Here is a 113,981-nt window from a genome sequence, read left to right on the forward strand (position 1 = left end):
CCCGCCGCGAGATCACCGTCTGCCTGCTCACCCCAACCAGCTCAGCGATCTCGGTATTCGACACCCCGTCCGCAGCCAGCAGCACAATCCGAGCCCGCCGAGCCAACCCCGCCGGCACCGAATGCGATCGCACCCACGAACCAAGAACGTCCCGATCACCGTCATGCAACACCAACGCCGCAGCAGGAGGATGAGCCATACCAGCATCCTCCCAGGAACAACCGTCCAATCATTAACGCCACGCCGTACTAGGAACCGATCGCCGATCCGTCCAACGGTTTCAACCGTGCAACCGCCCGATTCGGTCGCGTCGGGTCGTGGGAAAGGCGTGCGACAACGGAACCGTGCCGCCTCCTCAAGGGGTGACCACACGTAGCACATCATGTTGGACGAAGAAGAACAAGACTTTTCTTTCCTTCTCGTAGTGACCAGACTGGCCCTCCGAGGACAGCGAGATCTGACAAGCGATCGGGGCAGTCGCCGAAATAGGTCCTTAATTTCATGCTGGCAAATGTCTGATTGACGCCACCGAAAGTTGGCTGGATGAACTATTCCTGCCGTACAAGTCACTGACCTATGCAAGTAGTTCGGGCGCATACCCTCGGAACCGCGCCAACTGCGAAGACTTCCGACTGGTTACCCCGTATCGATCAAGCCGAGTTCGTTGGGCTGCCATGGGAGTTCACCGATCCACTGGGCAGGCGTACTTCCTCGATACACCGTTCCGCAAATACCACAGGGTCAAGCGAGCGGATGGGTAATCGCATCGCTCGATGCTGTACGCCGGTCCTGTTGCACCTCGATGAACCCACACCATCATGTTTCGACAAGGGGAGTTTCCATGTCCGCTACCTGTTTACCGCCGTCCGTGCTGACGTCGGTGACCGCTCAGTTCAAAGCCCCCAGCCGAACCGTCAGAGTCCAAGCACTGCGCAACAATCCGCGTGAGCGTGGGCCATGGCACATCACTGTTACTTCGGCAACCGGCACCCACGAAGTCGTGCTGAAGACCGGACCGACAGCCGAGCAGGCAGGCCGACGAACCACGCGCTACGTCTCGGTAAGGACCTCGATGTCCACCGAGGCGACCGCCCTCACATTGGCTGAGGATCATCGGCTGCCTGCTCCACGCCTGATCGCTGCCGACTTGGCCGGCGGCTGCGGCCGCCTCGCGCTCATGACCACCGCGGTGACGGATGGGACTCAGGCGACCGACGAGATTGGGCTGCGAGCGCTCGGAGCGCTACTGCCAACGGTCCACGCTGTCTCGGTTCCGCCCCATCCAGACTTGCCGCCACGAACCCGAGCACGTGAAGGCGACGATTACGTCGCTGTTCGTGCACAACAGCGGGATGACATCGATCACCATGAATCCGGCACGGACCGAGAGCGGCGAGAACTGTGTCACCGTCTGATATCTGATCACCCGAACTGGTCGCAGGAGCGACTCGACCGCTATCTCACTGTGCCAGCCACAACGCCTCTCATCCAGCAAGCCGAGCGGATACTTGGCCAGCTCCCCCACAGCTCCGAGCAAGCCGGGTTGGTCCACGATGATGTCGCTCTGGGCAACGTCATCTGGGCCGAAAGCAAGCCGGTCCTGATCGACTGGGAAGGCGCCGGCAGTGGGCCGGCCGGCCTCGACCTAGGCAACGCGCGGTTCGAGATTGCCCAGCAGCATGGCCAGCAAGGGGCAGACCTTCTGCGGCAAGGCTGGCAGCAGAGCAGCAGCGAGCCGCTGCCCGCCGATCTGGACTACTGGGACCTCTCAGCGGCTCTGAACACACCTGCCAACCTGGCTCACTGGGGGCCGGACGCCAGTCACCGGCGAGACGCATTCCTCAGGCACGTACTCACTAGGTTGCGACGAGCGCACAGACACGGCGAGGTGAGGTAGGGATGAGTCGTGATGCGGTCCGCGCCCTCAACGAGCGGGCTGGCTGCAACCTCGAACTCCTCGGACTGGTCGAGCAGGGCCAGTCCGGTGCCGCCTACGTGCGGTGGCCAGACGGTCGCGACGCGGTTGTGACCACGGCGCTCACCACGTTGGAGCACATGCAGCAGACTGCCGAGGTTCTCGCCGCCCTGAAGACGAAGGGACTGCCTGTTCCCGAGCACGAGTTTCTGCTACCACTCGACGACGGGACGATCGCCGTCGTGCAGGAGCGACTCCCAGGCTCCACAGTTGCCGCTCCGGACACGCCTCATGTCCACGCACTCATCACTCTGAACGAGCGCTTCGCTGGGCTACTAGCAAGCCGACCCGACGTTCCAACCCCACGCCTGAGCCTCGGCAGACCCACAGACGCGATCCCTGCCGAGCTGATCGAACGACACAGTGCCCGCGCCCGACGCCTCCTGCGCCACATCCGTGACACCGCCGACGGCGGCCAAGCCATCGAGGGCGGCGACCTGGTACATGTCGACCTCACCGTCCCCAACGCCCTGTTCGATACCGACGGAGCCATCTCGGGACTGGTCGACTGGAACTACGGCGTCGCCCGCGGCGACCGCCACTACGGCCTGGTCAAACTGCTCCACAACCTCAGCCACGCCGCCATGACTGCCGACGGCGACCAACACCCCACCCGGCAGGCAGTCGACCACGCCGCACAGATGGCCACCGCCGTCCTCGACCCGACGACACTCAGGCGCTACTGGGCGCACCAGAGCCTCAACATGCTGTACGCGAGCATCCGCTGGGGAACAGAAGACGCCGTTCAGACCTACCTCGAACTCGGCGAAAGCAGGCTCAGCTGAGGGATCCTGTGCCATGTCACCACGCGGGATTGGCTAAGCCCGGATCCACCACGGGCGGGGATGTGGTGGATCCGGGCTAAGTGGTCGTCAGCCTGCGATTCTAAACGCCTTGATCAAACCGAACCTGTTTCTTCCATTCCATTTTTCGCAGGTTTGCGTGGAAACTTCAAGACTTATGTTTCGGCGCTGAATGACGCAGACTCGTGTCCCCATAGCAACTCTCATCGACTCGGCCGACCGGCGGTCGAAAGGAAGAGGTACAGGTACCTGTGACAGGACCCATGCGTCTGCAGTGGCCAAACTGTCTCAACGTCCGCGATCTCGGTGGCCTACCCACGACCGACGGTCGCCAGACCGCGACAGGGGCGCTGATCCGCTCCGACAATCTCACACGACTGACAAATGCCGGGGTCGAGGCGGTGCGGGAGACCTCCGTGAGCCGCATCATCGACGTTCGGACGCCCCCGGAATGCGAAGGCGATCCGTCTCCCTTCGCCAACGACCAGCTCTACCGCAACATGCCGATCGAGCGGGAGGGCGATCCCTACGACCCGACCCAGACCATCGACCAGCAATATGTGGCGATGCTCAACCTCAACCCCGACCTCATCGCCGACGCAGTCGGCGCGATCGCAGACGCGCCAACCGGCGGAGTCGTCGTCCACTGCCATGCCGGCAAGGACCGCGCCGGGACCGTGGTCGCTTTGGCCCTGAGCCTCGCGGGGGTACCGCCCGAAGCGGTCGCCGCTGACTACGCCGCCTTGGACGACCGGATGCGCGTGCACTTCGACGAACAGCTCGCCCTCATCAACGACCCAGCCGAACGGAGCCAACTGGCCGAGTCGTTCACCGCGAGACCGGAAACGATGATCGCAGCACTCAAGCACCTCGAAGACAAGTACGGCGGCACCGAGCAGTACCTCCGTCAGGGAGGCCTACACGACAACCAGCTCAACGCGCTGAGAGCGCGGCTCGTCGCCTAGCGATGACCTGGACGGTGGGCACGAATGTGCCTTCGCGCGCTCGACCGTTCGAGGTGCGCCCTTGTTGTGTCTGTGGTGATCCAACCTTCGTGGAGGCAGGCCGCATGGAATTGTCGAACGTCCTGTGGATTGGTGGGCCGGCTGGAGCCGGCAAGACGACTGCTGCCCGGCATCTGGCGCGACGTCACGGCCTACGCCGGTACAGCTCCGACACCCAAACATGGGTGCACCGCGATCGCGCACTCGCCGCTGGCGTCGAGCTGCCAGCCCGCGGACCGGGCGCCAAGTACTACGACCGCAAGCCGATGATCATCGACGATCTGCGCTCGCTTCCGGCAGCTCCGCTGATCGTGGCAGAGGGAGGACCGATCACGCCGGCGATGGTGAAGCCGGAAAGTCAGGCCGTCTGGCTGATCCCGTCGAGGGATGTCCAAGTCGCCAGACTGCAGGTGCGGCACCGGGGGGACGTGCCCTGGTCGTACCTGCAGAGCTTGGAACCAATAGTGGAACAGCTCGCGGAAACCAGCATCACGACAATCTTCGTTGATCCGCTGACCGTCGAGGAGACGATCGCCGAAGTCGAGCGTGTCTTCGCTCATCGCATCAGCGAAGGCCCTACAGCCGTCACATCCGAGGAGAACCGGAGGCTGCTCCGAGACGCAAACCAGGCCCTCGTGAACCAATACGCCAGCCGCTCGCCACGCCCTCTTACCCCCATCGAACCTGACAAGGTGGTCCGCACCTTCGACTGCGAATGCGCCAGGAGAACCTGCGCCGCCCTGGTCGACCTAACGATCGGCGACGCGGCAGCGGCAGTGATGAGCGCACCCCCAACGATCCTGGCCACCGGACACTCCGCGTAGGCAGCACTGATCTGCTCCACAGTCCGCTCGCCGATTCCATCCATCGAGCAGAGTTCTCGCCGACCTGATCACGGGAGAAGATCGCCGTGCCCTACACCGAGACCATCGAGGCGGCCACGGACGCGCTACGGCGCGCGTGGGGAACCCCCGTCAACCTCAGGCTTGTCGACGTCGTTGTCGACCATCCCCGAGCCGCAGCCGCTTTACTGCGCGCGAGACTGGACGACCCACCGCCCGGGCGCCCCTGCACAGTGATCGTCAAGAAGTCGAACACACCAGAGGGTGTGGAGATGGAATGGGCCGGGCTGGCGTTCCTCGCCGAGCTAGCAGCCACTCAGACACTCGTTCCACAGCTGCTCGCCGGCGATGCCGCCAAACGGTTGATCGTGATGACGGATCTCGCCGATCACCACACCCAGCTGATCGGCGACCTACTCTTCAGCGACGACTGTGACCGGGCCGAGGAAGTACTCAATGCCGCGCAGGCAGCTCTCGGCCGACTCAACGCCGCCGGCATCGCCCAGCAGCACAGATACGACCAGGTCCGCGCCAAGCGGAGCGGAGCTCAGGCTTCTCGGCATGCCGTGAACAAGCTCGATGAGAGGCTCGCTGTGCTGCCCCAGGTACTCACGAAGCACCTACGTGCGGCCGTTCCACGGCATAGACGAGCAGATGGCATCCCTGTCGACGCTCGACCTACCTACCGGATCGAATCTCAAGTCGCAGCAGTAACGAAGGTACTGATGACCTCGGAGTCGCGCGATCTGCGGACCACCATCTCGTAGTCGCCGACATCGGCGACGTGGCCACCGCTTCGCCGCACGGCGTCCAGGAGGAGTTGTCGGAGCGCGGAAGCGTCTGTCGGATCGACCTCGGTCGACACCATGCTGATCGGCTTGCCCAAACGGCGGATCTCCAGGTCAAGCATTCCAGGCGCCAGTACACCGGCGTTCTCGACACCTGGACTGTCTAAGCCTTCAGCGGGTCCCGATGCGCCGTATGCGACTGGCGGCAAGAGGAGCTTCCGTACCAGTGTCCGGCGTCCGCTAGCGACGTCGACCAAGCCCCATTCGTTCAACATTGATACTGCCTTGTGCGCCGTGGCGGTTGAAACACCGAACCTGGCGGCCAACTGAATAAGCGTGGGCACCGGCCAGCCCGGACGTAGGGCTCCGGAGAGAATCTCGGCGCGCAAGGCTACGGCGATCTGCTCGTGCGGCCTCGTCGGATTTATCTCGACGATCCTGACCGCAGTCGCGCTCGGCCGGGTTGGCATGCGTACGGCGAGGTTGGCGGCGGCGCGCTGGTCGGCCTCCTCCCGCCAGGCCGAATACACCCGCAGCGTCGTCGTACCGCCGCCACTATGGCCGAGCCGTCCGCCGACTGTTCGGACGTCCACACCGGCGGCGATGAGCTCCGTGGCGTTGTAGTGGCGCAGCGCACGAAGATGGGTGTCGATACCCAGCCGGCTCGCCATCTTGCTGTACCGCTGGGTGAGCGAACCGGGCTGCAGGTGCGTGCTCTGGTCAGGCGAGAGCGAGAAGACGAAGGCATCCGGAGCGAGCTCGATACCGAGAAGCGAGGCCCGCTCCTCGACACGTGCACGATGACTCTGCAGCACGGCGACAGTCCCGGCGTCGACGCTGACCCGGCGCTGCTGATGAGTCTTGGTGTCCTTCAGGTACCAGCGACCCTTGTCGTCCTTGGCCACGCTGGCACGCAGTACCAGGACCTCATTGTCGAGATCAACAGCGTCCCATCGCAGCGCGCACAGCTCCCCGCGCCGAGCGCCCGTCGTCATCGCCAGCCAGACCAGCGCACCCCAGTCCGGGTCACGCCACGCCTCGTTCACCAGCCAGGCTGCCTCATCAGCTGATGGCGGCCGGGGTTCCGGCCGCGGCGGAGGCGGCGGCTCTGCCTGGCTGATTGGATTGACGGCCACCCAACGCCAGCGCAGCGCCCGCTTGTACGCGCCGCTCAACAAGTAGTGGATCTGGCGGAGGGTCGAATCGGCCAGGGGACGGCACATATGCGATCGACAGCGACGACTGCACGCGCGGCAGCTGGGATCGGGAGGTGAGCACGCCGATCCCTCGTGCTCGTCGCACTGGTGTGGACCGCGAGTGCGGTGGTCCACGCTGGGCTTTCCGTCGCAGTGCTCCTGACACCGGCGGAGCTCGGCATACAGAGAGTCGAGCACATCCCCGTCGAGCTCGCCAGCCTTCACCGTGCCGATGAACGGTTCGACGTGCCGCCGCACGTAGGTCTGATAGCCCTTCAATGTGCTTGGGCCAACGTCCAACATCGACAGGTGCCGCTCCAGCAACTGGGAAACAGTGGCACTCGTCCGAGGGTTCCGCCGTTCGTCGACCTGGTTGAGCAGACGTGTCCGAGCCTTCTCAGCGAGCGTCGCGGCACGTGGCCCCGGCGGAATCACCTCGCTGATGTAGTGGCGCCGCTTGGTGATGGGGTCCTTACCGGTGTAGACCCGCACGCGCAGAGCACCGCTGCGTAGGCGGTCGATGCCGCCTCGAGCTCGCTTCCTGGCTCCGGAGGGTCTCGGCACAAACGCCAGCATACGACGTCTCGCGTCACAGATGATGTCACGCCACGTCACTCGCGACCGGGTGAGTCCCACCGGAGGTACATATACGCAGGTCAGCGATGGAGCCAGCGAGGGGACTTGAACCCCTAACCGCCCGATTACAAGTCGGGTGCGCTACCAGTTGCGCCACGCTGGCGAGATCGGCCCAAGCCTAGCCGCGTGCCTCCGAGTGCCGACCCTCCGGATGACCAGTACGCGAGCTCAGCGTCGGATGTGCGCCACCGCCCGCGTTCGGGCCGGCCACGTTCGGACCCATCAAGCAGCCGTCAGCGGCGAACGCAAACTGGAGCTACGGTGTCAACAGGAGCTTCAGCCTAGAGCGGGTGAGCCCATGCAGGTGTGGGTCGTCTGGTCGATAGCCACCGCGGCACTCGGAACCGTGGCCGCGCTCGTCGCCACGCTCGGTTTGGGCCCAGGAATCCGTTCTACCGCGCCCGCGATCACGTGTCTCGCGCTCGGCGGCGTGGAGCGGACAGCCAGTTCGTACGACCCGAAACTCATCCGCCCTGACGGGACGACGGTCGAGGTGCTCGCCATCGACGGGGCGACCGCGTTCGTACATCCCTGGGAGGAACCATGGCCGAACTGATTGCCGGGCTGGTGCTGGCCATCGTCGCAGTCATGATCTTGGTGCGGTCGGTACGCATCGTGCCGCAGGCGCGGGCCGGCAATGTCGAGCGCCTCGGACGGTACCTTCGCACTCTCGAGCCCGGCCTGAACTTCGTGATCCCGTTCGTCGACCGCGTACGCCCCCTGATCGACCTGCGCGAGCAGGTGGTGTCGTTTCAGCCGCAGCCGGTGATCACCGAGGACAACCTGGTCGTGCACATCGACACGGTGCTCTACTTCCAGGTCACCGACCCGCGAGCAGCGGCCTACGAGATCGCCAACTACATCCAGGCCATCGAGCAGCTCACGGTCACGACGCTGCGGAATGTCATCGGCGCCATCGACCTGGAGAAGACCCTCACGTCGCGCGAACACATCAACACCACCCTGCGTGGCGTCCTCGACGAGGCCTCCGGCAAGTGGGGCATCCGGGTCAACCGCGTCGAGCTCAAGGCGATCGACCCTCCGCCGTCGATCAAGGACTCGATGGAACGGCAGATGCGCGCCGACCGCGAGAAGCGTGCCGCGATCCTCACCGCCGAGGGCGTACGCCAGGCGCGGATCCTGACCGCGGAGGGCGAGAAGCAGGGCACCATCTTGACCGCGGAGGGCGACCAGCAGGCTGCGATCCTGCGAGCGGATGGCCAGGCGAAGGCGATTGACCGGGTGTTCCAGGCGGTCCACCGCAACGACCCTGACCCGAAGCTGCTCGCCTACCAGTACCTCCAGGTGCTGCCGCAGCTCGCACAGGGCGAGGGCAACACATTCTGGGTCATTCCGAGCGAGGTCACGACCGCGCTCCAGAGCGTCACACAGGCGTTCAGCGAGGGCATGGGGAAAGGCGTCAGCGCGAACATGGGCGACGCCGGCGACAAGGGAGAGGCCGGCGACAGGGGAGAGGCCGGAGACAAGGGAAAGGCCGCCGGCCGGGCGGATGAGGAGCCGGGGACAGGCGGACAAGCGGACGGTCGCCAACTTCCACCGCCACTGTGAACTTCCGCGCCACTGCGAACTTCCACCGCCACTGTGAACTTCCGCGCCACTGTGAACATCCGCCGCCACTGTGAACATCCGCCGCCACTGCGACCTCCGCGGCGCCTGTCACCATCCCGAGCGCCGGCTGAACCCGGCCGGTCAGCCCGTCAGCGAGGGCGCGCGGGGCCGGTGGAGCCGCGTACGACGAGTTCGGGACGGAAGAGGTACTCCGCCCTGGGTGCGCCGTGCCCGTTGATCTCGTCGATCAGCGCCCGCACCGCCGCGAGCCCCATCGCGTGTACGGGCTGCCGCACGCTGGTCAACGGCGGGTCGGTGAACGCGATGAGCGGAGAGTCGTCGTACCCCACGACCGAAATGTCGCCAGGCACATCGAGCCCGCGCTGCCGCGCCGCCCTGATCGCGCCGAGCGCCATCAGGTCCGAGCCGCAGACGACGCCGGTGACGCCCTCGTCGAACAGCCGAACCGCCGCGGCATGGCCACCCTCCACCGAGAACAACGACTGCTCGACGACGCCGGTCACCCCGGTCGACTGCAGTCCGGGCTCGTCGAGGCAGGCCCGGAACGCGGCCAGCTTGCGCCGGGCGGGTACGTAACGGTCCGGTCCGCTGGCGAAGCCGATCCGCCGGTGGCCGAGGCTCGCGAGGTGGTGGATGGCGAGTTCGGTGGCCACCGTGTCGTCGGTGGAGACGAACGGCGCCTCGACCGAGGAGACGTACCCGTTCACGAACACCACCGGCAGTCCGCGGCCCGTCAGCTTCTGGTAGCGCGAGGTGTCGGTGGAAACGTCGGCGTGTAGTCCGGACACGAAGATGATGCCCGAGACGCCCCGGTCGAGGAGCATTTCGACGTACTCGTCCTCGCCCACGCCGCCCGGTGTCTGCGTACACAACACTGGGGTGTAGCCGTGCTGGCCGCACGTCGTCTCGATCACCTGGGCGAACGCCGGGAAGATCGGGTTGTCGAGTTCGGGTACGACGAGACCGACCAGGCCGGCGCTGCGTTGGCGCAGCCGGGTGGGCCGCTCGTAACCGAGGACGTCGAGCGCCGTGAGCACCGCCTGGACCGTCGGCGCGCTGACGCCGGGGCGACCGTTGAGGACGCGAGACACCGTCGCCTCGCTCACCCCCGCCTGCGCGGCGATGTCGACAAGCCGGGCGCGCTTGCCCGTGCCGGTACCTGAGCCAGGCTCCCGTGCGCTGCCGGCGATGGGGCCGGGACCGGAATGCATCTGCCAGAGCCTCCCGTCAGAACTTGCAGAAAGTCTTCGCAAGAATTCTGCCTCAGTCCTGGGGGACTGGACCTCGTTCCCACGGACGGTCGCATGGTCCGACCACCTCGGCCGGACGTGTCCGTGTGCAAGAAATCGGCGGTTCCTCCTGGTTCCCGGCGACCTGGTTCCCGCTTCCTCCCCGGTTCCCGGTTCCTCCCGGTCTGATCCGCGGACCTCGGCACCTGATCATGGTCGGCCCCTGCGAGGTTCGTCCGACTCTGCTCCGACCCGTCCCCGACCAGTTCCGGGCTGGTTGCGTACCTGATGGATGACAGCACGATGAAAGGCGTGTCACCATGAGCTGCCCGTGGCGCCCCCTCCTCGGGGGTCGTCAGCCGCCCTTTGCTCGGATCGTCCGGCACGTTCCTGCCGGTGAAGGGAAAGAAACCCATGGCCACAGTGACCTACGACCAGGCGAGCAGGACCTACCCAGGCTCTGACAAGCCCGCGGTCGACAAGCTCGACCTGCAGATCGAGGACGGCGAGTTCATGGTTCTCGTCGGACCCTCCGGATGTGGCAAGTCCACGTCCCTGCGGATGCTCGCCGGTCTGGAAGAGATCAACGACGGCGCCGTACGCATCGGCGACCGCGACGTCACGCACCTTCCGCCGAAGGACCGCGACATCGCGATGGTCTTCCAGAACTACGCGCTCTACCCCCACATGAGCGTTGCCGAGAACATGGGCTTCGCGCTGAAGATGCAGGGCGTCCCGAAGGACCAGCGCCTCAAGAAGGTGCGCGAGGCGGCACAGCTGCTGGGCCTGGAGGAGTTCCTCGACCGCAAGCCGAAGGCCCTCTCCGGTGGTCAGCGGCAGCGGGTCGCGATGGGCCGCGCGATCGTCCGGGAGCCGAAGGTCTTCCTCATGGACGAGCCGCTGTCCAACCTCGACGCCAAGCTGCGTGTCTCGACCCGTACCCAGATCGCCGCCCTCCAGCGCCGGCTCGGCATCACCACGGTCTACGTCACCCACGACCAGACCGAGGCGATGACGATGGGCGACCGGGTGGCGGTCCTCAAGGACGGTCTGCTCCAGCAGAACGACACCCCGCTCAACCTCTACGACAAGCCCAACAACCTGTTCGTCGCCGGCTTCATCGGCTCCCCCGCGATGAACCTGCTCGAGGGCAAGGTGACCAACACCGGGATCGACGTGGGCGCCTACACCGTTCCGCTCGAGGCGTCCTCGCGCAGCAAGCTGGGCGGCGAGACGGCGGTCACGGTCGGGATTCGCCCGGAGGCGTTCCGGATCGTGGGCGACGAGGAGAACGGCCTCACCGTCGAGGTGGCGGTCGTCGAGGAGCTCGGCGCTGACGCGTTCCTCTACGGTCTGCTCAACGGCGATGGCGAGGAGCAGAAGGAGATCATCGCCCGGATCGACGCCCGCCGCCCGCCTGAGAAGGGCGTCAAGGTCAAGCTGGCCGCGGACCCGGAGCGGATCCACCTCTTCTCCACGGCCACGGGAGAGCGCGTCAGCTGACGACTCACCCGCGCCGTCAGGAGATGGCACGTCGTCGGGGCACACCGGTTTTCCTCCGGTGGGCCCCGACGCTTTTGAGGCCGTACGTACCCACGGCCCGGTAGCCCGCTAGCCCGCACCCCCGTGATCATGATCGTGATCATGAAACTTCTGTCTGCGCATACGCCGCAAACCTTCACGACATGGAACGTGGCGGCATCACCCGGAACTGGGCGGACGCCACGAGTCGCACTTCGGCGACAAGCCGGTTTACTGGTGTCATGCCTCGGTTCGTCTCAGTCCCCGCCGATCCCGGCCTTCTCGCCCTGCCGTGGCACATACCCCTCGCCGAATGGCCTGACCAGCACCTGGTCGCACTCCCTCGAGGCATCTCCCGCCACGTCGTCCGATTTGTCCGGCTCGGCGGTCACGTCTACGCGGTGAAGGAGGCTGAGGAACGGTACGTCGTGGGTGAGAACCGGCTACTCCGCGATCTCGAACGTCTCGACGTGCCCGCGGTGGAGCCGGTCGGTGTGGTGCTCGACCGGTTGACCGCGGACGGCGAACCGCTCCAGCCGATCCTGCTGACGCGGCACCTGTCGTTCTCCCTTCCGTACCGCGCGGTCTTCTCCCGGACGTTGCGCCCGGACACGGTCGTACGCCTGGTCGACGCGCTCGCGGCCCTGCTGGTCCGGCTGCACCTGGCCGGCTTCTATTGGGGCGACTGCTCGCTGTCCAACACACTGTTCCGACGCGACGCCGGGGCATTCGCGGCCTATCTCGTCGACGCCGAGACCGGGGAGTTGCACGACGAGCTGTCGCCTGGCCAGCGTTCGTACGACCTCGAGCTCGCCCACACCAACATCTTCGGCGAGCTGCTCGACCTGCAGGCGGGCGGATTCCTGTCCGAGGACATCGAGCTGCTCGAGCTCGCCGACACCGTCGTACGCCGCTACGAGCGCCTGTGGGAGGAGCTCACCGCGCCCGAGGAGTTCGACACCGGGGAGCTCTACCGGCTGGAGCACCGGATCCAGCGACTCAACGCGCTCGGCTTCGACGTCGCCGAACTCGACATCCACACCGACTTCGACGGGCGGCACATCCGGATCCAACCCAAAGTGGTCGACGCGGGCCACCACAGCCGGCGGCTGCTCCGGCTGACCGGCCTGGACGTCGAGGAGAACCAGGCGCGGCGGTTGCTCAACGACCTCGACGCGTTCCGGGCGGCGACCGACCAACAGAACGAGGACGAGGAGATCGTCGCGCACCAGTGGCTGACCGAGGTGTTCGAACCTGTCGTACGCGAGGTACCGGCCGACCTGCGCGGCCGGCTCGAACCGGCGGAGGTGTTCCACGAGGTCCTCGAACACCGCTGGTATCTCTCGGAGCGGGCCGGCAATGAGATCCCTCTGGTCAAGGCAGCCCGCGCCTACGTCAACGACGTCCTGCGCAATCGGCCGGACGAGCGGGAGGCCTTGCCGTCGGCCGCTGATCTGACCAGCCTGGCTGAACTCGAACCCTGATCGTGCACCGTCCAGCAGTACCCGGCGAGACCTGCGGCACGTCCGGCCGTGAGCTCCGGCCACGTCCGACAGCGTCCGACAGTGACCTCCGGCAACGTCCGGAGCGACCTGCGAGCGTCCGGAATGACCTGCGAGCGTCCGGCGCGACCTGCGGCAACGTCCGACAGTGACCACGATCATGAAGGAAAGCGGCAGATACGCCGACAAAACCTTTCATGATCACGATCATGATCACGAGAAGGTGGTGCTTCTAGCGGAGGGTCCACCAGGTTGTCTCGCGGCGGGCACCAGCCCAGCTGAAGCTGAGGTGGATATGGTCCGTGTGCGGGTTGGAGCCGGTGTACCACAGCCAGCCGGCGTCCGGCCGGTACGCCCGCCACATCTTCCGGTTCCAGATGACGTACATGATCCCGAGCCGGCGGGCGAACGCGTGCCGGTTGCCGTGAACGTCCGGCCGCAGCAGCCAGTAGAGGAAGTCGTTGGCGTTCTTCCGGCTCGACGCGTTGAACGCGTTGAACGCGACGTCGAGCGCACGGCCCTCCTTGTGTTCGTTGATGCTGGAGCTCGAGCACGGCCGGGCGATGCTCCAGGCCCGGTTGCCGTACGTCTCGATCACGATGTTCTTCAGCGCGGCCGGACCGAGTTTGTTGGTCGGACTGCAGGTCGTACCACCCTGATAGCGGGCGTACGCATCGATCGTGGCCGGGAACGACGGCGTGGGCGGCATGCGCCGTTGCCAGGTGGCCGCGGCCGCGCGGGTCGGCTCCGCTGCCCGGCCGATCTCCACCGCCTGAGCCACCTCCACCGCCTGAGTCACCTCCACCGCCTGAGCCGCCTCCACCGCGTGGCTCGCCCCTGTTGCGGGGGTCCCCTTGGTCGCCGACCGTTCGAGAAGGAACCCCGGGACCCGACTGTCCGCGAACACGGCGTCCCATGGCCAAAGCACCACTCCGGCGGCGGCTACCGACAAGAGACTGCGCCTGGCCACCCGGGAGCTCTTCGTACCGCCCGATCTCGCATTGTCCATATCCCACAGCTCACCGGAGGATTCGGCGCGGCGGCAGCCGGCTGAAGGCATGTTTGGGCAACCCGCATGACCTGCCGCCGCGCCCGCAGAAGCCCCGACGTGAGAGGACTATCGCTTTGCGTGGCGGGTGCGCTCCGGTGCTCAGCGGGCAAGGTCGCGGGCGATCACGACACGTTGGATCTGGTTGGTCCCTTCGAAAATCTGCAGGACCTTTGCCTCGCGCATGAACCTCTCCACCGGAAAGTCGTGCGTATATCCGTACCCGCCAAGCACCTGAACGGAGTCTGTGGTCACTTTCATGGCGGCATCGGTGGCGACCAGTTTGGCGATAGCGGCCTGCGTACTGTAGGCCAGTCCACGGTCGCGGCGCCGCGCCGCATCGAGATAGGTCGCCCGGGCACTGTGCACGGCAGCCGCCATTTCGGCCAACAGAAATCCCAAGCCCTGAAAGGAAATCACCGGCTTGCCGAACTGTTCGCGTTGCTTCGCCCACTCCACGGCGGTGTCAAGGGCGGCTTGCGCGAGCCCGACCGCGCAGGCGGCGATACCCAGCCGGCCGCTGTCCAGGGCCGCGAGTGCGATCTTCAGGCCATCGCCTTCGGCACCGATCCGTCGCGCGGCGGGGACGCGTACCCCGTCCCAATGGACCGTGGTGGTCGGGGAGGCCGTGAGTCCCATCTTGTGTTCCGGAGCGCCGAAGGACAGCCCCTCGACGCCCGCGTCGACCACGAAGCAGCTGATTCCCTTCCTACGATCCGCCGATGTACGCGCGAACAACGTGTAGAACTCCGCCTCACCGCCATGGGTGGTCCAGGCCTTCGTCCCGTCGACGAGGTAGTCCGACCCAGCAGCCGAAGAGCCGCTGGCGTCGCTGGCGTCGCCATCCTCGATACGCCCATCAGGGCGCACCGCTCGGGTGGTCATGGCACTCACGTCGGAACCGGCCTGGGGTTCGGACAGACAGTAGGCGCCCAGCACTTCGCCGGACAGAAACCGGGGAAGGAGCTCGGCCCGCTGCTCCGGCGTTCCCGCCGCCAGCAACGGGGAACACGCGAGGGAATGCACGGACACGCCGACAGCGACACTGAGCCAGGCGTACGCCAACTCCTCCAGCACCTGCAGGTAGACCTCGTACGGCTGGGCGCCGCCGCCGTACTCCTCCGGAAACGTCAACGACAGCAGGCCGGAGCCTCCGAGCAGCCGGAACACTTCACGCGGGAACTTCGCCGCCGCTTCGGCCTCCGACACGGCCGGTGCCAGCTCCTGCGTGGCGATCTCCCGGACCAGTGCCAGGAGGTCGTTGGCCTCGCTGGTGGGGAGCAGGCGTTCGGTCCGCATCGGTCCTCCGCGACATTACCGACAGTCCGGCGTGGGGCACGTCGATCGAACGGGCGCGGGGTCAACCCGCGCCTCACCTGCGTACTCTGTCACGGACTCGCCGGTTCGGCATCGAGATCGACGCGTGCACAGGCGATGCCGCGCCGCCGCCAGGTGTAGGTGGTCACGACCCCTTCCGTGTCCGCCGCCACGGCGGGATAGGAGAACTCACCGTCAAGGGGCGGTTGCTCGTCCTCGATCACAGCGTCCCGCACCCAGCTGGTGCCGTTGTCGGTGGAGCTCGCGACCACCAGAGGCGTACGCGGACCGGACGGCACTCCGACCGGGTTGTGCACGCACACCAGCCGGCCGTCGTCGAGGCGTACGAGGTCGAGACCGCTGTTGTTGTTGGGCAGCGCCGTCGTCACCGCCGGGCTCCAGGTGTGACCACCGTTGGTCGAGTCGCTCCGGCACGCCCAGCCGCAGGTGCTTCGCAGCAGCATGTGCACCACGCCGGGTGCTGACTCCCACAGCGTCGGTTGGATGACTCCCTTGCCGGGAAAGGTCGCGTGGTCGAGTGGCACGAGCCGGCTCGGCCGCCAACTGCGTCCTTCGTCGTACGACAGATCGACGAACGCGTCCCAGGTGTGTTCACGTTCGATGGAGGCCGGTGCCACCCATGATCCGTCGGCGAGCACGATCGGCTTGTTCTTCACCGGACCACGGCCGCCGACATCGCCGGCGACGAGATCGCGCGGCTCACTCCAGGTGTAACCGTCATCGGTCGACCGGATGACCCTCGTGTACCACGCCGGGATCCGGTGCCCCACCTTGTAGAACAAGGAGATCTCGGCGCTGCCAGGTGCCCGGAAAAGCACCGGGTTCCAGTGTGGGAGGTCAGGCTCGTCGGCCACCTTGACCGGGCGGGACCAGCCGCGCCCCGGCGCCCTGCGGGCGAGCCAGATCGCCACATCACCCGCGCCCTCTCTGCTGCCGCCGAACCACGCGGCGAGAAGCCGGCGCTCGCCGAGCGGGAGGACGGTCGAGGCATGGCACTCCCGAAACCTCGGGTCGTCGACGACCACGAACTCCTTGCTGACCCGTGCCACCCGGGAGCTCCTCCGTGTTCAGTGGGCGGTCCCGTTTCCTGCTACCTCGATGAGCGTTCCTGTGGTGGTCCCCAGGATTGTTCCGTGCGCTGCGACGATGCGCGTCAGCGGAGGCCGCGGCGCCGGGCGACCTCGTAGAGCGCGATTCCCGTGGCGACCCCGGCGTTGAGCGATTCGGCGTCCTGTCCGATCGGGATCCGCGCCAGCTGGTCGCACGTCTCGCGGACCAACCGCGACAACCCTCGCCCCTCTGAGCCCGCCACCAGGACGACCGGCTCGGCCAGCTCCTTGACCTCGGCCATCGTCACGTCTCCGTCGGCGGCCAGACCGACCACCATCAGACCCTCCTGCTGGTACGCACGAAGAGCCCGGGTGAGGTTCACCACCCGGGCCACCGGCACGCGCAGCGCGGCACCTGCCGACGCCTTCCAGGCCGAGGCGGTCATCGCGGCGGACCGGCGTTCGGGCACCACCACACCGTGCGCACCGAAGGCCGCGGCCGAACGAACGACCGCACCGAGGTTGCGCGGGTCGGTGACACCGTCGAGCGCAACCAGCAACGGCGGCCGGCCACTGTCAAGGGCACCTTGCAGCAGGTCGTCGGCGTCGGCGTAAGCGTACGGCGGAACCTGCACGGCGACGCCCTGGTGTACCGCACCGCTGGTCAGCCGGTCGAGTTCGGTACGGGTCACCTCGGACAACGGCAGGCCCTTGTCCACCGCGAGGCGGAGGATCTCCCGGACCCGATCGTCGCGGTCGATGCGTTCGGCGATGTGCACGGACCTGACCGGAACGCCGGCCCGCAGCACCTCGGCAACCGGGTTGCGGCCCACGATCCATTCGGCCCGCTCACCCGCACCGGAACGCCGACCCGGACCCGAGTCGGGCCGCCGACCCGAGCCACGTGCACCGGCGCCCTTCCCGGCCGCCTTCGTCGCCTGGGCACGCTTGTACGCCTTGTGGTACGGACGATTCTCCGCCTTGGGTGTCGGGCCCTTGCCTTCGAGGCCGCGCTTTCGCCGACCGCCCGAGCCGGCCGTCGGGTTGCCGGAGGCGCGCTTGCGGACCGCGCCCCGGCGCCTGTCGTTACCGGGCACGGCATCCTCCGCAGGATCGGGACGGCGAGTTGTGGGAGGAATGTCGCCTTCTACAGCGACGAACCTCCAACAAGGCGAGGTCGGGCACGTTCACTCGCTCTCCGGCGGCTGGCTCGCCACCTGCTGACTCGCCACCCGGTGGCTGGCGACACTCCAGCGCGCACCGTGCGGAGTGTCGGTCACGTCGATCCCGGCGGCGCGCAGGCGGTCGCGGACGGCATCGGCGGCCGCCCAGTCCTTGCGGGCCCGGGCCTGCTCACGCTCGTCCAGCAACGCCCGCACGAGCACGTCGACCGCGGACCGCAGCGACTCGTCCGCACCGCCGGTCTCCCGCCAGCGCGGGTCCATCGGGTCGAGACCCAGGACCGACAGCATGGAACGTACCTCGACCAGCCGCGCCAGCACCGCCTCCTTGTCGTCGGCGGCGAGCGCGGAGTTGCCTTCGCGGACGGCGTTGTAGACCACGGCGAGCGCCTGCGGAACGCCCAGGTCGTCGTCCATCGCCGCCGTGAACGCCCCGGGCACCGCAGGCCGGTCGTCGATCGGAGCCGCACCCACCGACTCGCCGACGAACTCCACGGCGTGCAGGACGAAGCTCTCCAACCGCTGGTAACCCGCGGCCGCCTCCTGCAGGGCCTCCTCGGAGTACTCCACCATCGAGCGGTAGTGCGGCTGCGCGAGGTAGAACCGCAGCTCCACCGGCCGGACCCTTCGGACGACCTCGGAGACGAGGACGGAGTTGGGCAGCGACTTGCTCATCTTCTCCCCGGCCGCCGTCACCCAGGCGTTGTGCAGCCAGTAGCGGGCGAACGGGTCACCCGCCGCCTGGGACTGGGCACGTTCGTTCTCGTGGTGGGGGAACACCAGGTCGAGACCGCCGCCGTGGATGTCGAACTCCGGCCCGAGGTACTTCGTCGACATCGCCGAGCACTCGATGTGCCAGCCCGGCCGGCCCGGACCCCACGGGGTGTCCCACGACGGCTCGCCGGGCTTCGCGCCCTTCCACAGCGCGAAGTCGTGGGGGTCGCGTTTGGCCTCGACGTTCTCGGTGTCACCCGCCGGCTGGACCTCGTCGATCCGCTGACCCGACAGCGCGCCGTAGTCGGCGAACGACCGCACGTCGAACAGCACGTCACCGCCACTCGCGTAGGCGTGCCCGGCGTCGATCAGCCGCTGGATCAGCGCGATGATCTCCGGGATGTGGCCCGTCGCCCGCGGCTCCAGCGTGGCCGGGAGGCAGCCGAGCAGGTCGTACGCCTCGGAGAACGCGCGCTCGTTCCGGTAGGCGAGCTCCCACCACGGCGTCTTCTCGAGCGCCGCCTTGGCGAGGACCTTGTCCTCGATATCGGTGACGTTGCGGATATATGCGACGTCCATGCCCTGGTGCAGCAGCCAGCGACGGAGCAGATCGAAGTCGACGGCGAACCGCACGTGTCCGGCGTGGGGCGGGCTCTGTACGGTGGCGCCACAGACGTACATCGTGACCTTGCCGGGCTGTCGCGGCTCGAAGTCAAGGATCGCACGCGTGCGCGTGTCGTACAGGCGCAGGTTCATGTCGCCCAGGGTACCCAGGGGGCGCCCCGTCGATCATGCTCGGCCGGCCTCAGCCGTGCGCGCGCCGAGATTCTGCATCACCTGCCGAAGCGTGTCGCTGGACTTGCCGAGCTCCTCCCCGGAGAGGGTCTCCTGGATGTCGTACGTCGACCCGTTGTGCAGCGCCAGGGCCGCTTTGAGCGGCATCATCCGGTGCATGGTCGCCGAAGCGATCTCCTCGAACGGGATCCAGAGGTTCTCCGGCCGCGCCGCCAGCTGGGCGACGGGCTGACTTCCGACGAGCTCTGTCAACCGCTTCTTGCCTTGGTCGGTCGCCTTGGGGCAGGGGGTGAAGACCAGTCCCTCGTCGGTGATGAGGAGATCCATGCTGTCCTTGCCGACCTTGACGTTGGCCATCGCACCGACGACATTGGCGCCGCTGGCGTCGGCCCGTGCCTGCCGTGGCGCCGCCAGCGCGATGTCGATGCCGACTTTGCGCAGCCACGCCCGCACCCGGGTGGCGCCGTTCGGGCCGGACTCGAGGGTCTCCAGGACCGCTTTGATGTCGAACTCCTCGCCGTCGGCGAACAGCAACCGGGGCGAGCGGTCCCACCGATGCTCCACCCGGACCATCCCACTGCGAATCGCCGCGATGGTGAACACCGAGACCAGGCCACCCTGCGGTGCGTTGGCCTGCACCATCAGGTCGTAGAGCTCGCCGAACCTATCCGCCTCGGCGGCCCGCAGGATCGTCTCGAACGACTCGGGCGTACGACCGGTCACCCGCGACAACGCGCGGTACATGCCGTCCGCGCGCCGCTGCTCGGCGGCGAGGACACCCTGCGCGGTGTACGACGACCAGTCGAGCAGCTGGCGGTCACCGAAGTCGAGGACCGCCTCCTCCAGTTCCACCATCAGGCGTTCGATCCCGGCGAGCATCCGCCAGGCCGGCCGCGGGTCGGTGTGTGTCCCGATCTCCGGCGCGCCCTGCAGGGCGGCGATCCGCTCCGGCGTCGACGGGTGGCTGTCCCAGCGCGACGTCCGCTCGTCGAGCTCCTCGCCCCGCAGCCGGGACAGCTCGCCGTGCCGAGCCTGCAGCATCCGCGGGAAACCAGCGAACACCCCACGCGGGGCGATGCCGTAGTCGAGCGCCCACGTCACGTAGTTCTTCAGGTAGAAGTTCCACGCGGCGAGCAGGACCGGCAGCTCCCGCAGCGCGGTCTGGATCGCGTGTCTGCCGGCGACCGCGGCCGCCGCCTGGTCGGCCTCCAGCTCCTGCTGCCGGCTGACGGTGTTCTCCACCAGGAAGTACAGCCGCGCGTACAGCTCGAAGACCTTACGGACGATCGTCCGGGTGATGCCCCCGTCGCGCAGCTGCTCGATCGTCCGGCCGATCGTGATCCGGCCGCGGTAGTTGATCTCGCCGAGCCTGGTGTGGGCGTGGGAGTAGTGGCCCAGCTCGTGGCCGAGGATCGCGCGCATCTGGTCGGCGTTCATCGTGAGCAACAGCGGCAACCCGATCAGCATGTAGCGCCGGCCGCTGCGCAGACCGAGGAGCGACGCGTCCTCGGTGACGGCGGCGTTGACCTCGGGTACCAGCCAGATCTCGTCCGGCGGACCGGTGACGACCCGTTCCGACAGGTCCCGCACCATCGCCCACAGGTGCGGCTGGTCACGTTCGTGCAGTGGCACGCCGTGTGGCGTGAACGGGGGACGCTTCAGCGCCTTGACCAAGCCGACCACGATCGCGGCGGCGGCGGCGAGGAGTGCGAGGACGATCTGCGTACCGCCGTTCGCGTGCGTCGCGATGTAGTACGCCGCGAACGCGAATCCCCCGATCACCGCGAACGCCAGAACGTAGAACCCCGCCAGCATCGAGACCGCGACCGCTGCGCGCCACCCGGTAGTCATCTGTCTCCTGCCTCCCTCCCGGCGGCGAGAGTAGCGGGTTCTTCACGTCGTACGCCCGAGTGTGTCCATAGTCGAGGGCGGCTGGCTACCTCCGATCAGCCGACTGTGACCAACGTGCTGGCCGGGTACATCTAGAGTCGCAACCGGCGTGAGGTCGAGATCGCGCCCGACAGCGTAGTGACGAACGCGTCCAACGAGTCAGGTACGTCGATCCGGTGCCACATCTGCGGCGGGTCGTACCACTGCAGGCCGGCGTCGGGATCGCCCGGCCGTCCCGAAGCCGCGAAGATGCGCGCCCAACGGTCGAGCAGGCCGAACACCAGGGCGTACGGAAGGATCCGCGCGACCAGCTCCGCCCGCGACGTGTCCGGAAGTTCGGAGCCGGGCGCCAGTTCGAGGTAGCCGCGCAGGTCGTGCAACTGGCTCAGCAGGGCGCTGCCGCGCGCGGTTCTCGCCGGTGCCACCACGCCGCCCCACGCGAGGATCCCGCCGGCGAGCACGACACCGAGCCCGACCAGACCCAGGCCGGCGTACCCCAGTCCGACGGTGGCCACCAGACCGACCAGGGAAAGCACCCCACCCGCCGTCGTCCAGGGCGAACGCACCGCGTCCGGGCGCTGCCGGAACCAGCCCTTCGCGTGGACATCGGCGTAGAGCTGCTCCTGCATCTGGCGCAGGCCGTCGGCGAACCGTCCCGCCAACGCCGAGACCGCGACGCTGCGCGTGCCGTTGTCCCTGCGGATGTGCCGATCGTCGCCGGGGCCGCCCAGGAGCAGGGCGAGGAGGACCCGTTCGTACGGCGCGAGATCGCCCTCGCCACTCTCCGGCGTACGGCGGATCACCCAGTCCGGCCGGCGATAAGGGGACGGGCGTGGCAGCTCCTCGATCACCACGTGACCACGGACCGCGAGGTCCAGCACGGTCGCCACGATGTCGACGACGTCGGCGCTCTCGTCGACGACCGTGCCCAGCTGGCCCGGTCGGACCCCGTCCGGGGGAACGAAGCACACCTCGCCCGACGGCTCCTCGCTGATCGGGTGGTACGCAGGACGCCGCGGCACCCGGGCGTCTCGCCCGCTGGTCCACCACAAGGCCAGCACGGCGCCCCCGGCGACGGCGAGGACGATGAGCAGGAGGCTGACCGACACCGGGGTCACGGAGAAAGCGTGCGCGAGTGGTCCGCCATCGTCGAGCGGTTGGTCGGGCCCCCTCATGCGCACACAGTAGTGTCCGCGCCCAGTGCCCGGCGCCCTCGTCGGACTAGGTGACTAGCTGGCCGCCGGCAGGACCAGCGCGGTGGCGAACGCGGCGAGACCTTCGCCGCGACCGGTGAACCCGAGCCCGTCGGTCGTCGTCGCCGAGACCGTCACCGTGGCACCACAGGCGGCACTGAGGACCTGGCAGGCCTCCTCCCGGCGCGACCCGATCCGGGGTCGTACGCCAATGACCTGCACCGCGACATTCCCCACCCGCCACCCCGCTGCCCGCACCCGGCCGGCCATCTCGGCGAGCAGGTCGGCGCCCCGGGCATCGGCCCACGCCGGATCCGAGGTCCCGATCTGGCTGCCCAGGTCGCCCAGCCCGGCGGCGGACAGCAGCGCGTCGCAGCAGGCGTGCGCGGCTACGTCACCGTCGGAGTGACCGGCCAGGCCGAGTTCCTCGTCGGGCCACTCCAGCCCGGCCACCCACATCGGCCGGCCGGCAGCGAACGCATGAACGTCGACGCCGATCCCCACCCTGGGCAGACCGTCGCTCACGTCTGGATCCTTCCCACGCCCGTGCGTCAGCGGGCGCCGTCGGCTCGTCGTCGGGCCAGGAGGGCCTCCGCCAGCACCAGGTCGAGCGGCCGGGTCACCTTGAACGCCTCCTCCGAACCAGGAATCGCCGTCACCGCGATACCGAGGCGTTCGACGAGGCCGGCGTCGTCGGTGATCGCGCCGAGTTCCTCGGCGGAGGCCTCCGCGGCCCAGGCGTGCGCCTTCGCCAACACCGCCCGGCGGAACCCCTGCGGTGTCTGGACCGCCCGCAACTGGCTGCGGTCGGGAGTGCGTAGGACCGTGTCGGCGGCGACCTCCTTGACCGTGTCGGTGAGAGGGACGACCGGCACACACGCGTCGGCACGTTGCCGGACGGTGGACGCGACGGCCTCGACGAGTTCCGGCGGCGCCAGCGGGCGCGCGGCGTCGTGGACGAGCACGACATCGACGTCGGCCGGCAACGCGGCGAGCGCGCGACCGACGGAGCCGTGTCGGGATTCCCCACCCCGCACCACCTCGACGTCGGCGCCCCACTCGAAATCGGCCAGCAGGCGTTCGACCGCCGGGACATCGGGACCAGGCGCGGCCACCACGACGAGCGAAACACCCCGGGCCCGCGCCAACGCGCGGACGGCGTGGACGAGCAACGGGGCACCGCCCAACAGGCGAAGCGCCTTGGGACGGCCAGGACCCAGGCGTTCACCACGCCCGGCGGCAGGAACGATCGCGGCGGTTCTCATGGCATCACTGACAAGGAAAGGGTCAAGGGCGCCGACTGGCGAGGAATGGAAGGAAGGGAACGAGCGACAGGGCGGAAGGGCAGCTCATCGGCCCCGACCTCGAAAGGCCGGGGCCGATGCGGACGAACCTCAGGAGGCGAGTACCTCGTCGAGAAGCGTCTCGGCCTTGTCCTCGTTGGTGTTCTCGGCGAGCGCGAGCTCGGAGACGAGGATCTGACGAGCCTTGGCGAGCATGCGCTTCTCACCCGCGGACAGGCCGCGGTCACGCTCCCGGCGCCAGAGGTCACGGACAACCTCGGCCACCTTGATAACGTCGCCCGAGGCGAGCTTCTCCAGGTTGGCTTTGTAGCGTCGCGACCAGTTGGTCGGCTCCTCCGTGTGTGGCGCGCGCAGGACTTCGAAGACCTTCTCGAGCCCGTCCTGACCGACCACGTCGCGAACCCCGACCAGGTCTACGTTGTCTGCAGGGACACGGACGACGAGATCGCTTTGGGCCACAATGCGGAGAACTAGATACGTTTTGTCCTCGCCCTTGACCTTGCGGATCTCGATGTCATCGATGACGGCCGCCCCATGATGGGGGTACACCACTGTCTCGCCGACCTTGAAAGTCATATGTCAGGTACCCCTTCCTTGGTGACAAGGGTAACACGGGGCGATCGGGACGCCCTCGACGTTTCCGCAGGTCAGGGCCGGGATGTGGGCTTGACAAGAAGCCGATCATCGTGTTCACGCAGGTGAACGAGTCCGCTTGACGACTCCGTCACGGTCTCGCGGGCCGACTTGGCCGCGGCCATGGCGGCGACTCGGCGACGGCTTACGACCACTCCTCACAGCCGGCGAACGGCAGGTGCTTGCCCGCCACGTACCGCGGTCGCGGCTGGTACGGATTGACCCCCGGCTCACCCCGCAGGTGGAACGCGCTCGCCCACGGCGGGTCATCGGTCACGATCCTTGTCGTGGTGGGGATGTAGCGGATGGTGAGGCCACACCGGCGATGCGGCGACGTGTTCGCGTTGCTCCCATGGACGATGTGCGGATGGTGGACCTCGACGTCACCTGGTTCGAGGATCACGTCCACGGCCGCGTCCTCGTCGATGTCGACCGCGATCTCCTTGCCCAGAACGCTTTCCACCTCGGTGTTGTCGCGCATGCCCGCCACGTCGAGCTTGTGGGTTCCCGGCACGAGGCGTACGCAACCGTTCTCCGGCGTGGACGGGTCGGCCGCGAGCCACAACGTCACCACCCGCATGGGTTCCAGCGGCCAGAAGGCACCGTCCTGGTGCCAGAGCACGGGCTGGCCGGAGTACGCCGGCTTGCAGATGTAGTGCGAGGCGAACAACGCGATGTCCGGGCCGATGAACATCTGGGCGATGTCGAGCAACCTGTCGTCTGCGATGAGGCGTACCCAGAACGGGTCGTCGCGCATGAGCACGTGGCCGAGGTTCTCGGGGCGCAGCTCGGGATTGCGGGCCTGCAGCCAGTCGACGTGGGCGTGTACTTCGTTGATCAGATCCGCGTCGATGACCTTGCGGAAGATGGCGTAGCCGGTCTCGTCGTAGCGCTGGATGATCTCGTGATCTTCGGTCGCCTGAAGGCTCACCGGCACATCCCTCCTCGAGTCGTGACCTTCATCGTCGGGCGACCGAAAGCCGACCGATAGCACTCATCGTGCAGAAATATGTAATCTCTTGATATGCCAGCCTCGACCGTGCTCCGCTTCGAGGCCCACGCCCTCGGCCGGCCCTACCACGCCGCACACGTCCGGCTGGGTCCACGGGCGGCCCTGACCGGCCCGCACCGGCACGCGGACTTCTACGAGCTCATGAGCGTGGTCGACGGCCGCGGCGAACAGCACCTCGAGACCGGGACTCAACCGCTCGCGCCGGGTGACATCGTTCTCATCCGGCCACACGACGAGCACGCCATCGCCGGCCGGACCTCTGGTGGGCTGGGGTTCGTCAACGTCGCCTTTCCCGCCGACGCCTGGCGGGCGTTCGTCGACCTCAGCCACGCCGATCCGTACGGCGCGTGGGACCGGCGGGCACAACCGCCCCTCGTGTCACTGACCGGCGAGCAGGCGACGGTGATGCGTACGTCGTTCGACCGGGCGCTCGCCCGCTTCCATGACGCGCCGACGATGCGCGACCTCGTACGTTTCTGGTCCGAGGTCGTCGATCTCCTCTGTGCCGGCGGCGCCATGGGAGCCGGCAGCGGCGGCGGGGTTGGTGACGGCGAGAGCGGTGCTCTCGAACCCGGCACCCGACCAGGCTGGCTGGTGCGCGCCCGGGCCGCCATGCGACGGGAGTCCAACCTTCGCGGCGGAGTACCCCGGCTGCTCGAACTGGCGGGGGTGAGCCCGGCGCACCTGTCCCGCACGATGCGCGGGCACTACGACACGTCGCCGACCCGGTTCGTCTCCGACCTCCGGCTCGAACGCGCCTGCACCTGGCTCGCCACGACGGACCTCACGGTGACCGAGATCGCCCACCGGTGCGGCTTCGCCAGCCAGTCGTACTTCACCCGCCGGTTCCGACAGGCCGAGGGCCTCTCCCCCCGGGAGTTCCGGGCACGGGCGCGGCGGGCGTTCGTTCCGTGAAAACACCGCGACTGAGCGTGGGCGCGCCGGGATCAGCTCCGGTCGGCGCCGGTGTTTCCCCGATACGCTGGCGAGCGCTCCGGGTGCGAGCCGACGAGGGGGAGCGCCACCGTGCAGTCAGCAAGAAGTAGCCGTCCTGGCCTGGGCCGTAGCCTGGCCGCCGCCGGCCTGATCGCCGTGATCCTGCCCGCGCTCGCGCTCGCCGGTTGCGAGGCCAGCATCGGAGCGGAGACGCAGGACCCATACACACCAGGCCAGGGAGTGCACGCCGACACCGACGAACTCCGGCTCCGGGGCGTCGTCGCCGTCTCGGCGGTCGACGGGAGCGCCACGCTCGTCGGCACGATCCTCAACCAGAGCTCCGTCGACGACGCGCTGGAGACCGTACGGTTCCGTGGCGGCCGGACCACGCTCGGCCGGTCCCCCCTGCCGCTGCGGGGCCGGGGTATCCGCGTGCTGGGCGTCGACACCAGTCAGGGGAAGGCGACGCCCGCCACGCTGTCCGGGCGAGCCGTACGGGCCGGTGTGGTCGTGCCGCTGACGTTCGACTTCCGACGGGCCGGAACGGTGACACTCAACGTCCTCGTGGTGAGCCGTGAGGGGCCGTTCGCCACGGTGCCGGCGCCGTCGAAGCCAGCAACTCCCTAGCAAGCCGTCCGACCGTGGAACGCGGCCGGGTCGGCTAGACCTCGAACTTGTAGCCGAGCCCGCGCACTGTCACCAGGTGCCGGGGCGCCGACGGGTCCGGCTCGATCTTGGCCCGCAGCCGCTTCACATGGACGTCGAGCGTCTTCGTGTCGCCCACGTAGTCAGCGCCCCACACCCGGTCGATGAGCTGGCCCCGGGTCAGCACCCGTCCGGTGTTGCGGAGGAACATCTCCAGCAGCTCGAACTCCTTCAACGGCAGGCGTACGTCCCCACCGCCGACCGTGACGACGTGCCGCTCGACGTCCATGCGTACCGGCCCACCTTCGAGCACGGCCTGGATGATCTCGCCGACCTCCATGCCGCGGCGGAGAACGGCGCGGATCCGCGCGACCAGCTCCCGCGGGCTGAACGGCTTCGTCACGTAGTCGTCGGCGCCCAGCTCGAGGCCCACCACCTTGTCGACCTCGGTGTCCTTCGCGGTCACCATGATCACCGGTACGTTGGAACGGCGCCGCAGCTCCCGACACACCTCGGTGCCCGGCACCCCCGGCAGCATCAGGTCGAGCAGCACGATGTCGGCACCACCGCGCTCGAACTCCTCGATCGCGACGATGCCGTCACCGGCGAGCGCGACCTCGAAACCTTCTTTGCGAAGCATGTACGAGAGCGCATCGCTGTAGCTCTCCTCGTCTTCGACGACGAGAACACGAGTCACCGGGTTGCCTCCTTCTGGCGTACGTCAGTTGCCTCGGACTGGGGCTTGGGTTGGGACTCGGATTGGGGCTCGGGCTGGGCGGCCTGCGCCGGCAGCAGCGTCCCGGTCATGCCAGAGTCGCCGGTCATGCCAGAGTCGCCGCTCGTGGCGGTGTCGCCGCGCAGCGGCAGCCGGATCGTGAAGGTGGAGCCTTCGCCCTCCACACTCCAGACCGCGATGGCACCACCGTGGCTGGCGGCGACGTGCTTGACGATGGACAGGCCAAGCCCGGTGCCACCGGTTGCCCGGCTCCGTGCCCGGTCGACCCGGTAGAAGCGTTCGAACACCCGGTCGAGCTCCTGCTGCGGGATGCCCACACCCTGGTCGCTCACGGCGAGCTCCACGAAACCGGCCGAGCCTTCCGGATCATGGTCGTCCGGCGCGCTGTGGCGGACGTCGACGACGACCCGGGAGTGTTCCGGGCTGTAGCCGACCGCGTTCTCGACGAGGTTGCCGACCGCGATCACCAACTGCTGCATGCTGCCGGAGACGTGGAGGTCGCGAACGCCGGCATGGACAAGCTCGATGTGCTTGGCCTGGGCGTCGACCCGGCACCGGTCGAGGGCGGCGTCGACGACGTCGTCGAGCGCTATGGCCGCGGCTTCCTCCACCGGGTCGTCGGCCTGGACCCGGGACAGCTCGATGATCTGCTGGACCAGCCGGGTCAGCCGGTCGCTCTCGATCTGCATCCGACCGGCGAACCGGTGTACGGCGTCCGGGTCGTCGGCCGCGTGCTGGACGGCCTCCGCCAGCAGGGTCAGGGCGCCGATGGGGGTCTTGAGCTCGTGGCTCACGTTGGCTACGAAGTCGCGGCGGATGGAGTCGATTCGGCGCTCCTTGGTGTGGTCCTCGACCAGGATCAGGATCAGCTCGCTGCCCACCGGGGCGACCCGGGCGGAGACGGACAGGACGTTGTGGCCGAACCGGCCACGCGGAATCTCCAGGTCACACTGCCGGATTTCGCCATCCCTGCGGACTTTGCGTACGAGGTCGAGCAGTTCCCCGGTCACGATCCGGGTGCCCCGGACCAGTCCGAAAGACCGCGCGGGGGCGCTGGCATGGCGTACGTCGTCCTGCGGGCCCACCACGACCGCGGCCGAACGCAGAACCGCGAGGACCTTGGCCACATCGGGCGGAATGGGAGGGTCAGGACGCTCGGGGGCACGGGCCTGGGCGCGTTCGGAGAACCGGAACGAGAACGCGGCCACACCACCGATGGCAAGGCCGACCAGGCCGCCGAGCAGGGCGGCAAGCGTCGCGTCCACAGCTCCCGATGGTAGGCGGCCGGCGGGGAAGTGTGCGCCCCCAGCCGGGTGGGGCACCGGTCCGACGGCCAGAGTTCACCGCGTGTTCAGGCTGGTCGTTCGCTCGGTGACCCGCTATCACTTACGGTGTTCGGCATGCGCGAGGCATTCCACGAGCAACTCCAGCACCTGAACGACCGGCTCGTCCAGATGGCGGGACTGGTGGAGACGGCGGTCCGCGAGGGCACCGCCGCGCTCCTCGAGGCCGACGCCCGGAAAGCCGAGAAGGTGATCGCGGCCGACGCGGAGATCGACCGGCTCCAGGCGCTCGTGGAGGAACAGACGTTCGAACAGCTGGCGCTCCAGCAGCCGGTGGCGAGCGACCTCCGCGCCCTCGTCGCGGCACTGCGGATGGTCGCCGACCTCGAGCGCATGGGCGACCTGGCCGAGCACGTCGCGAAGATCGCCAGGATGCGTTACCCGGAGTGCGCGATCCCGGACGAGCTCAAGGAGACCATCGCTCGGATGGGTGCGGTCGCCGAACGCATGGTGGGCAAGGTCTCCGCCACCGTGCGCGGCTCCGACGTGGCCCGCGCGGTCGACCTGGTGGGCGAGGACGACGAGATGGACCAGCTGCGGCGGGAGCTGTTCACGAAGATGCTCGACGCGTCGTGGCCGCACGGAGTAGCCGCTGCCGTCGACATCGCGCTCCTCGGGCGCTACTACGAACGGATCGCCGACCACTCGGTCTCGATGGCCCGCCGGGTGATCTACCTCGTCACCGGCGACGTGCCCGCGCGTACGCCCTGAACGGCCTCGCCACTTCGTGTGAAGGCGACCCGCACAGGGCGGAATCGGTCGGGCAGGAAGGTCGCTAGCATCGCCGGGTGGACGGCGTACTGATCTTCTGCGGCATCGTGGCCATCTGCTTCCTGGTGGGCGTCCTTTCCTGGCGGAAGCGTCCGAAGGCACGTGACGTGCTGTCGGTTCCGGTCGAGCCGGCGGCCCTGGACACCGTGCTCCGGCTGCTGCTCCAGAACAAGAAGATCATGGCGATCAAGGAGCTCCGAGTGGCGACCGGCCTCGGCCTTGCGGAGGCGAAGTCCCTCGCCGAGGCGATCCAGCGTGGCCACCGTCCGCCTTCCGCCGAAGGCCAGGTGGTGCCGGTCGAGGCTGACCAGCCGCACCAGGGGCAGCCCGCGACGACCGGAACCCCGGACCTCGCCGAGCGTGCCCGCGCCCTACGCGTCGTCGGCCGCGAGACCGAGGCCATCCGGCTGGTCTGCGACGAGACCGGGATGGGCATCCTCGACTCACAGAAGTTCGTCCGCGCCCTCTAGGACCCTTCGGGCCTCAGCCCGCCCCGGCCGAGCCTTGTCGGAGGTATCTCACCCTGAAGACGAGATACCTCCGACAAGAAGACGTCGGTCCTGGCGTCGCTACGACACGGCGGCGAGGCGGGTGGACTGGAAGTCGGCCGTGTCCTGGTCGGCGATGACCTGGCCGTCGTGCACGGTGACGACCCGGTCAACCCACCGCAGGGTCTGCGGTCGGTGGGCGATGACGATCGTCGTACGACCGGCCGCCGCGCTGCGCATCGCCTGCTCCACCCGGCGTTCGGACTTGAGGTCCAGGTGGGACGTCGCCTCGTCGAGCACCAGCACCCGCGGATCCAGCACCAGCGCGCGGGCCAGACAGAGCAGCTGCCGCTGCCCGGCCGAGAGCGACTTGCCCCGCTCCTGCACCTCGTGCAGGTAACCACCGTCCAGCTGCGCGATGAACTCGTGCGCGCCGACGGCCCGGGCGGCCGCCTCCACGAGTTCGTCGGAAGCGTCCGGCGTTCCGTAGGCGATGTTGTCGCGAATGGTTCGCGAGAACAGGAACGGTTCCTGCGGTACGTACCCGATCGACTGCCGGTAGGCCGACGGGTCGAACCGCGTCACCGGCGTACCGTCCACCTCGACCTGCCCGTCGGTCGCGTCGTAGAACCGGGTGATCACCTTGGCGATCGTCGACTTGCCGGCACCGGTCTGGCCGACGAAGGCGACCCGTTCGCCCGCGCCGATCCGCAGATCCGCCGAACGCAGGGCGGGCTTGCGGGTGCCGTTGTACTGCAGGGTGACGCCCCGCAGCTCGATGTCGCCGGTGAGTTCACCGACCTCCTCCGGCTGCTCCGGCCGCGGCACGCTGACCTCCTCGGCGAGCAGGGCGGAGATCCTTGTGACCCCGGTCTTCGCCCGCTGGTACACGTCGAAGACCGTCGCCATCTGCTGGATCGGCGCGAACGCGAGCGCCAGGTAGAGCAGGAACGGCAGCAACTCCGCCACCTCCAGCTCGCCCGCCGAGATGAGCCGCCAACCGACGAGCAGCGTCGCCGCCACGGTGAGTCCGGCCAGCACCTCGATGAACGCGACGTACGCGGCGGTGGCGCGGTTGCTCGTCGCCCGCGCGTCGTACTGCTGCTTGGCAAGGCCCCGGAAGTGCGCGAGGTTCGCCGCCTCACGACGGAAGGCCTGCGTCACCGGCAGCACGGCGAGCGTCTCGTGCAGATAGGTGTTGAGCGCGGAGTTGAGTTCCCGTGCTCTTTCGTACGCCGGACCGACGATGCGGCGGTACTTGATCGTCGCGACGGTCGCCGGCGGGATCACCGCCAACACCACCAACGCCAGCGTCGGGTTGAGCACCAGCAACACCACGGTCATCCCGGTGAACGTCACGATCGCGACGAGCGCGTTGGTGAGTCCCGCCTGGATCAGCTCCGCGACGGCGTTGACGTCGGAGGTGAGCCGGGTCATGATCCGGCCGGCATGCGTACGGTCGTAGTAGTCCATCCCGAGCCGCTGCAGATGGGCGAAGAGCCTTATCCGCAAGGCGTACAGAATGCGTTCGGTCGTCCGTGACGTCACCAGGTGGGTTGCCCAGACGTCGCAACCGGAGATCAGCGCGACGATTCCGAACACCCCGCAGGTGAGGAACAGGAACGTCAACGACTTGTTGTCGAGGGCCTGTTCCAGGCCGTTCTGCACCAGGAGCGGACCGGCGAGGACGGCGAGCGCGTCGACGAGCAACAGCGCGAGCCCGAACAGGATCGGCCAGCGCTGCGGACGCACCATCTGCCACAGCTTGAACCCCTCGTGGCGGGTCGACTCGTGCAGGACGTCGATGCCGGGGCGTTCGGTGGCGACCGGCAGCTGCGCGAGCGCCGCGAGGAGCTCGGGCGAGACAGGATCGCCGACCCTTGCCCGAACGGGATCGACCTGCTGCTCGGCCGGCTGCCATGCTTGCGCGGTCACGGCCGCCTCGCCGTCGGCAAGCTCGGGTTGACGCGGCTCGGTGTCGTGGTCGGCGTGGTCCGGCATCTCCGACATCAACGCCCGGTAGAGACTCGACCGCTCCACCAACTCGTCGTGCGTACCCTCGTCGACGACCTTGCCGCCGTCGACGAGCACCACCCGGTCGGCCAGTTGGACAGTCGACTCACGGTAGGCCACGACGATGACGGTGCGACCCGCGACGATCTCCTGCATGGCATCGAGAATCCGGCGTTCGACATGCACGTCCACCGCGGACGTCGCGTCGTCGAGAACCAGGACGTCCGCGTCGGCGAGCAGCGCCCGGGCGAGCGCGATCCGCTGCCGCTGCCCACCGGACAGGCTGAGCCCCTCCTGGCCGACCTCGGTGTCGTAGCCCTCGGAGAGGCCGACGATGAAGTCGTGGATGGCCGCGATCTTCGCGACCTTCTCGACCTCCTCGTCCGTCGCATCCGATCGGCCGTACGCGATGTTGTCGCGGATCGACCCCGACAACAGCATCGCCTCGTCGAAGACCATGCTGACCCGCCGGCGCACCTCGGGAAGGCTCAGGTCGCGGACGTCGACACCATCGAGGAGCACCCGGCCGGCGCTGGCGTCCCGCAACCTCGGTACGAGCTGCAGGGCCGTCGACTTGCCCGAGCCGGTGGGCCCGACGATCGCGACCGACTCGCCAGGGAGTACGTCGAGGCAGAGCTCGTCCAGCGCCCGCGGCCCGTCGGGATAGGTGAACGACACGTGGTCGAACGACACGAACGCCCCGCGCTGGTCGGCCGGCTCCTCCGTTCGTCGGGCGACCTGCTGGTCGGCTCCGCGCGCAGCCGCGGGCCCGTTGGCATCCGCCACGACGGTGCCGTTCCCCATGCCGCCACGGCGGGGACCGCGACCCTGGATGTCACAGTCGGACTTCCGGGTGTCCACCTCCGGCTGGACGGCGAACACCTCGGCGATCCGTTCCGTCCCCGATCGCGCGCGAGGCACCAGCGTCAGCACCATCGCCAGCATCCGCGCCGAACCATTGAGATCGGCCAGGTACGCAAGAAACGCGAAGAACGTACCGACCGTCACATGCCCGTGGAGGGCGAGCCATCCCCCGAGGGCGAGGACCAGGACCTGTCCGGCGAGGGGGGATGCCTGCAGCGTCGCGAGCAAGGGCGCCCGCTGACGGATCGCCCGGACCCGGGACCGGAACATCCCGGTGAGCGACTCGACGAACCGTTCGTGCTCAGCCTTCTCCTGGCCGAATCCCTTCACGACCCGGACGCCGGTGATCGCTTCTTCGGCGACGGTCGTCATGTCCGCTTCGCGCTGCTGGGCGTCCCATGATGCCGCGTACACCCGCATGTGCAGGCGCCTGGCGATGACGACCAACGCGATGAGGACGCCGCACAACACCAACGCCAGCAGGGGCGAGAGCGTCGCCATGATGAACAGCGCCAGCACCACCTGCAGCACGGTGCCGAGCACGGGCGGCAACAGGCCTACCGCCTGCTGGATGAGGACGAGGTCGGAGTTGACCCGGGAGACCAGCTGGCCGCTCTGCATGCGTTCGTGCGCGGCCGCGTCCAGCCGCTGCAGGTGGGCGTAGAGGTCGTCACGGATGTCGTTCTGGACATGGATGCTCAGCCGGCCGCCGGTCTCGCGCCAGAACCCACTGGCGACGGCACGTAGCAGCACCATGGACACCAGTGCGGCGACCCAGGGCAGCACCGGCTTGCTGTGCTCGATGATCGCGTCGTCGACCACGATCTTCTGCAGGAGGGGGGCGGTGACGAGCGCCGCCGTCCAGAGAGTGGCGGCAATCAGGGACACCGCGACAAGTCGCCTGTGCCGGCCGAGATAGGGAGACAACCAGCGCATCCAGCCCTTGCCCGCGGTTTCCCCTCCATTGGTTGGGGATTCCGGCGTACGCACAGCCAGTTGGTGCGGGTTGCGCGGCGAGGGCAGGTTGGGTCTAGGGCGGGTTCGTGGTCTGGAACCTGAGGTAAACACGGTGTTCTTTCCCGCCGACGGCGGCGGAGATCTGGGACAGGCGATTGTCACGGCGCGCGGCACCCCCGCCGTCAGCGAGTGGTCCGAAGCCGAGCGTGTGCAGGGAGATCGCCGGTCAGGTGCGGTGGATGGGCACGTTTCCACATCGACGGATCGCCGTTCCGCCAGGTGTTCTCCACCACGTCTCCGGACGCGGCCCACCGGCCCGGCCACATGGCCAGAGGTATCTCGCCCAAGGACGAGAGAACTCGGACAACGTGGCGCCTGGCATGGTGAACCGGCCGGACCGATCAGTTCGCCGAAGCTAGGAACGATCGCCGGGTCTTTTGAGAACCGATGGAAGGACGAGTGCCGTCAGGCGGACGTGCCGCCGAGCCCCGCTCCTGACCTGACCTCGCCACACCCACTCAATGGATGCGCGCGCCAGGCACCTCCTGTCACAGGCGCGACGGGAAGAAGTACGCGGGAATGCGCGGGTAGTGATGGACTGCGGGTCGACCGACGGGAATCCTACGAAGCGTCCGGAGTGACGCTGACATGGCGCGCACGCACCTCATGCTGCTGGTGGTTTCGAACAAGACCTAGCTGGCGGAAAGCCGAAGTGGACTGCATCGTCCGTACGCATCGAGGTTAACCGCGCCCATCGGTGATCGCGACCGGCTTTCACATGATGGACGTTGTAAACCTCGAAGGGGTTCAGGCCGCCAGACGCGACCTTGCGGCCGGTCCGGAGGCCCGCCCCTCCCCGGCCCTCATGACCGACAACGTCTCACCTCGATCACCGGTTGCGGAGACTTGCGAAGATTCTGAGATTCCTCACCCGGGAAGGCGCGCCCTCGGGGGCCGGCGAATGACCACGCTGCCCATGTCTGTGGTCGAGCGCGAGGCATCGGCACCCGTCCCTGCTACCAGAGACCTGCTCAGCGTGGTCATTTACGGCGCGGGACCGGGTCCCGGCGTCCAAGGGCGAGCGCGGCTTCGAAGGGACGGCGACGGTTACCTGCGGCCCTGGTTCTTGACCGCCTCGATCGCCGCTGCGGCGGCGTCGGGATCGAGGTACTCGCCACCGGTCGCCAAGGGCCGCATCGACTCGTCGAGGTCGTAGACCAGCGGGATCCCGGTCGGGATGTTGAGACCGACCACGGCGTCTTCGCTCATCCCGTCGAGGTGCTTGACCAGTGCACGCAGCGAGTTGCCGTGCGCCGCCACCAGGACCACCCGACCGGCCCGCAGGTCAGGGACGATCGCGTCGTACCAGTACGGCAGCATCCGGACGACCACATCGGCCAGGCACTCCGTGCGCGGCATCAGCTCCGGCGGGAGATCGGCGTAGCGCGGATCACCCACCTGGGAGAACTCCGCGTCGTCGGGGAGCGGCGGGGGCGGCGTGTCGTACGAACGTCGCCAGGTCATGAACTGCTCTTCGCCGAACTCCTCCAGAGTCTGCTTCTTGTCCTTGCCCTGCAGCGCGCCGTAGTGCCGCTCGTTGAGCCGCCAGCTCCGGCGGACGGGCAGCCAGTCGCGGTCGCATTCGGCCAGCGCGATCTCGGCCGTCCGGATGGCCCGGCGAAGCACCGAGGTGTGGACCACGTCGGGCCGGGTCCCGCGCTCACGCAGCAGCTCGCCGCCGCGGCGGGCCTCCGCCTCGCCCGTTGCTGACAGGCCGATGTCGACCCAGCCGGTGAAGAGGTTCTTGGCGTTCCACTCGCTCTCGCCGTGGCGGAGCAGAATCAGACGGTACGGCGCTGCACTCATGCCGCGACTCTACCGACGGTCCCGTGGACGCCCGACCCCCGGAAGGCTTGACTGGACCCATGACGAACTCCGCGTTCCCGGACGATCCCGAAGCGATGCTGGCCTTGGGCCGGGAGGTGCTCGGGGCGCAGCCGTTCAGCGTCCTGATGGAGGCGCGTCTGGAGGTGTTCGCGCCCGGCCGGGCCCGGCTGTCGCTCCCGCTCGGTCCGCGGCTGCTGCAGCAGTTCGGCCACGCCCACGGTGGTGTAGTGAGCTACCTCGCCGACAACGCCCTGACCTTCGCGGGTGGGTCCGTGCTGGGTCCGGCCGTGACGACCGCGGAGTACAAGATCAACTACATCCGTCCGGCGCGCGGGGAACAGCTCGTCGCCGAGGCGTGGGTGGTCAACGCGGGACGCCGGCTCGCCGTGGTGGGATGTTCGCTCCATGTCGTGGACGGTTCCGGCATCCCGACCGAATGCGCCCTCGCCCAGGGCACGATCGCGACCCTCAACGACGACGACCGCTCCGCCAGTACGCAGGACTAACCATCAGGAAACAGACCCACCGGCCGCCGGGCGGCCCCGATCCAACGTGCGGCCCGGGAGTGGTCGTTCTAGGGCAGCAGGGCGACCCGCAGCCGGAGGAGGTCGAGATAGGTGTCGACGTCCTCGACCTGCTCGGGATCCGCGGGGCAGGGCGGTTGCCCGAGCGCACGGTCGACGATGGCCCGGGCCTGGGCGGGCGAGTGGTCGGTGAGGGCGAGCCCGTCCTGCGCCGCGGCCTTCGCGTACTCGTCCCGGAGCCCGGCCACCTGGTCGGTCACCCAGCAGTCCTTGACGCCGCCGCCGAGGTCGTGGTCGAGCAGGACCACCACCGCGTGCTGGTCACGGCGGTAGCTGAAGGTCAGCAGGAGCGTCTCGCGGCCGCCGTCCGCGTAGCCGAACGACGGGCCGACCTCCGGTGCGCCGAGCAGGTCGACCCAAGGACAGTCCTCGAGGCCGGCGCCGACCAGCCGCCCGGCACCGGCGGTGGCGGCGGCTCGCACCTGTGGTGGCCCCACGACAGCGAGCACGCGCAGAATCGCCAGCGCCTCAGGACTACCCTGCCGTTCCGCCTGCGAGACCAGCTGCTCGAGCACGAGCGGAACCTCGGCCGGATCCACCGCCGCACTCCGCACGATGGCGAGGAACTCCAGGCCGCACAGCTCGGCCTCCAGTGCCGTGCTGTCCCTGCCGAGCAGTGGCCGCCACCCTTCGAGGACGGTCGCCAGAGACTGCTCGGGCGTCGGCAGCACCCCCGCGTCGCCCAACCGGTGCAGGATCTGCCCCGGATCGGTCACGCCGTCGAACGACCGCACCACCTCGGCAGGAGCCCCCGCCTCGGCGAGAAGGTGCCGCAGTCCGCCCAGAGTCCCCAGGTCGGGGGCACCGGCATCCAGGCCCAGACCACCAGGAACCGCCGGGAGGAGCTCGGGTCCGTCGCCTCGGTTGCTCTTCCACTGCGTACGCCGGGGATTTGCCACCGCGCCATCTTGCCACTCACCGCATTCGAGTTGATCATGACCCGACCGCCAAGCCGACCGCCAAGTCCGACCGCCAACCTGGCCGCCAGCCACACGCCGGCTCTCCGCGGCCCCCGCGTACCTACGGGCTGGAGTCTTCGGGCTGCAGCCGGCGGAACGCCTCGAGGTTCGCCGTCGACTCGCCGCGTTCGGTCCGCCATGCCCACTCCCGCCGGATCGCCGACGCGAAACCCAGCTCCAGCAGGTGGTTGAACGACGAGTCGGCGGCATCGAGCACACATCCGAGCACGCGGTCGATCTCCTCCGGCGTCACCGCTGTCAAGGCCAGCTTGCCGGTCAGGTGGATGTCGCCCAGATGGTCGACGGCGAAGGCCACGCCGTAGAGCCGCAGGTTGCGTTCGAGCAGGTAACGGTAGACCGCTTCATGGTTCTCGTCCGGCCGGCGTACGACGAAAGCGTGCACACTCAGTGCCTGCCGTCCGACGTCGAGGACGCAGGTCGTCTGGAGCTTGCGTTCACCGGGAAGCGTCACGACGAACGCGCCCGGTGCAGGTTCCTCCCACCCGAGCTCGAGGTCGCGAAGCGCCCGTCGTACGACATCAGCCGGCCCAGCGCCACCGTCATCGGGCTCGTGGGAAGGATCGTGCTCAGACACCCCGCCACCGTAGCCGGCGCGGGACCCGGGCAGAGCGACAGCGCCACGCTCGGGGTTGTCGCCACACCTGGCCTGATGGGGCGGGTCGGTCGCCTTGGCCGGGTGCCCGCTCAGCGGCCGACGAGCGAGATCGAGTCCTCGGGTGCGGCGATCGCCGCGGTGTAGACGTCGAGGGTCCGCGCGGCGGTTACCGGCCAGCCGAAGCCCTGCGCGTGCGCGACGCCTCCCTCGCCGAGGCGGGCGGTCCGTTCCTGGTCGGCGACCAACTCGCCGAGGACGCGCGCCCACTCGTCCGGATCGTGCCCGTCGACCAGCACACCCGACTCGCCATCGCACACCGCCGTCAGCAGACCGCCCGTGGCCGCCGCGACGACAGGTGTGCCACACGCCTGGGCCTCCAGAGCAACGAGCCCGAACGACTCGTTGTACGAAGGAACGGCCACCACCGTGGCGGCCTGGTACCACCGCGCGAGCTCGCCCTGCCGCACCGGCGGGACGAACCGGACGACATCGGCGATGCCGAGCGCGCGAGCCAACCGGATCAACGCGTCGGGCTTCGCCGTACCCGATCCGCTCGGCCCGCCCACCACGGCCACGACAAGGCGATCACGGAGCTCGGGTCGGGCGTCGAGCAGCCGGGCCGCCGCACGCACGAGGACATCGGGTGCCTTCAGCGGCTGGATCCGCCCCACGAATGCCAACACCACCGCGTCGTCAGGCAGCCCGAGCTCCCGCCGCGCAAGGGCACGGTCGCCGGGCCGGAACACGTCAAGGTCCACCCCCGGGTTCACCGTCACGACCGTGCGCGGGTCGGCGTCGTACAGGCCGGTCAGCGCCCGCGCCTCCTCGTCGGTGTTGGCGACCAGCCAATCCGCCGCGTCGACGACCTGCTCCTCACCGATGATCCGCGCGCGCGGTTCCGGGGTGTCACCGTCGGCGAGCAGGGAGTTCTTGACCTTCGCCATCGTGTGCATGGAGTGCACCAGCGGCACACCCCAGCGTTCCTTGGCGAGAGCACCCACCTGGCCGGACAGCCAGTAGTGGGAGTGCACCAGGTCGTACCACCCGAAGTCGTGACCGGCCTCCGTCTGAAGGACACCGCGGGCGAAGGCGCACAACTGTGCCGGGAGCTCGTCCTTCGACAGCCCCTCGAACGGCCCGGCCACCACGTGTCTCACCCGTACGCCGTCGTCCGCCTCGACCACGGGCGGGAGGTCACTGGACGTCGCGCGGGTGAAGATCTCCACCTCGATGCCCAGGGCCGCCAGGCGACGGGCAAGCTCGACGACGTAGACGTTCATGCCACCCGCGTCGCCGGTGCCGGGCTGGTCCAGCGGAGAGGTGTGGACACTCAGCATGGCCACCCGTCGCGGCAACCGCCTGCGCTCGCCAGGCAACGAAATCCGGTGCACCCCGACCAACCTCCTCATGAGCGTACGAACTCATCAGCGCCGTTCATGCGGGTCTGCGCGGCCGGACCGCCGACCAGGAGATGACAACCTCGGGCGGTCGTACGGCATTCCCCGGCCGTCCGTACCGGTCAATCCGGACCGGTCAGTGGGCAACCGGTTGCCGCCCGCAGCCTCACCGCTGCTGCGGCATGCGCTGCGGAGTACGCACGGCGGACCGGCCCACGCTCGCGAGGAGGGACATGATGGCCACGCCCACGATCAGGTTGATGACACCGGTCACGAGCCGGCTCTCCAGCGACGCTGGCCGCAGGAACGGGGCCACGGCCGCCGCCACCGTCGCCAGGGCGACGATCCAGGAGAAGAACACCGTCGGCCGGGGTGTCGCCAGGAGCAGTGCGTGGAGCAGCCCGGTCGCGAGCAGTGCCGCCGCGGCCGCGGTCATGGCATAGGTGAAGGTGCTCGAATCGCCGAAATCACTCGCCGTGCGGGGCGCCAGGATCGGGACGTTCAGGAAGGCGCGGACGACGAAGACCCCGACCACCACGACCAGCGCCGCCACCAGCGCCGTGGCGAGCCCGCCCGCCCACAGCCGGGCGGCGTCGACCTCGGGCCGTTCGGGCTGGTCCAGGTCGATGCCGGTCTGGCGTGGCGTGGCGGGACGTTGGCTGGGATCGCTCATGGTGGGACCTGCTCGGAGCTTTCATTATGCGCCCCCGTTCGAAGTGCCGCGACGCCACCGGCCCACGACGGCGGCGACCACCGAAACGATGTAGAGCTGGCCGACCAGTGCCTCCAGCACGGTCACCATCCGCGCGAGGTTCGTGCCGGGGCTGATGTCGCCGATACCGACCGTGGTGATCGTGATGACGCTGTAGTACAGGCAGTCGCCCGCGGTCGGCGGACGGTGGGCCCCCTCGAAGTACCCGGTCAGGAACGCACCGCCCAACTCGTGCGCGGACGAGAAGACCAGCGCGATCAGGAGATAGATGCACAGGACGCCCAGTACGGTCGCGAGATCCACCCGGGCGTTGGCCATGAGGGAGTGGATCACCAGGCTGCCGGCCACGGCCACGAGGATGATCGTCGTGGCCGCCGTGAGTACCGCCAGCAGTTCACCGCCGGCGAACACGCTCGCCGTCGCCGTCATCACGACCGCCGCGACGGCGATCACACCGACCGCGTCGGTACGGCCACGGCTCACATGGCGGACCCGCAGGGCGGCGAAGAGTACGACGGCGAGGGCGAGGATGCGGGCCACCGACCCGAGCAGCCTGCCGCTCGTCGCGATGATCAGGGCGTACGCGACGAGCAGACCGATCAGAAGCCAGGAGAACGCGACCACCCGCCGGCGGAGAGCGGCCCGACCGTCAGGCCGGTCCGGCGGCGAACTGTCGCTGCCCGGGTCCATGACCTGTCACCTCTCGCGCACGCGACACCTGCACGCGATCAGCTACCCGTACGACGGACCACCCAACCCGCGGGCCCGAAGCCCGGGTCCAGCACCTGACCGCCGCCAGACGGACCTTTCGGTCTATCGGCGTCCGTTCAGCGTCACCACGGACCGTAGGGGCCGTCGCTCTGCCCGCCACGCCGACCGCCGGCCTCACGGACCGCCGGTCGTACGCCGACGACGTAGACCGCGGCCGCGACCGTGCCGGCGATGTTGAGCAGGCTGAGCGGGCTCCAGAACATGGGGATGAGATGGATGAGCAGAGCGAGACCGACCAGGATCAACCAGAGCGTCTTGGTCTGCTTGCCCACGGCCGGGAAGGCCTCCTGCGGCCGCATGACGACATCGCCGAATGCGAATGCCTTCAGCACGAGCAGAGCGATCCAGAGGGCGGCCTGGATGTAGAAGACGATGGTCATCGGTTGACTCAGCACACAGCGAGGGTAACCGCAAACGACCCGGAAGGTGCCGTCCGTACGGCCCGACCCGTGCTGATCCTTGATCGCCGAGCGGCCTGAGTCGCTCGGTTTGCGGACTGTCAGACAGCCATGACCTCAGGGCCGGGCCGGCACCGTCCTACCGACCCGTCACCCTCGGTCCGCCTCACGGCCTCGCCGCCCGCATGCCCGTGAGGTGTCGCAGCCGGGGGACAATGTGCTGCTCAGCTGGTCGCCTTGCGGGCGGGTGCGGAGGAGTTCTTCCTCGGCGTACCCGACTTCGCGGTGGACTTCGCAGCAGTCGACTTGGCGGCGGTCGACTTCGCGGTGCTGCTCGCGGCGGTCCGCGGCTTCGCCGAACGCTTGGCCGTCGAACGCTTCCGCGTCGTGGTCGACTTCGACCGCGACGCCGACGGACGCGACGACGAACCCGTGCGGGCGATCTGGCGGCCGTTCGAGCTGCCGTTCTGCACGCTGCGGATCCGGATCACGGCACCCTTGCCACGCTCGCTGAGCGTTTCGTAGGTGTCGCCGGCCTGGATCAGCGCCATCTGCACGGCCGACTGGGCCTTCTCGGTCAGGTCCTTCGCCTGGATGCGGAGATCGTCAGAGGCGGTACGCAGGACCATGGCGAGAGCGTCGGCGCGCTCTTCGATGCGCTCCTGGACGCGGTCGGAGACGACGGCGGGGTCAGCGGTCTCCAGTGAGCCGAGCTTGTCCGTGGCGATCTTGGAGATCTCGCGGATCTTCTCCACCGCGAGGTCGCCGGCACCGGCGATCGCGTAGAGCGGGTTGGGCTCGGTCGAAGACTTGCGGGTGTTACGGGGCATGGATTAGTCCTCCTGTCGGGCGTGTCGTACGGCCCGGTTCCGGGTGGTGCTCACGCGCGTTCCGGCTCACTGATCTCTTCCTCGTCGGCCTCGCGGCGAAACGACGAATAGATGTCGAGCAGTACCCGCTTCTGGCGTACGGAGAGATAGGGGTCCGAGCGGATGGCCGTTTCGACGGCACGATCGTCTAGGCCCTCCTCCTCGGCCGGATCGAGCAGTCCTGCCCGCACGTAGAGCACCTCCGCCGAAACCCGCAGCGCCTTGGCGAGCTGCTGAAGAACTTCGGCTGAGGGCCTTCGCAACCCGCGCTCGATCTGGCTGAGATACGGGTTGGATACGCCAGCGAGATCGGCGAGCTGTCGCAGGGAGAGCTCCGCGTTGCGGCGCTGTTCCCGGAGATAGTCACCGAGCGTGCTGATGGACCGGACCTTCATGCCGCCATTGTGCTTGCAAAAGTTAGCAAGCGCAAGCCGACAGCAACTTCTGCCTCTGCACTGGAACTGCTCTTGGGTAAATGGCTCAGCTGTCCTGCTCCCGACTTCCCCGCCCAGGACCCCTGGCGAAACCGCGAGGACGTCTGACAATTGGCGGCTCCACCCTGGTCGGCGGATTCCGGATCAGGTCATCGGCGTTCAGATGCCGACACTGCGGATCTCACCGACGGCCATACCACCGCCGCGGACCTCGGCCGTGAGCTGCTCGTCGATGACGGAACCCGAGACGCCAAGCCGGCGCAGGGCCGCCGCCATCACCACCGGGCGGGCCCGCTGGCTGCCGTCGTCGATCTTCAGGGTCACCGCGCGGCCGTCGTCCAGTGCGGCCGCGTAGCACCCCTCCGCCCCGCTCTTGGCGAAGATCCCGGGAACCGCGGCGATCAGCGCCGACTCGTCTCGGGCGGTCCCGCTGGTCCACCTCGGGTGCGCGCGGACGGCGGCGACAACGCGGCCCTCCGGTGTGTCGGGCGGCGCCAGCACCATCGTGCGGAACGCCCTCGCCAGTCCGGTCAGACTCAGTGCGAAGAGCGGCGCACCGCACCCGTCGACACCGGTGTGCGCGACCTTCTCGGCCGCCAGGTCCTCGACCGTCTCGCGGATCATGACCTGGAGGGGATGGGCCGGATCGAGGTAGGTCTCCACCGGCCATCCGGCGCTGACGCAGGCGGCGAGCATGCCGGCGTGCTTGCCGGAGCAGTTCATCGTGGCCCGGTCGGGTCGCTCGCCGCCGGCAATGCGGGCGTGCAGAGCTTCGGTGTCGATCGGCCAGCTGGGCGGGCACCGCAGGGCGGCCTCCGTGAGACCCACGCCACGCAGGATCCTTCGTACGCCGTCGGCGTGGAACGCCTCGCCGGAGTGGCTTGCGGTCGCCAACGCGAGCAGTTCGCCGTCGAGGTCGAGCCCGGCGCGCAGCATGGCCGTCGCCTGCATCGGCTTGTTGGCCGAGCGCGGGTAGCACGGCCCGGTCACGTCACCGACGGCGAACTCCACCGAACCGTCAGCGGCAAGGGCGACAACCGACCCGCGGTGCCGGCACTCGACGAATCCTGAGCGGACAACCTCGGCGACGACGGGAGAGGCACCGCCGGCTCCGGTCCCGGCTGGTCCGGTGTCGACCGGACCGGTGTCGGCTGGTCCGGTGTCGGCTGGTCCGGTGTCGGCTGGCTCGGCTGGCTCGGTCCCGTGGGGCGCACTCATCGCAGGCACGTCTGCCGAACCTACTGGCCAACCTCCGCGGACGCGAGGCCGAGCAGCTCCCGGGCTCCGCCTGGCGGCATCGGCGGGCGTTGGGCAACCATCGCAAGAGTCGCGGCCCGCTCGACCAGTTCGGCGTTGTGGCGGACCGGACGCCCTTTCGCGAAGCTCAGCGTGTCCTCCATGCCGACTCGCAGGTGTCCGCCGCAGCTGAGCGCGGCCAGCGCGACCGGCAATGTCGTACGACCGATGCCGGTGGCCGACCACGAGGTGACGGCGTGAGGTAGCGCCTGGACGGCGGCTGTCAGCGTCGCCGCGTCGCCCGGCATCCCGCCTGGCACGCCCATCACGAAGTCGCAGTGCACCCTGCCGCCGAACGGCGGGCCGCACGTGTCGAGCAGCCGGTGCAGCGCCGCCACATGACCCAGGTCGAACAGTTCGAACTCGGGCACGACGCCCCGGGCCTGCGTCAGTTCGTACAACTCCACGACGAACGGCCACGGATTGGAGAACACGTCGTCGCCGAAGTTGACGGTGCCCATCGTGAGCGAGCACGAGTCGGGTTCGGCGTCGAGGACGCGCAGCCGGTCGGCGTAGGAGTCGGTGACGGCGCCGCCGGTCGAGAGCTGGATGACGAGATCGGTCTCGGCCCGGAGCGCGGCGACGCATCGGCGCAACCGGCCGAGGTCCAGCGTGGACCGGTGGTCCGCGTCGCGGACGTGGACGTGGATCATGGCGGCCCCGGCGGATTCACAGCGCTGGGCCGTCTCGACCAGCTCCGGCAGCGTGGTCGGCAGGTCGGGGCAGGCGTCCTTGCTGGTCTCCGCACCGGTCGGCGCCACCGTGATCAACGTCTCGCGGGTAGGGCTCGGGCTTGCCATGTCCGCATCCTCGCAGTCGGCGCCCTCGCGGGCCGGTCGCCACCGCCGACGTGTCAGAGGGATCTCGTCACACCACCCCACGAAATCGCTCCGCAAGCTCCACGACCTCGCGGGGACCCCGAGACCGCGGGGACCCCGGGAGGGCCAGATACCTGTGACAAGTGGGCCGGGCAAGAATGGGGCGCATGCGTGCGGTCGTACAGCGGGTCTCCCGCGCCAGCGTCGCGGTCGACGGTGAGATCGTCGGCGCGATCGACAAGCCCGGCCTGCTCGTCCTCGTGGGTGCGACCCACGCGGACACGCCGGCCCAGGCCGAGAAGCTGGCCGCCAAGATCTGGGGACTGCGGATCCTTGACGGTGAGCAGTCCTGCGCCGACATCGGGGCGCCGCTGCTGGTGGTGAGCCAGTTCACGCTGTACGCGGACACGCGCAAGGGCCGCCGTCCGTCCTGGTCGCTCGCCGCGCCCGGCGAGGTCGCCGAGCCGTTGGTCGACCACTTCTGTTCCGCCCTGCGTGAGCTGGGCGCGTCCGTCGAGACCGGTCGGTTCGGGGCCCACATGGACGTGTCGCTGGTCAACGACGGCCCCATCACGCTGATCCTGGAGACGTGATCTCGCCCGATGGACAACACCGACGTGCCGCAGTGGGCGCCTTCGCCCGCGGAGTACGACGACCTCGCACTCGCCCTCGACGGCGTACTGCCAGACGTCTCTGTAGCCGTTCCCGACGACATCACCGTCCCGCCTTCCGGTCTGGTGGACCTGACCGATGTGGAGGGCACGCCGGTCGCGCGGCTCACGGTCGCCAGCTGCCGGGAAACGGCGGCGGGTGGCCAGGTCATCACCGGGTCCGTCGCACCGCTGGCCCCGCGCGAGGACGGCGTGTTCCGCCACCTGCACCGCACACCAGACGACCTGCGCGACGTCCTGACGGGGAGCAAGGCCGCGGCGTTCCCGGTCGACGCGCCCCTGTCCACGGCCGACCTCGCGCGACTGGCCGAGTCCGTGACGGCGTACGACACGACCGTCCTGTTGCCGCTGGTCGGCCACGGCTCGTCCCGGTCCCTGTCCCCGCCGGCACTGGTGCGCGCCACCACCGCCGTCGCCGCGCTACTGCCCGGGCGGGTGCTCGTCGTGCCCGTCCCGCTCGCCCGCAGCGACGACGCTGACGACGACGCCCGGCGGCGCCGGCTCGTGGCGGCCGCCTACGGCGAACCCGTCGCCCTCGCTCTCGACGAGCCGCGGGTGCTGGCACCGGGTGAGGGTGCGTACACCCTGGACGGCTATCCCGACCGCATCGCGGCGATCATCGCCGCCGAGCACCCGCCGCTCCACGAACGCGGGCTCGTCGTGTTCTTCACCGGGCTCTCCGGTTCGGGCAAGTCGACGGTCGCCCGCCGGCTCCGCGACCTCATCCTCGAACGCGGCGACCGGACCGTCACCCTGCTCGACGGCGATGTCGTGCGCCGCATGCTGTCGGCCGGGCTCGGATTCTCCCGGGCGGACCGGGAAGCCAACGTCGCCCGGATCGGGTTCGTTGCCGCGGAGGTGGCCCGGCACGGCGGGCTCGCGATCTGCGCACCCATCGCTCCGTACGCAGCGACCAGGGCGGAGGTCCGGCGGACGGTCGGCGACGCCGGCGGCGGGTTCGTGCTGGTACACGTCGCCACGCCCCTGGAGGAGTGCGAACGCCGCGACCGCAAGGGCCTCTACGCGCAGGCCCGCGCAGGGCTGATCAAGGAGTTCACCGGGATCTCGGATCCGTACGAAGCCCCGACCGACGCCGACCTCGTGCTCGACACGACCGGGACGGAGATCGACGCCGTCGCAACGAGCGTGCTGGACCTGCTCACCACGCGCGGCTGGTTCCGCCCGCCCGGCGCCTGACCCCCCTGAGCCGCCCGTCCGAATCACTGGTTCCAGCCGGACGACGGAACCAGGCATCGAGGACTGACAGGTCGAGCGGGCGGAGGCGTTCGGGGTCGGCGAGTACCGGTCGTACGAACAGGACAGCTGTCGTGCGAGCAACCCCTGCTCGGTAGAGCGTAGCCACGCGGTCCGCCACCGCGCGGGCGCCCGCTACGCGGCGGCTCTTGCCCTGGACGCGACCCCGACGGTGGACGAGGGCAGGCCGCGGCGTAGGTATCGCCGCGGCAAAACGCGGACCGCCTGCCACAGGGACGGCCTACGCTGGCGGCGTGAGCCAGACGACCCGCGCCCAACCCGGCGACTCGAAGACCCTTGCCCAACCTGGCGCTAGCGGTGGTTTCGCCCACGATCGGCCGCTCCGCGACGCCCTCGACCGGGCACTCGACGCGATCCGGGACCGTAGCCACTTCTCGGCGTTCCCGGAGTCGCCGAGCCCGCGCGTCTACGGCGAGGAGGCCGCGCCAGCAGGGCTCGCCGCATTCGAGGCCTGGCAGGGAACCGACTTCCCACTCCGGACGGCACCGGGCGCGAGCGGCACCGTCGCGACCGAACGTTCACCGTTCGGGATCGGCCTCGACGTCCGCTATCCGCGGGTCGCCACGACGGGTCTCGACGATCTCCTCACCGCCGCCCAGGCAGGCATCCCGCAATGGCGCGACGCCGGGCCCGACACGCGGGTCGATGTCGCCCTCGAGATCCTCGCCGCACTGCACAAGCGGGTATTCGAGCTGGCCAACGCGGTGATGGCGACGACCGGCCAGGCGTTCGTCATGGCGTTCCAGGCGGGTGGGACCCATGCGCTCGACCGGGCGCTGGAGGCCGTCGCCTATGCGTACGCGGAAATGACCCGGCACCCGGCGACGGCCCTGTGGGAGCGGCCGGGCAGAGGCGAGCCGTTGCGCATCGAGAAGACGTTCACGGTCGTGCCCAGGGGCGTGGCCGTCGTGATCGGGTGTACGACGTTCCCCACCTGGAACTCCTACCCCGGGCTCTTTGCGTCCCTCGTCACCGGCAATCCGGTGGTGGTGAAGCCGCATCCGGGCGCCGTGCTGCCGCTGGCGATCACCGTGCAGGTCTGCCAGGAGGTTCTCGCTGCGCGCGGGTTCGATCCGGCGCTCGTGACGCTCGCCGCCGAAGCCGACGGCGACGGGATCGCCCGCGACCTCGCCACCCATCCCGCGGTCAGGATCGTCGACTTCACGGGGTCGGCGGAGTTCGGCGAATGGCTCGAGTCCCACGCCACCCAGGCGCAGGTCTACACCGAGAAGTCGGGCGTCAACCCGGTTGTCATCGACTCGACGCACGCGTTCCGCGGGCTGGTGGGCAATCTCGCCTTCACGCTGGCGCTGTACTCGGGCCAGATGTGTACGACGTCGCAGGTCATCTTCGTACCCGCCGACGGGATCGACACCGACGAGGGGCACAAGTCGTTCCGGGAGGTGGGGGCGGGGCTTGCCGCGGCGGTCGACAAGCTGCTCTCCGACGAGGGGCGAGCGGTCGAACTCCTCGGCGCGATCGTCAACGACGCCGTTCTCAACCGGGTCGAGGGGTCGACCGCACTGGGCGGCGAGGTGGTCCTGGAGTCGCGCGCCGTGCGGCATCCGGTGCACACCGATGCGGTCGTACGCACGCCCGCGATCCTCGCGCTCGACGCCGACGAGGTGGCTGTCTTCGGACGGGAGTGCTTCGGCCCGGTGACGTTTCTCGTGCGTACGCGGGACACCGACGAGGCGCTCGCCCTCGTCCGCCGGCTGGGCCACGAGCGCGGTGCGATGACGGCGGCGGTCTACTCGACGTCGGAGCGGGTGCTGGCGGCCGCCCGCGAGGTGGCGCTCGACGTGGGGGTGGCGCTGTCGGAGAACCTCACCGACGGGGTGTACGTCAACCAGTCGGCGGCGTTCAGCGACTTCCACGGCACGGGCGCGAATCCCGCGGCGAACGCATCCTTCGTCGACGCCGCCTATGTCGCGGGCCGGTTCCGGATCATCCAGAGCCGCCGCCACGCGCCCGAGTGAGTACCTCAGCGACCCGCCGCCACCGGCCCTGCGGGGCCTACCGGACTCGTCCCGCCCCTTCCGGTGATCATGATCGTGATCATGAAGATTCTGTCGGTGTATACGCCCGCTTTCCTTCATGATCATGGAACCGCGCCGCGACGTGGTGCAGCACCAGGGCGCATGGTGTGGCGAACCGGTTTCCCATTGGCCTGGCGTCCGGGCCCCGAGGGTTGCCAGGTCGCCATAAGCTGAACGCCGTACAACGGTAGATCCCGGCACAACTCGCGAGCGGAGTTCATTTATGGAAACGCGACGGCTCGGGCGACTCGGGCACCAGAGCAGCGTCCTCATCTACGGCGCGGCGGCGCTGGCCGAGGTGACCCAAGAGGTGGCCGACCAGTCGATCCAGGAGGCCCTTGACGCCGGCATCAACCATTTCGACACGGCGGCGAGCTACGGCGAGGCCGAGCTGCGCCTCGGGCCGTGGATGCCGAGGATCAGGGACCAGATCTTCCTGGCGACCAAGACGGGCGAACGCGAACGCGAGGCAGCCTGGGTGTCGATCAACAACTCCCTCGAACGCCTGCAGACCGACCGGCTCGACCTCATCCAGCTGCACGCCGTCGGCGATTTCGACGAACTCGACAAGGCCACCGGCAGTGGCGGCGCCCTCGAAGCGGCGATCCGGGCGCGGGACGAGGGCATGGTGAGCGCCATCGGCATCACCGGCCACGGCCATGACGCACCGGCGACGCATCGCGAGGCGCTGAAGCGGTTCCCGTTCGAAACGGTGCTGACGCCGCTCAACTACGCACTCGGCCGCGACGACGACTACCGCGCGGCATGGGACGAGCTGGCCGCCGAGACGCAGCGGGTCGACGCCGGCCTGATGATCATCAAGACCATCTCGCGTCGCAACTGGACCGAGGAGGACCACCGGTACACCACGTGGTACGAACCGTTCGACGAGCAGGAGAAGGTCAGCGCGGCGCTCGCGTGGGTGCTCAAGCATCCGCAGGTGACCGGGATCGCCACGGCCGGCGAGGTGAGCCTGCTCCGGCTGCTGGTCGAGGCCGAGCGTGACCGTGGCAACTGGACCGATGCGCGGATGGCGGAAGTGCTGGACGGCGTCGTGGCGTACGCCTCCCCGTTCGTCGCGATGCCGATCTGAGGCACCCGCTCGACTTGGATGAGGGCACCTTCACCCAGGTGGCTGTTGGGTGAGGGGCACCCTCCTGCGGACCTATTGGATGAGGCGCACCCTCACCCAGGAGCCTGTCGGGTGAGGGGCACCTTCATCCGGGTGATGGGTTGCTGCGCCCTTCCCCCACTGCGCGGCCGAGCCTTCCACGACAAGCCCCCGGATCGGGCAGGGGTCAGGGGCAAGGGGGCTGGGCCAAGGGGTCAGGGGCAGGTGCCGGCACCATCGAGGGCGGCCTTCGACACCACGTCCTGCAGCAGGGACCTGGTCTCCTCGATCTTGGTGTCGGTCGCGTTACCGGCTGGGGCGTAGCCCACCTCGACCACCTGGATGCCCACATCCGCGAACGCCTTGGCAAGGCGCCACTCGTTCCCCTTCTTCACCGCCAGCCGGCCCATGACGACGCCATCGCCGCTGACCTGGACCGCGACCTGGGCCCCGTCCTCACCTCGTACCGTGGCTTCGAGGTCCTTCTGGGCGGCCTCGCCGTCACCCTCGGTGAAACTGCCGGAGATCCGTACGACACCGCCGCCGGTCTCCTTAGCCGGCAGGGAGTACGCCCAGGTGTTCTCCGCCTGCTCCTGCAGCTCCCAGGTGTCAGGAACGTCCACGTCGACGAATACGCAGCTCACGTGGAGACCCTCGAAGGTCGGCGTCGGCGACGGTGTGTCACTCGGCGTGGGCGATTCCGGTTCGGGGCCCGGCGTCGCCGCCTCGTCCTTCGGCGGGAGCTCCTCCAGGGTCGCGGGGTAGAAAGAGTCATCGCTGCACCCCGCCGCCAGGACGGCGGCGACGGCGAGCGCGAGGATCCCGAGCCCACGCGTACGACCGGCCTGCGGCATGGAAGCCCACCCTTCCCTCGTGTGCGCGGACGCTCCTGTGGCCACGGGCACTGTATTAGGCCGTTCTCCCTCGCCGCGCATGCGGGCGCGGGTGCGTACGGGTACGCGAACGCGACAGTCGCCGCGGGCATCGCACTACGCGCCACGCCCGACCCAGCGCACCCGACCCAGCGCACCCGACCCAGCGCAGCCGATCGGCGCGGCGGACTCAGCGCCTCTGTCCTACCAGTGCGCTCAGATCGTCGAGAACGGCTTCGAACAGCGGCTCAGCGTCGGTCATGGCATGCGCAAGGTGCCCGAACACCTCCATCGACACCAGCCCGTAGATCCGGGTCCAGTAGTCCAACAGGACCGCGGTCGCGCCGAGCGGGGGTTCTTCGATGGTGTGACCGGCCGCGACCGCCCGCGCCATGATCTGGGAGCGGTAGGGGCCGAGGGCTGCGCGCAGGCGTTCGGGGAGCGCGTCGTCGCCGTGTCCGACGTCGAACGGCCGGGCGGCCCACAGCAGGAGGAGTGCTTCTTCGATGACCCAGGCGAGCTCGAGCTGGGCGGCGACCGCTTCGTCTCCGGCGGCGGTGGGGGTCGCGCTCGGATCGCTGAACCGGGTGGCCCGGTGGGAGAACGTCGCGCTGCACTCGGCCCGATGCGCGAGTGACCAGCGCCGGAACTCCCGGCAGACGCCCAGGGCGCGCGCGAGCGGATCGGTGCCCAGCGAGTCCCGGTGGGCGATGAGAGCGGCCGCCAGCTCCCTGATGACGGACGCGCAGGCGAGGTCGAGGAGCCCGGTCCTGCCGTTGACGTAGCGGTAGAGGGCCGGGGCGGTGACGCCGAGCCGGTCGGCGACGGCGGCCATCGTCACCGCGGGCGGCCCGTCGATGACGACGAGCTCGCGGGTGGCGGTACCGATGTCGGCGAGCAACTCCCGGCGACGCTGGTCCCGACGGCTGGGTCGCCGCGACCCTGATGCCGCGCCATCGACGTCCGGCCCTGTCGTACCCGCCTCGCCCGGGTTGCCACCGGTCGGGGTGGGTCTGCCCATGCGACCACCTTTCGTTCGTTAGGTTACGATCCATAAAAAAGTTTTGACTCGTAACGTTTGCCGTCAGGAGTGCTCCATGCTCGCACAGTGGGCGTCCTTCGTGGCGCGGCGTCGCTGGTGGGTCCTTGCCGTCGCGGCCGTGCTCGCCATCCTCGCCGGCACCGCGTCCACCACCCTGACCGATCGCATGGACCAGGGTGGGTACGACGTGCCGGGCAGCGAGTCCTCGCGCGCCGCAACGGCCGCGGGGCGGGCCCTCGACAACCAGGCCGACGCGCTCGCGGTCTACACCGTGCCAGCTGGGCGTTCCGTCCAGGATCCGGCCGTGCAGAACGCTGTCCGGCAGGCGGTCGGGCGGCTCCCGGACGCTCAGGTCGCGGGCGCGACCGGGTGGTGGCAGCAGCCGGCACTGGTCTCAGCCGACAACCGGACCGGCGCCGTCGCCATCCAACTGCGCGCCGAGGACCAGAACGGACAGCTCGCCGCCTGGCCCGACGTCGAAGACGCCCTGCTGGGTACGGGCGACACGGTCGGCGGCCGGACGACCTACGGCGTGGACGGACTCACCCTCCGGTTCAGCGGTTGGACGCCGATGGGCGACGCCGTCAACGCCCAGACCGAAGCAGACCTCGCCCGCGCCGAGTTGATCTCGTTCCCCGTCCTGCTGATCGTGCTGGTCCTCGTCTTCGGTGGGCTGATCGCCGCCGGACTCCCGCTGGTCGTCGGCGCCGTCGGGATCACGGGCGCACTCGGCGTCCTCTGGGTGCTGACCACGTTCACCGACGTCTCCGTCTTCGCGATGAACGTCGTGACGCTGCTCGGACTCGGCCTCGCGGTCGACTACGGGCTCTTCGTCGTGAGCAGGTTCCGGGAGGAGCTCCGCGCGGGCGACGCCGGGGACGGTGCGACGGGATCCCGCGCCGATGCCGCGTCGGTCCAGCGCGCCGTGACCGTGGCACTGAGCACGGCCGGGCGTACCGTCCTCGTCTCGGGGCTCACCGTGGCGGCGGCGCTGTCCGGGCTCCTGGTGTTCCCGCAGGGAATGCTCCGCTCGATCGGTTTCGGCGGCATCGCGGCCGTCGTCGTGGCGGCACTCTCGGCGCTGACGGTCCTGCCGGCGCTCCTCTCGGTGCTGGGGCATCGGATCGACCGGTGGCGCGTACCGATCGGCCGGGGCCGGCGCCCGGGCGTGACCGCTGCCGATCCGGAACTCCACGACCGGAACGGACACCGGCGGGGATGGGCGCGGGTCGGGCGCGTGGTGATGCGCCGCCCCGCCCTCGTCACCGTCGTGGTCGTCGCCGGGCTGCTGGTCGTGGGGAGTCCGTTCCTGCGGGCGGAGTTCTCCGAGGTGGATGCCTCCGTCCTGCCGAAGGACGACGCCGTACGGATGGCGACCGAGCACGTCCGTGCCACCCTTCCCGGCGCCTCGACCGAGGCTGCCCAGGTCGTTCTCGTCGGCTCGGACGGCCGGGCACCCGAGCAGCGCGCCGTCCAGGCGTACGCCGAGCAGGCGAGCCGGATCGACGGCATCACCGGTGTGGCACCGGCCGGATCCTCCGGTGACACCGTCGTCCTGACCGCCCAGGTCGACGACGACCCACAGAGCCAGGCAGCGCAGGACGCCGTCACGCACCTGCGCGACATCGCCGCGCCGGCCGGGACGCGGGAGGTGCTGGTCGGCGGTCCGACCGCAGCGCTGATCGACTCGCTCGACGCGATCGGCGACCGGATGCCGTGGATGCTCACGGTTCTCGCCGGGGCGGTCCTGCTCCTGCTGACCGTGGCGTTCGGCTCCCTCGTCGTACCCGTCAAGGCGGTGGTGCTCTCCGCCCTCTCCCTCACGGCGTCGTTCGGCGCCATCGTGTGGGTGTTCCAGGACGGGTACCTGGTCGGTCTGCTCGGCACCGAGGCCGGACCGTTGGAAGCCTCGATCCCCGTCCTCATGCTGGCGGTGCTCTTCGGCCTCTCGACCGACTACGAGCTGTTCCTGCTGTCCCGGATCGCCGAGGCCTACCGATCCGGGCGTACGCCCAGGGACGCGGTGGTCGACGGGTTGGCGCGGACCGGCGGGCTGATCACCGCAGCGGCCCTGCTGCTCGGGATCGTCGTCGGGGCGTTCGCGCTGAGCGGGTTGAAGTTCATGAAGCTGCTCGGTGTCGGCATGCTGATCGCGATCGCGGTGGACGCGACGATCGTGCGCGGCCTGCTGGTGCCCGCGGTGCTGGCGCTGCTCGGCACTGTTGCGTGGTGGGCGCCGCGTCCGCTCCGCCGGCTCGCCGGGGTTGTGCGCCTGGAACCTACGGAACGCGAACCGGACGCCGACGTACCGCTTGCCGCAGCAGCACCGACCGCCGCGTCCCGGTCGGACGACCGCGAGATCGGGAGCTAGCGGGTCGGATACCAGCAGCACCTACGGAGGAGCCGGCCGGTGACACCAGTCCATGATCAAGAGGCATGAACCGGGCGTGTACGGGCCGAATCTCCCCCGATTCCGCCTCTTGATCATGGTCTGCTGCTCGGGACGACCATGCGACGGTCCGACAAGACAGCCCGCCGAAGGTGGCCAGCGACGCCATCTTTACAACGTTGTGCAAGACGAATAGAACTCACCCTGGACAGCACGGTCATGATCGTCGCACCACGGACACCCGGAGGGCAGCGCCATGGACGGATGCCGGCGGATTCGAAGTACGGCGGTGATCGGCGCCCTCGCGGCATGCCTCGCCACGGCCGCCTTCACCGGGCCCCCACTCGCTGCCGTGTCGCAGGGCACCACCGCACCCACCCATGCCGTGTCGCAGGGCACCACCGCGCCCATCGATGCCGCGGCCCAGGGCACCACGGCGTCCACCGATGCCGAGGCGCCCGCAGCGGTGGCCACAGAGTCCGGGCACCATTCCGCCGGCTCGTCGTACACGAACTTCGTCACCCGCGGCTACTCGATCGACTTCCCCGACCCTGCCGTGATGCGCGGCAAGGACGGTAAGTGGTACGCCTACTCGACCGGCGGGCCGTACGACGAGGCCAACGAGCGCGGCTCGGCGTACAAGATCGCGTCCTCCACCGACCTCGTGCACTGGGAGGACGAGGGCTCGGTCTTCGACGCGACGCACCGTCCGAGTTGGGCGGCGCCGACCACCGGCTTCTGGGCGCCGGACATCCGCTATCTCAACGGCCAGTACCTGCTCTACTTCACGGTCCCCGACACCACCACGACCACGCAGGGCTTCGACCCGGCGATCGGAGTCGCGACCGCCGACACCCCCGCCGGTCCGTGGACGCCGTCGGACGAGCCGCTGATCCCGGCCGAGCCGCGCGGCAACGGTTTCGACACGGTGATCGATCCGGCGATGTTCACCGACGCCGACGGCACCCACTACCTCTACTGGGGCGGCTACGGCACGGGTATCTGGGTGGCGGAGCTGTCCGCCGACGGGCTCCGGGCGGTGTCCGAGCCGAAGCACATCGCGGCGTCTCGCTACGAAGGCCCGAACGTCGTCAAGCACGGCGACTACTACTACCTCTTCGCGTCGTCGGCGAACTGCTGCGCCGGACCGACCACCGGCTACTCGGTCTTCGTCGGACGCGCGACCAGCCCGCTCGGCCCCTTTGTCGACCGGCTCGGCAAGCCGCTGCTGGCCAGCCGCGCCGGTGGAACCCCGGTCATCGCGCCGAACGGCAACACGTGGATCGGCACCGGCCACCATTCGGCCGCGCTCGACGTCAGCGGCGAGATGTACATGGCCTACCACGCGATCGACCGGAACGACCCGTGGCTCGACGTCTCACCGGGCTTCACGATGCGGCCGATGAACCTCGACCGGCTGGACTGGATCGATGGGTGGCCGATCGTCCGGGCGGGACGCGGGGCGTCGGACAGCCCCCAACCCGCACCGGTGGTACGCGGCGAGGTGGACGACCGGTTCGAGGACCCGGACGCGACGGCTGACCACTTCCGTACCCTCCACGGCTCGCTCACCGTCGCCGGTCCGGACGACAGGTCGGACTCCGGCCGCTTCGCCCAACTCGCTGGCGATGCCGCGCTCGCCGTGACCAAGCCGCTGGCGCGGACGGACGTCCGCATCGAGGCGGACGTCCGCACGGCAGAGTCCGGCATCGGCAGCGCCGGGGTGTTGGGACGGGCCGACGGCGACGGCATCGGCGTCCGCGCCATCCTCGACGCCGGCGCGAACGAACTCCGGCTCGAGGCCGGCCAGGGTCCGGACGCACGCACCAAGGCCGTCCCCCTCCCAGCCGGCTTCGACGCGACCGCATGGCACGTACTCGCCCTGGAGGCGCGCGGGACCCGGGTCACCGCGGACATCACCGATGCGCGACTGGGCGACCCGTGGGCGAAGGTCTCCCTCGACGTTCCGCGCGGGCTCGACCGGAGCGGCCGGGCCGGGCTGGTCGGCGCCAACGGCGGCGAGGCCGACAACTTCTCCGCCACCGGCCTCTTCACTCCCGTCACCAAGGCTGTGCCGGATCCGGAGCCGGGCAAGGTCGCTCAGGCGTACTCCGACGACTTCGCCGACGGCCTCGGTACCGGCTGGTCCTGGCTGCGGGAGGACCCGGAGGCGAGGGTGACCGACGGTGCTCTCGTGTGGCCGACGCAGACGGCCGACCTCGTGGGAGGCGGTACGCCGGGCCTGCTGTTGCGCGAGTCGATGCCGGACGGCGACTACATGGTGGAGACGAAGCTCGATCTCGACCTCGGGGAGGACACGGTCCGGAACTTCCAGCAGGCGGGTCTGATCGCCTACGTGGGTGACGACGACTTCCTCCGCTTCGACGTGGTCGCGGTCGGGCCGACGCGGATCGCGGAGTTCGGGAAGGAGACCGTGTTCCAGGGCCGCCGGTCGTGGGGAGGTGGGCTCGCGGGAGCGCCGGGCGAGACGACCTGGCTGCGCCTGCTGCACACCCTCGACCCGGACACGCGCGAGCATCGATTCCGCGCCGGGTCCAGCACCGACGGTGTGCACTGGACCTGGGGCCTCACGTGGACTCTGCCGGCCGACTCCACGCCGAAGGTCGGACTCGTGTCGCAGGGCTCCCAACCCGCGACGACCGAGGAGTTCGGGCCGGCGACAGCGGTGTTCGACTACTTCCGCGTGTCCCGCCCCTGACCGCGCCGACCTGGGTCTGCGCCAGTGTCCGCATGGCCGGCCGCCGGTCCGTGCGGACACCGGCGCAGACGTGGAAGGTCGTACGGGCCATGACCCACACACGAGTGACCACGGTGCACGAGCCGTCCGCGCCGGACCTGGTCGTCCGCCGGCGGACGGATCGTTAGCCGGCACGTAAACTTGACGGCATGAGTGTGACCCGCTTCGGCCTGCAGATCCCGCTGTTCACCTATCCAGACGTCCCACCCGACCAGCTCTTCGAGCGGGTCGCCTCGATCGCCACCACCGCGGAGGACTCCGGCTTCGACTCGGTGTGGGTGATGGACCACTTCTACCAGCTACCCGGACTCGGGAAGCCCGACGATCCGATGTTCGAGGCGTACACCCTGCTCGGTGCTCTGGCGGCCCGCACCCGTACCGCGAAGCTGGGCACCATGGTCACCGGCGTGACCTATCGCAACCCGGCGCTGCTCGCCAAGATCGTCACGACCCTTGACGTGATCTCGGCCGGCCGGGGGATCCTTGGCCTCGGCGCGGCGTGGAATGACGTCGAGCACCGGGCGTACGGCTTCGAGTTTCCGCCGACGGGCGAGCGGATGGACCGGCTGGAGGAAGCACTGCAGATCTGCCGGGCGATGTTCACCGAGCACAGCCCGAGCTTCTCCGGCAAGCACTACGAGATCGTCGAGGCGTTCAACGTTCCGCGTCCCCTCACCTCCGGCGGTCCGCCCATCATGATCGGTGGCGGCGGCGAGAAGCGGACGCTTCGACTGGTGGCCCAGTATGGTGACGCCTCCAACATCTTCGGCGGGCTGCCCACCGTCAGGCACAAGCTGGACGTCCTGGCCCGGCACTGCGAGGCGTTGGGGCGGGACCCGGCGGACATCACCAAGACCAAGCTCGCCACGTTGGTCATCGCCGCCACTGTCGAAGAGGCCGAACGCAAGGCGTCGGCCGTCCGTGCCCAGGTGGGTGACGACTGGTTCGAGAACGCGGTGATCGCGGGTGCGCCCGACCAGGTGGTCGAGCAGGTGCAGGCCCACTTCGACGCCGGCCTCGACGGCCTGCTGGTCAACCTCCCCGACGCCCAGGACCTCGACACCGTACGCCTCGCCGGCGAAACCCTGTCGCGGTTGTCCTGAGCGCGCAGTGGCCGCGCAATCGCCGACACTGGACGCCCTCTGGCGTTGCCCTCTGGGCATCGCCAGAGGGCAACGCTTCCGCTCGCCACACCGACCCACGCCCGCGCAGCTTCCGGTCAAAGGTCAGAAGGCCGACTCGGACAAGGCCATCAGGTTGTTGTCGGTGCCTTCGGCGATCGCCCGCTCCGCCGAGAGCTTCGGGAGGACCTGGGCGCAGAACCACTTCGCCGCGGCGACCTTGCCCTCGTAGAACGCCTCATCGCCCGCACCAGCATCCGCCAACCGGTCCAACGCGACATCGGCCTTGCGGAGCAGCAGCCACGCGCACACCACGTCACCCACCGCCAGCAGCAGCCGGCTGGTGTTCTGCCCGACCTTGTAGAGACTCGCGGGATCGGAGTCCGCCGCGTCCGGCCGCGACGCCAGCAGGAAGCCGACCATCGCGCCGACGATGCCCTGTACGTCGTCCAGAGCCTTCGCGAGCAGGCCTTTCTCGACGGCGAGCCGGCCGCCACTCCCCGACGTTGCGTACGCCTGGATCTCCCCGGCCAACCGCCCGAACGCCTGACCCTGGTCCCGCACGATCTTGCGGAAGAAGAAGTCGAGACCCTGGATCGCCGTCGTCCCTTCGTACAGCGTGTCGATCTTCGCGTCACGCACGTACTGCTCGATCGGGTAGTCCTGCAGGAACCCCGACCCGCCGAGGGTCTGCAGCGACTCCGTGCCGAGCAGGACCCAGGCCCGCTCGGAACCGTAGCCCTTCACGATCGGCAGCAGCAGGTCGTTGAGGCTCGCGGCGGCCTCGTCGGGCGTACCGGCGTGTTCGCCGAGCGCGACGTCGTCCTGCACTGACGCCGTGTAGAGGACGAGTGCGCGCAGACCCTCGGCGTAGGCCTTCTGGGTGAGAAGCGACCGTCGTACGTCGGGATGATGGGTGATCGGCACCCGCGGCGCGGTCTTGTCGGTCGCCTGGGTGAGGTCGGCGCCCTGGACGCGTTCCTTGGCGTAGTCCAGCGCGTTGAGGTAGCCGCTGGACAGCGTGGCGATCGCCTTCGTGCCGACCAGCATCCGGGCGTACTCGATGATCTGGAACATCTGCCGGATGCCGTCGTGCACCTCGCCGAGCAGGTGGCCGACCGCCGGCTGAGCAGGGTCCTCGCCGAACGTCAGCTCACACGTCGTCGACACCTTCAGACCCATCTTGTGCTCGACGTTCGTGGCATAGACGCCGTTGCGTTCGCCCATCTCGCCGGTTTCCAGGTCGACGTGGAACTTCGGGACGATGAAGAGGGACAGGCCCTTCGTGCCCGGACCACCCGCGCCCTCCACACCGACCGGACGGGCGAGGACGAGGTGGATGATGTTCTCGGAGAGGTCGTGTTCGCCGCCGGTGATGAACCGCTTGACGCCCTCGATGTGCCACGTCCCATCCTCCTGGGAGTACGCCTTGGCACGGGCGGCGCCGACGTCGGATCCGGCGTCGGGTTCGGTGAGCACCATGGTCGCGGCCCACCGGCGGTCGATCATGTGCTGGGCGAACCTCTTCTGGGTCGGCGTCCCGTTACGCCAGATCGCGGTCGCGAACCGCGGGCCACTTGCGTACATGAAAAGCGCCGGGTTGGCGCCGAGGACCAGCTCCGACGCCGCCCACCGCAGCGACGGTGGGCAGGGCTGGCCACCGAGGGCAGGCTCCAGGTCGAGCCGCCACCACTCCGCGTCGGTCCACGCCTGGAAGCTCTTCTTGAATGTCTCGGTGTGCCGGACGCTCCGGGTGGCGGTGTCGTAGACGGGCGGCGTGCGGTCGCTTTCGGCGTACGACGCGGCGACCTCTTCGCGCGCCAGGCGGTCCAGCTCGGCCAGGATGGTGTGGGCGGTGTCGCGGTCGATGTCGGCGTACGGCCCTGTCTCGAGGACCGCCTCTCGGCCGAGGACGTCGAACAGCGTGAACTCGATGTCGCGGAGGTTGCTCTTGTAGTGGCTCATCGGTCCGTCGCTCCCCTTGGTCACCGGCTGCAACTGCGGTGGCATCCACCCCAATGCTACCTGCGAGTAACTTCCTCGACCTATGGTGCGCTTTCCTTCCGTACGACACAAGTCGGTCGCCGCTGTGAACCGCATCACGGCTCGGGCTATGAGGGCGCTTGGATCGCGCGGGTGGCGGGCTCAGGCCGGTTCGTCGTCGCTGTCATCCAGGAGGCGACCACCGACCAGCGCCCGGACCGCTTCGCCCACCATCTCGGCGTCGACATCGCCGAAGAGGACGTGCTGGAGCATGAAGCCGGGGAAGATGCCGGCGATCACCGGGCCGACCTTCTCGGCAGGGACGTCCTGGCTGATCTCGCCGCGCCCCTGGTAGATCCGTACCATCCGGACCATGAGCCCGCGGACGCCGACGATCAGGTCGCGGAGCCGCTGGGCGAGTTCGGGTGACCGCACCGCCTCGCCCCACACCTGGATGGCGAGACGGGCCAGCCCGTACTCCTCGTCCATCCGCTGGATCGTCCGCCCGATCCGGGTGAACGCCTGGTCGATCGGCGGTGGCGGGTCGGACTCGACCAGGGTCTCGAACGCCTCGCGGAGCCTGGCGATGGCGTCGGCCACGATCGCCGCGGTGAGCTCGTCCTTGCTGGGGAAGTAGCGGTAGACGGCGCCAGCGGACAGGCCCGCTTCGCGCAGGATGTCCTGCATCGACGTGGCATGGAACCCGTTGCGCAGAAAGCACCTCCGGGCGGCGTCGACGATCTGCAGGCGGCGGGCTTCGAGGTGCTCCTGGGAGACGCGTGGCATACCCAGAACATAAAACGAACGTTCCTTCTTGACAAACGACCTCGATCGACCTCAGCCTGATGGCCATAAAAGAACAATCGTTCGTTCTCTTTGGTCCGGTCACAGGAGGGACACCGTCATGGCCACCAGCTCGACCGCAGAACTCGAGGCCGCGAAGCCGCCACACTCCGGCGGCAAGCTCCACAGCGCCGCGAAACTGCTCGGCGTCGCACTGCTCGTCCCCCTTGCGGTCGCCGGGATGCTCAGCCTGTTCGCCTGGCCGTCGGCCAACCTCGAACCTCGCGACCTTCCCCTCGGAGTCGCCGGCCCGGCCCAGGCCACAGACGCACTCAGTACGAAGCTGGAGCAGGCGAGCGAGGGTGGATTCGAGATCCATCAGTACGCAGACGAGGCGGCCGCGCGGTCGGCGATCGAGGACCGCGAGGTCTACGGCGCCATCGTCACCGCACCGGACGGGATCACCCTGCTCACGGCGTCGGCGGCCAGCCCGCTCGTCGCGCAACTGCTCACCCAGGCGGTCACGACTCCCGACGGCCCCTTGGGTGGCGCTGGCGCCCAGACCGGTGCCGACACCCAGGCCGGAGGGAACGCGTCGGCGCCACCCAAGGTCGTGGACGTCGTTCCCACCACCCGCGACGACCCGCGCGGCACCGTGCTGAGCGTTGCCGTCCTGCCGCTCGTGTTCGCCGGTATCGCCACGGGCATCGCGACGTTCGTGGTGTCGCGCCCCGGCTTGGCGCAGGCGACCGGGCTGCTCGTCACGTCGGCACTCGCCGGCGTCGCAGCCGTGTGGGTCGCGCAGGAATGGCTCGGCGCACTCGGCGGCGACTGGTGGGTCAACGCGGGAGCCATCGGGCTCACCGTGCTGGCGATCTCGGCCACGGTGGCCGGGCTCGGAGCGGCGATCGGGCCCGCAGGACTCGGACTCGCGGCCTTCCTGATGATGTTCGTCGGCAACCCGTTCTCAGGGGTGGCCAGCGCACCAGAGCTGCTGCCGTCCTGGGTCGGCGTCACCGGGCAGTTCCTCCCACCTGGCGCGGGCGGATCGCTGCTGCGGAGCACCGCGTTCTTCGATTCCGCCGCCGCCACTCAGCCTGGACTCGTCCTCGCCGGCTGGGTTGTCCTGGGCCTTGCCTGTGGCCTCATCGGCGTACGACGACACCGCGCCGCGCGCACCACCACCTGACGGGTTCTCGGGGCGGCGACGCCGCGGATCCCCTGGTGTTAACTCTGTGTTTCCGCCCCGACACTCCCAGGGGTTCCGGGATCTCCTACCAAAGCGGAATACTCGGGCGCGTGAGAACTCCTGAGGCCGCACCACCGAGGATGTTCGGGTCCGTCGTCCCCTCCGACCTGCTGCCCTGGGGGTGGGCCGAAGAACGGCTCACCACCGCACTCAACTACTGGGTCGCCACCGCTTCTGCCGCTGGACGCCCGCACGTCCGACCCGTGTGGGGCGTCTGGCTCGACGACAGCTTCGTGTTCGCCGCCGGGTCACCGGTCGCGGCGGCGAACCTCGCCGGCAACACCGAGGCCACCGTCCATCTCGAGAGCAGCCAGGACGTCGTCATCGTCGAAGGCGCCGGCGAGCGGGTCGTGGACGGCGATGAGCTCCAGCGCTACGTCGACGCAAACAACTACAAATACGACTACAACGCCTTTGTCGCGGGCGAAAGTGTGGCCGCACCCGGAATCGCGCCCGGTCCGGCGTACCGCGTCCGGCCCCGAGTCGTTTACGGATGGGAGGCCGAACTCCACAACCCCACCCGGTGGAGTTGGTCGACCTAGATCGCAGCAGGGCCGTGCCCGGGGCGGCCGTGCGCGGTCCCAGCGGTCGCACAGCGACTTCGTAGGAGGGACGTAACGAAGGAGTCGTCGCGTACGAAAGCGTCGTACGAAGCGCTCCTCCCGGGGGATTGCGGGCAGGCCGGTCGATACGCTGGTGTCGGTCGTAGGACGTCGAGAACCCCGACAGGAACGGCTCACCTCATGCGGCAGATGCGCGACATCGGCGTCTTCACCGGAAGTGCCCACCCTGAGCTGGCTCGCGAGATCTGCACGGACCTGGGTGTCGATCTCTCGCCCATGCAGATCCAGCGTTTCAGCAACGACTGTCTGCAGGTGCAGCTGCAGGCCAACTGCCGGCAGCGCGACATCTATCTCGTGCAGCCGATCGTCCCGCCCGTGCAGGAGCACCTGATGGAGCTGCTCCTCATGCTCGACGCGGCCCGCGGCGCCTCGGCGGCGAACATCACCGCGGTCATCCCGCACTATGCCTACGCCCGGTCGGACAAGAAGGACATGCCGCGGATCTCGATCGGTGGGCGGCTTGTCGCCGACCTGTTGGCCACCGCCGGCGCCAACCGCGTGCTCACCATGGCCCTCCACGCACCTCAGGTGCACGGGTTCTTCAGCATCCCGGTCGACCACCTCACCGCCGTCGCCGAGCTCGCGAAGCACTTCGCCGGCCGCGACCTGCGTGACACCGTGGTGGTGTCGCCGGACCTTGGCAACGCCAAGCCCGCCACCCAGTTCGCGCGGATCCTCAACCTCCCGGTCGCCGCCGGCAGCAAGCAACGCCTCGCCGACGACGAGGTACGCATCGACGCGATCGTGGGCGACGTCGACGACAAGAACGTCATCGTGCTCGACGACGAGATCGCCAACGCTGGTTCGATCCTCAAGCTCCTGGAACGCCTGCGCGAACGCCGGGTCCGCCGGATCTCCCTGGCGTGCACGCACGGACTCTTCACCGGCAAGGCCATCCAACGCCTGGCCAGCCAGGATGACATCGACGAGATCGTCATCACCAACACCGTTCCACTCAGCCCGGACAAGGTGCTGCCCACCATGCGGGTCCGTTCGGTCGCGACGCTGTTCGCCGAGGCGATCCGGCGGATCCATCTCGGCGAGTCCGTGAGCAGCCTCTTCGACGGTCCATCGGTGAGGGGGTAGTGCTATGCCCGGATGGGTCTTCCTCGGCGGCGGCGGGGGTGCCCGCGACTCGTATCCACTCGACCGGCAGTTCGCGAGGGCGATCGGCGGCGGTCCAGTGTCGTACTGGCCGGTGGCGCTCGACCCGTCCACCCACGACTACACCGACTGCCTGGAGTGGGTACGCAGCGTCTACGAACCGCTGGGGGTCGGTGACATCTCCCTGTGGACCGGCGACCGGCCGGTCTTCCCTGCCGACTACCGCGCGATCTACATCGGTGGTGGCAACACCTATCGCCTGCTGTCGATCATCCGCCGGTGGAAGCTGCTCGAGCAGCTCCGGGAGTTCGTGTTGGGCGGCGGGATGGTGTTCGGCGGCAGCGCCGGCGCTGCCCTGCTCGGCGCCGACATCACCACGATCGCGCACATCGACCGCAACGAGGTCGGGCTCACCGACACGCATGGTGCCGACCTGACCGCCGGCTACGGCGTCTTCGTCCACCATCGCGATGCCGACCTGCCGCGCGAGATCGTGTGGGCGGCGACCCACGGACGGTCCGCGATCGCCCTCACCGAACGTTCGAACGCCGTCGTGGCCGGCGCCACCGTCACGGCCATCGGCCCCGATCCGCTCCTGGTGGTGGACAAGGACGGCTACCGCAAGCTCGCACCCGGTGCGACGTCGTACGACGGCATGTCCGTGCCGTGAGTGCCCCGCCGCTAGCCGAGGCCATGCGGGACCGACCAGTCCCGACAACCGACCAGTCCCGATAACCGACTGGTCGGGAAGGTGGCCTGGATCGCGTCGGTTGGCGGGTTGGCGACCTCTGTGGGAGGTTTGGTCCAGGCTCGCGGGACACGTTCGGGCGGACGCCAACCTTTCGTCATGCCCAATACCGGGTACTTCGGTGGTGTGCGGGCACCGCTCGTGGACGTGATGACGCTCGGTGCCCGCTCAGCATCACGCGGGAGTGACCGTTACCATTTCTTGACCAACAATGTCCGGATCTCTGCAGATTGGTGTCGATTCCGTGATCCCGGCTGACATGCGTACCCAGCTGAAGACACGCCTGGCCGACCACCCGACCCTCCTGAAGTCGGCACGACGAGCGCGGCGAGCCCTCCGGGGTCCTGCCCGCCGGCGCCAGGTACGACGGTCGAGGGCAGCCGACGCCAGACTGGTCCCGTCGCCGGTCTTCGTGATCTGCGGGGTCCGTTCCGGCTCGACCCTGTTGCGGGTGTTGCTCAACAGCCACCCGGCCATCTGTGCGCCACACGAGCTGCATCTGCGCTTCACCCGGGTGAGTTTCGACAAGCCGTACGCCGAGGTCGCGATGAAGGAGCTTCACCTCGATCGCGACGAGTTGGAGCACCTGCTGTGGGACCGCGTACTGCACCGCCAACTCGTCCGTAGCGGCAAGCGGGTTCTGGTCGACAAGACGCCCGCCAACGCGACCCACCACGAACGGCTACTCGCCTGCTGGCCGAAGGCCCGCTTCATCTTCCTGCTCCGCCATCCCGCGTCCGTGGTCGCGTCCTTGATGGAGTCCAGGCCGGACCGGGAGCTCGCACCCACGATCCGCGAGGCCCTCACGTACCTGAACGGTGTCGAGGAGGCGCGCCAGGCTCATCCCGGCCTGGCCGTGCGCTACGAGGACCTCACCGCCGATCCGGCCACGGTGACGAAGCAGATCTGCGCGTACCTCGGAGTCCGCTGGGATTCCCACATGCTGGAGTACGGACGCAGCGAGCACGGCAAGTTCAGGGCCGGGATCGGCGACTGGAGCATCAAGATTCGTACCGGGTCGATCCAGCCCGGCCGTCCACTCCCCGAGGCGGACGAGGTGCACGAGGACCTGCGTCCGTTGGCCAAGGCGTGGGGCTACCTGCCCTGACCTGGCGCGCACGATCCGTCTCGCCCATGGACATGACGGCCGACGCGTGTCACCCTCGCTGCCATGGGGATCGTACTGATTTTTGCTGGTATTGCCGTGCTTCTTGTTGTGCTTGGACTCGTCCAGCGGCGCCACAAGGAAAGACTCCCGTGGAGCGACCGCGCTGAACGACGGGCCTTCAAAAACCGGCTCCCGAAGGGCTCCGAGCAAACCCTGCCTCCGAGTTCCATGGACTTCCCCGGCTGACAACGGCGTTCCATCTGCGCCGTCAGCCGAGAGTACGCGGGGACGAAATCGGGTTGGCAAGTGCATGGGGCTTCGCCAAGCTGCCATGCATGTTTCTGAGTGACGTGCTTCTCCCGGCCAGGTCTGACGGGCTTACCTGCGATGGATGAGTCTTGCCCTGTCACCCAGGACATGATTGCCGAGGGTCTACGGCAGCTGGGCCTCAGCAAGGCGTCCCGCGTACTGGTCCACGCGTCCTTGCGTTCGTTCGGTCGCGTCGACGGCGGCGCCGAGGCCGTTTGTCGCGCACTCGTCGATGTGTGCGGCACGGTCATGGTCTCGGCCGGCGCCTGGGACCTGACCGGTCTGCCCGCACCGCCGGGGCTTACCCGCCCGCACAACGCCTGCCATCAGGACCAGACGTGGCAGGAGTTCGACGATGCGCTGGCGAAGGCGACCGTATATTCCAAGGATCTCCCGGTGGATTCCTGGCTCGGCACGATTGCCGAGACGATGCGGCAGAACTTCCCCCACGAACGCGGCGACCATCCGTTGTTCACCTACCTCGCGGTCGGCCCGGATGCGCGCCCACTGGTCGACGCTGGACGCCTCGACTGGCCACTCGGTCCGATAGAGGAGCTGGGAGAGCTCGGCGGCGACGTCTTACTCCTCGGCGTCGGCCACACCTCGAGCACCGCCATCCATCTCGCCGAGCAGCGAATGGGGCGTTCGCGGTTCTACCGGTACGCCAAGGTCGCGCCGGGTGTCTGGATGGAGCTGCCGAACATCCCTGGTGAAAGTCATCGCTTCGACGAGATCGAAGGCCTCCTTGCTCCGGTGACCACGGAGGTGAGGATCGGCCGCTGCCGCGCGCGACGGCTGTCCGTGTCGGATGTGCTGTCCACGACCGAGCGTCTCATTGCGGCGGATCCGCGTGCCCTGCTGTGCGAGGACCCCGAGTGCCGGTGTGGCGCCGCGTATCAACAGCGGCTCGCAAACCTGCGCGGAGGTGGCCACGGCGTCTGAGCCGCTCGTCCCGGTCAGGGCCGCTCTGAGTGGCCACCTCTGTTGGCTCTGTGGCCTGTATTGCTCTGTGGCTGCCCGGACCCTGGGTCGGACCTTATGATGCGGGAGGTCCGCGCCTCCCCGTAGCACCATCGTCGTTCCGAGTGAGGTCTGCCCGTGAACCTGTCGCCCGCTGGAGCGAATTCTGCCTACGCCGACGTCATCCAGGGACTTCGCACGTCCTACGACGGCGGTGCGGAGTCGCGTGACAGCGACACCAAGAGTGCGTGGAAGGTGGCCGAACGCGCCGGCTTCCTCGGCCGACTTCGCGAGCAGGAATGCCGACGGCTCCTGGAGATCGGCGCTGGTACCGGTCAGGACAGCCTGTTCTTCGCAGAGAACGGGCTCGATGTCGTGGCGACCGACCTCTCGCCCGCGATGGTGGCGCGGTGCGTGGCGAAGGGCATCGACGCCCGCGTACGAGATTTCCTCGGGCTCGGCGAGGAGTTTCCGCCGGAGTCGTTCGACGCCATCTATGCGTTGAACTGTCTGCTGCACGTTCCGCACGCCGACCTGTCGGCCGTGTTGGCTGTCATCCGATCCGTGCTCCGGCCGGGCGGCCTCTTCTTTCTCGGAGTCTATGGCGGCCAGTCCGAGGAAGGCCTCGCGCGCAGCGATCATCATGATCCACCGCGATTCTTCTGCTTCCGTACCGACGAGGAGCTTCAGCGGGAATCAGCTCGGGAATTCGAGATCGTCGACTTCCACGCGATGGCAATTCCTGACGGCCGGTTCCAGTCACTGACGCTTCGCCGGCCCGAATAGGGGATGGACGGGGTCCCATCAGATTTCGTGGTCCATTGCCGTTCATACGCGGCAGTCGCCGCGTCATGCATCCGACGGGCCGGAGACCTGTCGCCGACGCCGTAGTCCGGGCACACTCATGGGGTGCGGATCCATCTCGACACCGATCTCGGCGGCGACCCGGACGACATCTGCGCTCTTGGGCTGCTTCTCGGGTGGCCCGACGTGGAGATCGTCGGTATCACGACCACGATCGATCCCGGAGGTCGCCGGGCTGGATATGCGGCGTACTGCCTCGATCTCGTCGGCCGCCGCGACATTCCCCTCGCCGCCGGCGCCGAACTGTCACTGACGACGCTACGGAGCGCCGACCCGATCGTGGACGACGAGAGGTACTGGCCACGCACAGTCGTGCCACTGCCCGCTCGGCCAGGCGACGCACTGGACCTGCTCCAGCAGAGTGTGGAGTTGGGCGCGACGATCGTCGGCATCGGGCCCTGCACGAATCTGGCGATGCTGGAGGTGAGTCGGCCGGGTCTTCTCGGCCGCGCGCCCGTGGTGGTGATGGGTGGCTGGGTTCATCCGCCCGACGATGGCCTTCCCGCGTGGGGACCGGACATGGACTGGAACGTTCAATGGGACACGCGTGCCGCCGAAATCGTCGCGCAGACGGCAGATCTCACCCTTGCGACGTTGCCGGGCACCATGAAGGGTCATCTGCGCACTGCCGACCTGCCCCGACTCCGCGCGGCCGGACCGTTCGGGGAACTCCTGGCACAGCAGGCCGAGGTCTATGGACGCGACAACGGAATGCGGGAACTCGGTCGCGCCCACTCCGGTCTTCCGGACGATCTCCTCAACTTCCACTGGGATCCCGTCACCTGTGCGGTGGCAGTTGGGTGGGAGGGAGTTGAGGTGACCGAGCATCGCCTGCAACCCGTCCTTGACAACCATGTGTTGCGATTCCACCCCACATCGGACGGGCGGGCCATCAAGGTACTCGACGACGTCGACGGTGACGCTTTCACTGACATCTGGCTCGCGGCTGTCGAGTCGATCAACCGACCGTCGACGTGAGTACTTAGCCGAACCGCCCTGCTGGACAGGGGTTTCTGGACTGGCTGGTCCGAGCCGAGGAGGACGGGCGTGCATGACACCGGCTCCTCCACGCACGACGTCACCATTCGTGCAGACATCGTGATCAAGCGCTTCCGATCGTGGAGTCGCGGCGAGCATCGGCGCGAATGGGCGGGCCTGACGTTGCTCGCCGCTCACCTGCCTGGGCTCGCGCCGCGACCGATCAGGGCGGACCTGACCGGCGTTCCTCCCACCGTCGTGATGTCCCGACTTGCCGCAGAGCCCTTGGGTTCCTCACTTCTCACCTCGGCACAGATCGACGCGCTTGCGGCTGCGGTCGGCCGACTTCACCGGGCGATTCCGGCGTGCGAACTGGCGAAACTGCCGCGACGGATCGGACATCCCGCCGCGCTTGTTGGGCAGGTCGCGCATTCGATCGCCTCGCCACCTCAGCTGGGGACCGACCCGTTGGTTCGCCAGGCGTACGACATGGGATCGGCGTGGATTCACCAACTGTCTGCCGATGTGGTGGAAGCCGATCCGCCGCCGGTCTTCGGTCTCGCAGACGGCAATCTCGCCAATTACCTCTGGGATGGTACGCAGGTCATGATGGTCGACTTCGAGGACTCCGGCCGAAGCGACCGGGCCTATGAGGTTGCCGAACTGGTCGAGCACCTGTCCGCCTGGATCGGCGATGCGATGGACGTCCCGGCACTGCTGACGGCATTCGATCTCGCACCCGTCGAGCTGGCCAGACTGGGCGAGCTGCGTCGGCTGTGCGCGTTCGTCTGGCTCCTCATGCTACTGCCAGGTGGACCTGCCCATGCCCGTAATCCGATCGGCACGACGCGGCGGCAAGCCGAACGCCTACTCACCCTGCTCTCGTAACCACGGTCTGGCGACGTGCGTGAGTAACCGGCACGCCGAATTTCCACACACCACCAGTGCGGGTGGCTTGGCCTTCCACTGTGCCCGGCGGGACCGGGTCCTGGACCGAGACTTCTTCCGTTTGGGTTCCTGCATGTGGTGGCTCCCGAGTGATGAAACCGCGAACCACGTCGTCCATCCAGCCGCGAAGGATTGCACGCCCGCTAGTCGGCGGAAGGTGGCAGCTCGCTCAGGCGGCTGGAGAAGAACGAAACCGACGTAGCAGACCGCTACGTCACGCGGAACGCGAGAATGGCCGGTGCGCTTCGGTTGCTCGCTGCAATGGCGGCATCCGGCGCCACTCGGCCACGTACACATCGGTTCGCACGTCAGCGATACTACAGTTCGTGGACTTCTTCGACGGATCAGGTCTTGGCCTCACCAGAGGTGTCGTCAGTGTGGTGCCAAGTAATCCGCGATGGGCCGAGGTGTACGAACAGGTTGCCGCGTACCTCCAAGCGGCCTTGGCCGAGGCGGACGTGGACGTGGACGTGGACGTGGAAATCGAACACGTCGGCTCGACCTCGGTGCCAGGACTGGCGGCGAAACCCATCCTTGACATCGCGGTCGGCCTCCCGCCAGGCACCGACCCGACCGCACTCACCGCCGCGTTGGAGACGTTGGGCTTTCTCTACCGTGGTAGCGGTGATGCGGATGTCGTCGACCTGATGTTCGGGTGGGAGGACCAGCCGCGCCACCGGCTGGTGAACCTTCATGTTGTCACCGTCGGCGGTCCGGCCTGGCGAGACTATGTGCGTTTTCGAGAAGGCCTCAGAACCAACCCCGAAGCCAGAGATGCGTACGCCCGCTTGAAACAGGAGCTCGCCGTGAAGTATCCCGGTGACCGCCAGGCCTACATCGCTGGGAAGGACCAGTTCGTCGCGGAGATCCTGTCCAGGCTATCCGACATCTGAGTTCGTACGGCCACGACGGACACGGGGCCCTCTGGGATGGTTATGCCTGGATGAAGTACTGCTCCGAATGTGTCTGTCCGGGCGTCTGGATGGTGTAGGTGTCGATCATCTCGGCGGGCACATTGTGGAAGTTGCTCTTGACGATGCCGTATCCACTGGCTTCGAGTCCCACACCGATGACCTGGAACTCCTCCTTGGCGATCGCGAGGATCTCCTTGATCAGTGCGACCTGCTGGTCCTGGTCGGTCGTGGCGAGGATCTGGTCGTAGAGCTCCATCTGGCGTTTGTTCGGTTCCGGTGGCTCCTCGCCCAACTCCCCGCCGGTCGCATACCACTCTGCCCACCGGATGGCATAGCGCGATCCCGTGTTCTGCGGAAAGAAGTAGAACGGTTCGAGGATGGTGGCACGCGCGTTGAACGCCCCTTGGTCGCCCTGCCAGATCACGGCGTCGTGTTCGTTGGCCTCCACCCGCTCGGTCCACAGTGCGCGGTTGCGCGACTGGGCTGTGACGGTGATGCCGACAGCCTTCCAGTACGTCGCAAGCAGCTGCGCCGTGTCGGCCCACTCGGGGCGGAGCTCGCCACTGAACTCGAGGGAGAAGGTGATCGGCTTTCCGTCCGGGCCGAGTCGCCTACCGTTGGCGTCGCGGTCGGCATAGCCGGCCTCGTCGAGGTGCTGCTCGGCCAGGTCGACGTCGTAGTCGATGTACTGCTTGGCCATCTCCTCGTCGAAGAGCTCCGACTCCGGGCGCGGAGCGGTCTGCCACGGCTCTCCCTGCTTCTGGAACGCCGTATCGATGATCTCCTGCCGGTTGATCGCGTGTGAGAGACCGATCCGGAACGCCTTGTTCTGAAAGATCTTCCGCAACATCGGGTTCTTGTGCGTCAGGTTGAGCTGGATCAGCGTATGGTTCATCGATCCCGAACGCAGGTCGAAGAAGTCGTAGTCACCTCTCGTGCGCCCACGGGCCAGCACCGGCTTGTTCGTCAGGGTGTTGAAGTGCCGGCAGTGCATGTCGAAGTCGCCGGCCACGGCTTTGGTGACCATGACCTGCACGTCGCTGATCACTTCGAAGACGACCCGGTCGATGTACGGAAGCTGCCGTCCGTCCGTGTCGACCTTCCAGTAGTACGGATTGCGCTCCGCGACAGCACGCGTGCCACCGTCGGCAGGGCGGCTGAACTTCCATGCCGAAAGGACCGGAAGGTCGACGTTGAGCAGCGGGTCCACCTTCGCGGTGTACAACGCCATCCAGTCCTCGAGACCGTCGGCCTCTGCCATCGCGGCCGCTTCGGGATTGTGATCGACGTGGAACTGCTTCACATAGTGCTGTGGATGCGCGATGAGGTAGCGGCCCAGAGCGGTGCACTGCCGCTGCAGAAAGAGTCCGTCTGGTTCTGCGAGGGTGATGCGTACGGTGAGGTCGTCGATCTTCTCGGCCTGCGCGGGCCAGGGTGCCACGGGCCACAGGTCGGTGTTGTTGAGGACCTCGTTCTGAGCGAAGACGATGTCGTCGGCCGTGAACGGTTCGCCGTCGGACCACTTGATCCCGGCGCGGAGTACGAAGGTGTATTCGGTGCCGTCGGCGTTGGCCTCGAATCGCTCAGCCAGGTTGGGAAGCATCTGCTTCCACTCGGCGTCCCATCGCAGGAGGTAGTCGTAACAGAGGATGCGGTTGGCCCACGACGAGTCGGCACTGCCCTGCAGCACCGTGTGCCACTCCCCGCCGTACTGTCCGGTCCGGTCGACGGGCTCCACGACGACCGGCTTCTCCGGCAGGCGTTTCTTCACGGCGGGGAGCGTGCCGTCCTTGACCTTCTTGGCCAGGTCTGGCGCTTCCATGCCCCGGGCGCCACGGCCTGAGCCGGACCGGTCGCTGCCCGGGTCGGTGGAGAGCAGGTCACACCCAGGCACGCCAACGGCGACGAGCGCCAGCGCCCCTCCCGCCTTGAGCAGGTCCTTGCGGGATATACCGCGGCCTTTCTCATGCCGGGATGCCATCGCGTCGTCTCCTGACGGATTGCCGGAGGGGTTGCAGCAACCCTGCCGCTGGCCGGTTTTAGGGTCAAGACCGAATATCACCACTCGCGGCCGAGAGTGGCCAGATCGAGGTACGACCGCCGAACGAGCGATGGGCGATGGGCGTAGCGGCAGGTGGCCAGCTCTACCCCATGACGTTGACACCGATACGGCGGCTCCCTACTTTGAGGCGGCTCACTGTTCGGATGTGCCGACGCCCGGATGGCGTGAGAGGTGGGGAGAACATGAGACTCGCTCTTGTTGCCGGTTGCCTTGCCGCCGCGTGCGTCGTCACCGGAGGCGTCGCGGCAGCCGAGGTGCCAGCCACGACGGCTGCTGGAGCCGGGATGACGGCCGGCGAGTCGACCGATGACGTCGACCGGGGTGACCTTGCCAGGCGTACGGCAGAGTCGCCGAAACTGCTGACCGGCGAGGTGTCGCTCTATCCACGGGCGATTCGGCTCCGGCACAACGGCACCGCCAACGACCGCATCATGGCGAGTGTGGTGACGTTCACCGGACGCGGCGGCGAAGGTGCGATCCTGGAGAGCGTCGACGACGGCCGCAGCTTCCAGCAGGTCGGTGCGATCCCGGCGTCGGAGCAGGCCGGCACTCCCGGGCTCTGTTGCGCGAGCATCTTCGAACTCCCGCGACGGATCGGGGACCTGCCCGCCGGCACGCTGCTGTGGGCGGGCAGCGTGGGGGCCGATGCCGGCCCAGACCGACGGATGACGCAGCGGGTCTGGCGTAGCAGCGATCTCGGTCGGACCTGGACCTACCTGTCGAACTGTGCCGAATCCCCAAGCCCGCGTGGGATGTGGGAGCCGGAGTTCTCCGTCGATGCGGCCGGACGACTGGTCTGTCACTTCGCCGACGAGTCCGAAGGTGTCGAGGGCAGCCAACAGCTGGCGAGAACTGTCTCCACCGACGGGGTGCACTGGGGACCCAAGCAGGTCACCGTGCAGAGCCGGCCGGGAGCCTTCCGCCCTGGCATGCCCGTCGTCCGTCGGCTTCCCGACGGCACCTACCTCATGGTGTACGAAATCTGCGGTGTGCCGGGGCAGTACGACTGCGCGGTCTACTCCCGCACATCACCGGACGGTTCCGACTGGGGCGATCCCACTGACGGCGGAACGATGATCGTGGCCGCATCGGGCCGGTACTTCACCCACACGCCCACGATCGCCGTGATTCCAAGGCCGCACGGCAGTGCGCGCATCGTGCTGGTCGGCCAGCTCCTGCAGGACGCCGACGGCACGACAGCCGCTGGCAACGGTGCCACCCTCATGGTGAGCGAAGACGACGGCAGCGGGCCATGGCGCGAGATCCCCGCACCCGTGGCGGTGCCTGAGGCGTACAACAACTACTGCCCGAACTACAGCTCGACGCTCGTCCCGTCGCTGGACGGCCGGCGGGTGCTCGAGATCGCCACCGACTACGCCGACGACGGAGTGTGCAAGGCGTACTTCGCGACTGGCAGCCTCGCCGCCGGCGGATAGCTTTCGGTTTGTCGGCGAGTCGACGGCGTGGTGGCGCGTAGGGCCGGGGGCCCTGCCGGGGAGTCGCTCGGCCGGTGCGCTCATCCGCGTCCGCGGCGAGGGCGGCGGCCTGATCCACCGAGGGAGACCTATGACGCTCGATCGCGCGCACCTGGCCGAGGTGTTGAGCGAAAGCTATTCCTACTACGAGGGCCCGCCTCCGGTGTCGTGGCCGGAGCCCTTCGACCTGGTTTTCTCTGAACGGGGTCCGATCGGGTACCAGACCCGTGGCGTGCAGGCGGCACTACGCGTGCTGCGTCCCGGTGGACTGATCTTCTCCGAGGTCATCGGCGACCTTCATCACCAGGAGGTCCGCGAGGTCTTCGGCGACGCTGCACCCCTCAACCAGACCATCAGGACACTTGACCAGGTGAAGGTCGCGATGGAACGCAGCGGGGTCGGGATTCGCGTGGCCGCCGACATCGTGTCGAAGCGCTACTACCCCGATGTGTACGAATGGCTCAAGTTCCAGTGCGGCATCTGGGCCTGGACGGGCCAGCCGCTGCCGTTGCCCGAGGATCCGCGCCTCGAACTCTTCACCCGCCGCCACAGCGATGCGGCCGGTGGAATCGAGGTGACCCATCACGTGGTGTGGGTGGGCGGCGTCAAGCTCGAAGACCCGCCACGCTATGCCGAACACGAGCACTTTGCGTAGCGCATCCACCGAGCGCCTGACGCCTGGTCCGTGAGCACGGCGACCCCATGCTGATCTGGGCGACGCGGCGGGTCCATTCGTTCAATGCGACTGGGCCGCCCTTCGCATGCAGCCCCTCGACCCGCCCTTCGCATGCAGCCCCTCGACCCGCTAGGACGTGGTCGTCGAGGCAGTGCTCTCCGGCTGCGGCGTACGACTGGATTCCGGCTCCGCGCAGGCGTCGCCAGATGTGGTGAAACGTCGCAGCGCCCGGTTGGTCGCCGCCACCCCGGCGATCCCTACGACGCAGAGGATCCCGCCGGAGATGGCCGCGAAGCTGGCGCTGGTCACGCCCGCCACCAGACCGCCACGGAAGTTGCCGAGATCGGGTCCTGAGACGCCGACGATGTGCTCGAGGGCGCTGACCCGGCCGCGATGCGAGTCGGGCGTCGCCAACTGCACGATGGTTCCACGCGAGATGACCGAGAGGGTGTCCGCGGCACCCGCGACGGCAAGGCAGCCGAGGGCCAACCACAGGTGCTGCGCCAGGCCGAACCCCGTCAGCCCCACGCCCCACACCCCGGCGGTTATGAGCATGACCACGCCGGGACGCCCCGGACGGGTGAGCGTGCCGGACAGCATTCCCGCGGTGATCCCTCCCACGGCGATCGCCGACAGGAACAGGCCCAGCGTTTCGGGTCGCCCGCCGAACCGCTCATCGTTGATCGCCGGAAACAACGCGATCGGCATGGCGAGCACCGTCGCGAACACGTCCGTCGCGAAGGCGCCGGACAGGGCGGGCCGGCGCACGACGAATCGCCAGCCATCCCAGATCGCGGCGAGTCCCGGCCGGTTCGCCTCGCCAGTGGGGCGCATCGACGGCAGACCGAACACGCCGTAGACCGCGGCAACGAACAGCACTGCGTCCAGCAGATAGCAGATCTTCACACCCCAGGCTGCGGTGACCATGCCGGCCACCGCAGGCCCGACGAGCATGGCCAGCTGGAAGCTGAGGTGATTCAGGGCGATGCCGGCGCCGACCTGCTCAGCTGGCAGGAGACGGGGAACGAAGGTCCGGCGGGCGGGCGCTCCGAGAGCCGAGCAGGTCGACTGGATCGCGACGATCCCCAGCAGAATCCCGAAGGACCCCAGCTCCGCCACCGCCTGCGCGACCAGGACCACGGCAGCGAGCAGCTGTCCGACCATGGTGAGGAGAACCAACCGGCGGCGGTCGACCGCGTCGGCCAACACGCCGCCCACCAGCCCGAACACCACCATCGGCACCGCGCGCGCCAGGCCCAGGACGCCCACCGCTGCAGGGCTGTCGGTCAGCTCCCATGCTTGGTACAGCACCGCAACCAGCGTCAGCTGCCCGCCCAACCCGGACAGGCTGCCGCCCATCCAGAGTCGCCGGAAAGCAGCGCTCGTACGCAGCGGACGGATGTCGACCAGCCCGTGGGCGATGCTCACGAGCGCGAATCCTCGTCGTGGTCGTCGGCCAGGTGTCGCGCGATCCGGTCACGGAACGACGTCCGATCGAGCGCCGCCTCGAGATCCCGCACTACCTGGCTCAGCGCGTACGGGATCTCGTCCTCCAGATCCGCGACCGCCCGCTCGGTGGCACGCCACTCCGCCTCGAGGAACGGCAGCACCTTCCGGGCGCGCGCTGTCAGCACGACCTCGCGGGTGCGCGCGTCGGCTCCCGGTTTGGTACGCACCAGACCCTCGCGGCGCAGGCTGCTCACGGTCTGACTCATCGCCGAGTGGGTGACCTGCAGCTCCGAGGCGAGTTCCCGGATCGTCATCGGGCCACGGTGGCGGAGCCGGATGAGCGGCATGGTGTAGCGCGGCCGGATCCCTGACACTCCACGCTCCGCGTAGAGGCGCGCGATCTCGTCGTCCATCGCCGAAAGCAGGAGACGCAACGGCCGCCACCGACTGGCCTCGGTCGGGTCCGGTCCAGGCGCAGTGGAGTCGGGTCCACGCGCGGCGGAGCGGTGCGGATCGCGGTCGGGAGCACGTTCGCGAGATGGTGCCATGACGGCATCGTAGCAGCACTTATGTAAGTGCTGTTACGACTGCCGATTGCCGGGGTGTCACTGGTGGCTGGAGCTAGCTGCTGCCGGAGACAAGATCCTCGAACTGGCCTCCGAGGTGTTTGACGAATCCTGCGGCTGCCCGGTAGTTTATCGATTCACATGGTTGATCGATTCACCAATGTCGGGAGGTGGCCTGTGAGCCGGACGACGCTGCTGAGTCTCGCCAAGGCTCTGGGTGTCTCCCGGACGACGGTCTCGAACGCGTACTCGCGTCCGGAGAAGCTGTCGGCGGAGCTGCGGGAGCGGATCTTCGCGACGGCGCGCGAACTCGGTTACGAAGGTCCGAGCCCACTGGCGGCGTCATTGCGCAAAGGCCGGACCGACTCGATCGGCGTGTTGTTCACCGACGACCTGGGCTATGCGTTCAGCGACCCGGTGTCGACGCTGTTCCTCGCTGGAGTCGCCAGACAGCTGCAGGAAGCGGGCCATGCGTTGACCGTGCTGTCGGCTCCACGGTCCGGCGGCAGCGGGCCGATGTCGCGGGCGATGGTCGACGGGCTGATCGTCTACTCCGTCGATGAGGACTCCCCCGGCCTGGCGGTCGCCCGTAAGCGTGCCATCCCGTCGGTCCTGGTGGACCAGGCGCCCGAGACCGGAGTCGCATGCGTGAACGTCAGTGATCGGGTTGGCGCCGAGGCCGCCGTCGCGCATCTGGTCGAGCAGGGCCACACCGCGATCGCCGGTGTTGCCGTCGCGGCCGGGGCATCCGGAGCAGCTGCCGAGCAGTGTGTGCTGGTTGGCAAGAACGCCACCAGTCGAAGCTTCGTGGTCCGCGAGCGCATGGCCGGGTGGCGGAAGGGATGCAAGGCGGCTGGCCTTCCACCGCCGGTCATGGTCTCCTGCCCGGCCAATACCGCCGCGCATGGCCGGTATGCCGCCCGCCTGCTGCTCGATGCCGATCCTCGACCGACGGCCTTGGTCTGCCTGAGTGACGAGCTGGCGCTCGGAGTGATGGCGGAGCTGGCAGCGCACCGGTTGCGGGTACCGGCTGATGTGTCGGTGGTGGGCTTCGACGACTCGCCCGCCGCCGCGATGGCGCAACCTCCGTTGACCACCGTACGACAGCCCGCACGCGACAAGGGCGCGCTCGCCGCCCAGCTGCTGCTGGACCGGCTCCGCACCAGCGAGACCGGCTCCAGTCAGCTTCTCGCCACCGAACTCGTGGTCCGTTCGAGCACCGCGGCACCACCAGCCGACCCGTCTAGATCTCGGAAAGGACGCCGCCATGCTGGCCGTGCAGATCGCTGACCATGGGGGTCCCGACGTCCTGACCCCAATCCAGGTCGAACGCCCGAACCCGGAAGGTGACCAGGTCCTCGTCCGGAACCACTGGATCGGCATCAACTACGTCGATCTGCAGCACAGGGCCGGTACGCCGTACCCCGTCGCCCTGCCGCTGGTGCCCGGAACCGAGGCGTCCGGTGTCGTCGAGGCCGTAGGCCCAACCGGTGACCCGAGCCTGGTCGGGCAACGCGTCGTGCATTTCGGGCACCTCGCTGGGGTTTACGCGGAGCTGACCGCGGTCCCAGCCGCAAACATGGTCCTGCTAGACGACGGCACACCCCTCGACGTCGCCGCCGCGGTGGCGATCGCGGGCACCACCGCCCACGTCCTGGTGCGCGAGGCGGTGACCAATGTCGCGGCCAAAACGGTCGCAGTGCATGCGGCGGCCGGGTCGACCGGCGGTGCCGTCGTGCAACTCGCGGCCGCGGATGGTGCCCAGGTCATCGCCCTCACGTCATCGAAGGAGAAGGCAAAGGTGGCACGCCAGCTCGGCGCGGACCACGCGATCCCGCTCGCCGCCCACCCCGATCCCGTCGCCGACGTGCAGGAGGTCACCGGCGGCCGGGGCGTCGATATCGTCTACGACGCCACTGGCCGGGACACCTTCGAGCTGAGCCTCGCCATGCTCGCCACCCGAGGAACGCTGGTCATGTACGGGGCCATCACCGGGACGCCCCCACCGTTCCGCCTCGATCGGCTCTCGGGGATCACCGCGCCCCGCCGTACCGCCGGGTCCCTCTCCCTGCGCTGGGCGTCGGCCAGCCACTACCTCAGCGATGCGACCGCCCGTGCTCACGCAACACATGCCGTGCTGACCGCAGTGCGCAAGGGCAATGTCACCCCGCGCATCGTGGACCGGTTTCCGCTCAGCGAGGCGGCGACCGCGCATCGACGGCTCGCCGACCGCTCCGTCACCGGCAAGCTCCTACTCGCCGCCACACCCAACCCCTGACCGTGGCCAAGCCCACGCGACAACGGCCACGAACCCACCTGTCCGGACGACCAACTGGAGGATCACCCGTGCAGTACCGACCGCTTGGCAGGACCGGCGTCTCCGTCACCTCGTTCAGCCTGGGCACGATGCTGTTCGGCGGCGCGGTTGACGAAGCCGACGCCGCCCGCCAGCTCGACCTTGCCCTCGACGCCGGCGTCAACAGCATCGACACCGCCAACGTCTACGGCCGCGGAGCCAGCGAGGAACTGCTCGGCCGGCTGCTCCAGAAGGCAGGACGCCGCGACCGGATCGTCCTGGCGAGCAAGTTCCACTGCGCGATGAACGACGACGACCCCAATGCCGCCGGAAGTTCCCGCCGACACATCGTCGACCAGTGCGAGGCCTCGCTGCGCCGGCTCGGCGTCGACCACCTCGACATCTACTACGTCCATCGCCCGACGACCCGGGTCCCGATCGACGAGACCCTCCGAGCACTCGACGATCTGGTGCGTTCCGGCAAGATCCGCTACATCGGAACCAGCAGCTTCGCCGCCTGGCAGCTGCTCGAATCGCTCTGGGCAGCCAAAGAGCACCACCTCAACCGTACGGTCGTCGAGCAGACGCCGTATTCCCTGCTCGACCGCCGCGTCGAACGCGAACTGCTACCTATGGCCAGCAGCTACGGCATCGGCATCACCGTCTGGTCACCGCTCGCCGGTGGCCTGCTGACCGGCAAGTACGGGCGCGGTGCCTCGCCCTCTGGCGTTCGGCTCGCACGCGGCGGCAAGGGCGACTGGGACGTCAAGCATTTCGGTGACCGGGTCGACCCGGTGGTGGACGCGATCGTCGACATCGCCGCTGGCAAAGGGTGTACGCCCGCACAGCTCAGCCTCGCCTGGCTCCTCGCGCAACCGGCGGTGAGCAGCGTCGTTCTCGGTGCCCGAACCGCGGACCAGCTCACCGAACAGCTGGCCGCCACCGACGTCATGCTCGACGACGAAGACCTCGCCCGGATCGACGCGATCACACCACCCGGCCGAGCAGTCGTCCCGTACTACCTCGACGACGCCTACGCCGACTTCCGCCCACACCTACACCACTGGTAACAAGCAACCACGGGAGACCAAGGAGCAGGTGCTGAGGCGGGTGGCTGCCCGTCGACGGGACAGGTTCGGACACACCCTCCCGCCTACCCATGCGCGGCGTCTCTGGAACGATCGCCGGGTGAACCCCAATGACCGCTCCATGCCGCCTCTCAACGCGGATGAACGCTCCACGCTAGAGGCGTGGCTCGACTTCCACCGCACCACCCTTGCCATCAAGTGCGCAGGGCTGGACGACGCACAGGCAGCCACCCCCTCGACGCCGCCGTCGACCTTCACGCTGACCGGGCTGGTGCAACACATGGCCGAGGTCGAACGCAACTGGTTCCGGCGAGTGTTCGCCGGTGAACACGCTCCACCCATCTACGATCCAGAAGCTGACCCCGACGGCCCCGACGGCGGCTTCGACGTCGCCGAAGGAGCAACCCTCAAAGAGGCGCTGGCAACGTGGTCTTCCGAGATCGCTGCGGCCCGTGAGCGCTGCGCGAAACATCCACTGACCGACACTGGGCGCTTCATGGACCAGGACGTCAGCCTGCGCTGGATCTATGTCCACATGATCGAGGAGTACGCCCGGCACAACGGACATGCTGACCTACTTCGAGAGCGCATCGACGGCGCCATCGGCGTATAACGCTCCAGGATCCTCAGTTGAGGATCCGCATGCGTGGACCGTATCGGAAACCTGGGAACTGCCGGATCCGTGCGTTGCTTCGTGCACCGTAGCGTTGGCCGGGTGTATCGACGGTGGCTTGGAGGCGGTTGATGACGGACGGCCGGCAGGAACTGGTGGAGATGCTTGTTCAGGAGATGCCTTGGTATGTCTCCTCGGCCGTGCGTTTCCAGATGGCGGTTGCCGACCAGTTGGGCATGCCACTGACGGACGTACACGCCCTTGGCGCACTGATGGAGTTCGAGCCGATCGGCGCGCGGCGGTTGGCCGACCTGATGGGGATGACGACTGGAGCCGTGACGCGGATCGTGGACCGTCTGGAGCGGGGCGGGTACGTCCGCCGCGAGCCGGATCCGAACGACCGTCGACGAATCGTTCTGCGGCTGGTCCCCGAGCGGGTCGGCCAGATCGCCAGGTATTACGAGTCGATGGATGTGCGCTGGCAGCGACAGATCGGCGGCTACACCGACGCGGAGCTTCGGTTCCTGGTGGAGTTCCTGCGGCGGGGGGGGGAGTACGCGCAGGCTGAGACCGTGGCCCTGCGCGCCCGTGGGCGCGCTCACGGAACCCGGTCGCGACAGCCACGAGGCATAACCTGATCAGGGTTCACCCCCAGATCCCCCTGATAGTTGCATCAAGCACTAGCTGCTTCTAGCAGCTACATGGTGGGTTCCTCTCGACGTCATCCCACTCGAGACCGGAGCCCACCATGAACCCGACCATCCAGATGAGCGCATGGCAACGGCTTCTGCCGTTCTTCCTTGCCGTGCCCTTCACCACCATCGTGACCGGACTGTTCAACCTGGCCGAGGTCCTACCGGCACCGGTCGCCCTCCTGGCCGGCGCCGCGTGGGGCGCCGGTCTGGGTCTGTTCGTCACCTGGTTTCGGGCGAGGCGACCCGGACCCACCAACGCGCTGGAAGACGGATTCGTCTACCTCGGCACCGCCGCGTTCGCGTTCGCCGGCTGCGGCGGCCTGATGGCCATCCTGCTGCTGAACGGGGCGCTGGACAGCCCATCGATCACCGGACAAACGCTGGAGAGTACGTTCCTGCCGTCGATTCCGTACTACGTCGTCGTCAACAGCCTGCTCGAAGTCCTGCTCATCCCCGGCGTCCTCTACCTCGGCTGGCGCCCCGGAAAGCGCCGCGCGCTGCTTGTCACCGGCGCCGTCATGTACTTCGCGATGCGCGTGTGGACCTACCTGGCGTTCGTTCCCGCCCGGCTCGGATGGGCCGAAACCGAGCACACCACCCAATCACTCACCACCGCCGAACGGCAGCAGGCCGCGGCCGACCTCATGCTCAACGACCCCCGATGGGTTCCCATCCTGGCGATGTTCGCGCTCTTCCTGTTCGCCGCCCACCTCCCAGCCAGCTCCCGGTGCGAACCCAAGACGTAACCCTCTACCTGGACGACGACGGGACCGAACACGTCGTCAACGACCCAGGCGTCTTCCTCGTCAGGGATCTGGCCGCCTGACAGCTGCGCAACGGCACGAGAGGGGTGCCGGGAAACCGCGCACCGTCGCGAAATACCGGGGCCAGAACGCGAACGCCTGGATCGAGGGACGTTGACGATCGACCCGCGCCGGTGCGGAAGCATCCTGCGCACAAGGCACTCCATTCCATCCGCGCGAGATGCCCTACCGAAGACAGCTAGGGCCGCGAGGTGGTCAGCGGCAGTTCCTGTTTGCCGGGCATTTATCTCCAGTGTCACCTCGTCTTTTGATCCGCAACGCGTGGTCGTAGCGTTCTCACCACGTCCCGATTGGCGATCGGTTTAGCTGCGGAGGCGACGGTGAACGCGGGAGACGACGAGGTAGTTGCCGCCGCCCGTGCGGGCGACGAGTCGGCCTTCGCCGCACTCACCGAACGGCACCGGGGTGAGCTGCGGGTGCACTGCTACCGGATGCTGGGATCGTTCGACGACGCCGAAGACCTTGTGCAGGAGACCTTCTTTCGCGCCTGGAAGAACCTCGCGAGCTTTCAGGGCCGCTCGACGATCCGTGCCTGGTTGTACCGGATTGCGACGAATGCCTGCCTCGACGTCCTCGGGGACGGCTCCCGCCGCGTGCTTCCTCATCACCTGACGGGGCCAACGGATCCGAGCGTCGGGCTCCCGCCGCGTACCGACATCGCCTGGCTGCAGCCCTTCCCCGATCGCCTGATCGGCACGGAGGGGAGGTGGGAGCCGGCTGCACCGAGCGAGGCGGAACCCGACGCCGTGGTGGTCGCCAGGGAGACGATCGAACTGGCGTTCCTTGCAGCGATCCAACACCTGCCGCCTCGGCAGCGGGCGGTGCTGATCCTCCGCGACGTACTCGGCTGGCCAGCCAAGCAGACCGCCGCGCTGCTGGAAGGCAGCGTGGCATCGGTGAACAGCGCCCTGCAACGGGCGCGGTCAACGCTTCGCGATCACCTGCCGGAGCGCCGCTTGGAGTGGGCACCCTCAGCCGAGCCCACCGAGCAGGAGCGGTCGGTGCTGCGGAGGTACATGGACGCGGTCGAGCGTGCCGATCTCGCCGCAGTCGCGGAACTGCTCGCCGAGGACGTACGTACGACGATGCCGCCTTATCCGATGTGGTTCCAGGGTCGCGGAGCGGTCGTCGCGGCACTCACCGCGAGCTGGGACGCAGGCGCTCCGGGTTACGTGGGACGGTTCCAGATGGTGCCGACCCAGGCGAACCGGCAGCCGGCCGCCGCGGCCTACGTCCAGCGCCCCGGCGACCATGAGTATGCCGCCTTCGGGATCGCCATCCTACAGATCGAGAACGACCACATCGTCGAGATCACCGCCTTCCACGACCTCGACCTGTTCGCGGCGTTCGACCTGCCGACCGCGCTGCCTGCTTCGTACCGATGAGTTTTCCGGCGATCCGCCGTCTCAAGGAAGGTCAGTCAAATGTGATGTCGCCGGAGGTAGGCCATGGCGAAGCTGCTGTATTCGGTCACGATGTCGTTGGACGGGTTCATCGCCGGTCCGGGTGGTGACATGTCCTGGTTGACCGAGCATCTCGGACCCAACCCGATCGTCGGTGAGCTCCTCGAGAAGATCGGCGCGCTTCTTGTCGGCAACCGCACCTTCGGCGGTGACGATCCGCACAAGGGCGACGCGGACAAGGAAGGCAAGTTCGCCGGCGGTGGGTGGAGCGGACCGCAGTTCGTGCTGACCCACAACCCGCCGGACACACCGGTGCCCGACGTCACCTTCGTCGGTGACCTCGACACCGCCGTCAGGGCGGCCAAGGCCGCCGCGGGTGAGAAGTACGTCAACGTTCTCGGCGCCAACGTCGCCCGACAGTGCCTCGAGGCGGGAGTGCTCGACGAGATCCTCGTGCTCATCGCACCTGTCCTGCTCGGTGATGGCGTCCGGCTCTTCGACCACCCTGGCGGAACGAACATCAGACTCGAGCGTCTCAGCCTGACGCACGCACCTCAGGCCACCAACCTCTGGCTGCGCGTCGTCGGAATGTGAGTTGACAGGCGACGTCGCGACCGGTTCGGATAGGCGTCGGCCCAACCCCAGTTCGAGAAGGTCCCCATGTGCGCAGGCAAGATGCATGCCGACGAGATCGACATCGACGCCGACCTCGTCCGCGCGTTGCTCGCCGCACAGTTTCCGCAGTGGGCGGACCTTCCGATCCGTCACGTCCTCTCGAGTGGAACCGTCAACGCGTTGTACCGGCTTGGCCCCGACATGGCGGGACGGCTCCCGCGGATGGCAGGCTTCTTCGAAGATGTGGAGAAGGAGCACCACTGGCTGCCCCAGCTGGCTCCGCTCCTTCCCCTCGACATTCCCGTCCCGCTCGGGAGGGGAGAGCCGGTGGAGGAATACCCCTGTCAGTGGTCGGTCTACCGCTGGCTCGAAGGGGAGAATCCCACGCCTGACAGCCTCTCCGAGCCCGCCTTGCTCGCCAAGGACCTGGCGCAGTTCGTCTCCGCCGTACGCCGGATCGATCTTCCGGGCGGACCGCCCGCCTACCGAGGTAGGCCGCTCTCCGCACTCGATGCGCCCACCCGTACCGCGATCGGCGAGCTGGGCGCAATGGTCGACACCGTGGCCGTGACCGCGGCGTGGGACGCATCCCTGCACGCACCCGCGTGGACCGGTCCGCCCGTCTGGGTCCACGCCGACCTCATGCCTGGGAATCTCCTGACCGTCGACGGCCGGCTCAGTGCCGTCATCGACTTCGGGACCGTGGGCGTCGGCGATCCCGCGTGCGATCTGATCGTCGCGTGGAACCTTCTGCCGGCCAACGTGCGAAACGACTTCCGTACCGCCCTGCAGGTCGACGACGCCAGCTGGATCCGGGGGCGCGGTCGTGCCCTGTCCATCGCACTCATCGCACTGCCGTACTACCAGGACACCAACCCGATGATGGCCGACAACGCGCGCCACGTGATCCGTGAAGTCCTTGCCGACCACAGGTCGTGACACAGTGCTGCCGGGCAAGGTCACCGGGCGATCCGAGTCCCCACGCGTTCACCTCCTGTGCGGCCTGGTGGGGGCGGGCAAGACGACCTACGCTCGCCACCTCGCCGCAGACCTCCCGGCCGTGCCCACCGGACGATCTTCGAGGCGCCGGACGAGGACGAAGGCATCGAGATCGTGACCGTCCGCCGTTGAACTCCGCCGCGGATGGAGGAATCCAGCCGGCGGCTCCCGCACCAAGACAGCCCAGAATTGCGCGCTTCTCCCGAACCACGCGGCGACGCTAGACTCACCGGCGACGAGTCGGTGTACGTGCCGCCGATGTGTTGTTTGGCCAATAGCGTCTGCACAGGGTGACGGGTGGGACACATCCTAGGAGGACTGTGTTCCGCCCCTACGCACTCATCGTGCGCGCTCCCGGAGCGCCATTATCCCTGCTCGCAAGCTTTCTCGGCTCTCTCCCCATCAGTATGCTCACGCTCGGCGTGCTGTTGCTCGTCCACGCCACCACCAGCTCCTTCGGCTCGGCCGGCCTGGCCAGCGGCGCGCTGAGTGCCGGCAACGCGTGCGGCCTGCTGGTCCAGGGGCGCCTGATCGATCGGTACGGCCAGACACGCGTGCTGGTCGGCACGGGTCTCGGTTGCACTACGTTGTTGATCCTTCTGACCCTGGCGGCAACTCGGCATGCCCCAGTCGCACTCGTCGTCGCGCTCGCCGGGGCCGGGGGCGCCTGCATACCGGCGACCATCAGCAGTATGCGGGTGCTGTGGCCGACACTGGTGCGGCGCACCGACGAACTCGAGACCGCGTACGCCCTTCTGGCGATGCAGTTCCATATCGCCATGATCACCGGACCGCTCGTGGTCTCGGGCCTACTCCTCTTCGCCGGCCCGTCTGTTGCGGTGCTGGCCGCCGCCGGGCTGGCGGGCAGCTCGGCGCTGGTGTTCGCCTCCACTCGGGCGTCACGCCGATGGAGATCTTCTGGCGTACGCAGCCAACCCCGGCCGACAGGACGTGCCACCTCGGGAACCCGGACACTGCTCGTCGCTGGTCTCCTGGGAGGAACGGCGTTCGGCCTCATCAGCGTGGCGATCCCAGCTACTGCCGTGGATCACGGCGCTCCCGCCGTGGCGGGCGTTCTGTTCGCTTGCGTGTCGGCGGGAGAACTCGCCGGAGGAACGCTGTACGGCGGTCGGTCGTGGAGAATCCCACGGTCCAGGAGGCTTCTGCTCGCGCAGGCGACGGGAACGGGCGGCGTTGTCGCTGTCACGGTTGTCGCCGCCACCCAGCCAGTGGTGCTGATGATTGTGCTGGTGATCTTCGGCGCACTCTACGCTCCGGCCGGCATCGCTGCGTCCAGCCTGCTCGACGATGTCGCCGCCGAAGGCGCGCTGACGCAGGCCTACACCTCGATGGTCGCGGCCGGCCTGGTGGGAGCATCCCTCGGTAGTGCGTTCGGAGGACTGCTGGAGAACGCCACGGCATCCTGGATGCTGTTCGCCGCGGCCGCATGCGCGATGGCCGCGGCGGCGTTGTGGACCGTCGTACGCCGACACAGCCTGACTCGCGCGGCAACGGCCGGTCACGCAGCGGGCGCCTCACACGCCGCGGCCTCCGACGCGGCGCCGTGATCATGCTTGCCGTAATTCCCTTGCCCACCGCGGAAATCCGGGTGGACGGGGCGCAGCACTCGTGTCACGGTGGTGGACATGAAGGTGGAGTTCCATCGCGATGGGGACACCCAGTACTCCGTCCATGTCCATCGCCGTGACGGTGTGGTCGTGTCGCTGCCCGGCGCCGGTGGGAGATGGCAGGTGCCGCACGACCTGGCGCACTTCGCGACCGAGCGAGCGTTGGACATGGCCGGCGGCGTGTTCGGCAGCATGGCCGCTGGGGCGATGTTCGAACGGATGACCGTCGTGTCAGGCCGCCAGCGCCGTGACCCGAAACAGCGTTCGCAGCAGGTTCTTCGTACGAACACCAGGAGTCGGTCCATCACCGTGGCCGAAACCATGACGTCGCTGGTTCACGACGCAGTGCACCATGGCAGGTCGAACGATCTGATCAAGCGGGCGCACGGATTGTGGGGAACGGTTCGCGAAGACGCGTTTCCTTATACGGTGCAGCACTTCCAGACTGCGATCCGGGATCTTCGGGCACTGAGCGAGGAGTGGGCAACGACATCTGCCGGGAGTTGTCTGGCCGTGGAGTGGCCGGACAGGCTCACCACCCAGCTTCCGGCAAAGCCACGCCCCGAGCGCCGTTGACCGGCCGGGGTCCAGCCGGTTCTGGAACTACGCTGCGGCGCATTGTGGTGATGGGTTGCGCGGGGTCAGGGAAGTCGAGACTTGCCCGCGCCCTCTCCGACCGCCTGGGTCTTCGTTATGTCGCTCGAGATGACCTTCTCGGTCCTGGACAGAAGTCGCTAGAACACCGAGTCGCCGTGGACGGAGCGACCGTTGGCAGTGGATGGGTATTCGACGGAACGCCCTTCGATGTCGAGGATCTGGTGTACGAACGAGCCGACATGATCGTGTTCCTCGACTACTCGCGTACCGTCGTCACATGGCGTTCCTGGTGGCGGGCCTTTCGCATCCTGGTCACCCGTCGACCGGATGGCCCACACCGGCCCGAGAGTCCCATGAACTGGCTCGATCGAACGCATCCAGTCCGTTGGTCCTGGTCGTCACAACCGCGTCGAAGAGTCCGGCTGCGCCGGGACCTGGAGTCCTCCCCGCTGGCGCATGCGAAACGACTGCATTTCACCAGGCCTCGCGAGGCGGCCGCGTGGCTTCGTACGGTCAAGTAGGTGAACTCCCCTCACGCAGCTGCCGGGCGCCGAGTACATCGGCCAGACCACGATCCGCGTCGGCGTCGGCGTCGGCACGAATCACGGCCGATGGTCGGCCGCCCACCTCGATCGCCTGCGGATCCTGGTCTCCCTGGGAGTTTGCGACGCCGAAACTTGTCCGCCAGAGCCGCTTGTCCACCACGCTTTCGCGGCTGCGTATCGTTCGCTCATGACGCCACACGAGATGATCGGTTCGGCAATCGAAGTCGCTGAGGAAGGGCTACTCCGCGGCGAACTACCGATCGGGGCGGTCGTGGTCATGGGCGAGGACATTGTTGGCAGAGCCTTCACCCAGGAGAAGGCGCAACAACGGCGCCTCGTCCACGCGGACCTCCTAGCCATGGCCCAGGCCGACGAATCGCTGGGGTGGCGCCCGCGACCTCAGCCGCTGCGCCTCGCGGTCAATCTCGAGCCGTGCCTCATGTGCCTAGGTGCCGCGATGACCCTCGGAGTCGCCGAAGTTTACTTCGGTCTGGAGTCGCCGGCAGACGGGGCGGCGAGCGTCGCGGCGGGATGGAGCCCAGTCAGTGCGGACATCCCGTCGTATGTGGCGCCCCTGATGGTGGGTGGGATCCGGCGATCCGATGTCCGAAACCAGTTCAGCCGATATTGCGAGACTGCTCCAGATTCCGGATTGCGTCGGTGGGCGGGGACTCTCGCGCAGCTGCCTGCCGTAGCGCCTTCGTAAATGACGCACCTGGAGTGATCTAAATGTCGGAACACGATCACCAGTGCCAGCGTCTACGACGCCGTTCTCGACGATGGCGTCAGGGCCATCGCCGAGTTCGAGGAGTACGTGTCCTGCCTGCCAGGACAGCGAGCCGCAGTCGTGAGCGAAGATGCCTAAATCAGGACCTGGCGCAGGGCGGCGGCGAAGGCGTCCGGCTCGCCCTTCATTCCGTATTCGCCGCCAAGGAATCCCCCATGGTCGCCGGGGAAGGTGACGGGTTTCGTACCTAGCCGGCCGGCCACTGCCACGGCGGCCCGGTGAGCCATTTCCCCAGTAGATTCGGCGCCGGCGGCGATGACGACGCGAGTCGATGCCGCACGGAGTGCTTCGAAGTCATGCTGATAGTGCGTACACGAAATGATGTTCTGCCCGACAAGCACATCGTCCCGGGAGCCGTCGTCCTCGGTCGGCAACCCGAAGTTGGCAGGATCCGGGCCGTGCTGGTCGGCGAAATCGAGCGGAATCAATCCCTTGTGGGCGACGAGCATGATGAACTTCGCCATCGCCGGTCCGAGGCCACTGCGCTGGTAGGTCTCGTGGATGTCCACGGACGCAGCCAGCGCCTGCTCGCGGTCCGGCAACACCTGAGCGGCCGGCGGCTCGTGCGCGACGAGCGTCTTGACCTGCTCCGGATGGCGGGCCACCAGGGCCAGCGCGTTGACGGCGCCACCACTGCTGGCGAAGATGTCCACCGGTCCGGCGTCCAGCGCCGAGATCAGTCGGTGCAGATCGTCCGCGTGCTCATCTGGTGTCGACTCGGTGGCGTCGTCCGTGCGCTCGCTGCGCTCCACACCGCGCGGGTCGTACGTCACGACCGTGCGGTCGGCGAAATGTCCGGAAAGGGTGCCGAACCCGGTCGCGCCCATCGGCGACCCGATCAACAGCAGGACCGGCGCCGAACTGGAATCGTTGCTCCGGACGTCGTAATACAGCACCGCGCCGGGCACGTCCAGGGTGTGAGTCTTGGGCTGAGTCATGATGCCTCTTTTCGCCAATTCTTGATTCTTGCCCTACTGACTCGCCGCCACGGCAAAACTCATCGGCGGCGTATTCCCAGGGATGGGAGCCGCCGAGCGGGCTGGGAGAATTGGTGTCATGCCCAAGCTGCGTGAGCTGCCAAGCACACGACTGGTCCTGATCCGAAACGCCATCCAGCGCTCTCACGACCCGGGGCGTCTGCTCGATCATGACGATCTGGGGTTGTCCGACGAGGGACGAGAGAAGGCGGAGCGGCTACGGGACCGCCTCGCCGCTACCGGCGAACTGGCCGATGTGACGCGGTTGCTTTCCAGCAACGCCCGCAGGGCGATCGAGACCGCGCAGGTCATCTCACCAGCCCTCGGCGATCTGGAACCGGAACCGGACTGCGGGTTCTGCGAGCCACACTCAGGTGAGTGTGACGGCATGGTCGTCGAGGAATGGCTTGCCACGCTCGCCCAGGAGAGGCTGGCCAACTGGTCGCCCTATGCTCCGAAGTCACCTGGCGGCGAGTCCTATCGGGAGGGAATCGAGCGGGCTGCCAGAGCGTTCATCGAAGCCGTCCTGGCCAACGAGGGCGGCACCGTCGTGATCGTCACTCAGACCGTCCCGCTGCGGGCGAGTTTGTGGGCGTTCCTCAGCCTCCCGTTCCACGCGGAGTACCTCTACCCGGAGATCACCGACACGGGGATCACCGAATGGATCGCTGACGGCTGGCTACCTGACACTGGTCAGCTGAAGGCCCGGCTCGTCCGCTACAACGACCACGCCCACCTCCTCCCGAACGCCTGGGGGTTGCCCTAGGCCTCTAGCCACAGGGACAAGCCGCGGGCCCACAACAAAAGTCGGTGGCTGCGCCCGCAACGCCGGTGCCAGACTTCGCCGATGCAGGATCGCGAACTAGTCCCGCTCCTTGGGGAGCCGTGGCCCGTGCTCGATCATCGCTTCGCGCGAGCACATCTTGAGCGCCTGGGTTGGGCGATGTGCGGTCGGGGCGACTGGGCCTACGCTCATCGGTCGCCGAGTGGTCGACTCTTGGCCCGGGTCAGCCCGTTCGAGCCGGCCTACAACTATTTCGTCGAGCTCTGCGAGCGGTGCGCAGGCAACAGGTACATTCCGCGGATAGAGCTGGCGACCACACTCGACGGTGGCGGACATCTGGCCGTGCTTGAATACCTGACCACCCCGGCCAGCAGTGTGGTGCGGACATTTCTGCGGCAGTGGGAGCATCCAGCAGAAGGCGACGCCGATCTGCGTGATCTCCGGCACGAGGTCGAGGCCATGGATGCCTGGGGCCGTCAGAATGTGCGGTGGTGGGGGCCGCGGGTCGACATCGGCGACCGTCACGTTCTGCTCTCGGCCGACGGGAACCCCAAGCTCATCGACCTGTTCTTTGTGGAGGGCGAAGACCTGCTCGATGAGCTGATCAACGATCCGCATGCGTTCGCGCGTCACATGCCCCTTGATCAATGCCGGTACATCCTCGACATCCCTGACCTCCAGGACGGCCACGCCACCGGCTACCTTCATCGCATAGGAACAGCCCTGAAGGACGCCGCAACCGGATCCTGAGGGCACCCGTGTTGTTTGACGGCATGAGCCAAACCGCCTGACTGGCGCGCTCCGCCATCGTGGGTTACAGCGCTTGATGACCTGGCGGTGTGGCGTCCTCGTCGAGGGCTACAGGCCTGGCCTGCAGAGCGGGGTGGCGCAGGAACGTGTCCACCAGCTCGGCCGGTCCGCCGATGCAGGTCCAGTCGTCATCCCACAGCGTCGAAACCAGCCACGAGTGGTCCGCCGGGAACATCAAGTTGGGCAGTGCACCCTTCCAGAACGACAGGTCTCCGCCGTGGCGCCAGGCGGCGGCCTGCTCCGGCCCCGCCTCAACCAAGACATACGGCCACCCCGCATACAAGCTCACCGTGGGCGCGTCGGGAAAGACGATGTCATCGGCGCCGGTGTCGAGATACCCCAACCACCACGACTGGCCCGCCGACTGCTCACTCAGCAGCGCGAGCATGGCCCGGTCGTGTGCATCCTGCCCCTCGCCTCCGTAGGGAAGCATGATCGTCGCGTAGGCCTCGAAAACCGGTGGGATGGCGGCGGTGATGGTCCGGCCCAGGGACGTGCCCTCGTCGATCCACGCGACGTCATCGCTCGTCCCGATGCGCCACGTGCTGGCGTCCCTGACCCTCGTGACCATTTCGCCAGGCTAGATGCTGTGACTTATCGGCTCCAGCTGAATTCCTGATGTCCGCCGTCAGTAGGATCGGCCCACCACGGCGATCAGGTCCGGTTCGTCCTCGGAGTCGGGAACACCACCGTCGGGCCGTATCAGGCAGCGCACGGTCACCGCGCTCTCCGACAGCCGTGCCTCACCCTCTTCGCCAAGGGTCGCCCACGGGATGCGCGCCCAGCCCTCGTCGTCGACGGCCACCGCCACCGCCTCGTCCGCCGACGCCACGTCGACGGTCCGCGCGTCGCGGAGCTGCGCCGCCTCCGCGAGAAGGGCAGCCTGGTCGATCTCGAGCGCCTCTGTCACTTCGGACAGCACGGTCTCTATCGGTACTGTCGCCTTGGTTCCAGGGATTCGGCGTACGACCGTCACCGCGCCGGCGGCCAGGTCCCGCGGGCCGATCTCGATGCGGACCGGTACGCCCTTCAGTTCCCAGTCCACGGCACGCCGCCCAAAGGCGACATCCACTCGGTCGTCCAACTCGGCGCGTACACCTGCGGTTATCAGGTCGCCGACCAGCTTGGCGGCCACCTCGCCCACGCCCTCGCCGGACTTGACGACGGTGACCACGACCTGGGTCGCGGCAAGCCGCGGCGGGATGCGCAGGCCGGCGTCGTCGCCATGGGTCATGATCAGCCCGCCGACCATGCGGGTCGAGGATCCCCAGGAGGTCGTCCAGGCGTACGGCCGCTCACCGGCGGCGTCGAGGAAGCGGATGTCGAAGGCGCGGGCGAAGTTCTGGCCGAGTTCGTGGCTGGTCCCCATCTGGAGGGCCTTGCCGTCGCGCATCATGGCCTCGCAGGTGAGTGTGGTGATCGCTCCGGCGAACCGCTCGCGGCGGGTCTTCACACCGGCCACCACGGGGATCGCGAGCACCGTCGCCATGAGGTCGGCGTACGCCTCGTGCAGGATGCGGCGGGCGTAGGCGGCCGCGTCCTCCCGGGTCGCGTGCGCCGTATGGCCTTCCTGCCAGAGGAATTCGCTGGTCCGCAGGAAGACCCGCGGCCGGAGCTCCCAGCGGACGACGTTCGCCCACTGGTTCAGTAGCAGCGGCAGGTCGCGGTAGCTCTGGATCCACTTCGCCATGAACTCGCCGATGACCGTCTCGCTGGTCGGCCGTACGACGACCGGCTCCTCCAACTCCTTCCCACCCGCGTGCGTGACGACCGCGAGTTCGGGGCTGAATCCCTCGACGTGCTCGGCCTCGCGCTTGAGGTAGCTCTCGGGGATGAACAGCGGGAAGTAGGCGTTGCGAGCACCCGCGGCCTTGATGCGCTGGTCCATCTCGGCCTGCATGCGTTCCCAGATTGCATAGCCGTACGGCCGGATGACCATGGTGCCGCGAACTGGACCGTTCTCGGCGAGCTCGGCCTTCCCGAGTACGTCCTGGTACCAGCGCGGGAAGTCCGTCGCCTGCGGAGTGAGTACACCTGCCTTCGCCATGCCTTGCATCCTAGGACGAGGCCAGGGAGAAGTCGGGGCGCACCACCGTCGGAGGTCAGGGTGCCAGCAGGTGCCGAAACTGCGCGTCGTACTGGTCGACCGGCGGGTCATCAACGGCGGCAACGAAGAAACCGAGAAAAGTGCTGTCGGCGCCAGCGACGGTCAACAGATCGCGCCACGACCACAGGTTCGGGTGCGGCATGTGCGTGGCAGCCTCCGCCGGAGCCAGACGCTCGACCACCTTGGCGAACTGCGCGTGGTCCAGCCGATAAACCCCCGTCGTAGCAACGTAGCCGCACACCGAAGCCAGCACGACCGCCGGGAGCGGTCGTACCGCCCCGGGCGCGTTCACATGGCCGAACGTCAGAACGGACGCGTCCGCGCGCGCCACGCCGTAGGCCACGGGCATGACGAACCCGGGTATCTGTGCGGCAAACCGCTCTTGCGCTGCGAGGAGGTCACCGTCGGTCACCCACGCCTCAGACATTCGCAGATGCTCCCATCACCCGGCGATCGTAGCCGGGACGCAGTGGTGCGGTGTGTCCCGCGCAGCCGCACGTTTGCGGACAGGACCCGGGTGTGCCCGCTCTTTGAACGCGGATTGCACGACGGCGTTCAACTCGGGGGCGTCCGCCGTTACACCGAGGGCTCTCACAGGTTGGTGGTGGAACTATTTGTCGGTAATGTCGGCGGCCATGGCAGAGGTAGCTGTGAGGGCTTCACTCCCGCTTGTCACCTGCCTACCGCGCCGATAGCGTCGGGCGTTTCTGCGCGGGAGAAGGCGGTGGAGCGTGACGGCAACTTGGATGCCACGCGAACAGTGGGACCAGCTTCTGCAAGGCGAGGCGTGCCCCCTGTGCCAGGAGATGGAAGTCCGCATGGAGCCCGACTATGCGGACCGCTACGGACACACGATCACGACACTGGACACGAGTGTGTTTCGGCTGTGCACCGATCAGTTCAGCCCTGGGTACAGCGTGGTGATCTACAAGCAGCACGTGGTCGAACCGCACGATCTTCCGGCCGCCGAGCAGGCTGCTTACCTGGCCGATGTCATGGACGCAGGCAAGGCTGTCCAGCGGGCGCTCGGAGCCGACAAGATGAACTACCTCCTGCTCGGAAACGGGCAACCGCACACCCACTGCCATCTAGTGCCCCGGTACTACGGTGACCCGGCAGGGGGTAGACCGTTCCTACCCGAGCAGCCCGTGCCTGCCAGCACCGGAGAGCTCCTGGATCGAGTCGAGCGGATTCGGGCCGCCATATAAGGCCTTCGGTTGCAGGAACCCCGCGGGTGATGGGACGGCTGCGCTCGGGTCAGGTCAGCCCTTTACCGGCCAATGCAGCTCGGTGTAGTGATTGTCGGGGTCAGGTGTGAGCTCTGGGGCTGTGAGCCATATCCAGCGCAATGGGCCGGCTGGTTCGAGTCCGGCCGATTCGATCTGCGTTCGCAGGTTCGCGATGACCGCCTCGAACTTCTCCATGTCCCAGAAGTTGCCAGAGAAATAGGCCGATGCCACCTCGCCTCGAGGGAGTACGGCGGGAATGACTCGGCCCTCGGGGGCGCCCGATCGGTCGACGGGCACTCCAGCTTCCCAGCCGTCATCGAGAAAGAGCGTGTAGGGCGGCCCTGCCGATGCGAGGCCCTGCCGCTCATGGGCCTGCCACGCTTCTCCAATTGCTTCGCCAACAGCGCACCAGTCCGTCTCGGCACTGCGATCCGCCTTGGTACTCCGTACACACAGGACCGGCTGATCACTGAGCGTCTTGCGCACGATCGAGGTCACGTTCACATTCGCTTGCTGCGTCGACATGGCACTCCCTTCGGACCGAAGGTGCCGGAGAGCAGCCGCGTACGACTCGCCAGTGCGCTGCATGCGTTGTCGAACGAGTCGCTTGCGATTGCGGTTCGCCGTCATCCGGCCCTCCACGTCCAGCGCTACGTCCCCCAGCGACGGCGCCCGACGGTGACCGGGACAGCGATCCGAGGATATGGTCCCCTTTGCCTCCAGCAAGCGGCTCTGCTTGGGGAGAACCGACGGAGGTTTGGCGGTGGATCGACGCCACGAGGAGCGTACTCAGTCCCGGCTCGACTCCGCAACGGTTGCCCGCGTCATCTGTGGCAGGTGCCGGACGGAGGCTCTCGCGGAGCCCCCTGCTTGCTCACCAGTGCGTACATTACCCAGATGGGGTCGGTGAGGGCGAGGGACGTGATCCTGTCCAGCACCCGGTCAGGCGTTCCAGAAACAGCGTCCAGGTCGGGGCTCAAGCGACGTGCGCTGATCGCTGGGGCTGTTGTCGTGGCCGCCGGAGCGGGAGCGGCAGGCGGTGTGCTGGGTACGCGCTATTTCCTGTTGGGTGTCGACGATTCCGTGCTGGATACCCATCACCGTTCGGATGCCGAGTTCTTCGCCCAAATGAGAATGTCTGGTGCGTTGGACGTTATCCCGCCCAGTTTGACCGAGGCGATCAAGATGTCCTCGGTGGTGCTAGTCGGCGAAATCGTCGACGTCCGCGCCACAGAACCGGTCACCGGCGAGGTGCCGACCGACAAGTTCTACGGCGTTGGCCTCGTGGTGCGGCCACTCGACGTCGTGCAAGGCTCGCTGCCGCTGAGGTTCCGCGATGAGCTCACGCTCGACCTGATGTTCGGCGCGACAGGTCCGACCGGAAGCCTGGAGACGATTCGCGCTGGGCTGCCGCAAGGGCCAGCTGTCTTCTTCCTGCGCTCAGGTGAGGATGCGGCGAACAATCTCATCGAACACTGGGAGAAGAGGGAAAGACCTGTCCCGGGCGGAACGGCAAGGCTCGACAGAGATCGTCAATACTATGGACTGGTGTCCTACAACGGAATTCTCGTGCAAGGTCCTGACCATGTACTCAGTCCAGCATGGGAACCGGAACTCATCGACGGTATGGCTGAAGAAGCGCGCACCTACAAGAAACTGAGCGACCTGGTTGCCTACCTCCGGACACTGGACTCCGTACCTGTCGGAACAAGGATCGGCTGATCAACGGTCGGCTTCCGCTCGTACCAGATCTGGCAGGTCCTCTGGACAGTACGCACTTCAACTGAGGGCCTCCGGGACGCTTCACCTAGATGCTCCCCGTTCAACCATGCTTCGTCTTCCTTGCTGATGCGATCACGCGTGCGTTCCCCGCCCGAGCAGTGATGGAGTGCCGTCACGCGGGATCGAGGACGCGACACTGCCGTCGTCCTGTCAGACATCATCGACTTCCCTCGGGTCGTTGCCGACAAGCCCGTCCACCGCCTCGCGGATGAGGTCGGCGTGGCCGGCATGCACCTGGTACTCCTCCAGCAAGGTGACGAGCAAGCCTCGGCGATTCAGGATCCAGGTGTCCGTGCCTCCCGGGACAGGTACGTCGAGCCCGCCGTCGGCGCTGATCTTCCGCCACTCGACCCTCGCGCGTTCGACGGCGCCGTACCACAGCGCATACAGCGCCTCCGGCTCGTCCGCGCACCGCCAATCGTCCTCCCCGCCGACCAACGTGGCTGCCCGACCGGCAGCCCCCCGCGGCAAACCCGTCGTCGACGACCGCCATGTGCTTGATCAGGCCCGCCAACGTCATCGTGGATGGTGGGTGCTGTCGGCGCAACTACTCGGCGTTGAGCCCTCCGGTCTTCCAGGCAAATCGCCACCGCACACGGTCGAGAGCGAAGCACAGCACCTCCGCCTCGCTACCGTCCATGTTGTCGGCGTACGGGAAAAGGTCTGTGTAATCCATGCCCGCGAGAATGGCAGAGGCCGCAGCCGAGCGCTACGGTCGTGGACCGGTTCCACACGCTGCAGACCGGCGTCGACGTGCTGGCAGAGAAGGCGGCGTACACGTGCCACGGCATCTGCTCACCCGCAGTGGCGGCCGAGCGGAACTGGACGTCCTCGATTCATGACGGCCGCCCGCCGAACTGCCAGTGGTGGACCTCGATGTCGGCGTACCTGTCCGGGGTCAGGATGGCGCGTGCCGTGTCCGGGTCCGTTGCCCGGACCAGCGCCGCCGTGCCCAGCCAGGTCGTGCCATCGTCGGACAGCAGCGGCCCGTAGGCGATCAGGTCATCCCGCTCGGTCGGCACGGCGAGGTCGGCGGCCCGGCCCGTGCTGAGGCCGAGCACGAGGTACCGGTTGCCACCGGTCCGGCCGCCGGGGAAGTCCCACATGGTGTGTCCCAGCATGTTGCGCCACCGGCGCAGCAGCACGTCCCGGTACACGCCGGCCTGGTAATTGGGCTCGTCGAATGCGAACGCGCGGGCACCGGCGGCATCTGGCAGGTCGACGATGTGCACGCTCCCGCTGGGCGTGTCGCTGTCGCCGGCGAAGGTCGGTCCGCGGGCGATCATCTTCGTGGCGTACCGGTCCATGTAGGACCAGTGCTCTTCCCGCAGCTCGTTGCGCAGCGCCGCGGAGCCGGTCCGATCGCGGTGATAGCAGAAGAACTCCATGCCCAGAGTCTTCACCACCATGGGACTCGGGGCACCCGACCCTACTTCGGTGGCTGAACTGAGTTGAGTCGGCCGCCAGGCTTTTCCATACTGGCTCGATGCCACAGGGGGATCGTGCTCCCGAAGGCTCGCTTCCGCCGTCGTCGCCACCGCTCATGCGTTCGACGCCTGTTGACGCCCTGGATCCGCACCTGCGGCAGCTGACAGCTGAGATCGCGCCCGGGAGCACGGCCACCGATCTCGGCGGTTGGATGAGCCGCAACCTGCTGCTCGAACCTGCCGGGATCGTCCTCCGCGTGCATCCCCCGTACGTCACACGTCGCAGACTTCTCGCGGTCCAGCACGTTCGGCAGACCCTCGCTGGAACGGGCATCAGGGTCCCGGTTGCTGTCAGCCGAGACGGCGCTACCACGTTCCGATGCGGCGACCGATGGGCCGAGACGGAAAGACACATCCCACACGAGACGCCGCCGAGTACCTGGCAGTCGTACGCGTGGATGTTCCGCGCCATGGGGACGCTCCACCGTCGCCTGGCCGCCGTTGATCTGCGTGGTCCGCGTCCGTCGACCGCGATCTTCGCCGCGCCCAGCACCCTGTGGGCGTGGCTACCGACAACCGAGGAGGCCGTCGCTGGAGATGCGGAGTCCGCACGGATCGGACGGTCACTCCGAAGCCTCCTCGGCCGACTGCGCTACCGCTGGGTGTCGCCGACCGGCCTCCCTCGCCAGCTCGTGCACGGGGACGTCAAGCTCGAGAACCTCGGCATCGGTCCTTCCGGCGAGACGGTCTTCCTCGACTTCGGTTTCGTCACACACCGCCCCCGCATTCACGACCTGGCCTTCTCCCTCACCCATTCCGTACTCACGGTAGACGGCCATGTACCGACCGATCCCACCGTGTTCCCGTGGCATCGCGTAGGTCGGCTGGTCGAGGAGTACGAAAAGTCGACCGGTGCTCCGCTGACAATTCTGGAGCGTCGGGCACTCGCCCCGTACACCGCGGCCGCACGGATCTACCACGCCACCTACGCCGGATTCGGCCCGAACCCTGCCGAGTGGCTCCACAACAACGTGCCCGCCATCCAGTTCAGTGATTGGCTGCTGGAGCACCCCGAGGTGTTGGGCAGTTAGGGCTCTGACTCGTCGGGTTCTCACGGGCTGGTCACTTGTCCCTTGACGCGGACCGCGCGGTCGACCGCGTCTACGTTCCCATCGTCGACTGGGATATCGACGGCAACGGCGTCGGCGACCTCGTGACCGGTGGTCCGGGCGAGGACGTTGGCACGGTCGCCAACGCCGGGATGTTCTGGCACCTGAGGAGCACCGCCACGGGAGTGACCACCTCTGGGGTCGCGGCTTTACCCAGGACACACCGGGAATACCCAGCGTCAGCGAGGCTGGCGACCGGTTCGGTTCATCCACCACGAGCGGCGACTTCAACGCCGACGGATACGCGGACGTCGCCGTCAGCGCCCCTACCGAGGACGCCGACGAGGAACCCGGCCAAGATAGTGGCAAGGTCCAGGTGTTCTACGGCTCCCCAACCGGACCGATGACGGGCCGCACTGAACTACTCCCCGAGGGCGCGCAGCCGAACGAGATGAGCGGCGCCGCACTGGCGACTGGAGACTTCAACGGGGACGGCTTCGCCGATCTCGCCATCGGAGCCCCCGGCTTCGACGGTGGGCGTGGCTGGGTGTACGTCTTTCCCGGCTCCGCCTCCGGCATCGTGTCGCAGCTCCCCGCCCCGTTCGCTCCCCGAAGGTTGTCACAGGGCTCTGTGAGCGCAAGCAATCCCGGCGAACGTTTCGGGGCCGCGATCGCGGCCGGCGACACCAACGGTGACGGCCTCGACGACCTCGCCATCGGGATCCCTCAGAACAGGCAGGAACGCACCTACGCGACGGGCGCTGTCATCGTCGTCACAGGCGATGAGATCAACGGCCTGGCCTCGGCGAACGCGCATCTGTGGCAGCTCGACAGTGCGGGCGTCCCCGGCAGTCCCTCGCCCTTCGGCAGCGACAAGCCGAACTCGTTCGGCGACGAACTCGCGTTTGGCGACTACGACGGTGATGGGTTCGACGACCTCGCCATCGGGATTCCTGGCGCTCCGGTGACGACCTCGACCGGCAAACAGGAGGACGCCGGGCTCATCACTGTGCTCCGGGGCTCGGCGAACGGGCTCACGCCAGGAGAGCTCCTGACCCAGCAGACCCCTGGTGTGCCGGGCACCGCAGACACACACGACCTGTTCGGCAGCAGCATGGCCGCGGGCGACAGCAACGGGGACGGTGACGACGAACTGGTCCTGACCACGCCTGGCGACCGCCTTGTGACATTGCTCGTCGGATCGACCGGCACGCTCAACTCAGCTGGCTACCAGGCGTGGACGCAGCACACGGCGGGCGTACCCGGCGCCGACGAAGCCGAAGACAAGTTTGGCACCGGCCTCCGGATGACCCAGTACAACGGCAGCGGGGCGTCAAGCCTGCTCATCGGAGTCCCCGGCGAGAACTCGGGCGCTGGCGCCCTCGTTCTGCTCTACTCCAACGGCACCAGCATCACGACCACGGGTGCCAGGCTCTTCACCCAGGGCACCACCGGAATACCTGGCGCGAGCGAAGCGGGTGACCAGTTCGGCTCACTCGGCTGATCAACCACGGGCTTGGCCTACTAGTTTCCAAGTCAACCTTTGCTTAGCTGGCCTGGCGGCGGAAAACGCCCTGTGGCTGGCTTCGAGCTCGGAGTCGAGGCCGGAGGTCGGTAGTCCGGGCGGCGTGGTGTGAGCGCCCGGTCCGGACGTAGCGGTACGTGTGGTTGGCTGCGCACGTCGTGCTTGCCAGCTGGCTATTGGTCTACTACCGGATGTCTTCTCCCTCGAACCGACATCCAGGTCCGAAGGTAGCTGCCATGATCACGCCATGGCACTCCATGTTTTGGTACGTCGAGGCATCCCTTTCGGCGTTCTGGTCGTCGTCGCGCTCGTCCTTGGCGCGTTGGTGGCGGGTGTAATGATCGGCGTGAACCTTCCGTTCGGTTCCAAGCCATTGACCGTGGCACGAGGAACTGCGTACTTCAGCTCTGCCGTTGGGAAGGGAACCTTCCAGACGGAAGACGAGGGCGTCAGTGCCCTGATCATGCCCGAGGTCGGGTGGGTCGACCGCAGCGGCCGCGGTGAGTTCTTCTCCGTGCCAAGTTGCCTGCGAGGGCGAGGTGAACCAGCCGTTGCACAGGCATCGGTCGAGGCCGGGTACACGAGTCTACGTTTGCCGCAGGGCCGTTCGATGCGGGTCGTCGCCTGGATCCGATGCCTGTGACCAACGGGGTTCCGGTGTACTCCTGGCCGTGTCCATTTCGGCAGCACCTTTCCCGTCGTCCTCGCATCCAGAAGCGAGGCTGTCAATGGAGTACGTCAGGACACGGTGGTTCCGCACACCTGGCAGCTTGGGAAGAGTACGGATCTGGCTGCGTACGCGGCCCGGTGGCGTGGATCAGCGACGTTGGAGTGACCAGCTTGAGCTATCACTTGTCAGCGCTGATGGCACGCGGGAGGGCACGGTCGGCGGAGCCGCCAACGAGAAATGCGAGTGCAACGGATGGCTGACTGCGGGTACCGTCTGCCGCCGGTGCCCGACGTCCGGCCGATCGGCTTCCGCGTCGACAGACTGGCGATCCTGGAGAGGTCCCCGGCGACCAATGAGTGAGCTAACGCCAGCACAGCTGTGTGCGTCCCGAGTCATCACCCAGTCCTGCGGTGAGCCTGCTGATGTGTGGCCACACTTGACGTTTCGCCCCCAATCAGTGGTCGTCGGGGCGCGGCTTGCCGACGGTGAGGAGGTCGTACTGAAGGCGAGCGGGCACCATTCGGTCGCCGCGGAGGCCAACTCACTGCGCCTGGCTGCCGCCGCCGGAGTCCCAGTGCCGCGAGTACTTGATGAGGGCGAAGCCCAAGGGCTTCCCGGTGCCCATTGGATGCTCATCCGCAAGGCACGTGGTCGCCCATGGGCGCTCCCCACCCCTAACGTGCGCGCATCTGCTCGGACGCAGGACGAACTCGGCCGGATCTTTGCGCTCCTTCACGCATGCGAACTCCCTGGCTATGGTCCGCTCAACGAGAAGGGAGAGGGCAGCTACGCGCGATGGTCTGACTTTCTCCTCCAGGCGGTGACCGAGCCGTTGCGGTTCCTGCACACGGCTGGACACTTCGACCGCGAGCTTGTCACCCGCGTCGAACGCCTCTTCTCCGGCCAGGCATCAATGCTGGACAGCAGGCCGGGAGTCTTCGTCCACGGCGACCTGGGAAACATGGAGATTTTCGTCGATCGCAGGAACCGAGTCGTCGATGTCGTCGACTTCGGAGATGCCGTGGTCGGCGACCCCCTCTACGACTTCGCTCATTTCGTTCGGGGCGGTCCTGCCGATGACCCACGCTCTGCTGCAATCCTCCCGGGAGTACGTAGGTCCTATGCAGCCAACGGCGGGACGGAGCCAGAAGACTGGGACCAGCTGTTCCGGATCTACGATGTCTTCAACGCCGTTCGCGGCGCCGAGTGGTGCGTTCGGGAGGACTTCCCTTGGATCTCAGGCCTTCGGGAGAAGGTCGTTCACCTGCTCAACCGGTAACACCTCACGGCCTCGGGGCAGCACCACCACCAGACGTGACACTTCACCACGAAGGCCCAGACGAAGCGACCGGTGGCTAGTCGCGATGTAGCCAGACCAGCAGGTCGGGCGGCGCCATCTCGGCGGTTCGGGCCCGGTACGCCGCCAGCTCGGCATCGGACAGCAGCTCCCGTCCGGAGCCGGACCGGCCCTTGCGGAAGAACGCGTTGATGTCCTTGAAGACGCCGTTGCGGTTCGGCAGCAGGTAGCCCGCCTTGCCCTTCATCTGCTCGAAGGTCGCCGCCCGTACCAGATCCGGCCACACCTCGTCGGACACCGCGACGCCCAGCCGGTCGGCCAGCCGGCGCATCTCGCCGTCCAGGTCGGCCGACAGGTCGTCGTAGTGCACCAGGACGATGTTCGGCTGGTCGCGGCGGGCCCACGCGTCCGACAGGTGCCACATCACTCCGGGCAGCGAGTCCATCGCCTCCCGCGGATCCTCCTCGGAGCGGGTCCACTCCAGCAGCCACTCCCGTACGGGGAGCCGTTCCTTCGTCGGTTCGCTCGGTTCCGACGCGCCGGTCAGCTCGCGGAGCCGTTCCCGGTTGATGTTGTTGACCTGGTGGTAGAGCGACACCGCCATGTCGAGCGGGTGTCGGGCGACCACGACGTACGTCGCCCGCGGGTCGAGCGGGATCCCGTCGAGCGGGGTGTGCGTCTTGATGAACCGGCGGTGCTGCTGCGCCTCCAGCATCGCGTACACCTCGTCGCGCGGCACGGTGAGCATGTCGAGCCACGGCGACAGGTCGGCGAGCGGCCGAGGGAGTTCCGGCGTACCCAGGACCAGCACGGCACAGATCATCTGCATCCACGTCGTGCCGCTCTTCGACCGGGTGCTGATCACGATGTCGCCTTGCCGGAACGGGAAACCGAGCCAGCGAGCACTGTCCTCGTCGTCCGAGACGTAACGGTAAGGGGAGGAGGGGGAGTCGCGCACCGCTGGATCGTACAGGTCAGTGATGGCGCCTGCTGGGTTCCTCGTGGCGTGCAACTTCGGCGTACGGCTAACGTGTTGTTCGCAGTGCAGCTACTCCGTAAGGAGACAGGCCAATGCCCGGATACCCCGTTCTGCTCCACACCGCAATCGATGCCCGAGACTGCCGTGGCCTCGCCGAGTTCTATCAGGAACTGCTGGGCCTGCGGTATCGCTCCGGCGAAGAAGTCCCCACCGACGGCAGCGAGGACGACGCCGACTGGCTGGTCCTCGTCGACGACCAAGGAAACCGTGTCCTTACCGTCCAGGAGAAGGAGGACACCACGCCGCCGACCTGGCCGTCTGAGCAGGTTCCGATGCAAATGCACATGGACTTCAAGGTGCCGTCGGTCGAGGACCTCGAGCGCCACCGTCAGCGTGCGGAAGAGCTCGGCGCGACTGTCCTCTTCGACCGAACTCGGGATGAGGGCGAGCCCCTGTATGTCCTGGCCGACCCCGCTGGCCACCCGTTCTGTCTGCTCGTCCAGTAAGCACTCCGAGCGGCACAGCACGCGGGAGACACGACACGAGCGCAGCCCTGCGGTTGCAGAGTCGACCTCTATGACCTCAGGCGTCTTGGGGGCGTGGCGGTTTGCGACTCCTGCGACTCCAGCAATGCCGTGACCTCGTCCGGCGTTGGGCAGTACCCGTTTCGGTAGCACGCCCGCCAGGGCCTGTAGCCCCGGTCATAGCCGGCGCGCATTGAGTCGGGATTGAGGTCGGCGAACAGCACCTGGGGCGCCCCGTCCGGATCGCCCCTGACCAGCCACCGGTCATCGGGCGAGGCTACGCAGGATACGGCGGTCCCTGGGGCAACTCCGGGCGCGGCGAATGCGATCCACATCCCGGTCAGCAACGCGTGTGCCATGGAGTGGCTAGAACCGAGCGGCTCGGCGGCGGGCCCGTCGGCGTAAGTGGCCAGCAGCACGCAATCTGCCCCGAGTGACTCGTACTCGATGAACACCTCTGGCATGTTGGCCTCGATGCACAACGCGCAGCCGAAACGGAACCCGTCAACCTCGAAAACGGTCGGATGCTCACCGGCCGCAAACATGAACGTCGACTCGGTAGGTGAGAGATACCGCTTGTCGTAGCGGCCGACCAGGTGCCCGGTCTCGCTGATCACGTACAGGCTGTTGAACGGTCGTGCACGTCCCGCCACCCGATGGACCGAGCCGACCACCGCCCACAGACCCATGTCACCGGCGTGCCCGACTGTCGCTGCGAGCTCGTCCTCCAGCACGGCCCAATCGACCCGCGACCAGTCCGACTCCGTCACCCGATCCAGATCACGCGACATCAACCGCTTATCCGGATAGCCCGACAGCGCCCCCTCGGTGAACAAGATCAGCCGAGCTCCACCGTCAGCCGCGCTGGCCATCAGCTCTCGAATTCGTCGACCCTGCTCGCGAATCGACGCCCCGTCCGGGGTATGCGTCCCTACACCTTGCGCCACCGCGATCCGAATTGTCGCCATGTCGCATGATCATCGCAGCCACCACCGACAACAAGGGTTCAGGAACCTCGCCAGCTCCACTCGGGTCATCGGGGTCCCTGCTCCTGACTCCCAGGTGATCGGCAGCCACCCCTAATCCGGATAGAAATTAATCGTTGGTCGCCGCGGACTTCCGGCCCTCGCGGGCGACATCCTCCGCCGCCGACAAGGTTCTACGACATGAGACCGCGGTGGATCAGTCGCGGCCCCCGCGATCGTTATCCCCTTCGTCGGAGTCTGCTGGTGCGATGGCCAGCAGGTTTGCGAGCCTGGTGTCTGCGCGGAGGCGGCCTTCGTTCTGCGCCTCGGCGAGATCGCGGGTGAGTTCGCGGATCTTCTGTGCGGCCTCGTCGGTCTTGCGTTCGCGGTACTTTTCCAGCGCTTCGTCGATGCGCTTGTGCACCTTGTCCGCAACCTCGGGGTCGATCCGGCCGCGCCGCTCCAACCGGCTGGTTGCCGCGGCGACCTGCCGCAGCCAGGCTGCGGTGCCGTACCGTGCGGGCTGTTCGGTGGTGGACGGGCTTGGAGAAGACGACGGGCTGGGGGTGTTCGATGCGGCGCCGGTCGGGTCTTCTGCGCGCGCAGCAGGGGAATCGTCGTCGATGCTGGTCAGGATCTGCCCGATGATCACGCCGGCCAGAACGGCGAGGATCAGCCCGGCCGCGATGACCAGCGCGGTGCCGGGACGCCTGCTCCAACGGCCCGGCGGGCGGTACGCGTGCACCGGCATCGAGGACGTGGCATCGCCGCCTCCACCCCCGCGCATAGGCAGCGGCCCGGGCAGGCTGTGCCCCATCAACACAGATCCGACCATGCCGGCGCTGGTCGGTCGGTGGTCGGGGTGCTTGGCGAGCAGTCCGAGGGTCAGGCGTTCGAGATCGGGCGGCACGTCGGCACGGAACCTGGACACTGGTTCGGGGTCGAGATGCTGGTGTGCGTACAAGACGGCGGCCATACCGCCGGTAAATGGTGGGCGACCGGTGAGCATCTCGTACAGCACACAGCCGAAGGCGTACAGATCGCTTCGGGCATCACCAGCACCGCCAGCGACCTGCTCCGGGGCGAGGTAGCTCGCGGTGCCGACCACCGTGCCTGGTTGGGTGAGCCGGGTGGCTGCCTCGTCGACAGCTCGGGCGATGCCGAAGTCCATCAGCTTCAGCACACCGTCGCCGCACAGGGCGAGGTTGCTCGGTTTGATGTCACGGTGGACCACCCCGGCCAGATGAGCGGCTTGCAGACCCGCGGCGGCGTGTGCCCCCAGGCGCCGCACCTCTTCGAGGGGGAGCGGTCCACGCTCAGCCAGCTCGGCAGCCAGCGTTGGCCCGTCGAAAAGCTCCATGACCATGTACGGGCGGTCGTTGAACTCGCCGACGTCGTAGACCGCAACCACGTTCGGGTGGCTAACCTGCGCGGCCGAACGGGCCTCCCGAACGAACCGCGCCCGATCTGCTGGATCACTCACCGTAGTGGCTAACAGCTTCACCGCGACCGGACGGCCAAGCATCTGGTCGTCGGCTTGCCAAACGTCTCCCATCCCCCCGCGGCCCAGCAGGCTTCTCAGCCGATAACGACCGGCCACCACACCCGCATTCGCCTGCATGCCACCTCCACCATCTACAACCTGACGAACATACAGCGCAGGTCATGACCGCCGGACGGTTCGCCCAGACCACGCTCGGCCGGCCGAGGCCGGACGGAGCCAGCCTGTGATCGTCCTGGTGCCGCAGCGCTACCCGGACGGCCTGCGGTCAGATCTGTCCATTAGATGGACACGCGTCAGAGCACGCCGACTCCGCATAATGGCTCGATGGCGCGAAGAGCTGGCTCGAGCTTGTCGGACGGGCTTCCGATCGGCCCGAGCCCCGATGCCACGGTCGTCGCAGGGGCCAGGTACTGGCTCATCGCCCACCTGGGACCCCTGCGGATCCATGAGCCCGTGCAGGTGATCGCGGTGGTCGACGAACCTCACCGGAAGGGCTTTGCATACGGCACCCTTACAGGTCATCCCGTCAGCGGGGAGGAAGCGTTCCTGGTCGATCGGGGACCCGACGGATCGACATGGCTAACCGTTCGCTCCCTGACCCAACCGTCGATCGGGACTTCACGAGCCACGTATCCACTGTTGCCGGTGGCTCAGTACCTCTACAGCCGGCGCTATCTCCGCTCCCTGGCGTCCTGAGTCGCGAGCTGTGGGATGACGACGTGAGCCCGGGAGTCCGTAAGATCATCCGTCGCCCTGAGAGGGCTGCTCTCCTGTCGGTCGGACAGGGTTGTTGAGGACCCGTGAGGTCGTTCGGGGCACCACAGGGGCACGTTCCATCCGGAAGATATGTGGCACGGTCGGTAGGCAGTCCTTCTCGCCACCCTTCGAGGAAAGCTTGGACGGTTCTCGCAGCAAGCCTGACGATATTCGCGGCGAGTGGCCATAAGATCAACAAGGTCGCCGCTAGCGCGAGTGGCAACCACAGGTATGCGGCCGGTCGCAGCCCGAGGTGCTCCAACGCCTTGCCGAGTCCGAGTACAACAACCCCAGGCCGTGGCCCGTAGCGTTCAAGCCAGTTCGAGACTGATCTGGCGGTGCGTGTTGCGCTCCTTCGGAGAGGGCTGTCCCACCGCCACCGCAGGAGACCTCTCGATGGCCCACCGTCCTCGTGCTGACAATCGCCCGCCGCGGGAGGTTGTGGGGACGTAGCGCTCATCGCGTCCGCCTCGGAATAGTGCCGGTCGGATAGCCGCCCCGCTCAACGGGAGCGAGCATAGCCAGGAACGCGGTGGGAAATGCCGCTGTGATGCGGCAGGCGGCGGTCGTGGAGCAAGCTCGGCCGTAAGGACACCGCCGTTCCCGAGGTACAGAGTGCACCCAGCCCAGGGGTCTCTCGCCCGCGGAACGTGGGAACGCGCCTCGGGTCCGCCCGGTACGCTGCGTCCACTCGTTGGGAGGATCCGATGAACCATCGTCCTTTGCGGTTCCTTGGCTGGGCCGGGCTCGGTGTTGGTGGCCTTGTCTCGGTCGCCGGCGTGGCCATGTTGATGACGCCAGGTCCGGCGGCGCTTGTGCTGTTCTTCGGCTTGGTCGTTGCGGTCGCAGGTGGGGTGCTGGTCGGTGTGGCTCGCGGCCGGCGCCGAGTTCCTCACCGACCCGAGGAGCCCTGACGGCGGTCCGGTGACCTTGGTCCTGGCTGGCCGGGTCCTGTGAGCGCCGGAGCCTGGGCGCTGCATATCCGTAGGAGCGGCATCGTGATCATCAGCTGCTCATCCTGAGGTCCTCAGCCTGGTGCTCATCGTCGCCAGACGTTGCCGCTCGTTGGGGTCACGCTGGGGTCAGGTTGGTCTCCGGGAGCTGATGAGCGCTGGACGAGATGCCGTTCCTCCCGCACATGTGGAACCTTTCACGGGACCGACCGCATCTAGGGGATGCGAACAACACATGGGAGGGGGGAATCGGTGGCAGACACCGCGGAGGAGTTCAGCTCCTACGTTGCCGCTCGGCATGCCGCGCTGACGCGTACGGCGTTCCTGCTGACGGGAGATCATCACGCGGCCGAGGATCTAGTGCAGACCGCGCTGGCCCGCACCTATCTGGCGTGGAGACGCATCCACAACCAGGCAGCCCTTGACTCCTACGTACGGCGGGTCATGGTCAATGAGCACACCCTCTGGTGGCGTCGTGCGTGGCGGCGACGCGAGACTCTGACGGCCGAACTGCCGGATCGTCCTGCAACCGATCCGCGAGGTGACCCCGGCGGTTCGGCTGAGCAGGACGGTGACCTGTGGCGGCTCCTTCGCGCCCTCCCGGCACACCACCGTGCCGCGGTCGTGCTCCGTTATTTCGAGGACCTCAGCGAAGCCGAGACCGCCGAGATCCTTGGTTGCTCGATCGGGACCGTCAAGAGTCGCACCCACCGCGCCCTCGCCGCCCTGCGCGCCGGACTCACCCCGGCCACTACACCAGAGCCCGCGCCCGCCAGGAGGGACGTCCGATGAACGAGCACCAGCACGACCAGGACCTCACGGCCAACGACCTCCGCGCCGGCCTGACCCGACTCGCGACCTACGCCAGGACCCACCACGACCCTGCCGCGGACGCCATGCACCGCGCCCGCCGCATCCGGATACGCCGACGCGCCACCGGGGTCGTCGCCAGTGCCGCCGTCGCCCTCGCTCTGCCGCTCAGCCTGAACCTCCTCAGCCCGCCCGGCGACCACACCCGGGTGGACCCCGCGACTGTGACACCGACACCCGCACATACGCCAGGGCGGACGCCACCCTCCACGCCCTCGCCGATCGCCACACCGACGGTCGGCGTTTCACCGGCACCGACCGCCGGACCTGTCGTAGCGCCGTATGCCCCCAAGAGCCTCAGGGAAGAGGACTTCGCCGGGCTCCCCCGTGGCGAGGACCCGAAGGTCCCCTGGTACGCCGACGGCAAGATCCACAACGGGGCGACCACCACACCAGTCGACCTCCCGGACTGGACATCCTTCGATGTCGTGGACAGTGGTTACGTAGTCACCAGCTACGACAACAATCAGGTGCACCTACAACTCGTCGGGCTTGACGGCACGCAGAAACTGACCGCTCCAGGCAGAGCCGTCGTATCAAACGACCGCAGGCAGATCGCCTGGGCGACCCCGGACGGCACCGTGAACGTCGCCGACGCGCGCACCGGCAGAGTCCTGCATTCGATCGACGTCGGAAAGGGCGGCCGCACGGTGGGCTTTCTCGGTGAGCAAGTCCTGCTCAGCTCAGGCTCCTGGCTATCCGAGCCCGCAGTGGCACAGGAATGGGATCCCAAGACCGGGCAGCTCACCCTGTGGCAAGGCTTCTACGGAGCGGACACGACCGACCGTGCCAGCCTCGTCGGCCTGGTACCCAGAGTCGCCCAGGAACGCCAGTCCGAGCAGCTGTACTGTGCCGCCACCATCGACACCAGCAACGGCAACCGCGAGCGGTGGCGCGTCTGCCCGACCGAGCTCGGCAGCCACGTAAGCATCCGCGGATTCTCGCCCAATGGCCGCTATGCGGTGGTCGAAATCATGGGCGAAGGACAGACCGTGCCCCACTACACGATCGGCGACGCCCAGACGGGAAAGCCGCTTCTCACCATCAGGCTCTCCAACGGAAACATGGCCTGGGAGGACGAGGAACACTTCCTCCTCGCTTCCTACGGCCAAGGAGAACCAGGAATCGTCCGGTGCACCGTCGCGGGCAGCTGCGAAGTCGCCACCAAACACCGACCTGCGGACGGCCGTTGGTACAAGCTCCCGGGCACCTAAGGAGTCATGGCGACTACCGCCCATCACATCCGACCGTGGGCCTGGATCGGTGAAGGAACGACAGATCCCCATGCCATTTCGCGTGGTGCGTTCTCATGCGTACCGGCGCCAATTGTGGTTGGCGGGGCGTTCGTGCTTCGCTAAGGTGCCGTGCGTGACGTGATCTCGTGTACCGCAGACTCTTTGGCTGCGGACTTCGCTGTCTCATTTCGTGCCGCCACTTGCGCGACAAGTTTCAGCTTGGAGAGGTCACAATGAACGACCCTGCGTTGGCACGCCTTAAAGGGGCGCTTCGCACGATGGTCGACTTCGACTGCCCCGCCTGTGGCGCAGGCGCTCCGTTGCAGGTCGTAGCCACGGATCGCATCACCTGCGGACCCTGCTCCACAGCCCGATCGTTTCGACAGGGACAGCTGTACGTCATCACCGGCAGCCCTGGAACGGGAAAGTCGAGCGTGGGCCGGGAGCTGGCGGCCCGATTGCCGCTCGAGCTGGTCGTGCTGGACTCCGACCTGACTTCCCGACCCGAGCATGACAGCTCAGAAGGGGCTTGGTTCGGCTTCATCGACACTTGGTTGCGAACGGCGGTAGGTGTGGCACAAAGCGGCCACAGCCTGATCCTCGTCGGATACTCCATGCCCCACCAATGGGAGCACCAAGCCTTGCGACACTTCCTCGGCCCGATCACCTATGTGGCGCTCGTGTGCTCCGACGCCGAGTTGGAGAGACGACTTCGCCAGCGGACGTGGATGGGCTCGCAGCGCGAACGCGACTCGCTCATCGACCTGAACCGGCAATTCCGTGCCCACGGCGATATGACCGTGATCGAAACCGACAGCCAACCGCCGGATGCCATCGCCGATCAGATCCTGAGCATCGTCAGTTCCACGTCACAACCGCCCCGTTGAAGCGGAGTGCGTGGGTACATCGGCGGACCCCTCTCCAGCACAACTGAGGTCTGCCATGAGGTGCAGGTACATCGCGAACGCCGCGTCAGCGGCGCCTTTGATCCATAAGAGCCTGTTCCTGAATCTAGATCCTTCCGTGTGACCTTGATTTCCGATCTTGACTCGCTCTGACGAGTTGTCGGCTGAGGAGCCGGATAGCAGCCCATCTGACCATCGATTCGTGGTGTTCGGGTTGGCGTTCGTAGTCGCGGGCGCAGCGGCGGTGCCGGACGATCCAGGCGAGGGTTCGTTCGACGACCCAGCGGCGAGGTAGGACTTGGAAGCTGTGCTTGTCGGTGCGTTTGACGATCTGCAAGGTCAACTTCAGCTGCTGCAGGGCCCAGTCGACGAGTTTGCCGGCATAGCCGGAGTCGGCAAACACCAACTTGATCCGGCAGAACGATCTGGCCAGCCGTTGGAGCAGCGGTTTGGCGGCGTCCCGGTCTTGCACCGATGCGGCGGTCACCATGACCACCAGCAGCAGACCGAGCGTGTCGACCACGATGTGACGCTTGCGACCATTGATCTTCTTGCCCGCGTCAAACCCTCGAGTGTTCGCACCGACGGTCTCGGCACCCTTGACCGAAGCCGAGTCCACCACACCCGCAGACGGACTCGCCGCGCGCCCTTGACGGATGCGTACTCGGTCCCTGAGCGTGTCGAGGATGTTCTGGGTGACCCCAGCGCTCTGCCAGCAAGAGAAGTAGTTGTACACCGTCTTCCATGGCGGAAGATCGACCGGCATCGCTCGCCACTTGATGCCGTTGTCGAGCACGTAGTAGATCCCGTTGACAATGTCGCGACGGCAGTGCTCCTCCGGGCGCCCCACCCCCAGGAGCAGTGACGCAGGTTCGGGGAGCAGCGGATCGATCTGCGCCCACTCCGCATCACTCATATCCGACGGATACCGGCTCACCCGCGTCTGCCGGCGACGGTGGAACCCCGACAGACGGCAGCACCGCTTGACCCGACCCTCATCCAGAGTGGCAACGACAGCATCAACACGGCAGACTAGCAACGGAACTCCTGGTAAATCGGCGACTTCAAGCACCGCTCGATCTACCAGGAGTTCCTTCCATTACCAGCGAAGACACGGCCACCAAGATCAACAGAGACGAAGCTCACACCAGAGAACCAGGTTCAGGAACAGGCTCTAAGAGGTCCATGCAGCAAAGCAGCCCGGCGTCCGGGTCCTGTGCCATCTGATGCGCGACACCCGCACGTCAGGTGATGTGCGACTCCACGTCAGTCGCGGGAGAACGGGAGACTGACGTCGACGTCGACGCTCTCCAGAACGGTCTGAAGCCTCCCTGCCCTGGGGAGCTGCTCTCGGTCGAAGTCCGCGACCGAGATCCCTTGGAGGCCGCTCCGGTCCCCGCCACCGGTGGCTGAGCCGAGCGCCACGACCAGGGCGCCGTCGGCATCGTAAAGGTCGGTATTCCACCCCGAGAATGGCCAGCCGGACCGTTGGCGGTAGACCCCTTCAATGCCGTCATCGTCGCCATGAGGAAACTCGACGACGAGGCCGGACACCAGCCTGTGGGGAGACGCGACCAAGCCCAGGTACCAGGTGTAGAACCGGCCCGGGACTACCTGTGGGCGTATCAGGGTCCATGGTTGAGCTGTTGGCATCGGCAGATCCCCCTCTGATCTCGCTGGCGGGGTGTCGCCGGGAGTGTCTCACCCTGGTGCGCCATTGGCGAGGTACCGCGACGAACGTCATGCGGACTCGGGTCGCCTGACCCCTCTCTGCCAGGATGCGCCAGTGATCCGCTACAGCACAGACATCTCGGACCTCGCGGAGAAGGATCTCTGTGGCTTCTTCGTGGGATGGCCTTCGTCGCCGACGCCCGCCCAGCACCTTGCGGTCCTGCGTGGCAGCTATCGGGTCGTGATCGCACGTGAGGCTGGATCGCGTCACGTCGTCGGCTTCGTCAACATGATCAGCGATGGTGTGCTCACGGCCTTCATCCCGTGGCTGGAGGTCCTTCCCGATTACCAGGGCAAGGGCATCGGCAGTGAACTACTGCGACGCGTGCTTGCCGCGGCCGAGCATCTGTACTCGGTCGACCTGACCTGCGATGAAACGCTGCGCCCGTACTATGAGGGCCTTGGAATGCAGGCCGTCACAGGCATGGCCGTCAGACGGTGGCACGTACTGAACGGGGACAGCTGAGGCGCACGCCACTGCCGCGCAGCCGACAGTTTCGCAGGATCTTCCAGCTCTTCCGCCGGGAGAAAACAAGCTCGACCCTCGCCATGACCCCCGCTGGAGTTGGATGCGGTGGGGTCGGTGCCGTGGTGGAAGGAAGGTGAACTGGAGACAACGCTGGGTGCGATTCTGGTCATGATGGTGTCGGAGACCGCACGGCACGTCGGGCATGTCGACATCGTGCGCGAGTTGATCGACGGCAAGGCTGGAAGCCAGCGGAACGCCACCGGACTCCCCGACGCAGGCGATTGGGACTGGGGGGACTACGTGGCCCGGCTGGAAACTGCTGCCCGCACGGCCGCTGAACGCTAGATCACATCCGGACCTGCATCAGTGGCTCCCTCTCGGTACAGCGGTAGGGCAGCTACTCTGTCGCGTCCTGACTAGTCAGCCCAGCTCAGGACACATGTGGTAGGCCGTGACAGCGAAGGTGAGG

The 113,981-nt window shown here is 67.8% G+C and carries 110 protein-coding genes and 1 tRNA gene; 60 read left to right on the top strand and 51 right to left on the bottom strand.

Features of this window, described 5'->3' with window-relative positions:
- A partial coding sequence (locus ABNF93_RS12455; RefSeq protein WP_349328127.1) for a helix-turn-helix domain-containing protein occupies window positions 1-199 on the bottom strand: 199 nt, incomplete at its 3' end.
- Between the two features lie 873 nt (window positions 200-1,072).
- On the opposite strand from ABNF93_RS12455, the gene ABNF93_RS12460 reads away from it, so the two are divergent.
- The 5 genes from ABNF93_RS12460 (at window position 1,073) to ABNF93_RS12480 (ending at window position 5,391) form a co-directional block, all read left to right on the top strand.
- The gene (locus ABNF93_RS12460; protein WP_349328128.1) at window positions 1,073-1,897 is read left to right on the top strand and encodes a phosphotransferase family protein; all 825 of its coding nucleotides are present in this window, start codon (window positions 1,073-1,075) and stop codon (window positions 1,895-1,897) included.
- A 2-nt stretch (window positions 1,898-1,899) separates the two neighbouring features.
- Window positions 1,900-2,760, top strand: a complete 861-nt coding sequence (locus ABNF93_RS12465) for an aminoglycoside phosphotransferase family protein (protein WP_349328129.1) — start codon at window positions 1,900-1,902, stop codon at window positions 2,758-2,760.
- Window positions 2,761-3,041: 281 nt separating this feature from the next.
- A complete protein-coding gene (locus ABNF93_RS12470) occupies window positions 3,042-3,743 on the top strand; it encodes a tyrosine-protein phosphatase (RefSeq protein WP_349328130.1) in 702 nt (233 codons plus the stop codon).
- Window positions 3,744-4,048: 305 nt separating this feature from the next.
- Window positions 4,049-4,606: a hypothetical protein gene (locus ABNF93_RS12475; protein ID WP_349328131.1), complete on the top strand. Its 558-nt coding sequence runs from the start codon at window positions 4,049-4,051 to the stop codon at window positions 4,604-4,606.
- A gap of 86 nt (window positions 4,607-4,692) precedes the next feature.
- Complete coding sequence (locus ABNF93_RS12480) at window positions 4,693-5,391, top strand: hypothetical protein (protein ID WP_349328132.1); 699 nt, start codon at window positions 4,693-4,695, stop codon at window positions 5,389-5,391.
- Here ABNF93_RS12480 and ABNF93_RS12485 read toward each other — a convergent pair.
- Window positions 5,322-7,172, bottom strand: coding sequence for a tyrosine-type recombinase/integrase (locus ABNF93_RS12485; protein ID WP_349328133.1), 1,851 nt, complete (start codon window positions 7,170-7,172; stop codon window positions 5,322-5,324). The genes ABNF93_RS12480 and ABNF93_RS12485 overlap by 70 nt on opposite strands.
- Window positions 7,173-7,271: 99 nt before the next feature.
- A tRNA-Thr gene (locus tag ABNF93_RS12490) sits at window positions 7,272-7,347 on the bottom strand.
- 195 nt (window positions 7,348-7,542) lie between these two features.
- On the opposite strand from ABNF93_RS12490, the gene ABNF93_RS12495 reads away from it, so the two are divergent.
- Both ABNF93_RS12495 and ABNF93_RS12500 read left to right on the top strand, forming a co-directional pair.
- Window positions 7,543-7,800, top strand: a complete 258-nt coding sequence (locus ABNF93_RS12495; RefSeq protein ID WP_349328134.1) for a hypothetical protein — start codon at window positions 7,543-7,545, stop codon at window positions 7,798-7,800.
- Entirely contained in the window at window positions 7,788-8,813 is a 1,026-nt protein-coding gene (locus ABNF93_RS12500; RefSeq protein WP_349328135.1) for an SPFH domain-containing protein, read from the top strand. Before ABNF93_RS12495 ends, ABNF93_RS12500 begins: the two co-directional genes overlap by 13 nt.
- A gap of 149 nt (window positions 8,814-8,962) precedes the next feature.
- Here the strand turns inward: ABNF93_RS12500 and ABNF93_RS12505 are convergent, their stop codons facing one another.
- The gene (locus ABNF93_RS12505; RefSeq protein WP_349328136.1) at window positions 8,963-10,045 is read right to left on the bottom strand and encodes a LacI family DNA-binding transcriptional regulator; all 1,083 of its coding nucleotides are present in this window, start codon (window positions 10,043-10,045) and stop codon (window positions 8,963-8,965) included.
- 432 nt (window positions 10,046-10,477) lie between these two features.
- Here ABNF93_RS12505 and ABNF93_RS12510 point away from each other — a divergent pair, with 432 nt between their 5' ends.
- Complete coding sequence (locus ABNF93_RS12510; RefSeq protein WP_349328137.1) at window positions 10,478-11,566, top strand: ABC transporter ATP-binding protein; 1,089 nt, start codon at window positions 10,478-10,480, stop codon at window positions 11,564-11,566.
- Between the two features lie 260 nt (window positions 11,567-11,826).
- Window positions 11,827-13,068, top strand: coding sequence for a DUF4032 domain-containing protein (locus ABNF93_RS12515; protein WP_349328138.1), 1,242 nt, complete (start codon window positions 11,827-11,829; stop codon window positions 13,066-13,068).
- Window positions 13,069-13,318: 250 nt separating this feature from the next.
- On the opposite strand, the gene ABNF93_RS12520 is transcribed toward ABNF93_RS12515, so the two are convergent.
- The 11 genes from ABNF93_RS12520 to ABNF93_RS12570 form a co-directional block, all read right to left on the bottom strand.
- On the bottom strand, window positions 13,319-14,056 hold the full coding sequence (locus ABNF93_RS12520) for a VldE C-terminal domain-containing protein (RefSeq protein WP_349328139.1): 738 nt from the start codon (window positions 14,054-14,056) through the stop codon (window positions 13,319-13,321).
- Window positions 14,057-14,236: 180 nt separating this feature from the next.
- Window positions 14,237-15,433, bottom strand: coding sequence for an acyl-CoA dehydrogenase family protein (locus ABNF93_RS12525; protein WP_349328140.1), 1,197 nt, complete (start codon window positions 15,431-15,433; stop codon window positions 14,237-14,239).
- An 89-nt stretch (window positions 15,434-15,522) separates the two neighbouring features.
- Entirely contained in the window at window positions 15,523-16,521 is a 999-nt protein-coding gene (locus ABNF93_RS12530; RefSeq protein ID WP_349328141.1) for a sialidase family protein, read from the bottom strand.
- A gap of 104 nt (window positions 16,522-16,625) precedes the next feature.
- Complete coding sequence (gene rlmB, locus ABNF93_RS12535) at window positions 16,626-17,618, bottom strand: 23S rRNA (guanosine(2251)-2'-O)-methyltransferase RlmB (protein WP_349328142.1); 993 nt, start codon at window positions 17,616-17,618, stop codon at window positions 16,626-16,628.
- A 90-nt stretch (window positions 17,619-17,708) separates the two neighbouring features.
- Window positions 17,709-19,172 (bottom strand): cysteine--tRNA ligase, encoded by a 1,464-nt coding sequence (cysS, locus tag ABNF93_RS12540; RefSeq protein WP_349328143.1) that lies wholly within the window; start codon window positions 19,170-19,172, stop codon window positions 17,709-17,711.
- A gap of 33 nt (window positions 19,173-19,205) precedes the next feature.
- A complete protein-coding gene (locus tag ABNF93_RS12545) occupies window positions 19,206-21,062 on the bottom strand; it encodes a M48 family metalloprotease (protein ID WP_349328144.1) in 1,857 nt (618 codons plus the stop codon).
- Between the two features lie 131 nt (window positions 21,063-21,193).
- Window positions 21,194-22,276: a DUF2207 domain-containing protein gene (locus tag ABNF93_RS12550; protein WP_349328145.1), complete on the bottom strand. Its 1,083-nt coding sequence runs from the start codon at window positions 22,274-22,276 to the stop codon at window positions 21,194-21,196.
- A gap of 54 nt (window positions 22,277-22,330) precedes the next feature.
- On the bottom strand, window positions 22,331-22,819 hold the full coding sequence (gene ispF / locus ABNF93_RS12555) for a 2-C-methyl-D-erythritol 2,4-cyclodiphosphate synthase (RefSeq protein ID WP_349328146.1): 489 nt from the start codon (window positions 22,817-22,819) through the stop codon (window positions 22,331-22,333).
- Between the two features lie 26 nt (window positions 22,820-22,845).
- The gene (gene ispD, locus ABNF93_RS12560) at window positions 22,846-23,559 is read right to left on the bottom strand and encodes a 2-C-methyl-D-erythritol 4-phosphate cytidylyltransferase (RefSeq protein WP_349328147.1); all 714 of its coding nucleotides are present in this window, start codon (window positions 23,557-23,559) and stop codon (window positions 22,846-22,848) included.
- A 129-nt stretch (window positions 23,560-23,688) separates the two neighbouring features.
- On the bottom strand, window positions 23,689-24,174 hold the full coding sequence (locus tag ABNF93_RS12565; RefSeq protein WP_349328148.1) for a CarD family transcriptional regulator: 486 nt from the start codon (window positions 24,172-24,174) through the stop codon (window positions 23,689-23,691).
- 202 nt (window positions 24,175-24,376) lie between these two features.
- The gene (locus tag ABNF93_RS12570) at window positions 24,377-25,162 is read right to left on the bottom strand and encodes a phytanoyl-CoA dioxygenase family protein (protein ID WP_349328149.1); all 786 of its coding nucleotides are present in this window, start codon (window positions 25,160-25,162) and stop codon (window positions 24,377-24,379) included.
- A gap of 93 nt (window positions 25,163-25,255) precedes the next feature.
- Here ABNF93_RS12570 and ABNF93_RS12575 point away from each other — a divergent pair, with 93 nt between their 5' ends.
- On the top strand, window positions 25,256-26,158 hold the full coding sequence (locus tag ABNF93_RS12575) for a helix-turn-helix domain-containing protein (protein WP_349328150.1): 903 nt from the start codon (window positions 25,256-25,258) through the stop codon (window positions 26,156-26,158).
- A gap of 111 nt (window positions 26,159-26,269) precedes the next feature.
- Entirely contained in the window at window positions 26,270-26,806 is a 537-nt protein-coding gene (locus ABNF93_RS12580; protein ID WP_349328151.1) for a hypothetical protein, read from the top strand.
- Between the two features lie 34 nt (window positions 26,807-26,840).
- Here ABNF93_RS12580 and ABNF93_RS12585 read toward each other — a convergent pair whose 3' ends face one another.
- Window positions 26,841-27,521: a response regulator gene (locus ABNF93_RS12585; RefSeq protein ID WP_349328152.1), complete on the bottom strand. Its 681-nt coding sequence runs from the start codon at window positions 27,519-27,521 to the stop codon at window positions 26,841-26,843.
- Complete coding sequence (locus ABNF93_RS12590; RefSeq protein WP_349328153.1) at window positions 27,518-28,825, bottom strand: sensor histidine kinase; 1,308 nt, start codon at window positions 28,823-28,825, stop codon at window positions 27,518-27,520. The genes ABNF93_RS12585 and ABNF93_RS12590 overlap by 4 nt, the downstream gene beginning before the upstream one ends.
- 135 nt (window positions 28,826-28,960) lie before the next feature.
- Here ABNF93_RS12590 and phoU point away from each other — a divergent pair, with 135 nt between their 5' ends.
- Together phoU and ABNF93_RS12600 are read left to right on the top strand one after the other, a co-directional pair.
- Window positions 28,961-29,614 carry a phosphate signaling complex protein PhoU gene (gene phoU, locus ABNF93_RS12595; RefSeq protein ID WP_349328154.1) on the top strand — a complete coding sequence of 218 codons (654 nt, stop codon included), beginning with the start codon at window positions 28,961-28,963 and terminating at the stop codon, window positions 29,612-29,614.
- Window positions 29,615-29,691: 77 nt separating this feature from the next.
- Complete coding sequence (locus tag ABNF93_RS12600) at window positions 29,692-30,144, top strand: ribosomal protein L7/L12 (RefSeq protein ID WP_349328155.1); 453 nt, start codon at window positions 29,692-29,694, stop codon at window positions 30,142-30,144.
- A gap of 99 nt (window positions 30,145-30,243) precedes the next feature.
- Here the strand turns inward: ABNF93_RS12600 and ABNF93_RS12605 are convergent, their stop codons facing one another.
- Together ABNF93_RS12605 and ABNF93_RS12610 are read right to left on the bottom strand one after the other, a co-directional pair.
- The gene (locus tag ABNF93_RS12605) at window positions 30,244-33,975 is read right to left on the bottom strand and encodes an ABC transporter ATP-binding protein (protein WP_349328156.1); all 3,732 of its coding nucleotides are present in this window, start codon (window positions 33,973-33,975) and stop codon (window positions 30,244-30,246) included.
- A gap of 1,128 nt (window positions 33,976-35,103) precedes the next feature.
- The gene (locus tag ABNF93_RS12610) at window positions 35,104-35,862 is read right to left on the bottom strand and encodes a phosphoglyceromutase (RefSeq protein ID WP_349328157.1); all 759 of its coding nucleotides are present in this window, start codon (window positions 35,860-35,862) and stop codon (window positions 35,104-35,106) included.
- A 59-nt stretch (window positions 35,863-35,921) separates the two neighbouring features.
- On the opposite strand from ABNF93_RS12610, the gene ABNF93_RS12615 reads away from it, so the two are divergent.
- Window positions 35,922-36,389: a PaaI family thioesterase gene (locus ABNF93_RS12615; RefSeq protein ID WP_349328158.1), complete on the top strand. Its 468-nt coding sequence runs from the start codon at window positions 35,922-35,924 to the stop codon at window positions 36,387-36,389.
- 68 nt (window positions 36,390-36,457) lie between these two features.
- Here ABNF93_RS12615 and ABNF93_RS12620 read toward each other — a convergent pair whose 3' ends face one another.
- The 10 genes from ABNF93_RS12620 to ABNF93_RS12665 form a co-directional block, all read right to left on the bottom strand.
- Window positions 36,458-37,366, bottom strand: a complete 909-nt coding sequence (locus tag ABNF93_RS12620; protein ID WP_349328159.1) for a hypothetical protein — start codon at window positions 37,364-37,366, stop codon at window positions 36,458-36,460.
- Window positions 37,367-37,487: 121 nt separating this feature from the next.
- The gene (locus tag ABNF93_RS12625) at window positions 37,488-38,021 is read right to left on the bottom strand and encodes a type III secretion system chaperone family protein (protein WP_349328160.1); all 534 of its coding nucleotides are present in this window, start codon (window positions 38,019-38,021) and stop codon (window positions 37,488-37,490) included.
- Between the two features lie 110 nt (window positions 38,022-38,131).
- A complete protein-coding gene (mshA, locus tag ABNF93_RS12630) occupies window positions 38,132-39,451 on the bottom strand; it encodes a D-inositol-3-phosphate glycosyltransferase (protein ID WP_349328161.1) in 1,320 nt (439 codons plus the stop codon).
- Between the two features lie 154 nt (window positions 39,452-39,605).
- Window positions 39,606-40,112, bottom strand: a complete 507-nt coding sequence (locus ABNF93_RS12635; protein WP_349328162.1) for a DUF6069 family protein — start codon at window positions 40,110-40,112, stop codon at window positions 39,606-39,608.
- Between the two features lie 24 nt (window positions 40,113-40,136).
- On the bottom strand, window positions 40,137-40,841 hold the full coding sequence (locus ABNF93_RS12640; RefSeq protein ID WP_349328163.1) for a potassium channel family protein: 705 nt from the start codon (window positions 40,839-40,841) through the stop codon (window positions 40,137-40,139).
- 143 nt (window positions 40,842-40,984) lie between these two features.
- Window positions 40,985-41,317, bottom strand: a complete 333-nt coding sequence (locus ABNF93_RS12645) for a DUF2516 family protein (RefSeq protein ID WP_349328164.1) — start codon at window positions 41,315-41,317, stop codon at window positions 40,985-40,987.
- 227 nt (window positions 41,318-41,544) lie between these two features.
- Entirely contained in the window at window positions 41,545-42,150 is a 606-nt protein-coding gene (locus ABNF93_RS12650) for a hypothetical protein (RefSeq protein WP_349328165.1), read from the bottom strand.
- A 50-nt stretch (window positions 42,151-42,200) separates the two neighbouring features.
- Window positions 42,201-42,584 (bottom strand): helix-turn-helix domain-containing protein, encoded by a 384-nt coding sequence (locus ABNF93_RS12655; RefSeq protein WP_349328166.1) that lies wholly within the window; start codon window positions 42,582-42,584, stop codon window positions 42,201-42,203.
- Between the two features lie 198 nt (window positions 42,585-42,782).
- Entirely contained in the window at window positions 42,783-43,841 is a 1,059-nt protein-coding gene (locus ABNF93_RS12660; RefSeq protein ID WP_349328167.1) for an asparaginase, read from the bottom strand.
- A gap of 20 nt (window positions 43,842-43,861) precedes the next feature.
- Window positions 43,862-44,719, bottom strand: coding sequence for a beta-keto acid cleavage family enzyme (locus ABNF93_RS12665; protein WP_349328168.1), 858 nt, complete (start codon window positions 44,717-44,719; stop codon window positions 43,862-43,864).
- A gap of 185 nt (window positions 44,720-44,904) precedes the next feature.
- On the opposite strand from ABNF93_RS12665, the gene dtd reads away from it, so the two are divergent.
- The 4 genes from dtd to ABNF93_RS12685 all read left to right on the top strand — a co-directional run bounded on the left by dtd (window position 44,905) and on the right by ABNF93_RS12685 (window position 49,815).
- Window positions 44,905-45,330 (top strand): D-aminoacyl-tRNA deacylase, encoded by a 426-nt coding sequence (gene dtd / locus ABNF93_RS12670; RefSeq protein ID WP_349328169.1) that lies wholly within the window; start codon window positions 44,905-44,907, stop codon window positions 45,328-45,330.
- Between the two features lie 9 nt (window positions 45,331-45,339).
- Window positions 45,340-46,605, top strand: coding sequence for an adenylyl-sulfate kinase (gene cysC / locus ABNF93_RS12675; protein WP_349328170.1), 1,266 nt, complete (start codon window positions 45,340-45,342; stop codon window positions 46,603-46,605).
- A gap of 311 nt (window positions 46,606-46,916) precedes the next feature.
- Entirely contained in the window at window positions 46,917-48,662 is a 1,746-nt protein-coding gene (gene paaN, locus ABNF93_RS12680) for a phenylacetic acid degradation protein PaaN (RefSeq protein WP_349328171.1), read from the top strand.
- Window positions 48,663-48,945: 283 nt separating this feature from the next.
- Window positions 48,946-49,815 carry an aldo/keto reductase gene (locus tag ABNF93_RS12685; protein WP_349328172.1) on the top strand — a complete coding sequence of 290 codons (870 nt, stop codon included), beginning with the start codon at window positions 48,946-48,948 and terminating at the stop codon, window positions 49,813-49,815.
- A 233-nt stretch (window positions 49,816-50,048) separates the two neighbouring features.
- Here ABNF93_RS12685 and ABNF93_RS12690 read toward each other — a convergent pair whose 3' ends face one another.
- Entirely contained in the window at window positions 50,049-50,687 is a 639-nt protein-coding gene (locus ABNF93_RS12690; protein ID WP_349328173.1) for a hypothetical protein, read from the bottom strand.
- A gap of 208 nt (window positions 50,688-50,895) precedes the next feature.
- Entirely contained in the window at window positions 50,896-51,726 is an 831-nt protein-coding gene (locus ABNF93_RS12695; protein ID WP_349328174.1) for a TetR/AcrR family transcriptional regulator, read from the bottom strand.
- 76 nt (window positions 51,727-51,802) lie between these two features.
- Here ABNF93_RS12695 and ABNF93_RS12700 point away from each other — a divergent pair, with 76 nt between their 5' ends.
- From ABNF93_RS12700 to ABNF93_RS12710, 3 genes are all read left to right on the top strand, one after another.
- Window positions 51,803-54,118, top strand: a complete 2,316-nt coding sequence (locus ABNF93_RS12700) for an MMPL family transporter (protein WP_349328175.1) — start codon at window positions 51,803-51,805, stop codon at window positions 54,116-54,118.
- A gap of 274 nt (window positions 54,119-54,392) precedes the next feature.
- Complete coding sequence (locus tag ABNF93_RS12705) at window positions 54,393-56,855, top strand: glycoside hydrolase family 43 protein (protein ID WP_349328176.1); 2,463 nt, start codon at window positions 54,393-54,395, stop codon at window positions 56,853-56,855.
- 188 nt (window positions 56,856-57,043) lie between these two features.
- The gene (locus ABNF93_RS12710; RefSeq protein ID WP_349328177.1) at window positions 57,044-57,997 is read left to right on the top strand and encodes an LLM class F420-dependent oxidoreductase; all 954 of its coding nucleotides are present in this window, start codon (window positions 57,044-57,046) and stop codon (window positions 57,995-57,997) included.
- Window positions 57,998-58,120: 123 nt separating this feature from the next.
- Here ABNF93_RS12710 and ABNF93_RS12715 read toward each other — a convergent pair whose 3' ends face one another.
- Both ABNF93_RS12715 and ABNF93_RS12720 read right to left on the bottom strand, forming a co-directional pair.
- Complete coding sequence (locus tag ABNF93_RS12715) at window positions 58,121-59,980, bottom strand: acyl-CoA dehydrogenase (protein ID WP_349328471.1); 1,860 nt, start codon at window positions 59,978-59,980, stop codon at window positions 58,121-58,123.
- Window positions 59,981-60,160: 180 nt separating this feature from the next.
- A complete protein-coding gene (locus tag ABNF93_RS12720) occupies window positions 60,161-60,784 on the bottom strand; it encodes a TetR/AcrR family transcriptional regulator (RefSeq protein ID WP_349328178.1) in 624 nt (207 codons plus the stop codon).
- A 118-nt stretch (window positions 60,785-60,902) separates the two neighbouring features.
- Here ABNF93_RS12720 and ABNF93_RS12725 point away from each other — a divergent pair, with 118 nt between their 5' ends.
- From ABNF93_RS12725 to ABNF93_RS12765, 9 genes are all read left to right on the top strand, one after another.
- Entirely contained in the window at window positions 60,903-61,970 is a 1,068-nt protein-coding gene (locus ABNF93_RS12725; protein WP_349328179.1) for an ABC transporter permease, read from the top strand.
- A 110-nt stretch (window positions 61,971-62,080) separates the two neighbouring features.
- Entirely contained in the window at window positions 62,081-62,572 is a 492-nt protein-coding gene (locus ABNF93_RS12730) for a pyridoxamine 5'-phosphate oxidase family protein (protein WP_349328180.1), read from the top strand.
- A 210-nt stretch (window positions 62,573-62,782) separates the two neighbouring features.
- The gene (locus ABNF93_RS12735; RefSeq protein WP_349328472.1) at window positions 62,783-63,739 is read left to right on the top strand and encodes a ribose-phosphate diphosphokinase; all 957 of its coding nucleotides are present in this window, start codon (window positions 62,783-62,785) and stop codon (window positions 63,737-63,739) included.
- 4 nt (window positions 63,740-63,743) lie between these two features.
- Window positions 63,744-64,427: a Type 1 glutamine amidotransferase-like domain-containing protein gene (locus tag ABNF93_RS12740; protein ID WP_349328181.1), complete on the top strand. Its 684-nt coding sequence runs from the start codon at window positions 63,744-63,746 to the stop codon at window positions 64,425-64,427.
- Window positions 64,428-64,764: 337 nt separating this feature from the next.
- Entirely contained in the window at window positions 64,765-65,613 is an 849-nt protein-coding gene (locus ABNF93_RS12745) for a sulfotransferase family protein (protein WP_349328182.1), read from the top strand.
- Window positions 65,614-66,000: 387 nt separating this feature from the next.
- Window positions 66,001-66,864 carry an AAC(3) family N-acetyltransferase gene (locus tag ABNF93_RS12750; protein WP_349328183.1) on the top strand — a complete coding sequence of 288 codons (864 nt, stop codon included), beginning with the start codon at window positions 66,001-66,003 and terminating at the stop codon, window positions 66,862-66,864.
- A 156-nt stretch (window positions 66,865-67,020) separates the two neighbouring features.
- On the top strand, window positions 67,021-67,668 hold the full coding sequence (locus ABNF93_RS12755; protein WP_349328184.1) for a class I SAM-dependent methyltransferase: 648 nt from the start codon (window positions 67,021-67,023) through the stop codon (window positions 67,666-67,668).
- Window positions 67,669-67,791: 123 nt separating this feature from the next.
- Entirely contained in the window at window positions 67,792-68,724 is a 933-nt protein-coding gene (locus ABNF93_RS12760; protein WP_349328185.1) for a nucleoside hydrolase, read from the top strand.
- Between the two features lie 69 nt (window positions 68,725-68,793).
- Complete coding sequence (locus tag ABNF93_RS12765) at window positions 68,794-69,612, top strand: phosphotransferase family protein (protein WP_349328186.1); 819 nt, start codon at window positions 68,794-68,796, stop codon at window positions 69,610-69,612.
- Here ABNF93_RS12765 and rpmF read toward each other — a convergent pair.
- Complete coding sequence (gene rpmF, locus ABNF93_RS34905) at window positions 69,592-69,969, bottom strand: 50S ribosomal protein L32 (protein WP_502877579.1); 378 nt, start codon at window positions 69,967-69,969, stop codon at window positions 69,592-69,594. The two genes, ABNF93_RS12765 and rpmF, sit on opposite strands and share 21 nt — an antisense overlap.
- A 29-nt stretch (window positions 69,970-69,998) precedes the next feature.
- Between rpmF and ABNF93_RS12775 the strand changes: the two genes are divergently transcribed.
- Complete coding sequence (locus tag ABNF93_RS12775; RefSeq protein WP_349328188.1) at window positions 69,999-70,565, top strand: GrpB family protein; 567 nt, start codon at window positions 69,999-70,001, stop codon at window positions 70,563-70,565.
- Window positions 70,566-70,605: 40 nt separating this feature from the next.
- Here the strand turns inward: ABNF93_RS12775 and ABNF93_RS12780 are convergent, their stop codons facing one another.
- Complete coding sequence (locus ABNF93_RS12780) at window positions 70,606-72,567, bottom strand: ABC transporter substrate-binding protein (RefSeq protein ID WP_349328189.1); 1,962 nt, start codon at window positions 72,565-72,567, stop codon at window positions 70,606-70,608.
- Window positions 72,568-72,830: 263 nt separating this feature from the next.
- Here ABNF93_RS12780 and ABNF93_RS12785 point away from each other — a divergent pair, with 263 nt between their 5' ends.
- Together ABNF93_RS12785 and ABNF93_RS12790 are read left to right on the top strand one after the other, a co-directional pair.
- The gene (locus tag ABNF93_RS12785; RefSeq protein ID WP_349328190.1) at window positions 72,831-74,084 is read left to right on the top strand and encodes a sialidase family protein; all 1,254 of its coding nucleotides are present in this window, start codon (window positions 72,831-72,833) and stop codon (window positions 74,082-74,084) included.
- Window positions 74,085-74,214: 130 nt separating this feature from the next.
- Complete coding sequence (locus ABNF93_RS12790; RefSeq protein ID WP_349328191.1) at window positions 74,215-74,778, top strand: hypothetical protein; 564 nt, start codon at window positions 74,215-74,217, stop codon at window positions 74,776-74,778.
- A gap of 150 nt (window positions 74,779-74,928) precedes the next feature.
- Here the strand turns inward: ABNF93_RS12790 and ABNF93_RS12795 are convergent, their stop codons facing one another.
- The gene (locus ABNF93_RS12795; RefSeq protein WP_349328192.1) at window positions 74,929-76,227 is read right to left on the bottom strand and encodes an MFS transporter; all 1,299 of its coding nucleotides are present in this window, start codon (window positions 76,225-76,227) and stop codon (window positions 74,929-74,931) included.
- The gene (locus ABNF93_RS12800; RefSeq protein ID WP_349328193.1) at window positions 76,224-76,796 is read right to left on the bottom strand and encodes a MarR family winged helix-turn-helix transcriptional regulator; all 573 of its coding nucleotides are present in this window, start codon (window positions 76,794-76,796) and stop codon (window positions 76,224-76,226) included. Before ABNF93_RS12800 ends, ABNF93_RS12795 begins: the two co-directional genes overlap by 4 nt.
- 195 nt (window positions 76,797-76,991) lie before the next feature.
- Here ABNF93_RS12800 and ABNF93_RS12805 point away from each other — a divergent pair, with 195 nt between their 5' ends.
- From ABNF93_RS12805 to ABNF93_RS34910, 12 genes are all read left to right on the top strand, one after another.
- Complete coding sequence (locus tag ABNF93_RS12805; RefSeq protein ID WP_349328194.1) at window positions 76,992-78,104, top strand: LacI family DNA-binding transcriptional regulator; 1,113 nt, start codon at window positions 76,992-76,994, stop codon at window positions 78,102-78,104.
- Entirely contained in the window at window positions 78,082-79,092 is a 1,011-nt protein-coding gene (locus tag ABNF93_RS12810; RefSeq protein WP_349328195.1) for a zinc-binding dehydrogenase, read from the top strand. The genes ABNF93_RS12805 and ABNF93_RS12810 overlap by 23 nt, the downstream gene beginning before the upstream one ends.
- Window positions 79,093-79,160: 68 nt before the next feature.
- Window positions 79,161-80,180, top strand: coding sequence for an aldo/keto reductase (locus ABNF93_RS12815; protein ID WP_349328196.1), 1,020 nt, complete (start codon window positions 79,161-79,163; stop codon window positions 80,178-80,180).
- Between the two features lie 139 nt (window positions 80,181-80,319).
- Window positions 80,320-80,811 carry a DinB family protein gene (locus ABNF93_RS12820; protein ID WP_349328197.1) on the top strand — a complete coding sequence of 164 codons (492 nt, stop codon included), beginning with the start codon at window positions 80,320-80,322 and terminating at the stop codon, window positions 80,809-80,811.
- A gap of 131 nt (window positions 80,812-80,942) precedes the next feature.
- Window positions 80,943-81,449, top strand: a complete 507-nt coding sequence (locus ABNF93_RS12825) for a MarR family winged helix-turn-helix transcriptional regulator (protein WP_349328198.1) — start codon at window positions 80,943-80,945, stop codon at window positions 81,447-81,449.
- Window positions 81,450-81,559: 110 nt separating this feature from the next.
- Complete coding sequence (locus ABNF93_RS12830; protein ID WP_349328199.1) at window positions 81,560-82,252, top strand: hypothetical protein; 693 nt, start codon at window positions 81,560-81,562, stop codon at window positions 82,250-82,252.
- Between the two features lie 398 nt (window positions 82,253-82,650).
- A complete protein-coding gene (locus ABNF93_RS12835; RefSeq protein WP_349328200.1) occupies window positions 82,651-83,715 on the top strand; it encodes a sigma-70 family RNA polymerase sigma factor in 1,065 nt (354 codons plus the stop codon).
- A 63-nt stretch (window positions 83,716-83,778) separates the two neighbouring features.
- Window positions 83,779-84,327, top strand: a complete 549-nt coding sequence (locus ABNF93_RS12840) for a dihydrofolate reductase family protein (RefSeq protein WP_349328201.1) — start codon at window positions 83,779-83,781, stop codon at window positions 84,325-84,327.
- 66 nt (window positions 84,328-84,393) lie between these two features.
- Complete coding sequence (locus ABNF93_RS12845; protein ID WP_349328202.1) at window positions 84,394-85,287, top strand: aminoglycoside phosphotransferase family protein; 894 nt, start codon at window positions 84,394-84,396, stop codon at window positions 85,285-85,287.
- 380 nt (window positions 85,288-85,667) lie between these two features.
- On the top strand, window positions 85,668-86,915 hold the full coding sequence (locus ABNF93_RS12850) for an MFS transporter (RefSeq protein ID WP_349328203.1): 1,248 nt from the start codon (window positions 85,668-85,670) through the stop codon (window positions 86,913-86,915).
- A gap of 78 nt (window positions 86,916-86,993) precedes the next feature.
- Window positions 86,994-87,551: a hypothetical protein gene (locus tag ABNF93_RS12855; protein ID WP_349328204.1), complete on the top strand. Its 558-nt coding sequence runs from the start codon at window positions 86,994-86,996 to the stop codon at window positions 87,549-87,551.
- 768 nt (window positions 87,552-88,319) lie between these two features.
- Window positions 88,320-88,823 (top strand): deaminase, encoded by a 504-nt coding sequence (locus ABNF93_RS34910; protein ID WP_502877581.1) that lies wholly within the window; start codon window positions 88,320-88,322, stop codon window positions 88,821-88,823.
- Window positions 88,824-88,978: 155 nt separating this feature from the next.
- Here ABNF93_RS34910 and ABNF93_RS12860 read toward each other — a convergent pair whose 3' ends face one another.
- Window positions 88,979-89,842 carry an alpha/beta fold hydrolase gene (locus tag ABNF93_RS12860; protein WP_349328205.1) on the bottom strand — a complete coding sequence of 288 codons (864 nt, stop codon included), beginning with the start codon at window positions 89,840-89,842 and terminating at the stop codon, window positions 88,979-88,981.
- Window positions 89,843-89,960: 118 nt separating this feature from the next.
- On the opposite strand from ABNF93_RS12860, the gene ABNF93_RS12865 reads away from it, so the two are divergent.
- Together ABNF93_RS12865 and ABNF93_RS12870 are read left to right on the top strand one after the other, a co-directional pair.
- On the top strand, window positions 89,961-90,647 hold the full coding sequence (locus tag ABNF93_RS12865) for a histidine phosphatase family protein (protein WP_349328206.1): 687 nt from the start codon (window positions 89,961-89,963) through the stop codon (window positions 90,645-90,647).
- A gap of 231 nt (window positions 90,648-90,878) precedes the next feature.
- Window positions 90,879-91,415, top strand: a complete 537-nt coding sequence (locus ABNF93_RS12870) for a hypothetical protein (protein WP_349328207.1) — start codon at window positions 90,879-90,881, stop codon at window positions 91,413-91,415.
- 64 nt (window positions 91,416-91,479) lie between these two features.
- On the opposite strand, the gene ABNF93_RS12875 is transcribed toward ABNF93_RS12870, so the two are convergent.
- From ABNF93_RS12875 to ABNF93_RS12885, 3 genes are read right to left on the bottom strand one after another with little or no spacing between them, the layout of a single operon-like run.
- Window positions 91,480-92,046, bottom strand: a complete 567-nt coding sequence (locus ABNF93_RS12875) for a hypothetical protein (RefSeq protein WP_349328208.1) — start codon at window positions 92,044-92,046, stop codon at window positions 91,480-91,482.
- A gap of 57 nt (window positions 92,047-92,103) precedes the next feature.
- Window positions 92,104-93,522, bottom strand: coding sequence for a proline--tRNA ligase (gene proS, locus ABNF93_RS12880; RefSeq protein ID WP_349328209.1), 1,419 nt, complete (start codon window positions 93,520-93,522; stop codon window positions 92,104-92,106).
- Window positions 93,523-93,577: 55 nt separating this feature from the next.
- Window positions 93,578-93,994: a hypothetical protein gene (locus ABNF93_RS12885; RefSeq protein ID WP_349328210.1), complete on the bottom strand. Its 417-nt coding sequence runs from the start codon at window positions 93,992-93,994 to the stop codon at window positions 93,578-93,580.
- 319 nt (window positions 93,995-94,313) lie between these two features.
- Here ABNF93_RS12885 and ABNF93_RS12890 point away from each other — a divergent pair, with 319 nt between their 5' ends.
- Window positions 94,314-94,790, top strand: a complete 477-nt coding sequence (locus ABNF93_RS12890; RefSeq protein WP_349328211.1) for an HIT family protein — start codon at window positions 94,314-94,316, stop codon at window positions 94,788-94,790.
- Window positions 94,791-94,844: 54 nt separating this feature from the next.
- Here the strand turns inward: ABNF93_RS12890 and ABNF93_RS12895 are convergent, their stop codons facing one another.
- Entirely contained in the window at window positions 94,845-95,336 is a 492-nt protein-coding gene (locus ABNF93_RS12895; RefSeq protein ID WP_349328212.1) for a GyrI-like domain-containing protein, read from the bottom strand.
- 396 nt (window positions 95,337-95,732) lie between these two features.
- Here ABNF93_RS12895 and ABNF93_RS12900 point away from each other — a divergent pair, with 396 nt between their 5' ends.
- Entirely contained in the window at window positions 95,733-96,533 is an 801-nt protein-coding gene (locus ABNF93_RS12900) for a hypothetical protein (protein WP_349328213.1), read from the top strand.
- Window positions 96,534-96,743: 210 nt separating this feature from the next.
- Here ABNF93_RS12900 and ABNF93_RS12905 read toward each other — a convergent pair whose 3' ends face one another.
- The 3 genes from ABNF93_RS12905 to ABNF93_RS12915 all read right to left on the bottom strand — a co-directional run bounded on the left by ABNF93_RS12905 (window position 96,744) and on the right by ABNF93_RS12915 (window position 98,002).
- The gene (locus ABNF93_RS12905; RefSeq protein ID WP_349328214.1) at window positions 96,744-97,031 is read right to left on the bottom strand and encodes a mycothiol transferase; all 288 of its coding nucleotides are present in this window, start codon (window positions 97,029-97,031) and stop codon (window positions 96,744-96,746) included.
- A gap of 109 nt (window positions 97,032-97,140) precedes the next feature.
- Complete coding sequence (locus ABNF93_RS12910) at window positions 97,141-97,269, bottom strand: hypothetical protein (protein WP_349328215.1); 129 nt, start codon at window positions 97,267-97,269, stop codon at window positions 97,141-97,143.
- Window positions 97,270-97,429: 160 nt separating this feature from the next.
- Window positions 97,430-98,002, bottom strand: coding sequence for a YciI family protein (locus ABNF93_RS12915; protein ID WP_349328216.1), 573 nt, complete (start codon window positions 98,000-98,002; stop codon window positions 97,430-97,432).
- Window positions 98,003-98,079: 77 nt separating this feature from the next.
- Here ABNF93_RS12915 and ABNF93_RS12920 point away from each other — a divergent pair, with 77 nt between their 5' ends.
- Window positions 98,080-99,111 (top strand): phosphotransferase enzyme family protein, encoded by a 1,032-nt coding sequence (locus ABNF93_RS12920; RefSeq protein WP_349328217.1) that lies wholly within the window; start codon window positions 98,080-98,082, stop codon window positions 99,109-99,111.
- A gap of 20 nt (window positions 99,112-99,131) precedes the next feature.
- Here ABNF93_RS12920 and ABNF93_RS12925 read toward each other — a convergent pair whose 3' ends face one another.
- Window positions 99,132-99,293, bottom strand: a complete 162-nt coding sequence (locus tag ABNF93_RS12925; protein WP_349328218.1) for a hypothetical protein — start codon at window positions 99,291-99,293, stop codon at window positions 99,132-99,134.
- Window positions 99,294-99,358: 65 nt separating this feature from the next.
- On the opposite strand from ABNF93_RS12925, the gene ABNF93_RS12930 reads away from it, so the two are divergent.
- Window positions 99,359-100,633 (top strand): FG-GAP and VCBS repeat-containing protein, encoded by a 1,275-nt coding sequence (locus ABNF93_RS12930; protein ID WP_349328473.1) that lies wholly within the window; start codon window positions 99,359-99,361, stop codon window positions 100,631-100,633.
- A 1,043-nt stretch (window positions 100,634-101,676) separates the two neighbouring features.
- Window positions 101,677-102,603 carry a phosphotransferase family protein gene (locus tag ABNF93_RS12935; RefSeq protein WP_349328219.1) on the top strand — a complete coding sequence of 309 codons (927 nt, stop codon included), beginning with the start codon at window positions 101,677-101,679 and terminating at the stop codon, window positions 102,601-102,603.
- Window positions 102,604-102,679: 76 nt separating this feature from the next.
- Here the strand turns inward: ABNF93_RS12935 and ABNF93_RS12940 are convergent, their stop codons facing one another.
- Window positions 102,680-103,579 (bottom strand): sulfotransferase domain-containing protein, encoded by a 900-nt coding sequence (locus ABNF93_RS12940; RefSeq protein WP_349328220.1) that lies wholly within the window; start codon window positions 103,577-103,579, stop codon window positions 102,680-102,682.
- A 113-nt stretch (window positions 103,580-103,692) separates the two neighbouring features.
- Between ABNF93_RS12940 and ABNF93_RS12945 the strand changes: the two genes are divergently transcribed.
- Window positions 103,693-104,106, top strand: coding sequence for a VOC family protein (locus ABNF93_RS12945; protein WP_349328221.1), 414 nt, complete (start codon window positions 103,693-103,695; stop codon window positions 104,104-104,106).
- A gap of 68 nt (window positions 104,107-104,174) precedes the next feature.
- On the opposite strand, the gene ABNF93_RS12950 is transcribed toward ABNF93_RS12945, so the two are convergent.
- Both ABNF93_RS12950 and ABNF93_RS12955 read right to left on the bottom strand, forming a co-directional pair.
- Complete coding sequence (locus ABNF93_RS12950) at window positions 104,175-105,092, bottom strand: carbon-nitrogen hydrolase family protein (RefSeq protein ID WP_349328222.1); 918 nt, start codon at window positions 105,090-105,092, stop codon at window positions 104,175-104,177.
- Window positions 105,093-105,306: 214 nt separating this feature from the next.
- The gene (locus ABNF93_RS12955; RefSeq protein WP_349328223.1) at window positions 105,307-106,710 is read right to left on the bottom strand and encodes a serine/threonine-protein kinase; all 1,404 of its coding nucleotides are present in this window, start codon (window positions 106,708-106,710) and stop codon (window positions 105,307-105,309) included.
- Window positions 106,711-106,917: 207 nt separating this feature from the next.
- Between ABNF93_RS12955 and ABNF93_RS12960 the strand changes: the two genes are divergently transcribed.
- The 5 genes from ABNF93_RS12960 to ABNF93_RS12980 all read left to right on the top strand — a co-directional run bounded on the left by ABNF93_RS12960 (window position 106,918) and on the right by ABNF93_RS12980 (window position 111,294).
- On the top strand, window positions 106,918-107,289 hold the full coding sequence (locus ABNF93_RS12960) for a DUF1990 domain-containing protein (protein WP_349328224.1): 372 nt from the start codon (window positions 106,918-106,920) through the stop codon (window positions 107,287-107,289).
- A gap of 767 nt (window positions 107,290-108,056) precedes the next feature.
- Window positions 108,057-108,263 carry a hypothetical protein gene (locus ABNF93_RS12965; protein WP_349328225.1) on the top strand — a complete coding sequence of 69 codons (207 nt, stop codon included), beginning with the start codon at window positions 108,057-108,059 and terminating at the stop codon, window positions 108,261-108,263.
- Window positions 108,264-108,554: 291 nt separating this feature from the next.
- Window positions 108,555-109,094 (top strand): SigE family RNA polymerase sigma factor, encoded by a 540-nt coding sequence (locus ABNF93_RS12970; protein WP_349328226.1) that lies wholly within the window; start codon window positions 108,555-108,557, stop codon window positions 109,092-109,094.
- Entirely contained in the window at window positions 109,091-110,386 is a 1,296-nt protein-coding gene (locus tag ABNF93_RS12975; RefSeq protein ID WP_349328227.1) for a hypothetical protein, read from the top strand. The genes ABNF93_RS12970 and ABNF93_RS12975 overlap by 4 nt, the downstream gene beginning before the upstream one ends.
- A gap of 299 nt (window positions 110,387-110,685) precedes the next feature.
- Window positions 110,686-111,294: an ATP-binding protein gene (locus ABNF93_RS12980; protein WP_349328228.1), complete on the top strand. Its 609-nt coding sequence runs from the start codon at window positions 110,686-110,688 to the stop codon at window positions 111,292-111,294.
- A gap of 124 nt (window positions 111,295-111,418) precedes the next feature.
- Here the strand turns inward: ABNF93_RS12980 and ABNF93_RS12985 are convergent, their stop codons facing one another.
- Both ABNF93_RS12985 and ABNF93_RS12990 read right to left on the bottom strand, forming a co-directional pair.
- A complete protein-coding gene (locus tag ABNF93_RS12985) occupies window positions 111,419-112,228 on the bottom strand; it encodes an IS5 family transposase (RefSeq protein WP_349328229.1) in 810 nt (269 codons plus the stop codon).
- A gap of 350 nt (window positions 112,229-112,578) precedes the next feature.
- Window positions 112,579-112,965, bottom strand: a complete 387-nt coding sequence (locus ABNF93_RS12990; RefSeq protein WP_349328230.1) for a hypothetical protein — start codon at window positions 112,963-112,965, stop codon at window positions 112,579-112,581.
- A gap of 133 nt (window positions 112,966-113,098) precedes the next feature.
- Between ABNF93_RS12990 and ABNF93_RS12995 the strand changes: the two genes are divergently transcribed.
- Window positions 113,099-113,509: a GNAT family N-acetyltransferase gene (locus ABNF93_RS12995; protein ID WP_349328231.1), complete on the top strand. Its 411-nt coding sequence runs from the start codon at window positions 113,099-113,101 to the stop codon at window positions 113,507-113,509.
- A 99-nt stretch (window positions 113,510-113,608) separates the two neighbouring features.
- Complete coding sequence (locus tag ABNF93_RS13000) at window positions 113,609-113,857, top strand: mycothiol transferase (protein ID WP_349328232.1); 249 nt, start codon at window positions 113,609-113,611, stop codon at window positions 113,855-113,857.
- Window positions 113,858-113,981 lie beyond the last annotated feature (124 nt).

It is taken from the genome of Actinopolymorpha sp. B9G3, from assembly GCF_040120725.1.
GTDB lineage: Bacteria > Actinomycetota > Actinomycetes > Propionibacteriales > Actinopolymorphaceae > Thermasporomyces.

What these genes read in the sequence shown, in the direction of transcription:
- ABNF93_RS12460 (WP_349328128.1), top strand. Translation starts at nt 1,073, where the DNA reads ATGTCCACCGAGGCGACCGCCCTCACATTGGCTGAGGATCATCGGCTG.
- ABNF93_RS12465 (WP_349328129.1), top strand. Translation starts at nt 1,900, where the DNA reads ATGAGTCGTGATGCGGTCCGCGCCCTCAACGAGCGGGCTGGCTGCAAC.
- ABNF93_RS12470 (WP_349328130.1), top strand. Translation starts at nt 3,042, where the DNA reads ATGCGTCTGCAGTGGCCAAACTGTCTCAACGTCCGCGATCTCGGTGGC.
- ABNF93_RS12475 (WP_349328131.1), top strand. Translation starts at nt 4,049, where the DNA reads ATGATCATCGACGATCTGCGCTCGCTTCCGGCAGCTCCGCTGATCGTG.
- ABNF93_RS12495 (WP_349328134.1), top strand. Translation starts at nt 7,543, where the DNA reads ATGCAGGTGTGGGTCGTCTGGTCGATAGCCACCGCGGCACTCGGAACC.
- ABNF93_RS12500 (WP_349328135.1), top strand. Translation starts at nt 7,788, where the DNA reads ATGGCCGAACTGATTGCCGGGCTGGTGCTGGCCATCGTCGCAGTCATG.
- ABNF93_RS12505 (WP_349328136.1), bottom strand. Translation starts at nt 10,045, where the DNA reads ATGCATTCCGGTCCCGGCCCCATCGCCGGCAGCGCACGGGAGCCTGGC.
- ABNF93_RS12510 (WP_349328137.1), top strand. Translation starts at nt 10,478, where the DNA reads ATGGCCACAGTGACCTACGACCAGGCGAGCAGGACCTACCCAGGCTCT.
- ABNF93_RS12515 (WP_349328138.1), top strand. Translation starts at nt 11,827, where the DNA reads ATGCCTCGGTTCGTCTCAGTCCCCGCCGATCCCGGCCTTCTCGCCCTG.
- ABNF93_RS12525 (WP_349328140.1), bottom strand. Translation starts at nt 15,433, where the DNA reads ATGCGGACCGAACGCCTGCTCCCCACCAGCGAGGCCAACGACCTCCTG.
- cysS (WP_349328143.1), bottom strand. Translation starts at nt 19,172, where the DNA reads ATGAACCTGCGCCTGTACGACACGCGCACGCGTGCGATCCTTGACTTC.
- ABNF93_RS12545 (WP_349328144.1), bottom strand. Translation starts at nt 21,062, where the DNA reads ATGACTACCGGGTGGCGCGCAGCGGTCGCGGTCTCGATGCTGGCGGGG.
- ABNF93_RS12550 (WP_349328145.1), bottom strand. Translation starts at nt 22,276, where the DNA reads ATGAGGGGGCCCGACCAACCGCTCGACGATGGCGGACCACTCGCGCAC.
- ispD (WP_349328147.1), bottom strand. Translation starts at nt 23,559, where the DNA reads ATGAGAACCGCCGCGATCGTTCCTGCCGCCGGGCGTGGTGAACGCCTG.
- ABNF93_RS12565 (WP_349328148.1), bottom strand. Translation starts at nt 24,174, where the DNA reads ATGACTTTCAAGGTCGGCGAGACAGTGGTGTACCCCCATCATGGGGCG.
- ABNF93_RS12575 (WP_349328150.1), top strand. Translation starts at nt 25,256, where the DNA reads ATGCCAGCCTCGACCGTGCTCCGCTTCGAGGCCCACGCCCTCGGCCGG.
- phoU (WP_349328154.1), top strand. Translation starts at nt 28,961, where the DNA reads ATGCGCGAGGCATTCCACGAGCAACTCCAGCACCTGAACGACCGGCTC.
- ABNF93_RS12605 (WP_349328156.1), bottom strand. Translation starts at nt 33,975, where the DNA reads ATGCGCTGGTTGTCTCCCTATCTCGGCCGGCACAGGCGACTTGTCGCG.
- ABNF93_RS12610 (WP_349328157.1), bottom strand. Translation starts at nt 35,862, where the DNA reads ATGAGTGCAGCGCCGTACCGTCTGATTCTGCTCCGCCACGGCGAGAGC.
- ABNF93_RS12615 (WP_349328158.1), top strand. Translation starts at nt 35,922, where the DNA reads ATGACGAACTCCGCGTTCCCGGACGATCCCGAAGCGATGCTGGCCTTG.
- mshA (WP_349328161.1), bottom strand. Translation starts at nt 39,451, where the DNA reads ATGAGGAGGTTGGTCGGGGTGCACCGGATTTCGTTGCCTGGCGAGCGC.
- ABNF93_RS12635 (WP_349328162.1), bottom strand. Translation starts at nt 40,112, where the DNA reads ATGAGCGATCCCAGCCAACGTCCCGCCACGCCACGCCAGACCGGCATC.
- ABNF93_RS12640 (WP_349328163.1), bottom strand. Translation starts at nt 40,841, where the DNA reads ATGGACCCGGGCAGCGACAGTTCGCCGCCGGACCGGCCTGACGGTCGG.
- ABNF93_RS12650 (WP_349328165.1), bottom strand. Translation starts at nt 42,150, where the DNA reads ATGCCCCGTAACACCCGCAAGTCTTCGACCGAGCCCAACCCGCTCTAC.
- ABNF93_RS12655 (WP_349328166.1), bottom strand. Translation starts at nt 42,584, where the DNA reads ATGAAGGTCCGGTCCATCAGCACGCTCGGTGACTATCTCCGGGAACAG.
- ABNF93_RS12660 (WP_349328167.1), bottom strand. Translation starts at nt 43,841, where the DNA reads ATGAGTGCGCCCCACGGGACCGAGCCAGCCGAGCCAGCCGACACCGGA.
- ABNF93_RS12665 (WP_349328168.1), bottom strand. Translation starts at nt 44,719, where the DNA reads ATGGCAAGCCCGAGCCCTACCCGCGAGACGTTGATCACGGTGGCGCCG.
- dtd (WP_349328169.1), top strand. Translation starts at nt 44,905, where the DNA reads ATGCGTGCGGTCGTACAGCGGGTCTCCCGCGCCAGCGTCGCGGTCGAC.
- cysC (WP_349328170.1), top strand. Translation starts at nt 45,340, where the DNA reads ATGGACAACACCGACGTGCCGCAGTGGGCGCCTTCGCCCGCGGAGTAC.
- ABNF93_RS12685 (WP_349328172.1), top strand. Translation starts at nt 48,946, where the DNA reads ATGGAAACGCGACGGCTCGGGCGACTCGGGCACCAGAGCAGCGTCCTC.
- ABNF93_RS12690 (WP_349328173.1), bottom strand. Translation starts at nt 50,687, where the DNA reads ATGCCGCAGGCCGGTCGTACGCGTGGGCTCGGGATCCTCGCGCTCGCC.
- ABNF93_RS12695 (WP_349328174.1), bottom strand. Translation starts at nt 51,726, where the DNA reads ATGGGCAGACCCACCCCGACCGGTGGCAACCCGGGCGAGGCGGGTACG.
- ABNF93_RS12700 (WP_349328175.1), top strand. Translation starts at nt 51,803, where the DNA reads ATGCTCGCACAGTGGGCGTCCTTCGTGGCGCGGCGTCGCTGGTGGGTC.
- ABNF93_RS12705 (WP_349328176.1), top strand. Translation starts at nt 54,393, where the DNA reads ATGGACGGATGCCGGCGGATTCGAAGTACGGCGGTGATCGGCGCCCTC.
- ABNF93_RS12710 (WP_349328177.1), top strand. Translation starts at nt 57,044, where the DNA reads ATGAGTGTGACCCGCTTCGGCCTGCAGATCCCGCTGTTCACCTATCCA.
- ABNF93_RS12715 (WP_349328471.1), bottom strand. Translation starts at nt 59,980, where the DNA reads ATGAGCCACTACAAGAGCAACCTCCGCGACATCGAGTTCACGCTGTTC.
- ABNF93_RS12720 (WP_349328178.1), bottom strand. Translation starts at nt 60,784, where the DNA reads ATGCCACGCGTCTCCCAGGAGCACCTCGAAGCCCGCCGCCTGCAGATC.
- ABNF93_RS12725 (WP_349328179.1), top strand. Translation starts at nt 60,903, where the DNA reads ATGGCCACCAGCTCGACCGCAGAACTCGAGGCCGCGAAGCCGCCACAC.
- ABNF93_RS12735 (WP_349328472.1), top strand. Translation starts at nt 62,783, where the DNA reads ATGCGCGACATCGGCGTCTTCACCGGAAGTGCCCACCCTGAGCTGGCT.
- ABNF93_RS12740 (WP_349328181.1), top strand. Translation starts at nt 63,744, where the DNA reads ATGCCCGGATGGGTCTTCCTCGGCGGCGGCGGGGGTGCCCGCGACTCG.
- ABNF93_RS12745 (WP_349328182.1), top strand. Translation starts at nt 64,765, where the DNA reads ATGCGTACCCAGCTGAAGACACGCCTGGCCGACCACCCGACCCTCCTG.
- ABNF93_RS12750 (WP_349328183.1), top strand. Translation starts at nt 66,001, where the DNA reads ATGGATGAGTCTTGCCCTGTCACCCAGGACATGATTGCCGAGGGTCTA.
- rpmF (WP_502877579.1), bottom strand. Translation starts at nt 69,969, where the DNA reads ATGTGTACGTGGCCGAGTGGCGCCGGATGCCGCCATTGCAGCGAGCAA.
- ABNF93_RS12780 (WP_349328189.1), bottom strand. Translation starts at nt 72,567, where the DNA reads ATGGCATCCCGGCATGAGAAAGGCCGCGGTATATCCCGCAAGGACCTG.
- ABNF93_RS12785 (WP_349328190.1), top strand. Translation starts at nt 72,831, where the DNA reads ATGAGACTCGCTCTTGTTGCCGGTTGCCTTGCCGCCGCGTGCGTCGTC.
- ABNF93_RS12790 (WP_349328191.1), top strand. Translation starts at nt 74,215, where the DNA reads ATGACGCTCGATCGCGCGCACCTGGCCGAGGTGTTGAGCGAAAGCTAT.
- ABNF93_RS12800 (WP_349328193.1), bottom strand. Translation starts at nt 76,796, where the DNA reads ATGGCACCATCTCGCGAACGTGCTCCCGACCGCGATCCGCACCGCTCC.
- ABNF93_RS12810 (WP_349328195.1), top strand. Translation starts at nt 78,082, where the DNA reads ATGCTGGCCGTGCAGATCGCTGACCATGGGGGTCCCGACGTCCTGACC.
- ABNF93_RS12820 (WP_349328197.1), top strand. Translation starts at nt 80,320, where the DNA reads ATGCCGCCTCTCAACGCGGATGAACGCTCCACGCTAGAGGCGTGGCTC.
- ABNF93_RS12825 (WP_349328198.1), top strand. Translation starts at nt 80,943, where the DNA reads ATGACGGACGGCCGGCAGGAACTGGTGGAGATGCTTGTTCAGGAGATG.
- ABNF93_RS12830 (WP_349328199.1), top strand. Translation starts at nt 81,560, where the DNA reads ATGAACCCGACCATCCAGATGAGCGCATGGCAACGGCTTCTGCCGTTC.
- ABNF93_RS12840 (WP_349328201.1), top strand. Translation starts at nt 83,779, where the DNA reads ATGGCGAAGCTGCTGTATTCGGTCACGATGTCGTTGGACGGGTTCATC.
- ABNF93_RS12845 (WP_349328202.1), top strand. Translation starts at nt 84,394, where the DNA reads ATGTGCGCAGGCAAGATGCATGCCGACGAGATCGACATCGACGCCGAC.
- ABNF93_RS12855 (WP_349328204.1), top strand. Translation starts at nt 86,994, where the DNA reads ATGAAGGTGGAGTTCCATCGCGATGGGGACACCCAGTACTCCGTCCAT.
- ABNF93_RS34910 (WP_502877581.1), top strand. Translation starts at nt 88,320, where the DNA reads ATGATCGGTTCGGCAATCGAAGTCGCTGAGGAAGGGCTACTCCGCGGC.
- ABNF93_RS12860 (WP_349328205.1), bottom strand. Translation starts at nt 89,842, where the DNA reads ATGACTCAGCCCAAGACTCACACCCTGGACGTGCCCGGCGCGGTGCTG.
- ABNF93_RS12865 (WP_349328206.1), top strand. Translation starts at nt 89,961, where the DNA reads ATGCCCAAGCTGCGTGAGCTGCCAAGCACACGACTGGTCCTGATCCGA.
- ABNF93_RS12875 (WP_349328208.1), bottom strand. Translation starts at nt 92,046, where the DNA reads ATGGTCACGAGGGTCAGGGACGCCAGCACGTGGCGCATCGGGACGAGC.
- proS (WP_349328209.1), bottom strand. Translation starts at nt 93,522, where the DNA reads ATGGCGAAGGCAGGTGTACTCACTCCGCAGGCGACGGACTTCCCGCGC.
- ABNF93_RS12895 (WP_349328212.1), bottom strand. Translation starts at nt 95,336, where the DNA reads ATGTCGACGCAGCAAGCGAATGTGAACGTGACCTCGATCGTGCGCAAG.
- ABNF93_RS12910 (WP_349328215.1), bottom strand. Translation starts at nt 97,269, where the DNA reads ATGGATTACACAGACCTTTTCCCGTACGCCGACAACATGGACGGTAGC.
- ABNF93_RS12915 (WP_349328216.1), bottom strand. Translation starts at nt 98,002, where the DNA reads ATGGTGGTGAAGACTCTGGGCATGGAGTTCTTCTGCTATCACCGCGAT.
- ABNF93_RS12920 (WP_349328217.1), top strand. Translation starts at nt 98,080, where the DNA reads ATGCCACAGGGGGATCGTGCTCCCGAAGGCTCGCTTCCGCCGTCGTCG.
- ABNF93_RS12935 (WP_349328219.1), top strand. Translation starts at nt 101,677, where the DNA reads ATGAGTGAGCTAACGCCAGCACAGCTGTGTGCGTCCCGAGTCATCACC.
- ABNF93_RS12945 (WP_349328221.1), top strand. Translation starts at nt 103,693, where the DNA reads ATGCCCGGATACCCCGTTCTGCTCCACACCGCAATCGATGCCCGAGAC.
- ABNF93_RS12950 (WP_349328222.1), bottom strand. Translation starts at nt 105,092, where the DNA reads ATGGCGACAATTCGGATCGCGGTGGCGCAAGGTGTAGGGACGCATACC.
- ABNF93_RS12955 (WP_349328223.1), bottom strand. Translation starts at nt 106,710, where the DNA reads ATGCAGGCGAATGCGGGTGTGGTGGCCGGTCGTTATCGGCTGAGAAGC.
- ABNF93_RS12960 (WP_349328224.1), top strand. Translation starts at nt 106,918, where the DNA reads ATGGCGCGAAGAGCTGGCTCGAGCTTGTCGGACGGGCTTCCGATCGGC.
- ABNF93_RS12965 (WP_349328225.1), top strand. Translation starts at nt 108,057, where the DNA reads ATGAACCATCGTCCTTTGCGGTTCCTTGGCTGGGCCGGGCTCGGTGTT.
- ABNF93_RS12975 (WP_349328227.1), top strand. Translation starts at nt 109,091, where the DNA reads ATGAACGAGCACCAGCACGACCAGGACCTCACGGCCAACGACCTCCGC.
- ABNF93_RS12980 (WP_349328228.1), top strand. Translation starts at nt 110,686, where the DNA reads ATGGTCGACTTCGACTGCCCCGCCTGTGGCGCAGGCGCTCCGTTGCAG.
- ABNF93_RS12985 (WP_349328229.1), bottom strand. Translation starts at nt 112,228, where the DNA reads ATGAGTGATGCGGAGTGGGCGCAGATCGATCCGCTGCTCCCCGAACCT.
- ABNF93_RS12990 (WP_349328230.1), bottom strand. Translation starts at nt 112,965, where the DNA reads ATGCCAACAGCTCAACCATGGACCCTGATACGCCCACAGGTAGTCCCG.